This window comes from Phenylobacterium sp. T106 (assembly GCF_057219735.1).
Genome location: NZ_JBXVWA010000005.1, coordinates 221,456 through 329,170 on the forward strand (window position 1 = coordinate 221,456; position 107,715 = coordinate 329,170).

Here is a 107,715-nt window from a genome sequence, read left to right on the forward strand (position 1 = left end):
ACCAGGCCCCGCCGCTGGCGCCGAAGGACGGCTTCACCATGGACCGCGCGCTGGTCTATGCGATCGTGCGCCAGGAAAGCGCGTTCAACCCGGCGGCGCGCAGCCACGCCGGCGCGCTGGGCCTGATGCAGCTGCTGCCCGGCTCGGCCGCGCTCGCCACCGGCGACAAGACCTACCAGCGCAAGCCGCGCACCCTTCTCGATCCCGCCACCAACCTGCGGGTCGGCCAGGACTACCTCGCCTACCTGATGGACCGCGGCGTCGGGCCCGACCTGCTGAAGATGGTCGCCGCCTACAACGCCGGGCCGGGGGCCGTGCTGAAGACGGTCCAGAAGGTCGGCGACCAGGACCCGTTCCTGATGGTCGAGTGCCTGCCGGCGCTCGAGACGCGCAACTATGTCGAGAAGGTCGTCGCCGGCTACTGGACCTACAAGCGGATGTTCGGCGAGGAACCCAAGACCCTCGACGCCCTCGCCGGCGGCGCCCAGCGCATCGACGTGCGCATGGACCTAGCCTATCCGCCGCCCGCCCCTCAGCCGCAGCATGCGACGGACGTCCGCCAGGTCGACGCCATCAGCGAACTGCTGGAGAAGGCCTCGCTCGACTAGCAGCGCGGTCGGCGTGCGGCTCAGCAGGCCGCCGTCCTTCAGCCCCGCCACCACGGCGTCCGCGCCCCCGGCGGCGACATGCGCGTCCAGCGCTGCGATCCAGCCGTCCCGCAGGCGGAAGCCGGCCGGCAGCAGCAGCACCTGCGCCTGGCGCGCCGCCCGCGCCGCCGCCGCGATGCCGGGGTGAGCGTCTGCGCCCATGTCCTCGCAAAGGGCGTCGATGCCGGCCTGTCCCGGCGACGCCACGATCGCCACCTGGCGCACCAGCCCGTCCACCGCCCCGGCCGTCAGCTGGGTCAGCAGCGCCGGCAGGCGGTCGGCGTCGCGCCGCGCGTCGATGATCACGCTGAGCATGGCCGCTGCTTCGCCCGCCGACGCCGATCCCGCAAGCCGTCAGTCGTCGGCCAGCAAGGTGTCGAGGAAGGTCTGGCGCCGGTTCAGGAAGCTTCGTGTGACCTGGTAGCGGTCGGTGTCCTCGTACGCGATGCGCTCCAGGCCCCTTGGCGTGGTCTGGTAGATCCAGGCGTCGGGATAGCCGAGGATGATCGGCGAGTGCGTGGCGATGATGAACTGTGACCTCAGCCGGACCAGTTCGTGCAGCCGGACCAGGAAGCTCAGCTGCCGGTTGGGCGACAGCGCCGCCTCGGGCTCGTCCATAATGTAGAGGCCGCCGCCCTTCAGGCGGTTGTCGATCAGCGCGAAGAACGATTCACCGTGCGACTGCTCGTGCAGCGAGACGCCGCCATAGGACTGGACCACGCCCAGCTCGTCGATCTGGGTGCTGACGTTGAAGTGCGACTCGGCGCGCAGGAAATAGCCGTCCGTCGCCCGTCGCGCCGACCGGACGGGCCTGACGAAGCGGTGCAGCGGCGAGTGCGACGCGCGCGTATTGAAGTTGAAGTTCCGGGTCCCGCCCTCGGCGTTGAAGCCCCAGGCCACGGCGAGCGCCTCGATCAGCGTCGACTTGCCCGAACCGTTCTCGCCCACGAGGAAGGTGACCTTCGGATGGAACTCCAGTTCGTCGAGGTTGCGGACCACGGGAAGATTGAACGGATAGTCGCCGGCGTCCCAACCCTCGCGCCGCTCGAACCGGGCCGCGATCCAGTAGTGCTCCGCATCGACCGCTCGCATCGACAACCTCGGTCCAAGGCCGCCCCGTTCGGCCGGCCTCCTCATATGTTCTTGTTTTGTTCGAACCCTACCCTATGCTGGCGACATGTCCAGCGCGTTCGATCCACGACCTTCCGAGTTCGCCCGCGGGCGCGGCGCGCGGTCGAACGCCAGCGGCCGCTACGAGGCCCAGCAGCGCGAGGCGTTCGACGACGGCTGGACCCCGGACGACGCCGAGCCGGTCCGCCTGCAGACCACCGTCGCGCCCGAGAAGGCCAAGGTCATCATCTCGCGGAACGACAGCCCCGACGTCGGCTTCTCGGCCTCCATCAATCCCTATCGCGGCTGCGAGCACGGCTGCATCTACTGCTACGCCCGCCCGGCGCACGCCTACATGGGGCTCTCCCCGGGGCTCGATTTCGAGAGCCGCCTCTTCTTCAAGCCCGACGCGGCGCGCCTGCTCGAGAAGGAGCTGTCCCGTCCCGGCTACCAGCCCGAGACCATCCACATCGGCGGCAACACCGACCCCTACCAGCCCCAGGAACGGACGCTGCGCGTCACCCGCGGCGTCATCGAGGTGATGGTCCGCTTCCGGCATCCCTTCTCGGTGATCACCAAGTCCGCGCTGATCGTCCGCGACTTGGACCTGCTGGCCGAAGCCGCCGCCCTCGGCCTCGCGCGCGCGGCGATCTCGATCACCACCCTGGACCGCAGGCTGGCGCGCTCGATGGAGCCCCGCGCCGCCACGCCCGAGCGGCGGCTGGACGCCGTCCGGCGCCTGACCCGCGCCGGCGTGCCGGTGATGGTGATGTTCGCCCCCTGCATCCCGGGCCTCAACGACCACGAGATGGAGGCGGTGCTCGAGCGGGCGGCCGAGGCGGGCGCCACGGGCGCGGGCTACGTGGCCCTGCGCCTGCCGCGGGAGATCAAGGACCTCTTCCGCGAATGGCTCGAAACCGACCATCCCGACCGGGCCCGCCGCGTGATGTCGCTCGTGCGCCAGATGCGCGGCGGCAAGGACTACGACGCCCAGTGGGGCAGCCGGATGAAGGGCCAGGGCCCCGTCGCCGACCTCATGAGCGCCCGCTTCGCCGCCGCGAAGCGGCGCTATGGCCTCGACCAGGGCTGGACCGCCCTCCCCCGCGACCGCTTCCGCATCCCCCCGCAACCCGGCGGCCAGATCGACCTGTTCCGCGGGGAATAGGGCTCGCACTCGGTTCGTTGTCCGCGATTTCAACCACGAATGAACACGAAGAACACGAATAGGCCCCGGCCTCACGGCGCCCGGACACATTCGTGTCCTTCGTGTCCATTCGTGGTTCCCCCTCCACACCACCACCCCCACGGCTGTCATCCCGGTTTCGCGAAAGCGAAGACCGGGACCCATAGACTCCGCGTCGCAGGAGCCCCCGCGACGGCGCCGCCCAGCCGGTCTTTTCGGGCGCATGCGCGTATGGGTCCCGGTCTTCGCCTACGGCGAAACCGGGATGACAAAAGGAGGAGGACGGCGCCGATCGCCGCCTAATGGGCCCCGGACCTCATCGCCCCCCGGACACATTCGTGTGCTTCGTGTCCATTCGTGGTCCCCCCCCCACACCACCACCCCCACGGCTGTCATCCCGGTTTCGCGAAAGCGAAGACCGGGACCCATACGCGCCCGCGTTCGAGGTCCTGGCGCGGCGGCACGGCCCCGGGGTTTGCCTGAGCCGCGGAGTCTATGGGTCCCGGTCTTCGCCTGCGGCGAAACCGGGATGACAAAAGGGGGAGGTCCTTCCGCGTTCTTCCGTGGACAAACCCTCGCGGCCTCGCCGCCACCCCCAAACGCCGAAAAACTTGACTCCTCGCGCCATCCATGTTCCCGTTCTGTTCACATGCCGCCCGAGCTCGAAGACGCCGACCTCATGCTCGCCCGCGCCGCGAAGAACGCCTTCGCGCGCGCCGAGCACATGCAGGCCCTCTGCCTGGCGGCCGAGACCGTGGCCGAGGCCGCCGAGGCCTCGCGCGCCTGCGACCGCGCCGAGCGGTCCATGCGACAGCACCTGCTGATGCTCGAACGCCAGCAGCGCGCCCGCCGGGCCGAGGCCAGGGAGACCGAGGATGTCGCCCTGCGCCGGCGCGAACGGCGCGCGCATGCGCTGCGCGGGGCCATGCGCCGGGTGATCTGCGCCGAGCGCGCCGAGGCGGCCGACCGGCTGGAGCTTCTGGACGCCCTCGAAGACCTGATCGATCCCGAGACCGGGCCCCGCGACATGGCCGACCGGCCGTTCCAGGCCCAGCTGCTGGAGATCGCCGACACCCTGGGGCTCAGCCGCGAGACCACCGCCGGCTGGGTGGACCTGCCCTGCGCCGACGCCCCCTTCGAGGGCGAACTGGACGAGGAGTCCGGCGACATCTCCCACCTGCCCGAAGACGAGCGCCGCCGCATCCTCATGCGCCACGGCGTGGTCTTCAACAGCTCCTGACCCCCCGCCGGCGCCCCACGCCGCGCGCCGGACCCGGGCGATAAGCCCTTCCAGACCTCCCTGACGCCACGAGACGCGACGGACGGCCGGGATCGCCTCCCCGCCGCGCCGCCGCATGTCCGCCTGACCACCCTGAACCCCGGTCGTCCCGGCGAATGCCGGGACCCAGATGGAATTGCTCTGAAGCGCGTTCCAGAAGCTCGGAGTCCTTCCTGTCAGAACCTCGCGGCGTGGATCTGGATCCCGGCATTCGCCGGGACGATCGGAGGGTAAGGCCCGGCGCTGAGTTCCGTCCGGCGCGGGCCGGGTCTCCCGGCGGTCCAGCTGCACGTGGTGCGGATCGGGGAGCGGTGCTCCGCCGGGGGGGCCCACACACATCAGCGGCTGAACACGCCCACCAGCTCCACGTGCGGCGACCACAGGAACTGGTCCACGGGCAGCACCCGCTCGAGCCGGAAGCCGGCGTCGATCAGCGTGCGCGCGTCGCGGGCGAAGGTGGCCGGGTTGCAGGAGACCCCGATGACCCGAGACACGGCCGAGCGGGCCAGCTCCGCCGACTGCTCGGCGGCCCCCGCGCGCGGAGGATCGAAGACCACGACGTCCGTCTTCTTCAGCTCGTCGGCCAGCACCGGACGCCGCGCCAGGTCGCGGGCCTCGGCGGTGACCCCCTTCAGCCCCGGGGCGGTCGCGAGCCCCGCGATCAGGGCCGCCACCGCCTCGGCGCCGAAGTCCGCCGCATGCACCGGCGCGATCTCGGCCAGCCGGAAGGTGAAGGTGCCGACGCCGCAGTAGAGGTCCGCGATGCGGTGCGCGCCCGCCGCCGCGTCGGCCACGAAGCCGGCCATGGCGGCCTCGGCTCCCGGCACGGCCTGCAGAAAGGCGCCCGCCGGCAAGGCGACCCGCGCGGGTCCGAGCCGCACGGTGGGCTGGCGCGCCATGTACGCCATCTCGCCGGCCAGGGTGACCCGCGCCAGGTCGGCGGCCGCGGCGCGCTCGGCCAGCTGCATGCGGGCGTCCGCGGAGAGGCCGCCGCTCCTGGCCTCCACTCCGGTGATGTCGATGTCCAGGCCGGCGTCGGTCACGGTGACATGCAGCGTCGGCGCCGACTTCGGATGCTCGAACAGCGGCGCGGCCAGCGTCCGGAGCGCGGGGATGGCGGCCTCGATCGCCGGGTCCGCGATCGGGCAGACCCGGATGTCGACCAGGTCCCACGACCGGCGCGCCTTGTAGCCCAGCCGTGCGGCCTCGGCGGTTCCGCGGCGGGCGTGCAGGCCCACGCGGCGCCGCTCGCCCGGCCCCGCGGCGAAGGCGGGCAGGATCTCGGTCTCGATGTGCTGCCGCGCCAGGGTCCCCCGCAGGCGCTCGACCTTCCAGGCGAGGTAGGGCTCGCGCGCCCAGTGCTGGAGCGCGCAGCCGCCGCAGGCGAAGAAGTGGGGGCACGGGGGCTCGACGCGATCGGGGCTCGCCTCCAGCACCTGGACCAGCTCGCGCCGCTCGCCGGAGCCCTTCGCCAGCACGCCCTCGCCGGGCAGGCTGAAGGGCACGAAGACGGGGCCGTCGGCGACGCCATCGCCCTCGCCGCCCACCTGGACGATGCGCAATTCCTCGGGCGGGCCCGGCGGCGGTCGCGGGTCGGGACGGCCCTTGAAGCGGCGTTTCGGCGGTCTCATGGCGCCTCCGGAACGCGGCGTGCGGTTAACTCTGGATGAACGAACATGAACCACTTTCTTAGCGCCCGTTCAGGTTCGCCGGCGCATCTTCGCAACAAGCGCCGCCGTAAGGCGGGCACGAGCATCTGATCGAGGGATACCCAATGAAGACCCGCGTCGCCATCGCCAAGGCCGGAGCCTGCGCCATCGCCGGCGCGATCGCCCTCGCCTCGGGAGCCGCCCAGGCCCAGTCCTATCCCGCGGCCGGACCCGGCTCGCCGGGCTACAACTACGACCCCTGCCGCCGCGACGCCAACCAGCGCGGAACGGCCGGCGCCCTGATCGGCGGCGGCATGGGCGCGGTGATCGGCTCGAACGCCGCCGCGCGCAACGCGCGCACCGAGGGCGCCCTCCTGGGCGGCCTGCTGGGCGCGATCGCGGGCGGAGTCATCGGCAACAAGACTGCCGCCTGCACGTCCTCCACGCGCTACACCTCGACGGCGTCGGCGCCCCCGCCTCCGCCGCCGCCCGCGCCCGCCTACTACGAGCGCGACGCCTACGCAGACCGGGCCGACCGCGACGCCCGCGAGGACGCCTGGGTCGACGAGCGCCGCCCGCTGGCCAGTGACCGCGGGCCCGACGCCGAGAGCTGCACGCTCGCGGAAAGCCCCATCTACATGCCCGACGGCCGCACCCAGACCCGCTTCGTCCGCGTCTGCCGCGACGCGAGCGGCAAGTACGCCGTCGTCGACTGATCAGGTTCCAGGCCAGTAACCCTGGGGCCGCGCCTGCGTATCGGGCCGGCCCCGCTTCTTTCCAGGGTCACCGCCGCGCCCAGAGCAGGTGCTCCCGCGCGCCCTCCCCGCCCCCGATGGGACTGTCGGCCGTCGCCTGAACCGTCCAGTCCTCGCCGGCCAGGAACGCGGCGACGCCGGCCAGCGCCGCGGCATGGGCCTCCGGATCGGTGACCAGGCCGCCCTTCCCGACGCGACCGGGCCCCACTTCGAATTGCGGCTTCACGAGTGCGACGAGATCCGCGCCCGGCCCCGCCAGCGCCAGCGCGGCCGGCAGCGCCTTGGCCAGCGAGATGAAGCTGATGTCGGCGACGATCAGGCCCGGGGCCTGGTCGATCGTGTCGGGCGTCAGGCGCCGCGCGTCCGTGGCCTCCAGGTTCACGACGCGCGCGTCGGCGGCCACCCGCGGGTGCAGCTGACCCCGGCCGACGTCCACGGCGTAGACCCGCGCCGCGCCGCGGGCGAGGCAGACCTCGGTGAAGCCGCCGGTGGATGCGCCCACGTCCAGCACGACGCGGCCCTCCACGGCGATGGGCCAGGCATCAAGCGCATGCGCCAGCTTCAGCGCGCCGCGGCCGACCCAGGGATGGGCCGCCTTCGCCTCGACCACCGCATCGTCGGCGATCAGGTCCGAGGCCTTGGCGATCGCCCGGCCGTCGGCGGTGACCTGGCCGGCCTCGATCGCCGCGCGGGCCTTGGCGCGGCTCTCGAAGAGCCCCCGCGCGACCAGCAGGAGGTCGGCGCGGGTCTTCAGGCGCCGGTGTCCTGGAAGAGCTTCTTCAGCTCGCTCTTCAGGATCTTGCCGTTGGCGTTGCGCGGCAGGACCTCGTTCCAGAACCGCACCTCGACCGGCACCTTGAAGGCGGCCAGCCGGCCGGCCACGTGGGCGCGGAGTTCATCCTCGGTGGCGTGCGCACCCGGCTTCAGCGTGACCACCGCCGCGGGCTCCTCGCCGAGAGTCCGGTGCGGCCGCGCCACCACGGCGGCGTCCATGACCGCCGGATGGTCGTAGAGGACGTTCTCCACCTCGACGCAGTAGATGTTTTCGCCGCCCCGGATCAGCATGTCCTTGGCCCGGTCGATGATGAAGCAGAAGCCCTCCTCGTCGATCCGCGCCAGGTCGCCCGTCCGCACCCAACCGTCCACGAACGTCTGCGCCGTCGCCTCGGGTTTGTTCCAGTAGAGCCGGCAGTTCATCGGACCGAACGACCAGAGCTCGCCCACCTCGTTCGGGCCCAGCACCGTCCGGCCGTCCGCCGGATCGCGGATCTCGATCCTGGCCACCGCGGCGGCCGGGCCGCAGCTGTCGGGGCGGTGGAGATAGTCCTCGGCGCCGTTGGAGGTCACCGTCGCGCAGGTCTCGGTCATCCCCCAGCCCTGGCCCGGCTGGGACTTCGGGAACACCTCGGCGAGGCGCTTCACGAGCTCGGGCGCGGACGGGGCGCCGCCGTACGAGACGCTCTCCAGCGAGGAAAGGTCGTAGTTGGCCCGCGCAGGGTGCTCGATGAGCTGCCAGGCGATGGTCGGCACGCCGCCGGCCAGCATGATCCGCTCGCGCTCGATCAGCTCGAAGGCGCGGATGACGTCCCACTTGTGCATCATCACCAGCTTGCCGCCGGAGAAGAGCGTGGGGTTGAGCACCGCGAAGCAGCCGGTGACGTGGAAGAACGGCACGCTGAGCAGGGCCGAGCGCTGCGGCGCCGCGGGATCGGGCTGGGGCGGCGCTTCGCCCTTGCGCAGGAAGCTGCGGGCCGAGGCGGCGGCGGCCGTCAGGATGTTGCAGTTCACCGCCCGCTGCGTCGCGAGCGCGCCCTTCGGCTTCCCGGTCGTGCCCGACGTGTAGAAGATGGTGGCGTCGTCCTCCGGCCCCACCTCGGCGGGCGGAAGCGGCTGGTCAGGCAGGCTCCCCCACGCCTCGGCGCCGCCGAGGACCGCCTCGAGCTTGGTCACATAGGGGTGGGCCAGTTCCTCGTCCCGCGTGCGGCTGACGTAGACACGACGCAGATCGGGGCAGTTCGGCAGGTGCTCGACGAGGCGCTCGTAGCGCTCGTAGTCCATCACCGCGACCTTCGTGCCCGAGTCGGTCAGCCCGTACTCCAGCTCGGCCCCCGTCCACCATGCGTTCAGGGGCGTCACGATCGCGCCGAGGCTGGCGGCCGCATAGAAGGCCACCACCCACTCGGGCAGATTGCGCATGATGATGGCGACGCGGTCGCCCTTGGCCACGCCCTGCGCCTGCAGCTCGCGCGAGAAGGCCGAGACGGCGCGGTAGAACGCCTCGTACGAGACGCGCTCGTCCTCATAGACCAGGAAAACGCGCTCCCCGTGGGCGCGGCTGGCCTCGACGACGGCGCGCAGCGAGGGCGGCAGGTTCCTCCACACCTTGGTGCGCACGCCGCGGATCTCGACCTCGTCGATCTCCAGGGGAGAGCCCGGCGCGCCCAGCAAGGCGTGCGCCTGGGCGATCGACATGGCGGGCCAGGCGGCCGGCGACGGAGCCTCGGACATCTACGCATCTCCCTTGTGGCGCAAGGTAACGCCCGCGCCTGACGGCGGGTGATCAAGCACAACGTCACGGGCGAGGCAAACGGACCCGGCGGCCCCGACGCCGGCGGGCCGTGCCAAGGCGATCCGAGGCCGTTGACGGCGCCGGCGTCAGGCGATACTTGCGACTAATTCGCAATTTCACTCGAGACAGATCCCTTGACCGCGCCACGCCTCCTCCCCCTCGCCCTGGCCTTCGCGGGGGCCGCCGGCTACGCCCAGGCGGCCGAAGAGGCCGACTCCGGGCGCGTCCTGGAGGAGCTGGTGGTCACCGCCGACCGCGGCTTCGCGGCCCGGACCGTGCAGGTGGGCGCCTTCCGCAATGCGCGGGTGATCGACACGCCGCTGACGGTCAACGTGATCTCCCGCGACGTCCTGGACGCCCAGGGCGCGCTGACGCTGCACGACGCCCTGCGCAACACCGCCGGCGTCACCCGCTCGCAGCTCAACGGCGCGACCTACGACAACATCGCCATCCGCGGCATCCTCGTGGAGAACCGCGGCAACTACCGGCTCAACGGCGCCCTGCCGGTGATCAACCTCGTCGACCAGCCGCTCGAGGACAAGGAACGCGTCGAGGTGCTCAAGGGCGCGTCCGCCCTCTACTACGGCTTCGTGCCGCCGTCCGGCGTGATCAACATGACCACCAAGCGGGCGGGCGCCGAGCCGCACGCGGAGGTCACGTTGCGGGGCGACGACCACGGGACCTTCATCGTCTCGGCCGACCTGTCGCGGCGGTTCGCCGACGGCCGTATCGGCGTGCGGGCCAACCTCGCGCACGGCGAGGTCGAGACGGGCATCCGGCGGGTCCAGGGCGAGCGCGCGCTCGCGGCCCTGGCGGTGGACGTCGACGTCACCGACCGCCTCTCCGTGAAGTTCGACTACGAGTACATCGAGAAGGACATCTCGGAGCCGCCGGCCATCGCGCTGCTGCCGGCCGTGAGCGGCGTCATCACCCTGCCCGCGATCCCCGATCCCAAGCTGAACCTGGGCGACAAGTGGCAGCGCTACGACGCCTGGGCCCAGAACGTGCTGGTGCGGGCGGACTACCGGCTGTCCGACCGGTGGGCGCTCAAGGCCGAGGTCGGCGAGGCCATCACCGAGCGCGACCGGTTCTTCTCGCAGTTCCAGAACTACAACCTGGCGACCGGCGCCGGGACCCTGCAGATCGGCCTCACCCGCGACCAGCGGTTCACGAACCGCAACGGCCGCCTCGAACTGACCGGCCTCGTCCAGACCGGCCCCCTCGAGCACGAGCTCACCTTCGGCTGGACGGCCAACGAGCGCCGCTCGCGCGGCTTCAACGCCCCGAACCGGACCATCGCACAGAACCTCTACAGCCCCGTCCGCTTCGGCCCCGTGGCCTTCTCGCCGATCAACACGATCGCCCCGTCGAAGATCAAGGACCAGGGCTACTACGTCTTCGACCGCATGACCTGGGGACCGCTGCAGGTGCTCGCGGGCCTGCGCTGGTCGGACTACGAGAGCATCGCCGCGCGCACCTACAAGGCCGACGAGCTCAGCCCGGCGGTGGCCGCCGTCTACAAGCTGCGGCCCTGGCTCGCCTTCTACGCGACCTACCTCGAAGGCCTGGAAGAAGGCGGCATCGCGCCGGCCAACAACGTCAACGCCTTCGAGGTCCTGCCGCCGGCGAAGTCCAAGCAGTGGGAGGCCGGCGCCAAGGCCGAGTTCGGCGACGACGTGGTGGCCTCCGTCGCCTACTTCGAGATCACCCGTCCGTCCGCCTTCACCAACGCCCAGAACGTCTTCGGCCTCGACGGCGAGACCGAGTACCGCGGCGTCGAGTTCATGGCGGCGGGCGAACTCACCGACAGCCTGTCGCTGGTCGCCTCGGGCATCTGGCTGGATGCGAGCCTGGAGCGCGCCGCAAACCTCGCCCTCATCGGCAAGCGACCCGAGAACACGCCCAAGTGGACCGGCAGCCTCTTCGCCGACTATCGCATCGGCGCCGTCGAGGGTCTCTCCGTGAACGCCGGCCTGTTCTACGTGGGCAAGCGGGCGGTCAATCCGCTGAATCAGGCGTTCGTGGACGGCTACGTCACGGCCAGCGCAGGCCTGCGCATCCAGCGCGACATCGCCGGCCATTCCACGACCCTGCAGGTCAACGTCGAGAACCTGTTCGACAAGAGCTACTGGAACTCGGCCGGCAACAACCTGCTGGGCGTCGGCGCGCCGCGGACGGTGAAGTTCGCCGTCACCCGGGCGTTCTGATGCTGGGCGTCCTGCGCAAGGTCCACGCCTGGGCGGGGCTCGCGCTCTGCCTGCTGGTCCTTCCGCTGGCCGTCTCCGGCGTCCTGCTGGTCTTCAAGCCGCAGTGGATCCGCGCCACCGTCCCGGGCGCGGACGCCTCGCCGACCGTCACGGCGGACACCGCGGCCCAGGCCCTCGCCGCGGCCCAGGCCGCCTTCCCGGGCCTGCGTAGCGTGACCTTCGCTGGGCCCGAGGTCGGACTTCACCAAGCCTACGTCGCCGACGGCGGCGGCGGTTACCTCACCTCCGACGGCGAGGTCATCCAGGGATGGGACAGGAACGCCCGCGTCGTCGACTGGCTGTTCGACCTGCACCACCACCTGCTCTCGGGTGAGACCGGCGCCACGGTCGCCGGCGCCATCGGTCTGGCGACCGCGCTGATGGTCGTGACGGGACTGATCGTCTGGGCGCCCGCCTGGCGCAGCTTCAGGGGCCGGATCGCGCCGGGCGCGGGCCGCGCGGGCTGGCTCGCGGCGCACCGCGACCTGGGCCTCATGGCCGCCCCGGTCCTGGTCGTCATCACGCTGACGGGCGCGGCCCTGAACCTGGACGCGCTGGCCGCCCGCGTGATGGGCTTCCAGCCATCGCGGCCACCCGCGGTGGGTTCCGGCGATGTGGACTGGCTCGGGGCGCTTTCGGCCGCCCAGGCCCGCTTCCCCGACGCCCAGATCCGCATGGCCATCCTGCCCGCGGCGCCCGGAAAGCCCGCCTCGATCCGCCTGCGCCAACCCGCGGAGTGGCATGCCAATGGCCGCACCGTGGTCTGGATCGACCCGGCCACAAGCCGAATCGCGCGCGTCGACGATGCGCTCGCATATGCTCCCGCGCAGAGGGCCTACAACGCCTTCTGGCCCATCCACGCCTCCAAGGTCGGCGGCGTCGCGTGGAAGGCTGTCACCTTCGCCGCGGGTCTCGCGCTGATCGCGCTCAGCCTCTACGGCGCGGAATCCTACCGGCGGAAGCTGTTTCCCACGCGCCGCCGGGTTCGGCAGGCCGCGGCCAGGGCCGGCTAGCCCGGCGGCCTGTCCAGCAACCGACGGGCGTCCTCGATCGTGGCCGTGGTTTCCGCGGCCTTCGCCGCCGCGCCGCACACCGCCGCCAGCTCTCCAGCTTCACCCGGCGTCCACGGGTCGTCCTCGATCGTCATGGCCGGAGCATCCGGGTCGCCATCGATCATGACCGCCGCCATGGACAGCCGCCGCACGGTTCCGGCCGCGCAGTCCGCCTCATGCCGCTCAAGCAGGTGGCTCAGCCGCCCCTCGGCCAGCTCGGCCTTCGGGCGCACGATCATGATGTGGTCGTAGCTGACCCTGGCGCGCGAGCGGCTGAGCGTGCCCAGATCGACGAGCTGAACGGTCTCGGGGTTGCGGAACGTCACGGCGAAAGGCGCCGCAGCCGCCGGCGTCGCGAGCGCGAGGACGACGAGAAGCGTTGCGCCCCTCAAGCGCCCGCCGCGCCGCCCAGACGGGTGAGCGCCTCTTCCAGCTTGGCCTTGGCGGCCCCGGCCTCGGCCAGCCGTTCGCGGTTCTCCTCGACCACCTCTTCCGGCGCCCGGGCGACGAAGTCGGGGTTGGCGAGCTTCTTGGCGGTGCGGTCGATGTCGGCCGTCAGCGCGGCCACCTCCTTCGTCAGGCGCGTCCGCTCGGCGGCGATGTCGATGAAGTCGGCCACAGGCAATGCCAGCGTCGCGCCGGCCACGACGTAGGGGATCGACCCCGGCGGCGCGGCGTCCACGAAACGGACCTCGGCGACGCGCAGCAGGCGCTGCACCAGGGCGGCGCTGGCCTCCAGGACCCGCCGCTGCTCGGCCGAGGCTTCGACCACCAGCAGCGGCGGCTGAGCCGAGGGCGGCACGTTCAGGCCCTGGCGGACGGAGCGGCCTTCGGTGATCGTCTCGACGATCAGGGCGACCTCCGCGTCGGCCGCGGGATCGATCAGGGCGGCGGGCAGATCCGGCCACGCCGCCGTCATCAGGAAGCCGCCCTGCGGGCGCGGCGCGCCGAGGTCGGCGGTCTTCTCCCAGAGCTCCTCGGTGATGAAGGGCATCACCGGGTGCAGCAGCTTCAGGATGACATCCAGCACCCAGGCGGCCGTCGCCTGGGTCTCCGCCTTCGCGGCCGCATCGGCGCCGCTCAGCAGCGGCTTGGCCAGCTCGACGTACCAGTCGCAGAACTGGTTCCAGATGAAGCGGTAGAGCCCCTCGGCCGCATCGGCGAAGCCGCAGTCGGCCAACGCCTCGGTCACCGCGGCCGCGGTGCGCTGCGTCTCGCCCACGATCCAGCGGTTCAGCGGGGCCCTGACCGCGGCCGGGTCGAACCCTTCCGCGCGGGCGCAGCCGTTCATCTGGCAGAAGCGCGTGGCGTTCCACAGCTTGGTGCCGAAGTTGCGATAGCCCTCGATCCGCTGGCGCGAGAGCTTGATGTCGCGCGCCTGACCCGACATGGCCGTAAGCGTGAAGCGCAGGGCGTCGGCCCCGTACTCGTCCACCAGTTCTAGGGGGTCCATGACGTTGCCCTTGGACTTGGACATCTTCTTCCCCTCGGCGTCGCGCACGAGAGCGTTGATGAAGACCCGCTTGAACGGGACCTCGCCGGTGAAGTGGATGCCCTGCATCATCATCCGGGCGACCCAGAAGAAGATGATGTCGAAGCCGGTGATCAGGGTGTGCGTCGGGTAGAAGCGGCGCAGGTCCTCGGTCTGGTCCGGCCAGCCCAGCGTCGAGAAGGGCCACAGGCCCGACGAGAACCAGGTGTCGAGGACGTCCTCGTCCTGCTTGAGCTCGGTGGGTCGGCCGTAGTGCTCCTCGGCCTGCCGCCGGGCCTCGGCCTCGGTCTCCTCGACGAACGCCTTGCCGTCCGGGCCGTACCAGGCGGGGATGCGATGGCCCCACCACAGCTGGCGCGACACGCACCACGGCTGGATGTTCCGCATCCACTCGAAGTAGGTCTTCTCCCAGTGCCGGGGCACGAAGACGGTGTCGCCGTTCTCGACCGCCGCGATGGCGGGCTTCGCCAGGACGTCGGCGGCGACGTACCACTGGTCGGTCAGGTAGGGCTCGACGACGACGCCCGAGCGGTCGCCGTGCGGGACCGTATGCTTCGTCTTCTCGATCTCGCGCAGCAGGCCCAGCGCCTCGAACGCCTCGACCACCTTCTTGCGGGCGGCGAAGCGGTCCAGCCCCCGGTATTCGGGAGGAACGTTGTCGTTCAGCCGCGCGAAGTCGTCGAAGACGTTGATCATCGGCAGGCTGTGCCGCTTGCCGACGGCGAAGTCGTTGAAGTCGTGGGCCGGCGTGATCTTCACCGCGCCCGAGCCCTTCTCGGGGTCGGGATACTCGTCGGCGATGATCGGGATCGGCCGGTTGACGATGGGCAGGCGCACGGCCTTGCCGACCAGCGCCTTGTAGCGCTCGTCGCTGGGGTGGACCGCGACCGCCGTGTCGCCCAGCATCGTTTCCGGCCGCGTCGTGGCGACGACGATCTCGCCCGAGCCGTCCTCAAGCGGATAGGCGAAGTGCCAGTAGTGGCCGTCGACCTCGCGCTGCTCGACCTCGAGGTCCGAGATGGCCGTCTGGAAGTGCGGGTCCCAGTTCACCAGCCGCTTGTCGCGGTAGATGAGCTTCTGCTTGTAGAGCTGGACGAACACCCTGCGGACGGCGGCGGACAGGCCCTCGTCCAGGGTGAACCGCTCGCGGCTCCAGTCGCAGCTCGCGCCCAGCCGGCGCAGCTGGTTGACGATCGTGCCGCCCGACTTGGCCTTCCACTCCCAGACCTTGGCGACGAAGTCCTCGCGGCCCATGTCGCGCCGGCTCTGGTTGCCGCTTTCGGCCAGCTGGCGTTCGACCACCATCTGGGTGGCGATCCCGGCGTGGTCGGTGCCCGGCAGCCACAGCGCAGCCTTGCCCCGCATGCGCTCGAACCGGATCAGCACGTCCTGCAGGGTGTTGTTCAGCGCATGCCCGATGTGGAGCGAGCCGGTAACGTTCGGCGGCGGGATGACGATCGAGAACGGCTCGGCGGCGGGGTCGTCCACCGGGGCGAAGCGGCCGGATTGCTCCCAGGCCTGGTACAGGCGCGGTTCGGCGGTCTTGGGATCGAAGGTCTTGTCGAGCATCGTCTTGTTTCTGGCTGAGCCGGTGCGTTTAGCAGGTCCGTCCGGGTCGGGGCAGAGCTATCGGCGCCGCGCAGGGCTGTCACCTTTCGCCGCCTTCGCGGTCGGTGTCCGAACGCCCGGTCCACGGAGATATGCGGCGACGCACGGACGCGCGCGGGACCTGTCGTCCCCGGCCGTCATCCCCCGGCTTGTCCGGCCCCCCCCTGCCAAGGGCAGGCTGGGCGTCGAAGGATCCCTCCGGACGAACCGGGGGATAGCCGCGGCGGTCCGCTAGCGTACCCGGCTGCGGGCGATGCGCTCGACCTCGGCCTCGACCGCCTGTTGCACGATCGTAGGCAGGTTCTCGTCCAGCCACTGCTGGAGCATGGGCCGCAGCAGGTCGCGGACCACGTCTTCGAGCGTGCGGTCGGACTGAGGGACCAACAGGTTCGACGCGAGCTTGCTGAACGTGGCCGCCGCCGCCGCGGCGACGTGCTCGCTGACCAGCGTCGGCGCGGCCGGCTCGGGCTCGGGCGGCGCCTCGGCGACCGGCGGCGGGGGCGCGGGCTCGACCTCCACGAAGTCGAGGTCGCCGTGCGTCTCGACCTTCTGGGTGAGCTCGAGTTCTTCCTCTTCCTCGGTCGCCGCCTCGGGCTCGGGCGCGGCCGCGACAGGTTCCGGCTCGGGCTCCGGCTCAGGAATGGGCGCGGGTGATTCGGCGGCCTCGGCGACGGGCTCGGCGGCCGGCGCGGGCTCCGCGGCGCCCTCGCTCGGGGTCTCGTCCTCCGAGATGATGCGGCGGATGGAGGCGAGAATCTCCTCCATCGTCGGCTCTTGGGAACTCTGTTCGCTCATGACCCTGCCGCTGCGATTGAATCCAGGCGGCTAGACCCTAGGCCGCCCGCGGCGATCCTGCAATTTCCCCGATCACCGGGCGTCAAAGCGCCGCCCTTCGTTGCACTACCGCGAGGCAGGCGGAACCGCAGGCGGCGGCTGCAGGCCCGGCGGGATCGGCTTCTCCAGCGGCTTGTCCGCCGGCTTCGGCGCCGGATAGGGCGTCGCCAGCTGGTCGACCACGCCGACGGCCTCCTCCCAGGGCACCCAGCCCCAGGTGATCCGCAGCTTCCGGAAGTTCTTCGCCGAGTCATACTGCTGGATCGTCGGAACGAGGTTCTTGCCCTCCAGCCGGCCCATCGTCGCCAACACGTTGGCCGCGGCCACGTATTCGTCCCGGCGCGACGAGACCTGGTTCAGCTCGGCCTGGCGCAGCTCCTGCTCGGCGTTCAGCACGTCGATGGTGGTGCGCAGGCCCACCTTCTGCTCCTCGCGCGTGCCTTCGGCGGCGATGCGGGCGGCGCGCACCTGCTCCTCGCTGGACGCGATATTGGAGCGCGCGGCGATCAGCTGGCTCCAGAACTGGGTGACCCCCTGGAGCACGTTGCGCCGCACGCCCTCGATGGTGATGCGGTCGGCGTTGTTGCGCTCCACGGCCTGCCGGACGCGGGAGCTGGTCAGGCCGCCCGTGAAGAGCGGGACCGTCGCCGTGATCTGCGCCGCGACGCTGCGGCCGAAGTTGTCGCGCGGATCGTAGGGATCGATGAGGCCGCTGTGCTGGACCGACAGGGTGCCCGACACGGTGGGCATGCGTTCCGCCTTTGCGCCCGCAACCCGCGCGCGGCTCGCCTGCTCGGCGAAGCGCTGGGCCCGGAGCTGCGGATTGAACTGCTCGGCGACGCGGTAGGCTTCGTCCGGATCGTCGGGCAGCAAGTACGCGAGGGACGGCTCGGGTGCGAGCTCGCCGGGGTTCTGGCCGACCAGCGTTGCGTAGTTGGCGCGGGTGATCGCCAGCTGCGCCACGGCCTGCTGCAGCAGGGCCTGCGCCTGCGCAAGGCGGGCCTGCGACTGGGCCACGTCGGTCCGGGTCACCTCTCCGACGTCGAACCGGGCCTGGCTCTCCTGGAGCTGCCGGCTCAGGACCGCCACGTTCTCCTGCCGGATGCGCAGGGCCTCCTGGTCGCGGCGGGTGTCGGAATAGGCCTGGATCACCGAAACCAGGACCTGCGCCTCCACGCGCCGCAGGTTCTCCCGGCCGGCAAGCACGTCGGCGTTGGCCGCGTTCACGGACGCGGCCACGCGCCCGCCCGTCCAGATCGGCTGGGTGAACTGCAGGCCGCCCGTTCCGCGATTGCTTCGCCGGACGCCGCCGGCGCCGAAGCTGTCCGGCACGCCGTCGCCGGTGAGGTCCACGCCGCGGCCGGCGATCGGGGTCTGCGTCTCGGCCCACTGGGCCGTCACCTGGGCCCCCAGCGTCGGACGCCAGCCGCTGCGGGCCTGGACGTAGGTCTCGTCGAGCGCGCGCTGCTGTGCGCGCTGGGCCTGGAGCGTCGGGTTGTTCTGGTAGGCGAGCGCGACGGCGTCGGCGAGGGTCTCCGCGCCGGCCGGGGCGGCCACGGCGCAGAGGGCGCCGGAACACACGGTCGCGGCCAGCAGTCGGCCGCGGAGTTTCATCGACATTTTCTTATCCCCGATCTCGCGAGAGACGCCGGCTTGTATGACGACGTCTGCCGCGTGGGCCAAGCTGCGTCACCTTAAGCTTTTTTCACACCGCCGCGTTTCCACGCTGTTTCAGCGGCAACTAGAAGGCGAAACCGTGATTCGGCTCGAAGCCCGCCAGGACGGGCGCGAAACAGTCGAACAGATCGCGCCGCCCGACGGTCTCGGCGGACCGGACGTAAAGCAGCGCCTTGCCCACCGGACCATCCCGCTCGACCACGCCCAGCCTGCCGTTCGTCGCAAGCGCCGCGATCCAAGCGTCCGGCGCGCGCGAGACGGCGCCCTCGCAGACCACGATGTCGAACGTCCCGCCCGGAAGGGCGTCGCCCGCCTGCGCCTGGACGACCTCGACGCCGAGGTCCTCGATCACCGCCGCCGCGTAGGGGGCGCTGATCGCCAGGGCGCGCTCGCCCGGCATGGGGCGGAGGGCCTGCACCAGCTTGGCCACATCGCGGGGCTTCAGGAGCCAGCGCCCGGGCGCGTACTCGGCCTCGATGTCGGTATAGGCGAGGTGTTCCTGGTCGGCTGCCAGGAAGCGTTCGCGCGGGATCTTCCGCATGGCGTCGTGGATCCGGACGTCCGTGACGTCCTGCGTTCGCACCTGGCTCTCCACCATGTTGAGGCGGGCGGCGGCGAAGTCGGCCATCGGGAATCCTTGGGCGCGGGAGAAAGTCCGTGGCGGCGGTTATAGGCGCCCGCGGCGGGAAGGCAATTGCGGCGCAAGAGCCGTTCTGTTAGTCCCCGCCCCTCACCTTCGGCGGCCTGATGGCGGAGTGGTGACGCAGCGGACTGCAAATCCGTGCACCCGAGTTCGATTCTCGGTCAGGCCTCCAACCTACCCCCCCTGCCCCTTCCGGTCAGACGCCGGCCTCGTCGAGGCGCCGCGCCAGCTCGAGCTTCGAGTGCACGCCCAGCTTGGCGTAGACGGCCGCCAGCTGGTTTCGCGCGGTCGCTCGGCTGACGCGCAGGCTCGCCGCCGCCTCGGCCGCCGTGAGGCCGCGCGCGAAGGCCATCGCGACGCGCAGCTCTGCCGGGGAGAGCGGCAGGTCGGCGGCGCCGTCGGCGAACGTCAGGACGTGGCGGTCGTCGCCACGATGCAGCCGGAACCCCTGCCCGCGGACGTCGGTCCGGTCATCCGTTCCGGCCGCGAGCGCACGGAGGGGCGGCGGCAGCAGCGGGCCGACCCAGCCGGCGAAGACGACCTGCATCCGCAGGCCGAACGCCGCGTCCGAGGCATGGACCTGGCCCAGGCCGTCGACGACCGCGTGGCCGTCCGGGAGCGGCGGAGGGGCCCGGCCGCCCGCCTCGCCGCCCCGCGCGACATGCCACAGGAGACGGTGTCTCCAGGCCGCCGCCAGGTGCGGCATGAGGAGCTCCAGCGCATCGCGCTCGTCGTCGCGGAAGACCGCGCGGCGGTCCGCCCGGAAGAGGTAGACCAGCTCGCCGACCTGCGTCACCGGGTCGATCGCGGTGACGCCCAGCGCATGCTCCATGCCGCCGGGACCACAGAAGGCCTGGTAGATCTCGGACTCATAGTGGGCGTCGAGCGGCTGGATGTCCTCGTTGCGCAGAGCCTCTCCGGGGCGTCGGGCGACCGCGCTGCGCAGCAGGTCGTGGGCCTGCCAGCGTACGCCGTACTCCACGAGCCGTTCCGGCGAGAAATCCACCGCCGCGATCCCGAAGATCAGCATCGGCTCCTGGACCCCGGAGCCCCAGATGGCCGAGTCGAAGGGGATCAGCTCGCGAAGCCGCTGAAGGCAGCCCTCGCGGAAGGTGGCGAAGGGGCGGAGCGGCGCGGCGTCGTGAATGTCCAGTGCGGCGCTATTGATGCGTCGGGAAAAATCCACGCGACTGCGACCTCTCCCATCTCCAGGGCCGGCGTGCAGCATAGGCGGCCGTCGCGCCGCGCCCATAGAGCATATGCATCATTGTGAAGCTTCGGGGGCCGCCCCGCGCCCCGCCGCAGCCCGATTTGGGGTGCATCGGCGCCATGGAGCGGCAACCGCCGCGGACCTACCATCTGCCTGAAACAATTTGGCTTTTCGCCTGTCAGGGGAATTCTGGCGGGCGGGCCGGACAGCATCAGACAGGGGTCACACCATGAGCAGACTTGCAACCATCCTGGGCGCCGCCGCCCTGTTTGGCGCCGCGGCTTCGGGCGCCCATGCGGCGCTTCCCTTCGGCACGCTCTCGTTCGTCCAGCCGGACGGGACGGCGGGAGCCTCCGACGTCATCGACATCGTCGTGCGATTCACGCTAAGCTAAGACTCCGATCCCTTCGCCGTGGATGCGGACGGACTGGTCACGGCCGGCGGCCCGTCCGAACAGGAACTGCTCGACCGCGGGTTCGCTGTCGACACGCCCTACACCACAGCCATTTCCTACTCGGCCGGGTGCAGCGGCTCGTTCCTCGGTGGCAACTGCGGCGGCCCGTATGCCTTCAACTTCGGGTTCGGGTTCAGCAACATTTCCCTGCAACCGGGCGAAAGCGTGGACTTCCTGTTCGGCCGCCTCTCCCCGAACGGCGGGACGGCGGCCCCCGGGATCTACAACTTCTACAGCGCCCAGCTGCAGGTGGTGGCCTATCGGATTCCCGAGAACGGCCCGTACCAGGAGGCCCGCTTCACCCTTGCCGACACCTGCCCGAACGGCGACGACCTGAGCTGCGACTTCACGCGGACCGTCCGCGCCGGCGGCGGCGGAATCGTGCCGGAGCCTTCGACCTGGGCGCTGATGATCCTGGGCTTCGGCGCCGCCGGCTCGGCCCTCCGCGCGAACCGGCGGCGGGCCCTGCCCGCTCCGGCGCGCGGCTAGCCGGAGAGCTCGTCCGGGCGACGGACCGTACGGACGCTGACCTCGCCCGCGCGCCGGTCGCGGATGACCCGCAGGCGCAGCGTGTCGCCGGGCTTGGCGCCCGCGATGCGCCGTGTCAGCCCGCCCGCTCCGGTGACCGCCTCGCCGTTCACGGCCGTCACCACGTCGCCTGGGCGGAGCGCAGCCGCGGCCGGGCCGCCGTGCACGATGCCCGCGATCAGCGCCCCGCGCTGGCCGCCGATGCCCAGCTGAGCGGCGACCGCCGGCGTCAGGTCGGCGACGCTGACGCCCAGGTAGCCGCGCACTACGCGCCCCGACTGGATGAGCTGCCGGCTCACGTCCTCCGCCAGGTCGGCGGGGATGGCGAAGCCGATGCCGACCGAGCCGCCGGACGGCGAGAAGATGGCGGTGTTCACGCCGACCACCCGGCCCTGCAGGTCGAACGACGGGCCGCCCGAGTTCCCCGCGTTGATGGGGGCGTCGATCTGCAGGTAGCTGACGTAGGCCTCCCCGATCTCGCGGCCGTAGGCCGAGACGATGCCCGCCGTGGCCGTGCCGCCCAGGCCGAACGGATTGCCCACCGCCACCACCCAGTCGCCGACCTGCGGCGCGGCCTGGCGTCCGAAGCTCACATACGGCAGCCCCTGGGCGTCCACCTTGAGGACGGCGATGTCCGTCGGCGGGTCCCGGCCGATCAGGCGGGCCCGGAACTGCCGGCCGTCCGAGAGGCTGACCACCACCTCCTGCGCGCCCTCGACCACGTGGTTGTTGGTGACCACATAGCCGTCGGCGCTGATCAGGAAGCCCGAGCCCGCGCCGCGCCGGACCGGGCGAGGCCCGAAGCCGGGGACCACGCCCGGCGGCAGCATGCGGCCGTCATCGGTGAAGGCGCCGCCCACCGCCAGGGTGTCGATGGACACGACCGCCGGGGCGACCCGGCGGATGATCGGGGCGAAGGAGTCCGGGGCCTGCGCCGCGCCCGCGGGGATGGCGACCGGGGGCGAAGCGGCGGCGGCCTCGGGCGCCGGCGCGGCGGGCCGCTCGCAGGCCGCGACGATCAGGGCCGCCGCGGCGGCGAGGGTGATGGTCCTGGCGGACATGCCGGGCTCCCGGAAGTCGGTGGGCTGGTGCGATGCAGATGGTCGCGCGGGCGGTTCGGCGCCAGACGCTTGAACCCGCGGACCGCGCGCCCTACCCGGAGCCATGACACGCGAAACGCCCCACGTCCTGGTCACCGGCTCCACCCGCGGTATCGGCGCCGCCATCCTCGCATCGCTCGAAGGCCGGGCGCGCGTGGTCGGCCACGGCCGCGACGACGGCCCGCTGGCGATCGGCGCGGACCTGTCGGCCTCCGGCGCCGGCGACCGCCTCTGGGATGCGGCGCTGGCGCGCCTGGACGGCCGGATCGACGTGCTCATCAACAACGCCGGCGTGTTCGAGGCGGTCGGCGTCGACACCGCCGCGGCCGACTGGCAGGCGGCCTGGGCCCGCACCCTGCAGATCAATCTGCAAGCCTCGGCCGACCTCTGCCGCCGGGCCATCCTGCACTGGCGCGAGCGGGCCTCGGGGGGCCGGATCGTCAACGTCGCGAGCCGGGCGGCGTATCGCGGCGACAGCCCGGCGCACTGGCACTATGCCGCCTCCAAGGCCGGCATGGTGGGGATGACGAAGTCGATCGCCCGCGGCTATGCGGCCGAGGGCATCCTGGCCTTCGCCATCTGTCCCGGCTTCACCCTGACCGGCATGGCCGAGGACTACCTGGCCAGCCGCGGCGGCGAGAAGCTTCTGGCGGACATCCCCCTCGGACGCGTGGCCGACGCCGAAGAGGTCGCAAACGCCGCAGCCTACCTGGCCCTGGAGGCGCCGGCTTCGATGACCGGCGCCGTCCTCGACATCAACGGCGCCAGCTTCGTGCGTTAGGCGAGCCTGCGCGTCGTTCGATTTTCTGCGCCGCGTCGAACCCTCCGCGATCCTGCCCCGCGTATTCCCGACAGGACCACGATCGGAGTACGCCTGCGATGACGCGCCGCCGCCTTGGAGCCCTCGGGCTCGCCTGCCTCACCGCCGCCGCCCCGGCGTCCGTCCCGGCCCAGCCCTCCCGGTACGTGGAGCCGGGCGTCAGTCCCGACGCCTGCGCCCGCTTCGGCTACAACCCCACGCCGGAGCGCGAAGTCCGGCCGCCCCAGGCGAGATTTGGCGCGGGCGGCGCCTATCGGGCGCCGCCGCCGCCACCGCCGCCGCCCCCACCGCCTCCGGCCGGCCAGGTGAGCGCGCCTCCCAGCATACCGCCGCTCCCCGTTCCGCCCGTCGAGCGGCGCATCGGACAGCCCCGCATCCAGGCGCCCGCCGCAGCCCTCGAGGAGCTGGTCGTCACCGGCGGCCGCAGGATCGCGCCGGCGCCTTACCAGCGCTTCCCCTCGCAACCGCTGGACACCGAGCGCTATCCGGACGCCGGCCCCAATCCGATCCGGCAGACCGCGGCGGACCCCGTCTCGACCTTTTCTGTGGACGTGGACACCGCCGCCTACGCGAACGTGCGCCGGTTCCTGCGCGACGGAGCTCGGCCGCCCAGCGACGCGGTGCGGGTCGAGGAACTGGTGAACTACTTCGACTACGGCTACGCGCCGCCGCGCGACCGCGCGTCGCCGTTCAGCACGCATGTCTCGCTCGCCCCCTCGCCGTGGGCCGGCCAGCGGCAGATCCTGCACATCGGAATCCAGGGCTTCGACCTGCCCCGGACGGCGGCGCCGCCGCTCAACCTGGTGTTCCTCGTGGACACGTCGGGCTCCATGATGCCGCCCGACCGGCTGCCGCTGGCGCAGAAGTCCCTCAACCTGCTGGTCGACCAGCTACGCCCGGAGGACCGGGTCTCGATCGTCGCCTATGCGGGTTCGGCCGGCGCGGTGCTGGCCCCCACCGACGGGGCTCAGAAGCTCAGGATCCGCTGTGCGGTCGGCGCCCTGCAGTCGGGCGGGTCCACCGCCGGCGGCCAGGGCCTCGCCCTCGCCTACGCCTTCGCCCGCGAGCACTTCGACCCCAAGGCGGTGAACCGCGTGATCCTGCTGACCGACGGCGACTTCAACGTCGGCGTCGCCGATCCGGCGAAGCTGAAGGACTTCGTCGCCGAGAAGCGCAAGGACGGCGTCTACCTGTCGGTCTACGGCTTCGGCCGCGGCAACTACAACGACGTGATGATGCAGACGCTGGCGCAGAACGGGAACGGGACCGCGGCCTACATCGACAGCCTGCAGGAGGCGCGGAAGGTGTTCCGCACCGACTTCACGAAGTCGCTGTTCCCCATCGCCGACGACGTGAAGGTGCAGGTCGAGTTCAACCCCGCCCGCGTCAGCGAGTACCGGCTGATCGGCTACGAGACGCGCATGCTCGCGCGCGAGGACTTCAACAACGACCGCGTGGACGCCGGCGAGGTGGGCGCGGGCGCGTCGGTGACGGCGCTCTACGAGATCACGCCGGCGGGCGCGCCGGGATCGGCCGATCCTCTGCGCTATGGCCGGGCTGCGCCGGCGCCGGCCGCGGGCGGCGAGCTGGCCTACCTGAAGATCCGCTACAAGCTGCCCGGCGAGCGCAGGTCGCGCCTGATCGAGCGCCCGATCGGGGCCGACGACGCTGCGGCGACCCTCAACACCGCGCCGGAGGCCACCCGCTGGGCGGTGGCGGTGGCGGGCTTCGGGCAGAAGCTCAGGCGTGACCCCCGCGTCTCGGACGCGTTCGGCTGGGACGAGGTGGTGAGGCTCGCCCAGACCGCCCGCGGCGCCGATCCCTTCGGCGAGCGCGCGGAATTCGTGCAGCTGGCGCGCGCCGCCGCCGAGGCTCGGGGGGTGAACGAACAGACGCCGTGAGGAACGTCGCGGCCGGGCCGGTCACGCCGTGCGCAACCGCCCGACCGCCTCCAGCAGGATCGGGCGCTGGCCCTTGTGGATCTTCACGGCCGACGTCGCGGCGTCGAACCACGCCGCGCGATCGACCTCCGGGAAGGACGCGCGCCGCCCGGAGCGGGGCGGCCACTCCATCTCGAACCGGTTGCTCTCGATGCGGCTCACGTCGATGTCGGCCTCCACGAGCCACGCCTGGATGGTCTTGCCCGAGGCCGTGACCGGCGTCAGGGGCTGGGCGTCGCCGGCGATCTCGAGGCCCAGTTCCTCGCGGAACTCCCGCCGGGCGGCGGCCCAGTCCTCCTCGCCGGGCTCGACCAGCCCCTTGGGAATGGACCAGCCCGCCGCGTCCTTCTTCGCCCAGTACGGCCCGCCCGGGTGGACCAGCAGGAACTCGGGCCCCCCGGGGCGGCGTCGCCAGGCCAGCACGCCCGCGCTGACCACCCGCGGCGCCATCAATCCATCAGGCGCTGCATGAGATAGGTGTACTCCAGCGCCTGCCGCATCGCCCGCTCGTTGAGGTTGGCGGCGGCGGCGTGACCGCCGTCGATGTTCTCGTAGTAGAGGTAGTCGTAGCCGTACTCCTTGAGGCGCGCCGCAGCCTTGCGGGCGTGCGCCGGGTGCACCCGGTCGTCCTTGGTGGACGTCTCGATGAACACGCGCGGATAGGGCTTGCCCCTCGCGAGGTTCTGGTACGGCGAGTAGCTCATCAGCATCGCGCGCTCTTCCGGGACCTTGGGGTCGCCGTACTCGCCGATCCAGGAAGCACCCGCGCCGATGTGGTCGTATCCGATCATGTCGAACAGAGGGACCTGGATGACGATGGCGTTGTACAGCTCGGGCCGCTTGGTCAGCGCCACGCCCATCAAGAGGCCGCCGTTGGAGCCGCCCATGATGCCGAGCTTCTTGGGGTTGGTGATCTTGCGCGCGATGAGGTCCTCGCTGACGGCGAAGAAGTCGTCGTAGACCGCCATCCGCTTCAGCTTCAGGCCGGCGTTGTGCCAGCGCGGGCCGAACTCGCCGCCGCCGCGGATGTTGGCCACCACATAGACGCCGCCCTTCTCGAGCCAGAGCTTGCCGACGGTCGCGGCGTAGCTCGGCGTCTGGCTGACCAGGAAGCCGCCGTAGGCGTAGAGCAGCGTCGGATTCGAGCCATCCAGCTTCATGTCCTTCCGGTGGACGACGAAGTACGGGACCTTCGTGCCGTCCTTGGACGCGGCCCAGTACTGCTCCACCGCCATGTTCGAGGCGTCGAAGCGCGGCGGCAGCGTGCGGACCTGCTGCGCCTTGCCCGCCTCGGCGTCCGCCAGCCACTGGCTGGACGGCGTCAGATAGCCCGTCACGTTCAGGACCAGGCCGTCGCTGTGGTCGGCGGCCGAGCCAATGCTGATCGTCGAGTCCTTCGGCAGGTCGAGCCGGCTCGAGGTCCAGCCCTCGCCGCTGCGGCGGTAGGAGATGACCTGGCCCTTCACGTTGTCGAAGAGCGCGATCACCAGGCGGTTGCGGGTGGTGGTGACCTGCTCCACGGCCTGGGTCTCGGTGGGGCGAAGGATCAGCGCCGGGGTCATGTTCGAGGGATCGGCCTTGACGGCCGCGAGGTCGAAATCCACGAGGTCGCCCTCGCGGAAGCCCTTGCCCGTCCAGTTGTCCTCGAGGCTCACGACCAGGCGGCCGGCGAGGTAGCCCTGGACCGAGGACTTGGTCGGCAGGTCCAGCTTCCGCGGCCCGCCATCGGCGAGCAGGTAGTGCTCGGCGTTGAAGGTGTCGAGCGGACGCTGGATCAGGACCGCCTGCAGCCGGCCGTCGGGCTCGCGCAGCACGATGGGCGAGACGCCGTAGCCCCCGTCCTCCCTGCGCCCACGGAACACCTCCAGGGCCTCGGACATCTTCTGGCCGCGCTTCAGGATCTTGGCGATGAAGGGATACCCGGACGTCGTCACATCGCCCTTCTTCCACTCGGCGACCACGATCAGCGTGTCCTTGTCGAGCCAGTCGAGGCGGTGCTTGCCCTCCGGTAGGCGGAAGCCGCCCTCGACGAACCGGCCCGTCTGGGTGTCGAACTCGCGCACCTCGACCGCGTCCTTGCCGCCGTTCGACAGGCTGACCAGGCAGTAGCGGTCGTCCGGCGGCAGGCAGTCGGCGCCCTTCCAGACCCAGTTCGCCTTCTCGGCCTTCGAAAGCGCGTCGAGATCCAGGATCGCGCGCCACTCCGGGGCGCCGGCGCGGTAGCTCTCGACCGAGGTGGTCCGCCACACGCCGCGCACGTGTTCGGCATCCTGCCAATAGTCCCGCAGGGCGCCGTCGCCAGCGAAATAGATGCTGGGGATCCGGTCCTTGGCGGTCGCGATCTTCAGCGCGTCGGCGTAGAGCCCCGCATAGCGAGGGTCGTTCTTCAGCTGCGGGAGCGAGCGGGCGTTCTCGGCCTTCGCCCACTCCAGCGCCCGCGCGCCCTCGATCTCCTCCATCCAGGTGTACGGGTCGTGATCAGGCGCAGCGGCCCCCATGAGAAAGGCTCCGGCCAGGACGGTCGCGACGGCGCGCAACAGCATGATTGTTCCCCGAACTCGATACGCGGTGAATGCCGGCTCGATTTCTAGCCAACAGGCCCGGGAAATTCTCGCCTTTTCGGCAGGGTTCGCGCGTCGCGACCGGCGACGCGGTCAGGGCCCCACCATCAGGCCGACGTAGGCGACCGGCAGGACCCAGACCATCACGGCGGCGAGGCCCAGCATCAGCCGGCGGCGGCGGCGGCGCGGGCGCACCTGGGTCTCGAAGAAGGTCGCGTAATCGAGCGTGGTCATGGGTCGTCTCCGTTGCTGGACACGACCCTGAGGCCGACCTACGTCAATTCCGGACGTGTGTCCGCACGGCGGCCTCGAGTTCGCTGCGCATCATCGCCTGCAGCGCCGACGGCTCGACGATCTCCACCTTGTCGCCCCAGGTGAACAGGTGCCAGGCGAGCTCCCGCATCCCGCTGGCCCGGAACCGGACGATCGTCGACCCGTCGGCCTGCGGTTCCACCTTCTGACGGGCGTGGAAGCGCCAGCGCAGGGCGTCCTCGCGACCCTCGGGCGTGACGCGCAGGACCACGTCCTCGGTGTCGTCCTGGTAGATGCCGAAGCTCTCGTCCGCATAGGCCTGGAGGGAGAAGTCCTCGGGCCGGTCGGCCGCTCGTCCGGTCACCTCGGGCTCGAAGACCCGGTCCAGCCGCCAGTTGCGCGGACCCGTGCCCGCCCCGACCTCCTCGGCCACGAGGTAGTTCGAGCGACCGAAGAGGATGCCGTAGGGCGTCACCTCCCGGACACGGCCCGGCTGGGAGCCCCCCTCGTAGCGGAACCTCAGCGTCGAGAGCGCCTTCAGCGCCTCGCGGACGGCGGCGAGCACGGTCTCCTCCTCGAACGGCCGGGGACCGGCCTGCACGGCGATGGTCTCCGCCTGCAGGAGCGCCTCCAGGTCGGGGGCGAGCCGGCGGCGGGCCGAGGCGCGCATGGCCGACAGCACCTTCTGCTCCAGCGCACGGAGGGCCGCGGCGCGGGCGTGCGCCCCCTGCCGGTCCATCGCCTCGGCCGAGGCGGTCAGCGCGGCCAGCTCCTCGGCCGTCGGAGCCTGAAAGAGGCCGTCCAGACCCGACGGGATCCGGAACCGGCGCTCGCGCCCATCCTCGACCACCTCCATGGCGGGGAACACGGTCGCCACCGCATCGCGCATCCGCTCGACGGTCCGCCGCGCCACGCCCAGGCGCTCGGCCATCTCGTCGAGCGTGAGGCCCTCGGCCGTCCCGGCCAGCATCCGCGCGAGCTCCAGCAGTCGCGCGCCTTTTTCGTGCCTCATGGGAACGTGCGTCCGATTTTGTCGTAGCTGACAGACAAAACCAGAACCATCGACTTTCCGCAATGGAGAACGGACCGATGGCCTCCCGCTTCCAGCCCCGCCGCGCCACCTTCACCCAGGGCCGTCTGATCGGCGACCGTTTCGCGTCGTCACCGGGCCGCACGCATCCGCGGCCGGTCCAGGCGCCGCCGCCGGTTCGGCCGCCGCCTCCGGCCGCCCTGGTGGACGCGGTGCTGCGTTATCACGACGTGGAGCTCGACCAGGGCGGCGAGCGGACCCTGCTGCGCCTCTCGGAACGCCGCATGCGCGAGCCCGAGGTGGCCTCGGCCCTGGGCGCGGACGCATCCCGCGCCGCCCGCGTCGCGATCCTCTGGAACGAGCGCGAGAGCGAGATCATCCGGGTGCTCGAAGCCGCCTAGGGCTTCGGCTCACGCCGCGGGCGGCGGCGTGCCCTCGGGCCGATAGCTCGGCTGGTCGATGGCGATCTGGTCCCTGGCCATGGCCGCCAGCATCGGGAGCAGCCCGGGCGTTTCCACGCCCAGTTCGCCCGACCGGATTCGCTCGCAGAGCTCGGCGTTCAGCGCGGCGAAGTCGCCGTCGCTGCCCAGCACCTCCCGCATACCCTCCACGGCGCGGGCTTCGGCGGCCGGTCCCTGGGTCAGCTCGCGGTAGATCGTCGCCATGGCGTTGGCCGCGACGCGGGCCAGGAAGGCGTTGCGGGGATCCAGCGTCGGCCGGATCTCGTCGATCCACAGCCGGACCGACTCGGCGAGTTCCTCGGTGCGGGGATGGGTGATCAAAGGCCTTCCTCCAGCAGCACGACCAGGTCGGCTTCGGTCTCCGACACGCGGCGGCCGATCATCGGCCGCTCCACGGATTTGACCATGCCGTCGCGCCACGACAGGTACATGGTCAGGCACATCACGCCCCACCGCAGCGACCCCAACATCTGCCAGAAGCGCACGCGCGACAGCTCGATCGCCCGGCCGCCGGCCGCCCTGTAGCCCTCCAGCAGGTCGGCATAGTCGCCGAAGCCGCCGACGGGGCGGTCCGGACGCCCGAAGCGCCAGGAGTTGGTGCAGATCCACCCCATGTCCTCGGCCGGGTCGCCGACATGGGCCAGCTCCCAGTCCAGCACCGCGGCGACGCCCGCCTGCGGGTCGAACATGATGTTCCCGTTCCGGAAGTCGCCGTGCAGCAGGGTGGGCTCCACCGGAGCGGGCACATGCTTGCGGAGGTACTGGAAGGCCAGTTCCAGGATGGGCCGCTGGGCGCCGGTGGCGCGGTAGACCTCCTCGTAGCGGTCGAGCTCGATGGTCCCGTCGACCACCTTGAGGTTCATGTCGGCGGGCGGCGGCGTCTTGTGGATACCCCAGAGCGCTTCGCCGCACTGGCGCGCCAGCGCCGGCCGCACGGCGTCGAACCGCGGATCGGAGGTGATCTTGCGGCCCAGCGTCTCGCCGTCGACGCGGACCATGACGTAGGCCTCGCCGAGCCCGTCCTGCTCGTCGCAGATGTGCCGCACGGTCGGCACGCGCGCGCCGTTGGCGCCGGTAGCCTGGATGAGCCTCGCCTCGGTCTGGAGGCTGACCGAGCGGGCCGTTTCGGGATCGAAGGGCACGCTGCGGCGGCGCAGGATCAGGCGCTCGGCGCCGCCCGCGCCATCGAAGGCGAACGCCCACGTCTCCATGCTGGCGCCGCCCGAAAGGCGCTGGGCCTCGGTCAGCTTCGCCCCCTCCCCGCCCAGCCGCGCGGCGAGCGTCTCGAGGGCGGCACGAACATCAACGGTCATGACCCGGCGGAACCTTCCGGTTGGTCTAATCTGACCCCGATCTGGCGGGGTCGGGGGCGGCTTGTAAACGGTCCCCCGACGTCAAGCCCGCCCAAGGAAGCGTTGGGAGAACGGCCATGGACTTCAATATCCCCCAGGACATCCAGGACTACCTCGATGAGCTCGACCGCTTCATCGACGACGTCATCATGCCGCTCCAGCACGCGGACGATAACGACCGGTTCTTCGACCACCGCCGCGAGCACGCCCGCACCGACTGGGACAACAACGGCCTGCCCCGGCCGGAGTGGGAGCAGCTTCTCGCCAAGGCCCGCAAGCTGGCCGACGACGCGGGCCACCTGCGATATGCCTGGCCGGTCGAGATGGGCGGCAAGGGCGGCAGCCAGCTGGCCATGGCCATCATCCGCGAGCACCTGGCCGCCAAGGGCCTTGGCCTCTTCAACGACCTGCAGACCGAGCACTCGATCGTCGGCAACAACCCGTTCGTGCTGATGTTCAAGGAGTTCGCCACCAACGAGCAGTACGACCGCTACGCCGACGACCTGCTGAACGGCCGCATGCGCACCGGCTTCGGCCTGACCGAGCCCAACCACGGGTCCGACGCCACCTGGATGGAAACCCGCGCCGTCCGCCACGAGAAGGACGGCAAGCCGGGCTGGCTCATCAACGGCGAAAAAATGTGGACAACCGGAATGCACGTCGCGAACTACGTGATGTGCTTTGCGCGGACGTCCGGAAAGGACGGCGACGCCACCGGCATCACCTGCTTCATCGTCCCGGCGAACTCTCCCGGTCTCAAGATCGAGGAGTACCTGTGGACGTTCAACATGCCGACGGACCACCCGCGGATCAGCTTCACGGACGTCTGGATCCCGGAGGACAGCTACTGGGGGCAGATCGACCGGGGGCTGGGGATCGGGCAGTCGTTCGTGCACCAGAACCGGATCCGGCAGGCGGCGAGCTCGCTGGGCGCGGCGCAGTTCTGCATCAACGAGAGCGTGAAGTACGCCCGCACCCGCAAGCCGTTCGGCAAGGCGCTGGCCGAGAACCAGGCGATCCAGTGGCCGCTGATCGAGCTGCAGACCCAGTGCGAGATGCTGCGGCTGCTGATCCGCAAGACCGCCTGGCAGATGGACAACATGGAGCACAAGGAGATCGAGCGGACGATCTCGGACAAGGTGTCCATGTGCAACTACTGGGGCAACCGGCTCGTCTGCGAGGCGGCCGACCGGGCGATGCAGGTGCACGGCGGCATCGGCTATTCGCGCCACAAGCCCTTCGAGCACATCTTCCGCCACCACCGCCGCTACCGGATCACCGAGGGCTCGGAGGAGATCCAGATGCGCAAGGTGGGCGCCTATCTGTTCGGCTACCTGGGGCCGAAGCGGGCGGATCCGTTCTTCAAGGAACTGAACGACGCCGAGAAGGCCGCCCGGAGCGACTACGTCCAGCCGATCCCGGCGCACCACAACGCGTCGCGCTAGCGCATCGGGCCGCGGCCCTGGACCCTGGGTTCAGGCCGCGGCTTCCTGCGCGCCGTAGAGCCGGTCGAAGACCGGCGGCAGGCTGTCGGGCAGCCCCAGCAGCGGCCCCGACGACAGCAAGAGCACCACCTCGTCGCCCGACAGGCGGCTGAGCGCCTCGGTCGCCGCTTCGGCGCTCTCGACGCCCTCGACGGCGACGCCGGCGGCGGCCGCGCGGGCCAGGATCTCCGCGAAGCTCGACTGCAGGTGGGAGTCGGCGCCGTGCGTCGGCGGCGGGACCACCAGCACCCGGGCCGCACCCTCGAACACCGTGTCGTACCAGGGCAGCGCCTCGCGGTTGCGCCACGAGAAGGTGTGCGGCTCGAACACCACCGTCAGCGGCCGCGTGGGGTAGTGCAGCAGCATGGCCTCGATGGCCGAGCGGGCCTTCTCGTACGAGCTGCCGAAGCCTTCGACGACGGGCACGGCCGAGGTCCGGGTGAGGCGGTCGAGGCGCCGCCGGATGCCGGCGAAGCCCGCGACGGCGCGGACGAGGTCCGCCTCCGAGACCAGGCCGCGCTCGAGCAGATAGGCCGAGACGCCGACGATGTTCTCCACGTTGTGCTCGCCGAGGAGGCTGGTGGACATCGCCAGCCGCCGGCCCCCAGGCCCCACGAGCGTGAAGCGCGTGGTCTCGCCGAAGGCCACGTCCTCGCAGAACCACCCGTCACAGGGCGCCGTGTCGTACCAGACGATCCGCGCCGCGGACTCGCCGGCGATCGCCCGGATCGCCGGGTGCTCCCGGGCCACGAGCAGGCCCTCGGCCGGCGCCAGGCGCAGCAGCTCGCGGAACGGCGTCACATAGCTTTCGAGGGTCGGGAAGACGTTGACGTGGTCGTGGATCAGCGAGGTCAGGAGGATGTCGCGCGGGTGGTAGAGGACGAACTTCGAGCGCCGGTCGTTGGGCCCGACGATGTACTCGTCCCCCTCCAGGATCACCTCCGGGGCGTCGCCCCAGTGGCCGGTGTCGGGCAGGGACGGCGAGATCGCGCCGATCATCCAGCCGGCGTCGCTGCCGCTCTCGCGCAGGACGTGGGCCAGCAGCGCCGTGCAGGTGGACTTGCCGAAGGACCCCGCCACCACGGTGGTCTTCTTGAGGGCCGTGGCCTCGCCCACCAGCTCCGGGAAAGTCGTGACGCGGACGCCCCGCCGGCGGGCCTCCTGCACCTCGACGTTGCCTTCCCCGCCGAGCTTGGCGCTGGCCCCCAGGACCAGGATGTCGAGACCCGGCGGAAGATTCGCCGAATCGAATCGCCAGAAGACCGGGAAGCCCAGCCCCTCCACGTAGGTCGACATGGGCGGGAACGCCCCTTCGTCGGAACCCGTGATCTCGTGGCCGGCCTCGCGCATCATCAGCGCCGCCGCGGCCATGCCCGCGCCCGCGATGCCGGTGAAATGGATCCGCATCGGCCCTCTTTTCAAGCGACTAGCGTGCTGTGATCCCGCGATCCGCGGCCGGCGTCCAGTCCGGCGCGACAAGTCGCCGCCCGCGCGGGCCGGGCGTCGCCGGAAAGCGGTCCGTCGAGGCCTTTCCGCCGCGCGACGATCCTTAACCCAAGCTTAACCATGGACGCCGGACTCTCCTCGCGTCTTCCTTGAAGACACCCCACCATCACCAACTTTGTGTGGCCCGGCGTCCGCGCCGGGCCTCTTTTCGCGGGGACCTCGCGGGAGGCTTTCAGGCGTCTTGCGCAACCCCGCGGCCCGGCGTATACGCCCGCCCTCTCGATGAGATGATCCCCGATAGCTCAGCTGGTAGAGCAGTCGGCTGTTAACCGACTTGTCGCAGGTTCGAGTCCTGCTCGGGGAGCCATCGAGACCACGCTGCGGCGTTCAATCCCACCCCCTCTCCCAAGGCCGGCGGCCCTCTGAGCGGCTTCGCGCCCGTTCGGCGCCGTTGCAATGCGCCAGGCTTTGGAATTACCTCGGAGCACCGGGAAGAAGCGGTGTCCCGGTCAGGCTTCGGCCCAACCACCGCGCAGCCCGTCATGGGGACTTGCGCCATGGGTCGACCCCCCGAAACTTCATCAGCCCGCCGTCCCGCCGTGCCCATCGCAGAGGCGGCCAAGACCTGGGCCCGCATCGCCGCGCTCTCGTTCGGAGGCCCGGCCGGCCAGATCGCCGTGATGCACCGCATCCTCGTGGAGGAGAAGCGGTGGCTCGGCGAGCAGCGGTTCCTGCACGCCCTCAACTACTGCATGCTGCTCCCGGGACCCGAGGCGCAGCAGCTGGCCATCTACATCGGGTGGCTGATGAACCGGACGCTGGGCGGACTGATCGCCGGCATACTGTTCGTGCTTCCGGGCTTCGCGGCCATCATGGCGCTCAGCCTCCTCTATGCGCTCTACGGCGATGTCGGACCGGTCAAGGCGCTCTTCTTCGGGCTGAAGGCGGCGGTGCTGGTGGTCGTGGCGCAGGCCGTCGTCCGGGTGGGAGGCCGCGCCCTCAGGAACCGGGCGATGATCGCCATCGCCGCCCTCGCCTTCGTCGCCATCTACGCCTTCGACGCGCCCTTCCCCCTCATCATCCTGGCGGCGGCGGCCCTCGGCTACATCGGCGGGACCCTGCGCGCGGCGGCCTTCAGCGCCGGCGGCGGGCACGGGCCCAGGGCCGCCCACGAAGTGGCGGACGCCGACACCCTGCTTGGCGAAGAGACCCCCGACCACGCCCGGCCCGACCTCCGCTGGGCGCTGCGCATCGGCGCGGCGTTGGCGGCGCTCTGGCTCGCCCCCGTCCTCGCGCTCGGGTTCGGACTCGGCTGGAACCATGTCTTCACGGAAGTCGCCGTCTTCTTCTCCAAGATGGCGGTGGTCACGTTCGGCGGCGCCTACGCCGTCCTGGCCTACGTCGCCCAGGAGGCCGTGGCGACCTACGGCTGGTTGCGGCCGGGAGAGATGCTCGACGGTCTCGGCATGGCCGAGACGACCCCAGGCCCTCTGATCATCGTCACCCAGTTCGTGGGCTTCATGGCCGCCTTCAGGGGCGAAACGGGCCTGAGCCCGCTGGCGGCGGGCGTGCTGGGCGGCGTTCTCACGACCTGGGTGACCTTCACGCCCTGCTTTCTGTGGATCTTTCTCGGCGCGCCCTTCGTCGAGGCGCTGCGGGGCGCCCGGGCCCTGAACGCCGCGCTAGCCGCCATCACCGCCGCGGTGGTGGGCGTGATCCTGAACCTAGCGATCTGGTTCTCGCTGCACGTGCTCTTTCGCGACGTCCACGAGGTCACAGCCGGGCCTCTCGCTCTGGACCTGCCGAACCCCGCCTCGGTGGACCTCGCCAGCCTCGCGCTGACGCTGTTGGCGGCGGTCGCCGCCTTCCGCTTCAAGCTGGGCGTCATCCCGCTGCTTCTGGGCTGCGGACTGCTCGGCGTGCTGGCCTACGTAGCAGGGGTCGCACCCTGAGGCCGAGGGCCTTCGGGCGACAGGGCGTCAGCGCACCGTCGCCGCCATCGCCTCGTCCGCGAGACGCGCCGCGTCGATCATGCTGGGGGTCTCGCAGGCCGCCACGTACTCGCGGCGCAGACGGCGCACGAGCTCGGCGACGGTGGGGATGTCGTCGATGAGGTCGACGCCCTGCCCCGCGCTCCACAGGTTCTTCCAGGGGGCGACGCCGGGCGGAAGGTGATCGTGGCGCATGCCGCGGCCCAGGGGCTTGGGCAGGTTATCCGGATCGAGGCCGACCATGCGGATCGATTCGAGCATCCAGTTGGCGGGCACGCCCGCGATGTCGCCCGTGTAGATCAGGTCGGTGGAGGTCTGGCTCACCAGGAGCTGCTTGTACTCGGCCGGCGCATCGGCCTCCTGGGTGGCGATGAAGCGCGTGCCCAGGTAGGCGAGATCGGCGCCCAGGATCTCCCCGGCCCGGATCACGGCGCCGGTCGAGACGGCCCCGGCCAGCACCAGCGTCCCGTCGTAGATCGCCCGGATGCGGGGGATCAGCGCCAGGTGGGTGATCGTGCCCGAGTGCCCGCCCCCGCCGGCCCCGATGCAGTTGAGGCCGTCCGCGCCCGCGGCGATGGCCTTCTCGGCGAAGCGCAGGCTGGTGATGTCGTGGAACACCTTGCCGCCGAAGTCGTGGACCCGGGCGATCAGCTCGGTGGGATCCCCGCCGACGCTGATCACGATCTCGACGCCGTACTTCGCGCAGACGGCCATGTTGGCGGCGAGTTCGTCCGGGGGCATCCGCGTCGGATAGTTGACGGCGATGGGCGCCACGCGCGCGTCCCGGTGGGCGTCGCGATGGCGCTTCAGCGCATCGCTGATCTCGGCGAGCCAGGCCTCGAATTCCTCGAAGCTGCGGGCGTTCTGGCGCGGCAGCCCGCCGATGACGCCGGCCTTGCAGGCCTCGCGCACCAGGGCGGGCCCGGTCACCAAGAACATCGGCGCGCAGATCGCCGGGATCGTCAGGCCGGCGCGGATCTTCGGGTCGAGCGCCACCCTAGTACCCCGCCGTCCGGCCGGTGGGCGCGCCGTCCACGATCTGGTCGAGGTATTCCGACAGCCCGTAGCCCACCAGGTCGCCGCAGCGGTATTCGGTCATCCCCTCGGTGATGCGGGTGGTGAGTTCCCGGCCGTCCGGCGCGGTGCGGCGGTTCCGGAGCGGGATCAGCGACACGACCTTGCCGGTGACCTCGTAGCGGTCGCCCGCCTCCGTCTTCACCTTGGCCCGCAGCGCCGTCTGGTAGTCGTTCTCGTCCCAGTCGCTCTCCATCACGCACTCTTCGATGAGGTCGTAGCGGCCGTCCTTGAAGACCATGCCGCCCTGGCGCGCGCCGCCCTTCCCGTCGCCGATCACCGACAGCATCATCCCGAAGTCGCGGCCGAAGTTCATCGGGCACCAGCGGTACCAGTCGATCGCCTGCCAGTGCCGCGGTCCCCACGACTTGTCGCGCAGTCCGAAGCCCGAGAGCTCGAACCGCTCGTCGCCCACGGTGATCACGCCCGAGGCGGCGCAGTGCTGCTCGTAGTGCGCCTTGGCGAACGACTTCTCGGGGTCGATCTCGATCGGCGAGCCGTCGGCCTTGACGGTCTCGCCGCCGTACATGGGCGACACGCCCTCGTAGTCCAGTTCGACCGTGCAGGGGACGGACGGGTTCTCCCGGTACGCCTTCTTGGGGTCGGCCATCTCGTGCGGCCGCTCCAGCAGCAGGGCCTTGCCCGAGAAGCTGACCCGCAGGCGCTTGAAGGGCTCGACCACCTCGACCTTCAGCCCGCCGGCGGCCATCTCCCTGTTGCCCTCGATGGCGGGCCGCCCGAACGTGAAGGCGATGCGCCCGTCCGGCAGGTAGATGCAGACGCTGATCTCGGCGTAGTTCTCGTTCGGCCGGTTGCCGATGCGGAACCAGCCGCCTGTCTTCTTCCCGGGATCGAAGACGTTGAAGTACATGCTTTCGTTGTAGTTCTTCGCCTCGCCGGGATCGTGCGGGAACTCGTCCTGCGGTTCGAGGCGGGTCTTGAAGCCTGCGGGCGCCTTGGCCATCGGGTCCTCCCCTGGATGTCTGGGCCTCAGGCTAAGGCCCGTGACGCGGGGGAACGGCAAGCCTGTTGATCACTTCCGTGGATCGCCGCCCCGCGGCGCGTCCGCGGGACGACGCCGTTTTCAGCGGGTGTGGTCGAAGATGACGTGCTCGCGGCTCATGAAGAGGCGGGACCTGTCCATCTGCACGAAACGGCGCTCGTCCTCCACGAGGGCCATGGCCGCGTCCCGGGCCTCCTCGAGGGTCGCCGAGGGCTGGGCGTCGGGATCGACCCAGACCTCGGTGATGCCGTCGAGCGGCGGCTCGTAGTTGCGGCCGGCCTGCATGCCGGCGTTGACCTCGGGCGCGATGGCGTGGCTCTGCACGTACCTGGCCATCCTCAGCGGACCGGCGAAGCTCGCCACCAGCGGGCCGTGGTCGCGCAACCAGGTGTCGTGGCATTCCGCCTGGGTCAGGCCGTCGCGCCGCGTCAGCAGGTAGGTGGCCTTGGGCGCGCCCGGCGCCGGACCTCGGCCGCCGGTGTGGTCGAAGATCAGGTGCTCTTCGGTGAGGAACACGGCGGATTTCTCGAAGTCGATGAACTTCGCCTCGTCCTCGGCGAGGATCCGGCCGGCCGCCTGGCCCTCGGGCGTCGCATAGGCCGCCTGGAAATCCTCGAGCGAGTCCCACCACACCTCGGTGAGGCCGTCGGCGCGGGGCCGCATGCCGCGCACCGCGCGCATCCCTTCGCTGGCCTCCTCGTCGATCGGGTGGCTCTGGACGTACTTGCGCAGCCTCAGGGGCCCGGCTTGGGCCGCCACCAGCGGCCCGTGCTGCTCCAGCCAGTACTTGCGGAAGGCCTCCTCCGAGAGCTCCGCACGCCGGACAATGACGTAGACCAGCTTGATCATCGCGCGCCTCCAACCATGGCGCGAAGTGCGCGCGCCGGACGGGACGTCCGTCAAGAAAAACAGCGCCCTGCCTGACGCAGCGTCGCCCGGCGAATGGCGCATCATGGTCCGACGAGAACGCCACCCGGAGGAGGTCCGCCATGTCCCGCATGCCCCTGGTCGAGCCGGAAGCCCTGCCGCCCTACCTGAAGGCCATCCACGACGCGACGCCCGAGGAGAACTGGATCGGCCGCCATTTCGCCCGCGCCTTCGCTCCGAACGAGGCGCTGGTGCAGGCCTACCAGGCCTTCTACCACCCGTGGCACACCGGCGGCGCGGGCGTGCTGGAGCCGCGGCTGAAGGAGCTCGTGCGGCTGCGCATCGCCACGCTCAACGGCTGCGTCCTGTGCAAGACCGTGCGCATGGCGCCCGAGGTGGTGGCCGAGACCGAGGCGGCCTCCGGGGTCGACGACGCCGACAACGCCGGCTTCACGCCGCGCGAGCGCGCCGCGATCCACTTCGCCGAGAAGATGGCCCTGGACCACCACAACATCGGCGACGACGACGTGGCGTTCATGCGCCGGCACTTCAGCGACGCGGAGTTCCTGGAGCTGGCCATGATGACCGGCCAGTACATCGGCTTCGGCCGCGTGCTCGCGATGCTGCAGCTCGAGATCGCGAGCTGCCCGATCTGACGCCCGTCAGGCGGCGGTGTAGCCGCCGTCGACGACCAGTTCGGACCCGGTCATGAAGCTGGACTCGTCGGACGCCAGGAACACGATGGCGTCCGCGATCTCGCGCGGGACGCCCAGCCGGCCCATGGCGTGGCGCGAGATGATCATGTCGCGCATCTCGTTCTCGTTCTCGGACTCGCGCATCACGTTTATGACCATGGGCGTCTCGATGAAGCCCGGGTGCACCGAGTTCACCCGGACGCCGGCGGGCGCGAGTTCCAGCGCGACGGCCTTGGTCAGCAGCGCCACCCCGCCCTTAGAGGCGCAGTAGGCCGCTGCCCCCGGCAGTCCCACCTTCCCCAGGATCGAGGACAGGTTGATGATCGAGCCGCCGCCCTGCGCCGCCATCACGGGCGCGGCATAGCGGACGCCCAGGAAGGTGCCGTCGAGATTGATGCCGACGATGCGCCGCCAGCCTTCGAACGTGGCTTCGAGGATCGGCTGGCCGCCGCTGCCGACCCCGGCCGAGTTCACGAGCACGTCGAGGCGTCCGAACCGCGCCACGGTCTCGGCCACCACCTCGGCCCAGCGGGGCTCGTCGACCACGTCCTGGCTCAGGAACGCCGCGACGCCGCCCTCGGCCAGGATCTCGTCGGTCACGCCCTGCCCCGCCTCGGCGGCGAGGTCGGTGAGCATCACCTTGGCGCCCTCCCGCGCGAGCCGGCGCGCGCTCTCGGCCCCCAGCCCGGATGCGCTCCCGGTGACCAGCGCAACCTTTCCCTGAACCCTGCCGCCCATGCGTGACGCCTCCCCTTCAGCGCGCCCTCTGTAGACGGGCTAGCGGCTGTCGCTACGTCATCCGCGGCGCGACGACGCGCACGCTACCACACCCCCACGTTCGGCATGGAGGCCCACGGCTCGGCGGGCGGCAGCGCCGGTCCGGCCTGGAGCAGCTCGATGGAGATGTTGTCGGGCGAGCGGACGAAGGCCATGCGGCCGTCGCGCGGGGGCCGGTTGATCACCACGCCCGCGTCCTTCAGGCGCTGGCAGACGGCGTAGATGTCGTCGACCGCATAGGCGAGGTGCCCGAAGTTGCGCCCGCCCGTGTAGGCCTCCGGGTCCCAGTTGTAGGTCAGCTCGACCATCGGCGCCTTGCGCTCGCGGGCGAGATCCTCGTCGCCGGGCGCGCAGAGGAACACCAGCGTGAACCGCCCGCCCGGGTTCTCCGACCGCGAGACTTCCTTAAGTCCGAGCTTGTCACAGTAGAAGGCGAGCGAGGCGTCGAGGTCGGTCACGCGGACCATGGTGTGCAGGTACTTCACGAGCGGATCTTCCGTGGCTGGAGGTGGTTGCGACGTGACGTTCCGAAGGCCGCGTCGGTCAGGCGGCCGACGCGAAACGCCACAACGTTGCAATCGCCGAACATTCTCGCCAATTAGAGCGGGCGCGGTTCGTGACCGCAAATTCATTTGCGCTCGGATACCGCCGGCATCACAAGCACGGCAGGCCGCAACAAGTCGGCGACACGGGCGTGGCTGGGGCTGTACGCGTCCGCATCTGGATCCGGGGACCAACGCCTTATGCGCCTGAAGCCGCAGTACGTCTTTGTCATCGCCGTCGGCGTCGTGCTGGTCATCGCCTTCCTCGTCGGATCGCTCTTCGGCGGAGACAGCCGCAAGGCCGAGGCCAAGGCCCCAACGGCCGCGCAGGCCGGCCCGCCCAGCGTCCAGGTGGTCGTGACGCCCGAGCAGATCCGCGAGACCCAGGTCATCATCCGCGGTCGCACGGAAGCCGCGCGCACCGTGGTCGTGCGCTCCGAGACGGCGGGCGTGGTCTCGTCGACCCCCGCGGCGGAAGGCTCGTTCGTCCGCCGGGGCCAGGTGCTGTGCCGGCTCTCCGTCGACGCGCGGCAAGCCTCCCTGGACCAGGCCCGCGCGAACCTGCGGTCGCGCCAGCTTCAGCGCCAGGCGGCCCAGCAACTCGCCGAGAAGGGCTATCGGTCGCAGACGCAGGTGCTGGAAGCCCAGGCGAACCTCGACGCGGCGCAGGCGCAGGTCCGCGCCGCCGAGATCGCCCTGGCCCAGGTGAACATCACGGCGCCGTTCGCGGGCGTGTTCGATCGGCGCGACGCCGAGATCGGCACGTATCTGTCCCCGGGCCAGCCGTGCGGCACGATGATCGAGCTCGATCCCCTGGTCGTCGTCGCGGACGCGCCCGAGACCGAGGCCTCCCGTCTGCGGCTGGGCGCGCCGGCCACGGCGAAGCTGGTGAGCGGCCAGGTGCTGAACGGCCGCGTCCGCTACGTCGCCCGCGACTCCGATCCCCAGACGCGCACCTACCGCGTGGAGATCGCCGTCGCGAACCCGGGCAACAGCGTGCGCTCCGGCCTGTCGGCCGAGCTCCGGGTCGGCGCCGGCGCCGGCGCCGCGCATCTGGTGCCGGTGTCCGCCCTGGTGCTGGACGCCTCGGGCCGGCAAGGCGTCCGTCACGTGCTGCCGGACAACCGGGTGGCCTTCGCGCCGGTGACGGTGCTGGAGGAAACGCCCCAGGGCATGTGGATATCCGGGCTGTCGGGGCAGGCGCGTGTGATCACGGTCGGCCAGTCGTTCGTGGCCGACGGGCAGAAGGTTCGCGTCGCCCAGGCCCGCTAGGCCGGCGGCTTCGGCGTCCCGGTGGGCGCCGGCATGGCGTTTGAGATACTTTGGGGCGCGCGCCCGGCGCGCAGCTCCGGGAGAGCAAGATGATCGGTCCGCTCATCGACGGAGCCATCAAGCGGCGGAAGGTGGTCCTGGGGGTCACCCTCATCGCCGCGCTCTTCGGCCTGTTCGCCTACCTGAACATGCCGCGCGAGTCCGAGCCGGACATCGACCTGCCGTACATCTCCGTGATTGTGCCCTACCCCGGCGTCTCGCCGGAGGACTCCGAGCGCCTGCTGGTCAAGCCGCTGGAACTCGAACTGCAGACGATGGAGGGGATCGAGTCGATGAACGCGGTGGCCCGGCAGGGCGCGGCCGTGGTCACGCTCGAGTTCGAGGCCGACTTCGACAAGGACAAGGCGCTGGAGGACGTCCGCGCCAAGGTGGACCTGGCCCGCGGCAAGTTCCCGCCCGATGCGGAAGAGCCGATCATCGAGGAGAACAACTTCTCGGGCGAGCCGATCATCGGGATCGTGATCTCGGGCGCCGCGCCCGAGCGCGAGCTGCACCGCATCACCACGGCGCTGAAGGAACGCCTGGAAGGCACCGAGGGCGTGCTCGAGGTCTACATGGCCGGGGGCCGCGAGGAGGTGCTCGAAGTCACCATCGATCCCCTCCGGATGGAGGCCTACAACGTCACCACCGGCGAGGTGGCGCAGGTCATCGGGCGCAACAACCAGCTGGTGCCGGCGGGCAACCTGCGCTCGGGCGCCGGCCAGTTCGCCGTGAAGGTGCCGGGCGTCGTCGAGAAGCCAGCCGACATCCTGGCGCTGCCGATCAAGAAGGCCGGCGACCGCATCATCACCATGGGCGACATCGGCGACGTGCGCCGCACGTTCAAGGAAGCGAGCACGGTCAGCCGGTTCAACGGACAACCCGCCTTCATCCTCGAGGTCTCCAAGCGCGGCGGCGCCAACATCCTGGAGACCGTCGAGATCGTCCGCAAGGCGACCGAGGCCGAGGCCAAGAAGTGGCCGTCGACGGTGAAGCTCGACTACCTGTACGACGAGAGCGACTTCATCGGCCGCACCCTGGTGGTGCTGGAGTCCGGCCTGCTGATGGCCAGCCTGCTGGTGATGATGATCATCGTGGCCAGCCTGGGCATCCGCCAGGGCCTGATGGTGGGCGCCTCGATCCCGATCTGCTTCCTGCTGGCCTTCCTGATCATGACCGGCATGGGCGTCACGCTGAACATGATGGTGATGTTCGGCCTCGTGCTGGCGGTCGGCATCCTGGTCGACGGCGGCATCGTGGTGGTGGAGTATGCCGACCGGCGCATGGCCGAGGGCCTGCCCAAGACCGAGGCGTTCACCGCGGCGGGCAAGCGGATGTTCTGGCCGGTGGCGAACGGCACGCTCACCACCCTCTGCGCCTTCGTGCCCTTCATGTTCTGGAACTCGATCGCCGGGAAGTTCATGAGCTTCCTGCCGCTGACCCTGTTCTTCGTGCTGGGCGCCTCGATCTTCGTGGCCCTGATCTTCACCCCCGCGCTGGGCTCAATCTTCGCGCGCAAGGCGGCCGTGGACGAGAAGCACCTGGCCGAGATCGCCAAGTCCGAGCACGGCGACCCGCGCGAGATGAAGGGCTTCATGGGCTGGTACGCCCGCAGCCTGACGGCGATGACGCACCACCCCACCCGGACGTTCCTCGCGGGCTTCCTGATTGTGGCGGCGATCTTCGTCTGGTTCGGCAACACCAAGCACCGGACCGAGTTCTTCTTCTCCGACGAGCCCGAGTTCGTGCAGGTGTTCGTCAAGGCGCGCGGCAACCTCTCGCCCGAGGCGCAGGACGCCCTCACGCAGCAGGTCGAGCAGCGGCTGGCGGGCGTGAAAGGGGTCGAGTCCCTCTACGTCCGCTCCGGCGGGTTCTCGTCGAACGGCGGGCCCAACTCGGCGCCCAACGACACCGTCGGCCGCATCCGGGTCGACTTCGTGGACTACGAGGAACGGCTGGAACTCGGGCTCTCGGGCTACGACATCGAGAACGCCGTGAAGGCGCGGCTCGGCGAGGTCGCCGGGCTCCAGCTCGAGGTGCGCGGGCCGCAGAACGGGCCGCCGGTGGGCAAGGACATCCAGGTCCAGCTCTCCAGCCACGATCCGGCGCAGCTGAACGCGGCCGCCGACCTGGTGATGGCGCAGCTCACGGCGGACAACCAGCTCAAGGAGCTGGAGGACAACCGCACCTCGCCCGGCATCGAATGGAACCTGGCCGTGGACCGGCAGGCGGCCGGGCGCTACGGCGTCGACGTCCTGTCGGTGGGCCAGACCATCCAGTTCCTCACCGGCGGCGTGCTGATGGGCCGGTTCCGGCCGGACGACGCCGAGGACGAGCTGGACATCCGCGTCCGCTTCCCGCCCAGCGCCCGCAACGTCGCCGCGCTCGAGCAGCTGAAGATCACGACGCCCCAGGGACCGGTTCCCGCGAGCTACTTCATCAAGCGGGTCCCGGCGCAGCAGGTCACCCAGATCCAGCGGCGCGACGGCCAGCGGCTGGTGATCGTGCAGGCCAACACCATCGACAAGGACAAGGTCCCTCCGAACCTCAAGATCGACACCCTGCGCCCGGCGCTGGAGAAGGCCCTGGAGCCCTACAACGCGGTGACGTGGAAGTTCATCGGGGCGGACGAAGAGGGCCAGGAAGCCGTCGGCTTCTTCGCCGCGGCCATGGCCGCCAGCCTCTTCATGATGTTCGTGATCCTGCTCTGGCAGTTCAACAGCTTCTACGGCGTGGTCGTCACGCTCTCGGCGGTGATCCTCTCGACCGTGGGCGTCCTGCTCGGGGTGCAGGTCAACCTGGGCAACACCTTCCCGTACATATCGGTGATCATGCTGGGCACGGGGGTCGTGGCGCTGTTCGGGGTGGTCGTCGGCCACAACATCGTGCTGGTCGACACCTTCTATCACTTGAGACACGCCGGCTATCCGGCCGACGAGGCGGCGATCCGAGCGGCGGCGCAGCGGTTCCGGCCCGTGGTGCTGACCACCCTGGTGACCGTGGTCGGGCTGCTGCCGCTGATGTTCCAGATCCACCCGAACTTCCACACCCTGCACCTCGAGTACAAGGCGCCGGGGTCGACCTGGTGGGTGCAGCTGTCGGCGTCCGTGGTGTGGGGGCTGTCGTTCGCCACGCTGCTCACGCTGGTGCTCACGCCCGTGATGCTGGCGGCGCCCAAGGTCTATTCGCGGCGGTTCGGCTGGTTGCGGGACCGCGCCATCCGCCGGCCGGCGGCGGGTGGACGGAAGTCCGTGGCGGATGACGGCCGGGACAGCCTGCCCAAGGCGGCGGAGTAGGCCGGCGTTCGCCTCCGTAACACTCCCTAGGGGGGCGACCCGAATGGTGGAAGTCCGGGCGGAGGCGTAACTCCCTCCGTTGCCGGCGCGACCCTCCGCGGCGGCGCGTAACCGGAGTTCCCCGATGACCCCTCCCCTCATCGATCTTGCCGTCACCCATCGTCCCCGCGGGGCGTCGGACCGGATCGCCTTCGGCTTCGTGAAGGCGCTGCGGTTCTGCGCCGACACCTTCTTCGCCAGGCGCTACGGGCACCGCGCGGTGGTGCTGGAGACCGTGGCCGCCGTGCCCGGCATGGTCGGCGCCACGCTCAATCACCTGAAGTGCCTGCGCCGGATGTGCGACGACCGCGGCTGGATCAAGACGCTCATGGACGAGGCCGAGAACGAGCGCATGCACCTGATGACGTTCATCGAGGTGGCCAGGCCCACCGCGTTCGAGCGCTTCGTCGTCGTGGCCGCGCAGTGGGTGTTCTACCTGTTCTTCTTCGGCCTCTACCTCGTCAGCCCGAAGACCGCGCACCGTGTGGTCGGCTACTTCGAGGAGGAGGCGGTGATCAGCTACACCCACTACCTCGCCGAGATCGACGAAGGCCGCTCGCCGAACGTCCCCGCCCCGGCGATCGCGCGGCGCTACTGGAACCTGCCGGCCGACGCCACCCTGCGTGACGTGGTGCTGGTGGTCCGGGCTGACGAGGCGCACCACCGCGACGTGAACCACGGCTTCGCCGACGAACTGGCCGGCCTCGCCCCGCCCGTGAAGATCCCGGCCGCCTGGCCGCACGAACAGCTGGAGCCGCACTGGCGCGAGGCGGCCTGATGGACGCGCGACCCCGCGTCGGCCCTGGCCAGGAGGTCGGGGTCGACGAGGCGATGATCCGGCGCCAGGTGCACACGTTCTACGGACGGGTGCGCCTGGACCCCGTCCTGGGCCCGATCTTCAACGCCGCCGTCGACGACTGGGACGAGCACCTGGCCAAGCTCTGCGACTTCTGGTCCTCGGTGCTGCTGATGACCGGCCGCTTCAAGGGCTCGCCCATGGCGGCCCATTCCCGGCGCCCCGAGATCGCCCGCGAGCACTTCCCCCTGTGGCTGGATCTCTTCGAGCGAACCGCCCGCGAGACGTGCCCGCCGGCGGCCGCCGACCTCTTCATGGAGAAGGCCCGGATGATCGGCCGCAGCCTGTCGCTGGGTCTGGCGGTGAGCCGTGGCGAGATCCCGCCGCTCGACGCCTAGGCGGCCAAGGACCGGCGTCGCCGGAGCATCGTCCCGGCCAGTCCGAAGCCTGTGATCATGATCGCCCAGGCGCCCGGCTCCGGAACCCCGGCCGCGGGGTTGATCGCCTCGGGCGTGAGCACGCCATTTCAACAGCTTCCAACCTTCCCCGCGAATGCCGGGACCCAGATCCACGTGCGAGAACGTGATTGGAAGGGCTCCCAACCCACGGAACCCAAAGCCACTCCACCTGGATCCCGGCCTTCGCCGGGACGGCCGGGTACTCAGTACCTGGTCCCCGGCGACGTCAGGCGATCTTGGCTGCGATCTCGGCGGCGAGGGCCTTCAGCTCTTCCATGTCGGCCATGCCGCCTCCGGCGTGCCGGCCGAGGGGGACGCCGTCCCAGCGCGGGATGATGTGGAAGTGCAGGTGATACACCGTCTGGCCCGAGGCGGCGCCGTTGAACTGGCTGATCATCACGCCGTCGGGCCTGAGCGCGGCGCGCACGGCCTTGGCCACACGCTGGACGCCCAGCATCAGGGGGCCGACCATCTGCGGTTCCTCCTCCAGGAAGTTGCGCGCCGTCGAATGCTTGGGGATGACCAGCGTGTGCCCCTTCGCCTGCGGGAAGACGTCCATGAAGGCGAACACGTGATCGTCCTCGAAGACGCGCACGCAAGGCGCCTCGCCGCGCAGGATCTTGGCGAAGATGTTGGCTGGGTCGTAGGTCCCGTCCAGGCTCATGGCGCACCTCCGAGATGGCGCCGCCTCGGTAGCAATCGCCGCCGCCCGCGAAAAGAACCTAGCTCACGCCGACGGTGATCGTGATCTGCTCCTCGGGCGTGGGCGGGACCCCGTCCTTGCGGCGGTAGACGAAGGTGAGTTGCTGCGAGCCGGGCTGCGCGCCCACGAAGTCGAAGACATCCACCGCCATCGCGCCGCCCGGCGGCTGTTCGGTCTTGCGGCCGACGGTTTTCAGCGCCGTGTCGGCCGGCGGCGCCTGAAGCACCCAGGCTCCGTGCGCGGGGCTCTGGTTGGCCCAGCGGACCTGCATGGGCTGGTCCACCGATATCGCCACCGTGTCACCGTTCTTGGGCGTGTCGAGCACCGTCGGGATCGGGGCGCAGGCCGCGAGGCCCAGCATGATCGCGACCGATAGTCCCACAATCGTCGACTTCATTCGCCGTCTCCCCGAGCATCACTCGAGGCTGGCGCCTTTACGGCGCGGACGTCGTTGACTCCGATCAAGCTGGCGCAACGAGGCGGCCGCCGCGTCCCGCGCTCCGCTGCCCCTTCAGCATTCAACCTGCGGGGGAAGCTGCTTGCGGACTCGGCGCCCGCTCAACAGTTTCCGGCCGACACGGCTCCACGGCGGAGCCGCCTGGGGGAATATCGAAAATGCTTATGTCCAAGGCTCTCGCGGGCATCGCGCTCGGCCTGGCGCTGATCGGCGCCGGTTCGACGGCGGCGGCGCAGTCCTACTCGAACACGGCCAACGGCGGCTCCATCTCGCCGTTCGGGACGCCGAACACGAACACCTACGGCGAGGTCTTCACGGCCCACGTCACGGGCACTCTGGACAGCTTCAGCCTGTACCTGAACGGGCCTATCGGGGGCACGCTCTTCGGCGGCATCGGCGTGTGGAACGGCAACGGCATCTCGAGCGTGCTGTACCAGAGCACCGCCGTCGCCGCGGACCACGCCGGCGCCTACACGTTTGGGCCGAACCTCGACGTGACGTCGGGCCAACTGCTCATCGCCTATCTGACGACCTTCGGCGCCGACAACACGGGTCAGGGCACCACCACGATGCCGACGGCCACGAACGGGCCTGCCGGCTTCGAATACTTCGCCTTCAACAATGGCCCGGCAAACGCGTCGACCTGGGACAACTTTCTGGGGACGGGCTACGACGTTCGCCTGGACCTGACCTACGGCGCCTCAAGCGGCGCCATCCCGGAGCCGGGGACGTGGGCCTTGATGATCGCCGGTTTCGGCGGTGTCGGCGCCATGATGCGCCGGCGCCGGGCGGTCATCGCCTAGACCTTGCGCCATCGCAGGCGTTGACGGGAAGGCCGCCCCTCGGGCGGCCTTCTGCATGTCAGCTCCCCTCCTTGAAGGGCGAGAAGGCCTCTTCCAGCCACTCCATCTCCTGGTCCACCGCCGCGCGCTCCTGGGCCAGGAAACGCTCCACGGGGCCCCGAAGGGCCGGATCGGCGATCCAGTGGGCCGAGAACACCGGCTTCGGCAGGTACCCGCGGGCGATCTTGTGCTGGCCCTGCGCGCCGGCCTCGACCCGCGGCAGCCCGTGCGTGATCGCCCACTCGATGGCCTGGTAGTAGCAGAGCTCGAAGTGCAGGAACGGGATGTCCTCGACGCAGCCCCAGTGGCGCCCGTAGAGCCCGTCTTCGCCGATCAGGTTCAGCGCGCCCGCCACCCATCGGCCGCCGCGCCGGGCCATGACCAGCAGGACCCGGTCGGCCATCCGCTCGCCCAGCAGGGAGAAGAAGAGCCGCGTCAGATAGGGCCGCCCCCACTTGCGCGACCCGGTGTCCATGTAGAAGCGGAAGAACGCGTCCCAGTGCGCCTCGGTGAGATCCGACCCCGTCAGCCGGTGGATCTCGACCGCCGCCTGCGCCTCGCGCCGCTCCCGGCGGATCGTCTTGCGCCGGCCGGACGAGAGGGCCCCGAGGAAGTCCTCGAAGTCGCGATAGCCCGCGTTCTGCCAGTGGTACTGTTGCCCCTCGCGCCGACCCAGCCCCTTGGCGCCCAGCCAGGTCCACTCGGCCTCGGTCACGAAGTTGAGGTTGAGGCCGGAGGCGCCGTAGCGCTCGCAGAGCTGAAGCCCGCCTGCCAGGAGGATCTCGCGCGCCGCGTCGGCGTCGACGTCGGGACGGCAAAGCAGGCGAGCGCCGGTCGCCGGCGTGAAGGGCGCCGCGCAAAGCAGCTTGGGATAGTACCGGCCGCCCGCACGCTCGTAGGCGTCGGCCCAGGCGTGGTCGAAGATGTACTCCCCCTGGCTGTGGCTCTTGAGGTAGAGCGGCATGACCGCGGCCACCCTCCCCTGCTCGTCCTCGACCGACAGGTGCTGCGGCCCCCAGCCCGTCCGCTCAACCGCGCACTCCGCCTCCTCCAGGGCGTTGAGGAAGTCGAACCGGATGAAGGGATTGCCGGCGTAGGCCGGGTTGTCGGCGCAGGCGTCCCACCCCTCGCGGCCGATCTCGGCGATGCGGCGCGCCACGCTCACCGCCGGCCTCAATGTCACGCGGCGGCGTCCTGGGCCGGGTGGAAGCCCTCGAAGATCAGGTTGTCGCAGCTGTCCCTGACCGCGTCCCACTGCGCAGGCTCACGCACGGTCCAGGCCACCACGGGCATGCCCTGGGCCCTCAGCTGTGCGGCGCGGGGGTGCGGGAGGACGTCCAGCCCCAGCGCCAGGAAATGCGGCCGGGCCAGGTCCACCTGTTCGAGGTCGCGATACGCCCGGCGCTGGTCGGCGGCCATGTCGGCGGGACGATCCCACGACCAGCTGTCGAGGCCGCGCAGCACACCCGGATAGCGCTCGGCGAACCAGGCATGGCTGTAGGGGTTGAACCCGATGACGCAGAGCGGCCCGTTGTGGTCGCCGATCACCTCGTGCACCCGCTGTTCCAGGGGGCCCACTTCCCCGAACGGGGTCTTGAGTTCGACGTGGACCATCGCGCGGCGGCCGACGAGGGCCAGCGTCTCGAGCAGGGTCGGGATGCGCTCGTCCGTGCCGGCCAGCCGAATCTCGGCCAGGTCGGCGGCCGTGTAGTCGCGGATGCGGCCGTCGCGGCCGGTCATCCGCTTCAGGCGATCGTCGTGGAACACCACCGCTTCGCCGTCGGCCGAGAGCTGGACGTCCAGCTCGATGCCATAGCCGGCCGCGCAGGCGGCCTGGAACGCGCCGAGGGAGTTTTCGGGGGGACCGTCCGGGCTCCACAGGCCGCGATGTGCGATCGGCGGGTGAAACAGCAGCTCCCAGGCCTGGCCGAACCGAGCGTTCACCGCACCTGCACCACCGCATCGACCTCGACGGCGAAGTTGAGCGGGAGACGGTAGACGCCCACGGCCGACCGGGCGTGCCGGCCCGCATCGCCGAACGCGTCGACCATCACGTCCGAGCAGCCGTTCACGACCTTGGGAATGTCGAAGAAGCCCGGGCCCGCCTGCACGAAGCCGCCCAGCTTCACAACCTGCACCACGCGATCGAGGTCGCCGGCGCACGCGGCGTTCATCTGCGCCAGCAGGTTGATGCCGCAGATCCGGGCGGCCCGGATGGCGGTCTCGAGGTCGACGTCCTCGCCGACGACGCCCCGGACCCCGCCGCCGGCGTCGACCGACACCTGGCCCGAGATGTGGACCAGCTCGCCGATGCGCACGAACGGCACGTAGTTGGCGACCGGCGCGTTCGGGGTGGGCAGTTCGATGCCGGCCTGGGCCAGGCGTTCAGCGACCTTGGACATGGGGAGACGTCTAGCGCCGGCCCCCGGAAAGCAAAAGGCCTGAGCCCCGCAAATGACCCCGGCCAAGCAAAGGCCGGCCCCGAAGGACCGGCCCCAGCTTACGCGGTACTGAAGACGTCAGGCCTTAGCGGACGGCCTGGAACTTCTCGACGGTCGCGGTGACGCGCTCGTTGAGCGGCTTCATGGACTCCTTCACCGAGGCGGACACGGTGTCCGACATCTTGGCGAACTCGGCCATGTAGGTCTCGAGGGCGGTCTTGGCGAAGCTGGTCTGCAGCTCGACCACTTCCTGGACGCTCTTGGCGCCGGCGAGCGACTTGGCGGCCGACACCTGGGTGTCGAAGACGGCCTTCGAGAAGGCCATGGCCTGGGCGCCGAGCGCTTCCGCGCCACGCGCCGAGGCGGTGGCCGACGCGACGACGGCTTCGAGGTTCTTCTTGGAGTGGGCGTTCAGCTCGTTCAGCGCGGCGAGGCTCTTCTCGACGCCTTCCTTGAAGGCGACGTTGGTGGCGGCGGTGAACTGCTCGGCGGTGGTCTTGGCGGCTTCGGCGACGGCCATGGGAGGCTCCTGTGGGGTCGGGGGGCGGACGGTTCGGCGGGGCTGTTCACCCCGTATGACGATCCTGGTTATCTCATGCTGCACTGCACAAGTCAACGCATTATTGTGCACTGCAACATGACCCGCTCCGGCCGCACTGCGGCGTGCCTCGGCAGCGCCTATCGCGCCTCGACGGACGGGCTGCGGCAATTGCGCCCGTTCAATCCTTGTTTACTCTCATGAAAGGGTGAGGCGAGCATGCTACCGACTCTCCCGGGTGGCGTGTGGCCATCTCAACGCTTAACGACGGACGACGCATGATCCAGCACGCCCGCCGCCTGTTCCTCGCCATTGGCCTGGCCCTCGCCGCGTCCCTGGGCGGAGCGGCTCCAGCCGCCGTCGCGCAGGTCCCCTACCTGCAGCTCATCCCGCAGAACTCGTCGAAGTATGCGTCCATCGTGGTGGACGCGAAGACGGGAGAGGTCCTGTACGCCAAGCGCGCCGACGCCCCGCGCTATCCGGCGTCGATCACCAAGGTGATGACCCTCTACCTCACGTTCGAGGCGCTCTCGGCGGGCCGGATCAGCCTGGACGACCGGGTCGTGTTCTCGCCGCACGCCGCCGCGCAGTCGCCGACGAAGCTGGGCATCCGGGCCGGCGATTCGGTCTCGGTCCTCGAGGCGATCCAGGCGCTCTGCACCCTGTCGGCCAATGACGCCGCCACGGCGCTGGCCGAGAAGCTGGGCGGCACCGAAGCCCGCTTTGCCGCCTTGATGACCTTGCGCGCCCAGGAACTGGGCATGAGCAACACGAATTTCGCCAATGCGAACGGTCTGCCGAACACCCGCAACCTCTCGACGGCGCGCGACATCGCGATCCTGTCGCGGGCGGTGATGCGCGACTACCCGCAGTACTACCGCTTCTTCGGCCAGACGAATTTCAACTTCCGCGGCCGCAACATCCGCAACCACAATCACATGCTGGTGAACACGCCCGGCGTGGACGGCCTGAAGACCGGCTTCACCAATGCGTCGGGCTTCAACATCGCCATCTCGGGCGTGCAGGACGGCCGGCGCCTCATCGTGGTGGTCCTGGGCGGCCCGAACCGCATCACGCGCGACCGTGTGGCGGAAAGCCTGCTCGTGACGGGCTTCGACGTCATCCGCCGCCGGAACCTCGGCGAGGACATCCGGGTGGCGCAGAACTTCTTCGAGCCGCCGCAGATGGCGGCCGCGACCCAGCCCTCGATGCAGCAGGGCGACACTTCGGACACCCTGTCGATCCGCCTTGCGTCCTCGCCGCCGCCGGCGCGCGCGTCGTCGATCCAGATCGTCGAGCCCCGCTCGGTGCCGCAGCTGAGCGGCAAGGCGAAGGGCAAGGCTCAGGCGGGCGGCCAGTGGACCGTCCAGGTCGGCTCGTTCAACAGCCGCTCGGACGCCCGTGAGCAGCTCGTCCTGACGGAACGCCGCTTCGGCGCCCTGTTCGACGACGCCCGCGCCGTGGCCGAGAAGGACTCCGGCAAGTACCGCGCGCGCTTCTCGGGCCTGACCGAGCGGGAGGCCAAGGACGCCTGCCGCACCCTCAAGGCCAAGCGCCAGCCCTGCGCCGTGATCGCGCCCGGGCGGGGCTAGCCTTCGCTTCCCGCGCTGCGGGACGGTGAACCGCGCCCGGCCCGGCTGAACGCCGGGCGTCGAGCGGGTCGAAATCGATCTACCCGGGGCTTGCCCTTCCCACCGCTCGCTCTACGGCGAGCGGTCCCCCCCTCCCGTTGCACGGGAAGGGAAGGTCAGCGCTTCAGGAGGACGTCGCGCGCAGCGTTGAGCTGGGCCGCGAGGCCCTCGGTGCCCCCGGCGTCGGGATGCACCGCGCGGATCAGGCGTGCGTGAGCGGCGCGGATCTCCTCGGGCGTGGCGTCGGGCCCCACGCCCAGGATCCGGCGGGCCTCGGCGAGCGTCATGCCCCCCGCGGCCGGCGTCGCTGGCGCAGGCCGCCCGGGCGCCGTCCTGGCGGCGGCCGCCAGCCACAGCCCGACCACCAGCAGGACCACGGCGGTCCCCCACGCGCCCCGGATGCCGCTCCAGGCCGCCACCGTGAACGCCAGCAGCGCGCCGGCGGCCGACAGCAGCCGCCACTCGCGGCGTTTCAGAAGCGGAACCTTGCGGCGGGAGAGCCAGACGTAGCCGGCCAGCAGCAGGCCGCCGGCGATCAGATAGAGCATCGGCCTATTCGGCCGCGATCCGCTCGCTCTCGTCCAGCCCCTGGAAGCCCAGCGCGATCATGAGCGCGCGAAGCTCCTGCCGCGCCGCCACGTGCTGCAGGCTCATGGCGACCGGCCGGATCGCGGGCGACAGGTCGGCGACGGTGAGCCCGAAGGGGAAGAGCTCGCGGTAGATCACCCGGTCGCGCAGCCCCGGACCGACCCGGAAGCCCACCTTCTTCGAGAGCGCCTCGACCCGCTCGTCCAGCCGGCGGCGGTTGCGCGCCTCGGTGGGCGCGAGGCGGTTGCGCAGCACCACCCAGTCGATCTGCTTGCGCTCCACGGTCGCCCGCTGCTTGCGGCACGACCAGACGGTCTCGGCGTAGAGCGAGTGCCGCTTGAGGTCGAGGGTGACGGGGTCGACCACGCCCAGCATGTCGAAGTCGACGAAGCTGTCGTTCATGGGCGTGACGATGAGGTCGGCCCGGGCGTGGGCGGCGCGGCTGATCGCCGTGTCGCTGCCGGGCGTGTCGATGATCACGAAGTCGGCCGCGAAGGCGACCTCGGCGAAGGCGGCCTCGAAGCGGGCGAGCTGTTCGGCGTCGGGGGCCTTGGCGAGGGCGTCGCCCGCCGAGCTGATGGCGTGCTCGATCGGCATGGGCGCCTCGGCGCCGTTGGCCGCGAGCCAGGCCGCGCGGTTGGCGAAGAAGTGACCCATGGTCTGCTGGCGCAGATCGAGGTCCAGGACGGCGACCTTGGCCTTGCCGTGCAGGAGCGCGGTGGCGATGTGGATGGCGATGGTGGACTTGCCCGCCCCGCCCTTTTCGTTGCCGACCACGATGACGCTGGCCTGGCCCATGATCTCGGCTCCCCCGGCCCGTCGCGGACCGACTCAATCACCGTGTAGGTGACCGTGCCAAGGCCCTTCGCGTCAACGTGACCACTCAGCCCAGGCTGTGGATGGACTTGCCCCGCCCTGCTGGCCATAACCCCGCCGCCATGACACTGCCCACCGCCCGCACCGTCGCCGACCTCCGCGCCCGCGTGCGCGCCTGGCGTCGGGAGGGGCTGACGGTCGGATTCGTGCCCACCATGGGCGCGCTGCACGAGGGGCATCTGTCGCTGGTGCGCCTGGCGCGGACGCGCGCGGACAGGGTCGTCGCCAGCGTGTTCGTGAATCCGACCCAGTTCGGCCCCGGCGAGGACTTCGAGGCCTATCCGCGTGACGAGGGGCGCGACGCCGGGCTTCTCGCCGGCGCAGGCTGCGATGTGCTCTATGCGCCCTCGGTGGCCGAGATGTACCCGCCCGGCGCCGCCACGACGGTCACGGTCGCCGGCGTGACGGAGCCGTTGGAGGGCGCGGCGCGGCCGGGCCACTTCGCGGGGGTGGCGACCGTGGTCGCCAAGCTGCTGAACCAGTGCGGCCCGGACGTGGCGGTGTTCGGGGAGAAGGACTTCCAGCAGCTTGCGGTCATCCGCCGGATGGTCGCCGACCTGGACATCCCGGTCGAGATCGTGGGCGCGCCGACACAGCGGGCGGAGGACGGCCTCGCGCTCTCCTCGCGCAACGCCTACCTGAGCCCGGAGGAGCGACGGCAGGCGCCGGCGCTGCACAGGGTCCTGGAGGCCCTGCTCGCCAACCTGCGGCGAGGCGATTCCGTCGCGGCGGTGGAGAGCGTCGCCCTGGACGCCCTCGCCCGCGCCGGATTCCAGCAGATCGACTACGTCGAGGTCCGTGATCCGGCCACCCTGGAGCGCCTGGGCCCGGGTCCCGCGGAGGGCCCGGTGCGGGTGCTGGCGGCGGCGCGGCTGGGACGGACGCGCCTGATCGACAACGTCGGCGACTGACTACCAGGCTCCGACTTCGCGCAGCTGCGGGCCAGCTCGGGCGGAACCTCGCCGAACGCGGCCTCGTCGAGGTCGGCCGGCGCGTCCCTGGCCTCGAGGTAGCGCCAGCCCTGGAAGGCGCGGCGGGGCGTGGGAGCTACGCGGACGACGTTCTCGTCGAGGGTGACCTCGCAGCGGGCGGCGGCGCCCTCGCCCACCGTGTTCACGGCCAGGATCTTCTGGCGGCACAGGATCACGCCCCGGAAGACCCGGTAGACCGAGCCGCCGTCCACCATCTCGGCCCAGCGCTTGGGCGTCATCCGCGTGCGCAGGATCCAGGGATCGCCGGTGACGGCGTTGCGCGCGCGCCAGTCCAGCAGGTCCTCGATGGTGGAGGCGCCCACCACCAGCTTGATCATGTGCAGGGCCATGGACCCTGGTTAGGGCGGCCTCGGCGCGTTGGGAAGTGCGTCACTCGGCCCACGGCGGCCGCTGGCGGGCGAGGAAGGCGCGGACGCCGGCCTGCCCCTCCTCGCTGACGCGCGCCGCCGCGATGCGGTGAGCCGTGAGGGACATCAGGTCACGGTCGATCTCGCGGCCCGCCACCTCGTCGACCAGGCGCTTGGACGCCTCCACCGCGCCCGGCGCGCAGGCCCGCATCTCGTGCGCGATCCGGCTGGCGGCGGCGGCGAGGCCCGCGGCGTCCGGGACCACCTCGGTGATGAGCCCGATCTTCTCGGCGTAGGCGGCGTCGAACACGCGCGCCGTGGCGAAGAGGCCGCGCGCGGCGCGGGGCCCGATGGCCTGGATCACATAGGGGCTGATGGTGGCGGGGATCAGGCCCAGCTTCGTCTCCGAGAAGCTGAACGAGGCGTCCGCAACGGCCACGGCGAGGTCGCAGCAGGCGGCGAGGCCCGCGCCGCCGCCGTACGCGCCGCCCTCGATCAGCGCCACGGTCAGGCACGGCAGCTCGTGCAGCGCCTTGAACATCTTGGCGGCCCCCATCGCGTCGTCGCGGTTGTCGGACTCGGTGCGGTCGATGGCCCTGCGCATCCAGTCGAGGTCGGCGCCGGCCGAGAACGTCCCCCCGGCGCCCCGGATGAAGACAACCCGGACGCCCTCGGCGCCCTTGAGCGTGTCGAACGCCTCCTGCAGCGCCGAGATCAGGTCTTCGTCGAAGGCGTTCCGGCGCGCGGGACGGTTCATGGACACGGTCACGGCGCCCGAGAGCGTCGCGTGGATATGCACGAGCTCCGTGGTCGCCGACACGTCGGGGAATTCCACCAGCGGGTGGGCGATTTCGTTGGTCATGCGGCCTCCTCGGTTCGCGATGCGCAGGCATAGCTCTCGGCTTCCGGCGGCGCTACCTTCCGGTCCGTGGCGAGCCTGCCTGACATCGAGGCCGATTCGGCCCTGGCCCGGCTGTTCCGCCAGCCGCGGGCTCGCGCCGAGACCATCTGGTTCTCGTTGCCGGGCGGCTCGAAGCTGTTCGGCCAGGGCGACGCCTCGGACGTGCTCTACGTGGTGCGGACGGGACGGCTGGGCGCGTTCCGCCGCGACGAGGGCCAGACGTCGCACTTCCTGGGCGTGATCCGGCCCGGCGAGCCGGCGGGCGAGATGTCGCTGATCGCCGGCATTCCGCACTCGGCGGACGTCTACGCGCTGCGCGACTCCGAGATCTACGCCATGCCCAAGGAGATCTTCTTCGAGGCCTGCGACGCGGACTCGGCGGTCATGACCGAGCTCGCGCGCCTGATGATCCTGCGGAGCCGCCAGACCGCGCGGCGCGGCCCAGTGGGCGATCCGTCCGTCTTCGGCTTCATCCCCGTGGGACGGCCAGGGCTGATCCGGCCCATCGTCGAGCGCCTGGAGCGCGAGATCGCCGCGTTCGGCTACCAAGTGACCACGGTGGGCGCCGAGGCCGCGTCGGCGCCCACCGAATGGTTCTCCGAGGTCGAGCGCGTGCACGACTTCGTCCTCTACGTGGCCGAGCGTGACGACGGCGGCTGGCTGGGCTTCGTCCCCCGCCAGGTGGACCGGCTGTTCCGGGTCGGCCGGGGCGACCGGCCCGCCGAGGCGCAGGGCGCGCCGGCCAGCGCCGCGACGCTGCAGGACCAGGGGCTGGTCGACCTGCTCCTCGTGCAGCCCGCCGACGCCCAGCGACCGCAAGGGTCGGAGGCCTGGCTGGACGGCACCAGCGCGGCGCGCGTCTTCCACCTTCGTCGCGGGCGCGAGGGCGATTTCGACCGCCTGGCCCGGGTGATCACCGGCCAGTCGGTGGGCCTCGTGCTGTCGGGCGGCGGCGCCCGCGCCTATGCCCACGTGGGAGCCATCAAGGCGCTCCGGGAGCGCGGCGTGCCCATCGACTTCGTCGGCGGCTCGTCGATGGGCGCCATCGTCGGCGCGGGGCTCGCCATGGGCTGGGACGAGGCCGAGATGGACGAGCGCCTGAAGGAGGCCTTCGTCCGCTCCAGCCCCCTGGACGACATCGCCCTGCCCCTGCTGGCGATGACGCACGGCGTGAAGGTGTCCGAGCGCCTGCAGCAGCACTTCCTCGAGACGCAGATCGCCGACCTGTGGCTGCCCTTCTTCTGCCTCTCGTCCAACCTTACCACCGGGGCCTACCAGCTCCACCGCCGCGGCCTGCTGCGCCAGGCGCTGCGGGCGTCCATCGCCCTGCCCGGCGTCATGCCGCCCGCCACCGACGGGCAGAACGTGCTGGTGGACGGGGCGGTGATGAAGAACTTCCCCGCCGACATCATGCGCATGGCCCACGCCGGCCCCATCGTCGGGGTCGATGTGACCACGGCGCGCAGCATCACCGCCAAGGACGTGGCGCGGCCCTCGTCGGTCTGGCGGTGGATCCGTTCGGGGCAGTGGCGCCTGGGCCCGCCCATCGTCTCGCTGCTCATGCGCACGGCGACGGTGTCCACGGGGCGGGACCTGGCGGCGGCGCGGGAGGCCACCGACGTGCTGGTGCAGCCGGACGTCTCCGGCATCGAGATCCGCGACTGGGAGGCCTACGATCAGGCCGTCGAGGCCGGCTACCGCGCCACCCTGGCGGCCCTGGACAAGGTCACCCGTCCGATCCCTGAGCTGCGCCGCAGGCAGAGCCTGGCTGAAAAGGCGGCGGACGGCGCCGTCATGAGCCCGTTCATGGCCTCGGCCCACGCTGCGGCGGAATGAGCCTTTGCGCAGGGGCCCGACGCGCCCCATATTCGGAAGGTGTTCAACAACTGAAAGGAGGTGACCCAGTGTCTCATAGTGAAAGCCGCGCTGCGGTGACCGTGAGCTGGACCTCCGTGAACGGGGTCCGCGCCTAGCTTCGGCTAGCGGTCGCGAACCGCTGAGCGGTCCGACTATGGAAAGGCCGCCCCAGAAATGGGGCGGCCTTTCGCTATTTGGCGGGGGCGGCCGGCGGGGATCTCAGCCCTATGACGCTGGATCGGCGGTCTTTCCGGCGGGCTCGTAGCGGATAGGGATGTTCACGCGGCCACCGACCACAGGCAGCCCCTCTGCGGTCCATGTGGTCATCCGGAACATGGGAACGAGCTTGAGGGCCGCCGCGCCCACACCAGCGCCGGCCGGAGTTTCCTGGAGGACCCTGCAATCCGTTAGGACGCCGCCGCTCCCCACTGCGCAACTCAGCGTGGCGCGAGAAGAGCCGGTGGTCTCCACGTCCTTGAAGGCTTCCACCAGTTGATCGCCCTTGGGCAGGGCCGCCCAGCTCGGCTTCCCCACGACCCGCGTCGCCGGGTCGAGCATGCCCGGATCGAAGACGATCGGGACGTGGAACTCCAGGCCGCGCGCCGCCTTGCGGTCCGCGTCGCTACGCACCTCCATCATGAAGGACTTGGCCAAAGATTTCGCGGCGATGTCGAAACCGTAGCCCCTCGGCTCGGAGGTCAGCACGCTGCAACGCGCGAGGCGGCCTTCGTCGGTCATGTCGCACCCGACGGTCGCGCGACCGCCCTTCCGTTCCGCACGGGCCTTCGCCGGGTAGGCCGCCGCAACCTCTTCGTATGACGGAGCCTGAGTCCAAGCGATGGCGGCATCGATGACGCGCTTGGTCCCAAAGGTCTCGCCGGGGCCGCTTGTGATGAAGTTGATGGGTATATTGACGCTGGAGGGAACCGGCTTGCCGGCGCGCATCGCCGGACGCATGAGAAACTGCGGTGTGAGCGCGATGGCCGCTCCACCGAACCCCGCGCCAACAGGACTCTCCTCTACGGTCACGCAGTCCGTCAGGGTTCCCTGGACGGAGATCACGCAACTGATGGCGGCCTTGCCACTCTGCCCACGCCTGTAGGCCTCCGTCGGGAAGACGGCGAGCAGTTGGTCCGGCGTCGGCCGGCGGAGCCAGTCAGGCGCCTTGTCGACGTCGCTGGACCCCATGACCACACGAACCTCGCGCGCGCCCTTCGCACCGGGCGGAACGCGCCTGTACTTCGACGCGAGCGACAGCGCGGCGGCGCCGACGCCACTGTTGGCCGGCGTTTCGCGCTCGACCTTGCAGTCCAGAAGTGCGCCGTCGTCGGCTACCGCGCACTTGATGACCGCCCGCCGCAATCCATCGGTCGCAACCGTCTTGAAGGCGGCGTCCTCCTCGTCCTCCGATGGCCGCGAGACCCAATTGGCTTCTGACCAGGGCTTGCGGTCAGCAGCCAGGCTGTGGCCCGGTTGAACGAAGATCGCGACAAAAGCAGCAAGTCCGACCGCCATGCCGGCCGGGTGATGGCGTCGACGCCACGAGCCTCGAGTCATTGGCCACCCCTCTGCTCCAGCATGCCGCGCGTGCAGCTCACCGACAACCGCCGGTAATCAGGAGCGCGACCATTACCTCCGACGTCATGGACGCGCTTCCGTGGGTGGCTAAGCTCGGCCCATGATCACGCCCCACAAGCCCGTCGGCGACCATCTGCGCGAGTGGCGGATGCGTCGGCGGATGAGCCAGATGGACCTCGCGCTGGAAGCCGAAATCTCCACGCGCCACCTGTCGTTCCTGGAGACGGGGCGCGCCCAGCCCAGCCGCGAGATGGTCCTGCACCTGGCGGAACAGCTCGAGATCCCGCTTCGCGAGCGCAATGTGATCCTGGTGGCTGCGGGTTTCGCGCCGGTTTTCCCGGAGCGGGGCCTCGACGATCCCGACCTTGCGGCGGCCCGCCGCGCGGTCGACGTGATCCTGAAGGCGCACGAGCCCTACCCGGCCCTGGCGGTGGACCTGCGCTGGAACCTGGTGGCGGCCAACGCGGCTCTGTCGCTGCTGATGCAGGGGATCGACGCCGAGCTGCTGCAGCCGCCGATCAACGTGATCCGCCTTTCGCTGCACCCCAAGGGCCTCGCGCCGCGGATCGTCAACCTCGAGGAATGGCACACCCACATCCTCGAGCGCCTCGGCCGCCAGGTGGAGCTGACGGCGGATCCAGGGCTCATCGCCCTGGTGCAGGAACTTCGCAGCTACCCGACGCCGCCGGCCTCGGACCGCCGCCGCGAGGATTACGGCGACGTGGTGGTGCCGCTGCAGCTGATGGTCGGGGATCAGCTGCTCTCCCTCTTCGGCACGACGACGGTGTTCGGCACGCCGGTGGACATCACGCTGTCGGAGCTGACGCTGGAGACGTTCTTCCCCGCCGACGCCGCTTCCGCCGAGATCCTGCGTCAGGCGCAGGCCGCGACCGCCGCTACGGCGTGACGCAGGCGGGCGGAGCCAGCGCGACCACCGAGTCCTGCCGGAAGCGGGCGCGGTAGGCGCCCTGCACGGCCTGGATCTGGGCGGCTGCGTTGCCCTTGGCGGGCAGGACGATCAGGACCACCTTCGTGGCCTCCCGGATCAGGCGGTTCTCGTCGCCCTTCCACTGGCCGCCGCCGTCGACCACCGTGACGCCGTCCGGGAAACGGGGGGCGACCTCCTGCTCGATGAACCGGGTCAGCTCCGCCTCGTTCAGGCGCGCCGGCGGCGTGGCCGAGAGGAACAGCCGGGCGGTGCGCAGCTCGGCCTGGCCCGGCGGGCAGAGCGGCTTGGGCGCCGACTGACACCCGACGGCGACGAGCCCCGCGACGGCGGCGATGGCCCCCGCCCGCCTCATCCCCCGACCAGCTCCCGCCCGATCAGGAAGCGGCGGATCTCGTTGGTGCCCGCCCCGATGTCGTAGAGCTTGGCGTCGCGCAGCAGGCGTTCGACCGGGTACTCCCGCGTGTAGCCCGAGCCGCCCAGCGCCTGGATCGCCTCCAGCGCCACCTTCACGGCGTTCTCGCTGGCCATCAGGATCGCGCCCGCGGCGTCGAACCGGGTCGTCAGCCCGGCGTCGCACGCCCTGGCCACCGCGTAGACGTAGGCGCGCGACGAATTCAGAGCCACGTACATGTCGGCGATCTTGCCCTGCATGAGCTGGAAGCTGCCGATCGGCTTGCCGAACTGCTTGCGCTCGCGGACGTACGGAAGCACCACGTCGAGGCAGGCCTGCATGATCCCCAGCGGCCCGGCCGCAAGAACCGCACGCTCGTAGTCCAGGCCGCTCATCAGGACGCCGGCGCCACCGCCCACGGGGCCCATGACGTTCTCCTCGGGCACCTCGCAGTCCTCGAACACGAGCTCGGCGGTGTCCGACCCGCGCATGCCCATCTTGTCCAGCTTCTGGCTGACGCTGAAACCCTTGAAGCCCTTCTCGATTAGGAAGGCCGTGATGCCGCGCGAGGCGCCGTCGGGATCGGTCTTGGCGTAGACCACCAGGGTGTCGGCGTGCGGGGCGTTGGTGATCCAGAACTTCGTGCCGTTCAGGACATAGCGATCGCCCCGCCGGTCGGCGCGCAGCCGCATGGAGACCACGTCGGACCCGGACCCCGCCTCGCTCATGGCGAGCGATCCGACGTGCTCGCCGCTGATCAGCCTGGGCAGGTAGCGCCGCTTCTGCTCGGGCGTCCCCCAGCGGCGGATCTGGTTCACGCAGAGGTTCGAGTGGGCGCCGTAGCTGAGGCCCACCGAGGCGGACGCCCGCGAGACCTCCTCCATCGCCACGACGTGCTCGAGATAGCCGAGGCCGAGGCCGCCGTACTCCTCCTCGACGGTGACGCCGTGGAGCCCGAGCTCGCCCATCTGCGGCCAGAGCTGGCGCGGGAAGGCGTTGGTAGCGTCGATCTCGGCCGCCAGCGGGGCGATCCGGTCGGCGGCGAAGCGGGCGGTGGTGTCGCGGATCATGTCGGCGGATTCGCCGAGGCCGAATTCGAGCGCGGGTCCGTGGTTCGGGATCATGGGCGCGGGTTAGCACACGCCGCCGCCGCCGCGAACTCAGTCGCGCTCGGCCTCGCGCCCGAGCCGCGCCAGGAGCCGGTAGACGGCCACGGCGACGAAGCCGACGCCCGCCACGCCGGCGGCCCAGGCGACGGCCAGGGGCGTCATCATCACGCCGGCGGGCGCGGGCCGCGCGGTCAGCCCCCAGAACATCCCGAATCCGAAGAAGACCAGGCCCAGGAGGGACAGCACCAGGTCCCGGACGATGGACGGCTCCTTGCGTCGCGGCGCCGGGCGCGGACGCGCCGGGATGAACATCGACGGCTGGGCTTCGTCCGACTCCTCCGCGGCGGGCTCTTCGGCGGGCGCGGGGGCCCTGGGGATCTCGAGCTCGGCGTCCGCGACGGGCGCAGTCTCGGCGACTTCGTCCGCCGGCTCGGCAACGGCCGGAGGCATGTCGGCCTCCAGGGCGTCCGGCTCCGGCGGCGGCGCCTCGGTCGGCGGCGCCTCGGCCTCGGCGGCGGGCGCGGGCTCGACGTCCTCGAAGGCCGCCGGCTCCTCGCCCGGATCCGGGAAGATGGTCTCCAGGCGATGGGTCACCGCCTCGGCGGCGGCGGTCACGGCGGCGGCCGCGGGCGTCGGGACAGCCTCCGGCGGGGCGTCGTCGTCCGGCAGGTCGTCACGGCGGGCGGTCACGCGATCGCCGTGGAACGACGTCTCCACCGCCACGGGCCGCCGAAGCGGCACCAGGTCGAGGGCGTCCAAGTCGATCACCGGACGCAGCAGCGGCGACGGCGCCGGGGTCCAGGCGTCGCCCGGCGGGGTCAGGAACAGGGCCTTCTCCGCGGCCCGGCGACGGACCAGCGCGTCGATGACGATCCGCTCGCCCTCGAAATCGGCCTTGCGCCACAGCTCCATGGCGCAAGCGGCCTGCACGGCCGCGCCGGCGTTCAGGCGCTTGAGCACCTGGCTGCGGCGGAAGTTGTCGATCCCGATGTTGAACGTGAAGCTGCAGAGGGCGTCGAACTGGTTCTGGCTGACCGGCGCCAGCAGCCCCTCGTTCACCGCGTGCTGGACGGCGATCAGGTCGTAGACCAGCAGCGCCTCGGCGTCGGACTCGCAGACCTCGGCGCCTTCGCGGGCGGTCAGGGTGTGGCCATAGCCGATCGTCCAGCGGCCGTCAGGCAGCTGGGCGGCAGTCCGGCGGTAGCCCTCGAACCGCTTGATCAGTTCGATGGCCGCCCGGGAGACGCGGTGGCGCGAGAGCATGAACTGCTGTCGTCCCAAATCGGCACAGGCGGCAGGCGCCCGGGAAGCCCCGGGGCAAGCCTGACGCCACTTACAGCAGGATTAGCGCAGCGAGTCCCAGGAACGCGAAGAATCCCGTGAAGTCGGTGACGAAAGTCACGAAAATCGAGGAAGAAACAGCCGGATCGCGCCCGATCCGCTCCAGCACCAACGGCACCACCGCCCCCGCCAGGGCGGCGAACGTCACATTGATCACCATCGCCAGGCCGAAGACCGCCGAAAGCCGGACGTCCTGCTGCAGCGCGAAGAGGACGATCCCCGTGACCAGCGCCAGCGCCAGCCCGTTGATCAGGCCCACCACCAGCTCGCGGATCACCGTCCGGCGCGCGTTGAAGGTCGAGATCTCGCGGCTGGCCAGGGCGCGCACCGCGACGGCCAGGGTCTGGGTGCCGGCGTTGCCGCCCAGCGAGGCCACGATCGGATAGAGCACCGCGAGGATGACCAGCTTCTCGATCTCGGCCTGGAAGGCGCCGATCACGCTGGCCGCCAGCGCCGCCGTGACCGTGTTGATCATCAGCCAGGGAATGCGGGAGCGGACGATGCCCACCACGTCGGCGTCCCGGCCCGCGTCGCTCACGCCCGCCAGGGCCAGGATGTCCTCCTCGCCCTCCTCCTGGACGACGCTGACGATGTCGTCGACGGTGATCTGGCCCACCAGCCGGCCGGCCGCGTCCACGACGGGCGCCGAGATCAGGTGGTACTTGTCGAAGATGTAGGCGACCTCTTCCTGGTCCAGGTCGGCGGTGATCTCGTTCACCGGCTCCATGATCTGGGCGAGCGGCGTGGCCCTGGGCACGCGCAGGAGCTGGCTCACCGGAACCGCGCCCACCGGCTTGTAGGCGGGATCGACCACATAGACGTCGAAGAACAGCTCCGGCAGGTCCTCGGATTCCTTGCGGAAGTGGTCGATGGCCTGGCCCACCGTCCAGAACTGCGGCGCGGCCACCACCTCGCGCTGCATGAGGCGGCCGGCGGTCTCGTCCTCGTAGGCCAGGGTGGTCTCGATGGCCGCCCGTTCGACCTCGGGGATGGCGGCCATGACCTCGGCGCGCTTGTCCGCCTCCAGGTCGTCGACGACGTCGGCGGCGTCGTCGGACTCCATCTCGCCGATGGCCTTGGCGAGCGTCGCCGACGGGACGTGCTCCAGCACCTCCTCGCGGATCTCGGTGTCCAGCTCGGAGAGGATCTCGGCCAGCGTCTCGGGATCGAGGTGCGGGATCAGTTCCTCGCGATCGCCCGCCGAAAGGAAGCCCATGAGGTCGGCCACGTCGGCCGGATGCAGCGCCGCCAGCAGCTCGCGCAGCCGCTCGGCGTCGCCCCGCTCCAGGGCGTCGGCCACGTCCGAGACGAACTCGGGATTGAGCGCGTAGTCGTCCTCGAGCGCGAGGTCTTCGAGGTCCTCGTCCAGGTCCACGGCTTCAGCGAGGTCGTCCGTTTCGCGGCTCATGCGGACCTCCCTGACGCGATGTTGGACGGCTGTGCTCGTCTTTCGGTTAAGGCGCTGATTCACCGGCCCGGTCGAGGGGACCACGGGGGCCGGCGAGGTTCCTCATTGTGTCACATCCGCCGCCGCCGCCACGGACCAAAGGCGTTTGCGCGCGAATGCATGGCCGGAGCCTTGATTTCAGGTACGCCTCGAACGCGGCCGCCTGCGCCCGGTCCGAGAAGGCTATGTACGCTACCAGCCGCCACGGCCGATACTTCGCTGTGTGCGGCGACTTTCCGGCGTTGTGGTCGGCCAACCTCGTCCGCAGATCAGACGTGAGCCCGACGTAGCGCCGCTTCGGATCATGCACGCCTGCCAGGAGGCAGACGTCGTGCAGCTTGCCCCCCTAGGCGAACAGCCCTGCTACGCCAAGGCTTCGCAGGGCATCCTGCTTCGCCCCAGGAGCGGGGACTTGTCCTGCGAAGCCCGTCAGGGCGAAGCAGGATGGTGCGGTCGAGAAGACTCGAACTTCCACGGGTTGCCCCACAGCGACCTCAACGCTGCGCGTCTACCAATTCCGCCACGACCGCTCGTGGTGAGGCGCGGCAGGTAGCAAACCCCGCCCGCATACTCAAGGGGCTGAGGCGCCTAGCTGGCGCCGCCGGCCATGTAGTCGTAGACGTTGGCCTCCCGGGTCACCGAGATGGCGATGCGCTCGTCGTTGATCTGGATCTCGCCGCGGGCCACGGGATGGTTGTTGGCCAGGATCCAGACCTCGTCGTTGACGTTCGCGTCCAGCGGGATGACCGCGCCCCGGCCCATGCGCAGCAACTGGGCCATCGGCAGCGTGGCGCGCCCGAGCACGACCTGGATTTCGACGTTGACGGCCTTGACCTGACTCACGATGGGGACCCTGGCTGACACGCGGGCTTTGCGTCGAGCACGCCCGGAGACCACATTTGGGCCGACATGCTTGATCAGCCGTTAAGCCCCGCGCCCGAAAGCGGCCCAGCCGACCCTCCGGCGGGAGGCGCGCTGTTCGGCCGCACCGATGGCGCGGCCGCGGGCTGGGCGGTCTCGAAGGTCCCCGTGCCCTATCCGCAGGCCGTAGCGGCCATGGAGGCCCGGGCCGCCGCCATCGCCGAAGGACGCGCGGGCGAGCTCGTCTGGCTCCTCGAGCATCCTCCGCTGTACACGGCCGGCGTCTCGGCCAAGCCGGGCGACCTGCTCGAACCCGACCGCTTCCCGGTGTTCCAGAGCGGCCGCGGCGGTCAGTTCACCTACCACGGGCCCGGGCAGCGCGTGGCCTATGTGATGCTGGACCTGTCGCGCCGGCGCCGCGACGTGCGCGCGTTCGTGGCCGCCCTCGAGGCGTGGGTGATCCGCGCGCTCGAGACCTTCAACGTGGCGGGTGACGTGCGCGAGGGTCGGGTCGGGGTGTGGGTGGAGCGCCGGTCGCCGGGCATGCCGCTGCGGGAGGACAAGATCGCCGCCATCGGCGTGAAGCTGCGCCGCTGGGTGAGCTTCCACGGGATCTCGCTCAACGTGGAGCCCGACCTGACGCACTTCGGCGGCATCGTGCCCTGCGGCGTCACCGAGCACGGGGTCACCAGCCTGGTCGACCTGGGCCTGCCGGTGACGATGGACGAGGCCGACGCGGCCTTGCGGGCGAGCTTCACCCAGGTCTTCGGGCCGGTCGAGGACGCGCCGGCGCCGGCCTGACGCGCGGGTTCAGGCGAACTCGACCAGCACCTCGTCGGCCGCGACGCTGTCGCCGGCCTTCACGCTGACGGCCTTGACCACCCCGTCGCGCTCGGCCCGCAGGATATTCTGCATCTTCATGGCCTCGAGCACGGCCACGACCTCGCCGGTCTTGACCTCCTGGCCCTGGGCCACGTCGATCGAGACCACCAGGCCCGGCATCGGCGAAAGCACCATCTTGGACGTGTCCGCGGCCTTCTTCGGCGGCAGCTTCTCGTGGAGCTCGGCCGAGCGGGGCGACAGAACCAGCACGTGCAGGGTGGTCGCGCGATGGCGGATGACGAAGCCCTCGGCCGCCGGCTTCACGGTCACGGTGAAGTCAGAGCCGTTCAGGCTTCCGCGGAACTGGGCCTGACCGGGACGCCAGCCGACCCTTGAAAGCTTCAACTCCGGTCCGCCGTTGCGCACGACGAGCCCGTCAGGCGTCATCATGGCCGAAACCCGACGACGGTGCGCGCCTGCGACGACAACCCAATCTTCCCGGGGCTCGTCCCCGAACCGGGCGACGCGATGGGCCTGCAGCGTCTGCATGTAGATCGCCACGGCCTCGATCAGGTCGCGCTGCGCATCCGTGGGCGGCAGGCCCTGGAAGCCATCGGGGAACTCGTCCTTGATGTAGTTGGTCGAGAGCTTGCCCGACCGGAACCGGTCCTGGTCCATCACGGCGGCCAGGAACGGGATGTTCTGACCCAGGCCCTCGATGTGGAAGTCCTCCAGCGCCCGGCCCATGGCGTCGATCGCGGCGTCACGCGTGGGGCCCCAGGTCGAGAGCTTCGAGATCATCGGGTCGTAGAACATCGAGATCTCGTCGCCTTCGCGGACGCCGGCGTCGTTGCGGGTGATCGTGCCGCCCGGCATGTCGCCCTCGGGCGGCGGCGAGTAGCGCACCAGGCGGCCGATCGACGGGAGGAAGCCGCGGTAGGGATCCTCGGCGTAGATCCGGCTCTCCATGGCCCAGCCGTTGATCTTCAGGTCGCCCTGGGCGAACGGCAGCGCCTCGCCGGCCGCGACGCGGATCATCTGCTCCACGAGATCGACGCCGGTGATCAACTCGGTGACCGGGTGCTCCACCTGCAGACGGGTGTTCATCTCCAGGAAGAAGAAGCTGCGGTCCTGGCCGGCGACGAACTCCACGGTGCCCGCGCTGTCGTAGCCGACCGCCTTGGCCAGCGCGACGGCCTGGTCGCCCATGGCCCTGCGGGTCGCCTCGTCCAGCAGCGGGCTCGGCGCCTCCTCGACGACCTTCTGGTTGCGGCGCTGGATGGAGCATTCGCGCTCGAACAGGTGGACGACATTGCCGTGCTTGTCGCCCAGCACCTGGATCTCGACGTGGCGCGGGCTCTCGATGAACTTCTCGATGAAGATGCGGTCGTCGCCGAAGCTGGCCTTGGCCTCGGCGCGCACGGCCGGGAAGCCCTCTTCCACGTCCTTGCGGTTCCAGGCGACGCGGATCCCCTTCCCGCCCCCGCCGGCCGACGCCTTGATCATCACGGGATAGCCGATCTCCTCGGAGATCTTGATGGCGTGGGCCGTGTCGTCGATCTCGCCCACATGGCCGGGGACGGTCGAGACGCCCGCCCGAGCTGCGAACTTCTTGGACTCGATCTTGTCGCCCATGGCCTCGATGGCCTTGGGATTGGGCCCGATGAACACGATGCCCTCGGCGGCCAGGCGGCGCGCGAAGCCCGCGTTCTCGGACAGGAAGCCGAAGCCGGGATGCACGGCCTGCGCGCCGGTCTGGCGGACGGCGTCGACGATCTTGTCGGCCACGAGATAGCTCTCGGACGCCGGCGCGCCGCCGATGAACACGGCCTCGTCGGCCATCTCCACCGCCATCGAGTCGGCGTCGGCCTCGGAGTAGACCACCACCGTCTTGATGCCCATCCTGCGGGCCGTCTTGATGATCCGGACGGCGATTTCGCCCCGGTTCGCAATCAGGATCTTCGAAAACATTCCGTTCCTTAGCGCTCTGTTCTCTTACGCGCCCAGCTTCACGGCGGTGCCGGAAGCGGTGACCATCAGCATGCCGTTCTGAACGCCGAGATTCTCGTAGTCGAGGTCGACGCCCACGACGGCGTCGGCGCCCAGCGCGCGCGCCTCGAGCTCCATTTCCTGCAGGGCGATGTCGCGGGCCTCGCGCAACGCCTTCTCGTAGCCGCCCGCGCGGCCGCCGATGATGTTCGTCACGCCGGCGAAGAAGTCGCGGAAGATGTGCGCGCCGATGATGGCCTCGCCCGTCACGACGCCGAGGGTGCGCGTGACCTTGCCTTCAGGCACTTCGGGCGTGGTGGCGATGATCATTCGGTATCGTCTCCCGTCTTTCGCCTGGAAGGCCGCGACCCTAGATTGGCGGGCATGAGCACGCCAGCCATCTCCCCCTCGGGGTTTTCTCTCTCGCCGCCTGACCCTGAGGAACGCAAGCGCCTGGAGGGGTCGCTGACCCGCGAGGAGGCCGAGGTGCTGCTGCACCACGGGACCGAAGCGCCCTTCTGCGGCGGACTGCTCGACCAGAAGGACGACGGCGTCTACTGCTGCCGCCTCTGCGGGCTGCCTCTGTTCCGGCACAAGACCAAGTTCGAGAGCGGCACCGGCTGGCCCTCGTTCTGGGCGCCGATCGACGAGGCGCACGTGAAGGGCGTCCGCGACACCTCCTGGGGCATGGTCCGCATCGAGACCCGCTGCGCGCGCTGCGACTCGCACCAGGGGCACGTCTTCCCCGACGGCCCGCCGCCGACGCGCCTGCGCTACTGCATCAACTCGGTGAGCCTGGCCTTCGTCCCGAACGGCGCCCCCCTGCCCGACCCGCTCGGCCGCGGCGACAACGAGCACCTGCAGCCAGCCTAGGTCTTCGCGCCGCGCCGGCCGCGTCGCGCGATGGCGCCCTTCGGGAGGGGGTGCTCGTCGTCGTGCTGGAGGTGGCTGAGGACCTGGAACAGGAAGGCCGTCGACCAGCCGATCAGAAGCATGCCGTTGATGGCCTCGAGGACGCCGACGATCCGCCACGCCTTCGGCAGCATCGCGCCGGCCTCGCCGACGGTCGAATAGGCGCTGGTGGAATAGTAGAGCGCCGCCTCCAGGCTGGGCAGCAGGCCGACCGTCCAGTAGGCGAAGGCGTACAGCCAGATTTCGAGGCCGTGGAGCGTGAACAGGCCGATCACGATCCCCAGCGGAACCAGCAGCCGGTCGATCCCGTGCCAGGCGCTCATGAAGCGGCGCAGGTGCAGTCCGGTGAGCCGCATCAGGACATCCAGCCCGATCAGGTGGATCACCACCGTCGCCGAGACGAGGACCGTGGCCGTGGTCAGCTCATGAGCGAGGTTGCCGAGCACTGCGGCCTCCCGAGCGAGGCCGTCGCGCCCCAGGGCAGCCTGCGGGCCCCGCGGCCGGTCGGCATTGATCTTTGTCGAAGATCTGCAGCAGGGTCCCCGGATGGATGACGAACAGCGCCACGGCGTCTGGCGATCGGGGCTGTGGGCCGCCGCGGCCGCGGCCGCGATGCTGGGGTGGGTCGCCTGGGGCAACCTGAAGGAGGACGCGCAGGCAGGCCCCTTCTCATCCCTGCACGGCGCAAAGACCGACGCGGAACGCGAGATGGCGGGCCGCCTCCTGGCCGAAGGCTACCAGGTGCTCCGTTCGGACGCCTTCTCCGACGCGATGGCCGGCCTTTCGGAGCGCTATCCCGCCGTCTACGCGCGAGACTCGGCCCAGGCCGTGACCCCGCGCGCCATCGCCGACATCGTCGCGCTCAGGACGTCCGGCGCGCGCTACGCTCCGGCGCAGGCGGCGCTGGTGGACGGCGGCGGGCCGCATCTCGGCATGGCCGGGGAGGCGGGCTACACGTCCGGCCGCCACGCCGACGTGATCATCACGCGCGAGGTCCTCGCCCAGTTCGCCTCGCCCGATGTCGTGCGCCGTTCCTGCGCCGTCAACGTGGCCGCCCACGAGTACGCGCATACCATCTCATTGACGCCGGTCGGCCTGACGAACGCCTTCACCGACACGAACGAGCGGCAGCGGGTGATCCCGAACCGCCGTGATGGCGCAAGCCCGGTCGCCAGCTACCTGATCGGCTCCACCGCCCAGTGCGTGTGGCTGGTCGCGCAGGGCCGCATCGGCCGCGAGGCGATCCCGCGCTGCATCGAGGTCTTCGGGGTGCAGAGCTTCAACTGGAACCGCTGCGGCGCCTTCGCGGGCGGCGGGGAGGTGGCTGCCAGGCCAGGCCTCCCCCCGCCCGTACCGGGGCTCTGAGCCGGCGTCAGGTGCGCCGGGTCGTGGTCCGGGTCGCCGCGCTGTCGTCGCTGAAGCCGTTCCCGGCCGTCGAGCCGTCGTCGCGCCGCATGCGGTCTTCCTGCACGCTGTCGCCGAAGCCCCGTCCAGCGCTCGTGAAGTAGCCGCCCGTTTGGATGCGCAGGTTGTTCTGCACGTGGTTCACCCCGGACAGGTCCTCGACGACCCGCTCGGCGCGATGCTTGGCCTCCCGGCTGTCGACCGTGCCGGAAAGGGTCACCTCGCCGCCGGACACCGAGACGTTGATGTTCGAGGCGTCCAGCCAGCTGTCGTCGGTCAGCCGCTGATGGACCTCCTCGCTGATCCGCTCGTCCGAGCGCTTGTAGCCCTTCGGGCCGAGGCCCCGGGCGCCGCGGCTCGCGGCGAAGCGGCCGTCGTCGTCGTCCCGGCCCATGTCGCTGAACCAGGACTTCACCTTCTCGCCCGTGCGGCGAAGGAAGTCGCCGGCGTCGCGCGCGTGGTCCTCGAAGTCGCGGCCGCCCTCGCGCCCGCGGCCTGCGTCGCGGTCGTCGTACGCGCCCGACCCATAGCCGGACAGGTGACGCTCGCGCCCGCCGTCGCCGTAGCCGCGCTCGTAGTCGTAGCCCCCGGTCCCGCCGGAGAAGGTGCGGCGGCGGCGCTCGTCGATATCGCGGCGCATGGCGTCGTAGTCCTGGTCGTAGCGCCCGCGGGACGCCCCGCCGAAGCCCTCGTCGCGGCCGAACGCGCGCGTCCCGCGCGGCGCGGCGCGGTAGCCCGTATCGTACTCGCCGCGGCGCATGGCGGGCGAGACGCCGCCGTAGTCACGATCCTGCCAGTCGCTCCCGCGCTCGAGTTCGGCGCGGCTGTAGGTCCTCTCGCCGCGCGGGCGGTTGTAGCCGGCGCCGGTGTCGTCTTCGCCGAAGACCCGGTCCTCACGGCCCCACGAGCGGCCCTCGTCGCGCGACCCGTAGCGCTCGTCCTCGTCGCGATCGTCGCGTCCGCTGCGATAGCCCCGGTCCCGCCAATCTTCGCTCCAACGTCCGGGCATGCTCGTTCTCCTTGGGTTCCTGCAAGCGGCGGGGCTTGCGCCCGCCTCACTCGGCAGAACACGGTACGGAGAGCGGATGTTCCGGAAGCTAGAGCGGAATGTTGTCGTGCTTCTTCCAGGGATTCGAGAGCGTCTTGCCCTTGAGGTTCCGCAGCGCGTTGACGATCCTGCGCCGGGTCGAATGCGGCATGATCACGTCGTCGATGTAGCCGCGTGAGGCGGCGACGAAGGGGTTGGCGAAGCGGGCCTGATACTCGGCGGTCCGCGCGGCGATCGCGTCGGGGTCGCCGATCTCCTGGCGGAAGATGATCTCCACCGCGCCCTTGGCGCCCATCACCGCGATCTCGGCTGAAGGCCAGGCGTAGTTCACGTCCCCGCGGATGTGCTTGGAGCTCATGACGTCGTAGGCGCCGCCGTAGGCCTTGCGGGTGATGACCGTGATCTTCGGAACCGTGGCCTCGGCGAAGGCGAACAGCAGCTTGGCGCCGTGTCGGATCAGGCCGCCCTGCTCCTGCCGCGTGCCCGGCATGAAGCCCGGAACGTCGACGAACGTGATGATCGGGATCTCGAAGCAGTCGCAGAAGCGCACGAAGCGCGCGCCCTTGCGGCTCGAGTCGATGTCGAGCACGCCCGCCAGCGTCTGCGGCTGGTTGGCGACGATGCCCACGGGCTGACCGTCGATCCGCGCGAAGCCGACCACGATGTTCTTGGCGAAGTCCGGGCTGATCTCGAAGAAGTCGGCCTCGTCCACGACCTTCTGGATCAGCTCCTTCATGTCGTAAGGCTTGTTCGGATTGGCCGGAACGAGGGTGTCGAGGCTCATCTCGACCCGGTCGGGCGCGTCGTAGCTCTGACGCACCGGCGGCTTCTCGCGGTTGGAGAGCGGCAGGAAGTCGACCAGCCGGCGGACCTGGGTCAGCGCCTCGAGATCGTTCTCGAAGGCGCCGTCGGCGACGCCGGACTTCAGCGCGTGGACCCGGTAGCCGCCCAGTTCCTCGTGGCTGACCTCCTCGTGGGTGACCGTCTTCACCACGTCGGGGCCGGTCACGTACATGTAGGAGGTGTCCTTCACCATGAAGATGAAGTCGGTGATCGCCGGAGAGTAGACGTCGCCGCCGGCGCAGGGGCCCATGATGACGCTGATCTGCGGAATGACGCCCGAGGCCAAGGTGTTCTCGAGGAAGATGTCGGCATAGCCCGCGAGGCTGGCGACGCCCTCCTGGATGCGCGCTCCGCCGGCGTCGAACAGGCCGATGACCGGCGCGCCGACCTTCATCGCCTGGCGCTGGACCTTCAGGATCTTCTCGGCGTGAGCGCTCGAAAGAGAACCGCCGAAGACCGTGAAATCCTTGGAGAAGACGAACACGACGCGGCCGTTGATGCGGCCCCAGCCGGTGACGACGCCGTCGCCGGGGATCCGCTGCTTGTCCATGCCGAACTCGGACACGCGGTGCTCGACGAACATGTCGAACTCCTCGAACGACCCCTCGTCGAGCAGCAGGTCGATGCGCTCGCGGGCGGTCAGCTTGCCCTTGGCGTGCTGGTTGGCGATCCGCTTCTCGCCGCCGCCCATGCGGGCCTCGTCGCGACGCTTCTCAAGTTCCTCGAGGATGTGCTTCACGGGACCGTCTTCTCCTGCACCACGGCGCAGGCGTAGTCGCGCGTGCGAAGGCGCGCAAGTTCACCCCGCGGGAGCCTCGCGGAGACGGGAGGCGGACCACCGCCCTCGCCCAAGCTGCGTGATATCAGTCCACCGTCGCCAGCGCGCGGAACCAGCGCTCGAGCATGGCCGCCTCTCCGGTCAGGCGCGCGGTCCGCTCGGCCGCCTCGGCGTCGATCCCCCACTTCTCCTCCTGGAAGGACTCGTCGAGGCGTGAGAGCTCGAAGGCGGCCTCGCCGCTGGTCCAGCCGCGGAGCACGCCCACGGCGAGCACGGCCGACCCGAACAGGGCGGTTCCGAACGCCAGGCCCGCCAGCGCGAAGTCGTCGAGCTCCAGCGCGATCTCGCGCACGCGCGCCAGCGTCTCAGGCGGCTGCGGGCGGTGCTGGATGCCTTCGCAGCGCTCGAACACCAGCCCGGCCTCCGCGTCGGCGCGGGCCAGCAGCGGGCCCCAGGCGGTCTCCTGCCGACTGACCAGCTCGCGCGGAGACTCGGCGAAGTAGCAGAGGAGGTCCGAGCCCGCGTACTGGACGATCTGGTCCGCCACCGCCTCGCGCGTCGCCCCGACGGTCTCGATGGCGGTGTTCGCCAGTCGCGTGGCGTGCATGGCGGCCATCTCGATGACGTCGGTCTGGGCCGCCCACTCCTGGGCGATCTGCTCGGCGGCGGCCCGCGTGGGGAGCACCATCCGCACCGCCTTGGGCGTACGCAGGTTGCGGCCGTCGAGGAGCACGCCGAAGCCGCCCTCGGCCTCCGTGACCGCGACCGTCTTGTAGAACCGCCTGGGCTTCTCGGCGGGCTCGTGGAAGCCCTTGCGCAGATCCATCACACCTCTCCCGACGGAACACGCCGACGCGGGCGTGCAATTGGGCGCAAAATGCATCCGTCGCAAGGGAGGACGCGCTTGGCCGCGAACCCACGTGAACTGGACGCCGCCATCGCGGTCACGCGCTTCGGCCTGGGCGCACAGCCGGGCGAGATCGCGGCCGCGCGCCCGGATCCGCGCGGCTGGCTGAAGGCGCAGATCCGCCGGAGCGGCGCCGAGACGTTCGACACCGGCGGCGAGACGTCGGCCGTGCGCCTCGCCGAATTCCGCGCGTACCGCCGCGCGCGCGTCATGGCCGAGCCGGCGGACGGCGGCGGCGCCGACCCGGCCGAGGCTGTCCGCCGGTTCGTACGCGAGAACGCCGTCGGGGACGTCCAGAACCGGGTCCGGCTGGCGCTGCAGACCCCAGCCGGATTCCGCGAGCGCTGGGCGCTGTTCTGGGCGAACCACTTCACCGTTTCGGCCGTGCGGATCCAGGTCGCGACGCTTGTCGGACCCTACGAGAACGAGGCGATCCGGCCGCGCGTCTTCGGCCGCTTCGCCGACCTGCTCGCCGCCGCGGAAACCCATCCCGCGATGCTGCTCTACCTGGACCAGGCGCAGTCCATCGGCCCGAACAGCCGTGCCGCCCGGATGCGGAATCGCGGCGTCGCCGGGCGGCCGGCCGGCCTCAACGAGAACCTTGCGCGGGAGATCCTGGAGCTGCACACCGTCGGGATCGACGGCGGCTATACCCAGGCCGACGTGACCGAGTTCGCCCGCGCCCTGACCGGTCTCAGTCTCGCCCGGCCCGACGAGCCCGCCATGGCCGACCCGGTGGTGTTCCGTGCGCCGGCGCATGAGCCAGGCGGGCGCACGGTCATGGGCCGACACTATCCGGACAGCGGCGAGGCGCAGGCGACGGCGATCCTGGCCGATCTCGCGTCGCACCCGCAGACCGCCCGCTTCGTCTGCCGCAAGATCGCGCGCCACTTCGTCGCCGACGATCCGTCCCCCGCGCTCACGGCGCGCCTGGAGGCGGCCTGGCTTGCGTCGGGCGGCGACCTGGCCCGGGTGGCCGAGGCCCTCGTCGACGCGCCCGAGGCCTGGGACGCGCGGCCCTCCAAGTTCAAGACGCCGTACGAGTTCGTCGTCTCCAGCTATCGCGCCCTGGGCGGCGCGCCCCGTGGGCCCCAGGTGAGCCAGGCGCTGAACACCCTGGGCCAGCGCCCGTTCGGCGCGCCCTCGCCGAAGGGCTGGCCGGACGAGGCGGCGCCCTGGGCGGCTTCGGACGCCCTGGTGAAGCGCATGCAGGTCGCCCAGGCCCTGGGCGCCGCCGCAGGCCCGCGCGTGGCCGAGCCGGCGTCGCTGGCCGAAGCGGCGCTGGGCGCCCGGCTGACGCCGGCGAGCGCCGCCGCCATCCGGCGCGCGGAGAGCCGCGCCGAAGCCGTGGCCCTCCTCCTCATGACCCCGGAGTTCCAGCGCCGATGAGCCCGCTGCCGATCAGCCGCCGCGCCCTCGGCGCCGGCCTCGCCCTGCCCTTCCTGGGCCGCGCCGCGCACGCCGCCGTCCCCGCGCGACGCCGGTTCGTCGTGATCGTCTGCCGAGGCGGCATGGACGGCCTCTCGGTGGCCGCGCCCGTGGGAGATCCCGACTATCGGCCGCTGCGGGGCGCCCTCGCGCTGGGCGACGATGCGCTGCAGCTCGATTCCACCTTCGCGCTCCACCCGCAGCTCACCGCCATCCACGCGCTCGCCAAGGCGGGCCAGGCGCGGATCGCACCGGCCGCCGCCACGCCCGACCGCGCGCGCTCGCACTTCGAGGCGCAGGACGTGCTCGAGACCGGCGCCGGCGGGGTCTACGCCGCTCCGAGCGGCTGGCTGAACCGCGCGGTCGGCGCCCTGGCGCGCCAGGGCAAGGTCGAGGCCCTGTCCGTCGGGGCGACCGCGCCGCTCATCCTGCGCGGCCCCGCGCCGGCCGGCTCCTGGTCGCCCGGGCGCACCATCGACGCCGCCGCCCGCCTGCCGTCCCTGCTTCAGGAGCTGTACCGGGAGGATCCCCTGCTGGGACCGGCGCTCGCGCGCGGCCTGGCCACCGAGACGCTGGCGCGGGAGACGGGCGCCGGCGCGCGCGGCATGGCTGGACCGCGCGCCGGACCCGCCCAGGGGCGCGAGGTCGCGCGCGGCCTCGGCGAGGCGCTGGCGGGCTTCCTGACCGCCCCCGACGGGCCGCAGATCGCGGCGGTCTCGCTGGACGGCTTCGACACGCACGCGAACCAGGCCGCCGCGATAGCTCCCCGGCTCGCAGCGCTGGACGCCCTCGTCGACGGGCTGCAGGCCGGCCTCGGACCGGCGTGGGGCGACACGGTGGTCCTGGCCGTCACCGAGTTCGGGCGGACGGCGCGGGCGAACGGCACGGGCGGCACCGACCACGGCACGGCCTCGACGGCGCTCGTCCTCGGCGGCGCCCTCAAGCCGGGCGGCGTCATCGGCGACTGGCCCACCCTGCGCCGCCAGGCCCTGTTCGAGGATCGGGACGTCTATCCGGCGCTCGACCTGCGGAGCCTGGAGAAGGGCCTGCTGGCCGAGCACCTGGGACTGGACCGCCGCACGCTCGACACCCTGGTCTTCCCGGACAGCGCGCCGGTGAAGCCGCTGACCGGCCTCGTCTAGAGCGTTCTGCCGGTCGTCGGATCGGGATGCGCTGACCGCAAGCGCCTCGTCGAGCGGCCGACGTCGAGGCAGGCCCTGGCCTGGTCCAGGGGATCGCCGTTCAACGTCGCCTCTTGAAGGGTTCGGGATCGGCCTCGTGCTCGTCGAAGCCGAAGCGTTCGAAGCCGGCCGCCAGCTCGGGGCTGATCGGCGCCTCGAGCACCAGCGCGCCCCGCGACGGGTGCGGCAGGACCAGGCGGCGCGCGTGCAGCTGCAGCTTCAGACCGGCCGACAGCTCGCGGCTGGCTTCGGTGTTGTACTTGGGATCGCCCAGGATCGGGTGGCCCATCGCCAGCATGTGCGCGCGCAGCTGGTGCGTGCGCCCGGTATGCGGCCAGAGCGCCATCCAGGCCGCGCGCGGGCCGGCGCGCGCCACGGTCACGAACTCGGTCTCGGCGGTCTCGGCCCTGGGGTCCTTGGGGTCGGTCGGGACCATCATCTCGCGATCGCCGACACCCTGCTTGGCCAGGGGGAGTTCCAGGACCCCCTCGCCCGGCTTCGGGAAGCCCGCGACGATGGCCCAGTAGACCTTCTGCGCGCGGCGCTTGGCGAAGGCGCCCGCCAGCCGCGCCGCCGCCGCCGGCGTCTTGCCCAGCACCAGCACGCCCGACGTGTCGCGATCCAGCCGATGGACCAGCCGCGGCCGCTCCAGGCCCTCGCCCCAGGCCGACAGCAGGCGGTCGACGTGCTTGCTGGTCTTGGTGCCGCCCTGCACGGCGAGGCCCGAGGGCTTGTTCAGCGCCAGGACCTCCTCGTCCTCGTAGATCACCAGGCTCTTCGCGTAGGCCACGTCCCGGGGCGGAAGCTTGCCCTTCTCCTTGGGCCGGGGCGCGTCGGGCAGCGGCGGCACGCGCACCTGGCTTCCGGCCGAGAGGCGGGTGTCGGGCTTGGCGCGCGCGCCGTCGACGCGGATCTGGCCCGAGCGCGTCAGCTTCTGGATCTGGATGTGGTTGAGGTGCGGCCAGCGGCGCTTGAACCAGCGGTCCAGGCGCACGCCCTCCTCGCCCTTGTCGACATAGAGGGTTCGGACCTCCCTCATGCCAGCACGCGCCGCACGAGGAGGAGCCCTGCGAAGAGCGCTGCGACCGAGAGGACCACCGAGCCCAGGCTGTAGGCCAGCGCCGCGCCCCAGGCCCGCCGCTCGAGCATCAGCGCGACCTCCAGCGAATAGGCGGAAAAGGTCGTGAAGCCGCCCAGTACGCCCACCCCCAGAAGCAGCCGCCAGCGCTCCTGGTCGGCCCCGCCGCGCCAGGCGAGCCAGCCGGCGAGCGCGCCCATGAGGAATCCGCCGATCACGTTCGCGCCCAGCGTGCCCCAGGGCCATCCGCCGCCCAGGCTCCTGTGGGCCTGGACTCCCAGCAGGTAGCGAAGGCTCGCGCCCGCCGCGCCGCCGACCGCCACGAGGAGGAGATTCTGCATAGCGCGCTTATGCGACGGCGAGCGGTGCTTTGCCACTGCGCCGACGTCGCGCCGCCGCGATCAGGCGCGGGGCCCGATGTTCGCGCGCACGGCCCGCGCGTCGTAGACGTCCGCGCCGCGTGGCCGCTCGCCGCGGCCCATGACCACCTCGATGGTCGTCGCCACCGACGGACCGCCGCCCAGGCTGACGCCGTCGGTGCTCACGCCCACGCCGACGCCCGAGCGGCGGCCGAAGCTGGCCCCGCCCACGCCGAAGCTCACGCGCGGGCCCCTGTCGGGGCGGCCCTCCATGAAGCGGTCCGAAATGCGGAACCAGTCGTAGCCCTCCGCGAGCGCCAGGTCGGCGGCCCGCAGCAGCGCGTAGTCGGTGACCTGTGCGGGCGGCGCGCCGGCGCCCCCGTGGAAGGTGATGCGGTATCGCCCGGGCTCGATCCGGTACTCGGAGTAGCCCACGCCCTCTCGCCCCGATGCGGGCTGGTAGAGGGTGGGCGCCGTCGCGCAGGCGGCAAGGGCCGAGGCGGCGAGCGTGATCAGCAGCAGGCGCTTCATGGTTCAGGCGTCCGACGAAAATGCGCGTCCCTTCCGAGACTTATACGGCAGAACGAGCGGCTTGGCCGCCGCGTTCCTGCGGGGCCGCGTCAGGCGAGGTGAAGCTGGGTGAGCAGCCCCGCCATGTCCGGGGGCATGGGCGCCTCGATGCGCTTGCGGCCGCCGGCCGGGTGCGGGAACGTCAGCGCCGCGGCGTGCAGCATCAGGCGCGGGACCGGCTGTCCCCCCACCACCAGCGCGCCGCCGTACCGTGGGTCGCCGGCGATCGGCCGTCCGACGGCCGCAAGATGGACGCGCAGCTGGTGCATGCGGCCCGTCTCAGGTTCGAGCTCCAGCAGCGCCGCGCCCTCGGCCGCCTTCAGCGTGCGATAGCGGGACGCCGCAGCCTCGGCGTCCGGATGCTCGGGCGCGCAGACCCGCATGTAGGCCTCGCGGCCCTCCTCGACCCGGCGCAGCGGCAGGGTGATGCGCCCGCCGCGCGGCTCGGGCGGCCCGGGCGTGACCAGCGCGAGGTAGGTCTTGGAGAACGCCCGCGCCATCAGCGCCTTGCCGAGGAAGCCGGCCGCCGGCTTGGTCTTCGCCGTCAGGATGACCCCTGACGTGTCGCGGTCGAGCCTGTGGATCAGCCGCGGCCGCGCCTTGCCGGGCTTCGCGAAGGCCCAGAGGAGCTCGTCCAGCGTGTGGACCTGGCCGCGCCCGCCCTGGCTGGACAGCCCCGCGGGCTTGGCCAGCGCGAGGATCTCGGCGTCCTCGTAGAGAACGAGGCCGCGGACGAAGGCGGTCTCGTCGTCGGAAAGCTGGACGGGCTTCGGGGTCTTCACCCCCTCGGTCTAGCGGAGCACGCCCCGCTTCGTCATCGTCCACGCGTACCAGATGAAGAACGCGCAGATCACGATGATGACCATCGGCATGACGGCGTCCATCGGGCCGGGGTTGGCCAGGATGTAAGCGAAGTTGCCCAGCGCGCCGACGATCGAGGCCGCGAAGGCGTGGAACGCCCACCTCGACCGCAGCAGCAGAAGCACCGATCCGAGGAACGAGCCCCACACCCCGATCGCCCAGACCGCGTGCATCCATGTGGGGTACGAGGCCATGTGCGCGATCATCGCGTCGTCCATGCCCATGGCGCGGTACCAGGCCTCCCCCTGGACGTGGCTCATGGTGTAGTCCACCGCGCCGAAGCCGTTCCAGAACAGGCCCACGGCCACCACCAGCCAGAAGAGCCAGCCCGGCCTCGCGCCCGTCGTTTCAGCCGCTGTCGTCATCGCACCCTCCCCAGGGTCGTTATCGGATCAGCCTGAGCCCGCCGGCGAACATTGTCGCGCGAAAAAAAACTCATCCGCCCTTGGCCTGGCGCAGGGCGGCCCAGCGCTCAAGGCGCTCCTTGATCCGCGCCTCGTTCCCCTCGCCGCGCGGCTTGTAGAACACACGGCGCTCCATGCCGTCCGGGAAGTAGTTCTGGCCCGAGAAGCCGTCGGCGGTGTCGTGGTCGTAGGCGTAACCCTTGCCGTAGCCGAGGTCGCGCATCAGGCGCGTGGGCGCGTTGCGGATGTGCGCCGGCGGCATCAGCGAGCCGGTCTCGCGCGCGGCCTTCATGGCGGCGCTGTAGGCGGTGTAGACCGCGTTCGACTTCGGCGCGCAGGCCAGGTGCACCACCAGCTGGGCCAGCGCGATCTCGCCCTCGGGGCTGCCCAGGAAGTCGTAGGTGTCCTTGGCCGCGTTGGCGAGGACGAGGCTCATCGGATCGGCCTCGCCGATATCCTCGGCGGCTGCGCGGATCAGACGCCGCGCGAGGAAGAGCGGGTCCTCGCCCCCGGACAGCATGCGGGCGAGCCAGTACAGCGCCGCGTCGGGATCCGACCCGCGGATCGACTTATGGAGGGCGGAGATGAGGTTGTAGTGCTCCTCCCGATCCTTGTCGTACGCCGGACTGCGCTTCTGCAGCTGCTGTCCCAGCTCCGCGATCGTGAGGGGCTTGGCGGACGCGATGTTGAGCAGCGTCTCGGCCAGGGTGAGCAGGTAGCGACCATCGCCATCGGCCATGTTGATGAGCGCCTGCCGGGCGTCCGGCGCGAGCGGCAGGGCCCGGCCCTCGTGCTGCTCGGCCTTGGCCAGCAGACCGTCGAGGGCTGCGTCGTCCAGGCGCTTGAGCACGAACACCTGCGCCCGCGACAGCAGCGCCCCGTTCAGCTCGAACGACGGGTTCTCGGTCGTCGCGCCCACCAGCGTGACGACCCCCTCCTCCACGAACGGCAGGAAACCGTCCTGCTGGGCGCGGTTGAAGCGGTGGATCTCGTCGACGAACAGCAGCGTGGCCTGTCCCGCAAGCCGGCGCGTGCGCGCCTGTTCGAACGCCTTCTTGAGATCGGCGACGCCCGAGAACACCGCCGAGAGCTGCTGGAACTCGTAGCCCGCCGTCTTGGCCAGCAGGCGGGCGATCGTGGTCTTGCCCGTGCCCGGCGGGCCCCAGAGGATCATCGACGAAAGACGGCGCGCGGCCGCCATCCGGCCGATCGGTCCCTCAGGCCCCAGGAGGTGGTCCTGCCCGACCACCTCGTCCAGCGATTGTGGCCGCAGCCGGTCGGCCAGCGGCGTCGGCTGCGAGGGCGTCAGACCCGCGGCTTCGAAGAGGTCGGCCATCCGCAGGGTTTAGCATGGCGGACGCCCCTGCCCACCCGGCTGGTCGCCTCACGGGGCTCCCGGCAGGGCGTAGCGCACCCCCGCGCCGGGACCGAGGGGCAACTCCAGCGCCACCCAGACCACCGTCATGCCGATGCCGGCGACCATGAACCCCAGCGCATACGGCAGCATCAGCGACAGCAGGGTGCCCACGCCCACAGTCCCGTCCCAGCGCCGGCAGAACGCCAGCACGAGCGGGAAGTAGGACATCAGCGGCGTCATGATGTTGGTGTAGCTGTCGCCCATCCGATAGGCGGCCGTCGTCATCTCGGGCGAAATGCCGAGCAGCATGAACATCGGCACCACCACGGGGGCGAGCGCACTCCACTTGGCCGACGCCGAGCCGATGAACAGGTCGAGCACCGACGAGAACATCAGCACGCCCACCAGCAGGAACGGCGCAGGCAGGCTGAACGCCTGCAGCGCCTCGGCGCCCTGAATGGCCGCGATGGGGCCCAGGCGTGACCAGTTGAACATGGCCACGAAGTGGGCGGCGAAGAACACGAAGGTGACGTAGGGCGCCATCATCCGCACCCCGTCGATCATCTTCTCCAGGACGTCGGCGGCGCGGCGGATCCGGCCCGCGCCGATGCCGAAAGCGATGCCGCTCAACAGGAACAGCAGCATGAAGCCGGCGATCAGCGACGCATAGAAGGCCTGCAACCGCGACGGGCCATCGCGGCTCTCGTCGATCAGCGGGGTGTAGCCGGGCCAAAGGGCCAGCGCCGCGAAACCCGCGACCACCACAAGCGCCGCGCCCCCGGCGAACTTCAGCCCCCGCCATTCCTCCGCCGTCAAAGCGGACTTCGCCAGCTCCGCCTTCAGCTCATCATCGGGTTCGCCGCCCCATGGTCCCAGGCGAGGTTCGATGATCCGGTCCGTGACGAACCAGATGATCGGGGTGAACAGCAGCACGATCGCCAGGATGAACCACCAATTGCCCAGCGGATTCATGTTCCAGCTGGGGTCGATGATGCGGGCGGCTTCCTGGGTGAAGCCGAACAGCAGCACGTCGGTCTGGCCCGGCGTGATGTTGCCGGCGAAGCCGCCGGATACCGCGGCGAAGGCCGCCGCAAGCCCGGCCAGCGGATGACGGCCCACCGCCGCGTAGAGGAGCGCCGCCAGCGGAATGAAGACGACGTAGGCCGCATCCGAGGCGTGGTGCGAGACCATGCCGATGAGGGCCACCATCGGGGTCAGGATCACCTTCGGCGCGTCGCGCAGGCTGGCGCGGATCAAGGCGCTCAGCAGACCCACGCGCTCGGCCACGGCCGCGCCGAAGATGATCACCAGCACCTGCCCCAAGGGCGCGAAGCCGGTGAGCGTGCGGCCCATCTCGGTGAGCAACCGGGTGATGTTCTCTTCCGAAAAGAGGGATTCCGCCGTGAAGGTCAGGACGCCGTTCTCCAGCGTGCCGAACTGGGGCGCCTCCTTGCCGGCGTAGGTGAGCGAGGCCGACCAGCCCAAGCCGGCGCCGACGGCGGACAGCACCATCAGGCCCGCGATCAGCCAGACGAAGATCATGATGGGGTCGGGCAGCAGGTTGCCCAGCCGCTCCACGGCCGCCAGGAACCCGCGCGTCGTCTGCGGGCTCTCGCCCCTCGCCTTGTCAGACAAGCCGGAGCTCCCCCTGCCGCTTCCGCCCTATGTAGGGGGGCCGACGGCCATTGCTAAGCCTATCAGGCCGTGAAGGTCGCGGTCACCGTCTGGCCGTTCCGTTCGATGGTCACCCGCCAGACGCGCGTCGGCGTCGCGATCACCGCTGTGAGGTCGCGCACCTGCCCGATCCGCTGGCCGTTGACCTCGCGGACGATGTCGCCGGGGCGCAGGCCGGCGCCGCGCGCGAGGCCGCCGCCGATGGCGGTGACCAGCACGCCGGGCCCCGCGAACGGATCGATCCCCAGCTCGCTGGCGACGGCCGGGCTCAGGTTGACCACCGTGGCGCCGTCGAAGGGGTTGCGGCCGGCCAGCGTGCGTTCGTCGCGCGCGGGCGAAGCGGGCGGCGCCTCGGCGCGCAGCGTGAGGGTCTCGTCCCGGCCGTTCGCCCGGCGCACCTGAAGCGGGATCGTATCGCCCGGCCGGCGGGTGTTGATCAGGTAGTTGAGCGCCGGAGCGTCCACGACCCGCTGGCCGCCGGCCTGCAGCACCACGTCGCCCTGGCGCAGGCCGGCCTTTGCGGCGGCGCCGCCGGGCCAGATGTCGGCCACCAGCGCGCCCTGCGGGAGCTGCAGCCCCAGGCTGCGGGCCATCTCGGACGTCACGCTCTGCGTCCGCGCGCCCAGCCAGGGCCGGACGACGCGCTGGCCGCCGCCGACCGCGGTGTCCACCACGCGCCGCACCACCGGGGCCGGAATGGCGAAGCCGACCCCCGACGACGACCCGGATCGCGAGAGGATGAAGCTGTTCACCCCGATGAGCTCGCCGTCCATGTCGACCAGCGCGCCGCCGGAATTGCCCGGATTGATCGCCGCGTCCGTCTGGATGTAGGCCGAGCCGTCGTCGTTGGTGGTGCGGTTCAGCGCCGAGACGATGCCGTTGGTCACGGTCTGCCCGACGCCGAAGGGATCGCCGATGGCCAGCACCAGGTCGCCCACCTGCGTGTCGCCGCTCTCGTCCAGCGCGAGGACCGGCAGGCGCTCAGAGCCGACGTCGATCTTCAGCACCGCCAGGTCCGTGCGCGGGTCGGCGAGCAGGATGCGCGCGGGGAACTCGCGGCGGTCGTTCAGCGCCACCGTGATCTCCTGGCCGTTCTCGACCACGTGGTTGTTGGTGACGATGACGCCGTCGGCCCGCACGATCACGCCCGACCCCAGGGACGAGGCCAGCCGGCCGGGCGGGGCGCCCAGGCCGAACAGCTGCCAGAAGGGATCGGTCTGCGCCCGCACCAGGCGCTTGGCCGATATGTTGACCACCGCCGGCGCCGTGCGCTGCACGATCGGGGCGAACGAGGACTTCATCGCCACCGCGTTCTCGGGCGGGGCGCGGAGCGCGGGCTGGGCCATGGCGGCCGGCGCCGCGAGGGCGATGGCGAGCACGGGAACGAGAAGGCGGACGGTCATCCTGGACGCGGGCAATAGACTCTCCGAAACGGAAGGCGAAACGCTAGCGAGCTTTCCGGCGCAATCATGGCGAAGACGCACGGCTGCGTCAGGCGGCTTTCGGCGCGCGGCGGATGGTGAAGGATACGGCCGTGGCGAGCGCGAGGAGGCCCGCGCCCATCAATAGCGCACCGCCCGAGCCGCCCTTTCCGTCTGCGACGATGGTCAGGGCGAAGGCCTGGGTGAAGGCGATCGGCCCTGCCAGCGCAGCCAAGGCTTGGAGCCCGCCCAGCGCGCCCTGCAGGCGGCCATGCTCCGTCGGTTCGACAAGGTTCGTGTGGAGCGCGCGCAGCGGCGGCCCGCACATGTTGCCCAGGCAGGTGGGCACGCAGGCGAGGCAGAAGAGCAGCGGCGTGTGGGCCAGCGCCAGCGCCGCGAAGCCGATCGTCGACAACGCGAGCCCTGCGACGGTGACCGGCCACTCCCCCGTCCGCCGCACCAGCATCGGCGACAGCAGGCCCATGACCGCGATGTTCCCGGCGGCGAACACCGTCAGGAGCAGGCCGGCCTCGCGCACACCCCAGTCGAACCGGTAGTCCACGTAGATGACGAAGATCGTGTTCACGGACGTGCCCGCCAGCGCAAGCAGCCCGGTGATCACCGCCAGGGGCATCTGACCGGGCCGGCGCAGAATTCCGAACGGCGCGAACGGGTTGAAGGTCCGCACCTCCCCACGCCGTTCGGGCGGCAGCGACTCGGGCAGCAAGAGCGCGCCGTAGAGCGCCATGGCCCCCGCCAGGACGGCCGCGGCCCAGAAGGGGGCGCGCGGACCGATCTCGCCCAGGAGGCCGCCCGCCGCGGGGCCGACGATCATGCCCGATCCGTACACCGCCGCGACGATCCCAAAGCGGGCGGCCCGTCGATCCGGCTCGGTGATGTCCGCGACATAGGCTGAGGCGGCCGCGAAGTTGCCCGCCGTGATGCCCGAGATCACGCGGCCGAGGATCAGCCAGCCGATCGTCGGCGCGAGCGCCATCACGATCAGATCGAGCGCGAAGCCGACACCCGAGATCACGAGGACCGGCCGGCGGCCAAAGCGATCCGACAGCGCGCCCAGCACCGGCGCGGCGAAGAAGTTGGCCAGCGCCCAGGCGCCCGAGATAACCCCGAACCACCGCGCGGCGGCGGCGCTGTTGTCGCCCGTCACCTCCAGCACCAGCCGCGGCAGGACCGGGAAGATCAGGCCGAAGGACAGCGACTCCAGGAAGACCGTCGCCAGGATGAAGCCGAAGGCTGCACGCCGGGAGACCGCCACCGCCCTACTCGGCGGGCTGGGCGGCCCTCGCGGGAGCCCTGGCGGCGGCGAAGGCGAGGCCCAGCGCGGCGATCAGCATCGCGCCCGCCAGCCAGATGGCGAGGCCCTCCGGATGTCCGCCGCGCAGCGACCAGGCGTAGACGAAGCCGAACAGCGGCGGGCCCACGATCGAGCCGATGCCCGAGAGGCTCTGGTTGGCCCCCTGCAGCTGCCCCTGCTCGTGCGGCTCGACCTTGCGGGTCATCAGCCCCTGCAGGCCCGGCATGATGAAGCCCGAGAGGGCGAAGACCGGCGCGCCCAGGAGATAGAGCCACCCCGTGTCGGCCCAGCCGTACCAGGCGAACCCGGCGGCCCCCGCGGCGAGGCCGATCAGCAGGGTGTTGCGCTCGCCGATGCGGGCGACCGTCGGACCGACCAGGAAGATCTGGGTGATCACGCCCAGCACGCCGGTGAGCAGGAACGTGAGGCCCAGGATGCCGGGCGACCAGCCATAGCGGTGCGTGGTGTAGAGGACGAAGATCGTCGGCAGCACCACGTGGGAGATCTGGAACAGGAAGCCCACGAAGGCGAGCGGCAGCAGGCCGAGGCGCGAGCGCAGGAGGCGCAGCGCCCCGACAGGGTTCGCGCGCTTCCAGTCGTAGACGCGGGCCCGGCGCTCCGCGGGCAGGGATTCCGGCAGGACGAAGAAGCCGTAGAGCCAGTTGGCGAAGGTCAGCGCGGCCGCGGCCAGGAACGGCAGCCGCAGGTCATACTCGCCGAGGAAGCCGCCGATCGACGGCCCGATGATGAAGCCGAACGAGAAGGCCGAGCCCATCCAGCCGAACACCTTCGCGCGCTGGTCCGGCGGCGTGACGTCGGCGAGGTAGGCGTTGGCGGTCGAGAAGCTGGCGGCCGTGGCGCCGTTCAGCAGGCGGCCCACCAGGAGCCACCCCAGCGTGGGCGCGAACGCCATGAAGAGGAAATCGACGCCGAGCCCGAACAGCGACAGCAGCAGCACGGGGCGGCGGCCGAACCGGTCCGAGAACATGCCGAGGATCGGGCCGCAGACGAACTGCATCAGGCCCCAGCACGCCGCGAACACGGCGTTCCAGACCGAGGCCGACGCCGTATCGCCGCCGGCGAGCTCCTTCACGACCTGGGGCAGGATCGGGATCATGATGCCGAACGAGATCGAGTTCATCAGCGCGAGCGCGAAGATGAAGCCGAAGCTGGCGCGGCGGCCCCGGTCGGCGACGTCGGTCATGGGTTGGCCCTTGCAGGCATCGTCCCGGTCGCCGTCATGTTTCTCCCCCTGCTCCGAGCATGAAACCAACCCCAGACCGGCGCAACCGCGTCATGGCAGACGCGATCCCATCGCGCGGATCTGGGCCTGCCAGTACTCGCCCAGCCGTGCGAGCAGGACCTGGTCTGGGAAGGTGTGGCGCGCCACGTGGCCGGCCGGGATCCGGTCGAAGCCGCGGTGCTCGATGCTGACCCGCGTCTCGTCGCCGACCGCCTCGAACCGCACCTCGACCTCGGTCTGCAGGTCAGGCGGGAACGAGGCCTGGCGCCACGAGAAGACCAGGCGGTGCGGCGGCTCCCAGGCGCGGATGCGGCCGATCTCGAACACCTTGCCGCCGGCCCGGGTCTCGACCAGGCGGCCCTCCGGCCCCGTCTCGAAGGACAGGCGGCCCGGCCGGGGCGTCGTCTCGAACAGAGGGCTGGCCTGCCACCAGTCGCCGATCTCCTCGGTGAAGGCCGCGAAGGCCCGGGCGGGCGTCGCCCTGACCCGGAGCGCGACATAGACGCGGGACGTCATGCATCCTTCTCGATGTGGGCCTTGAAGGCCAGGAGCTGGGCGGACCAGAGCCGCTCGCTCTCCTCCAGCCAGCGCAGCAGGTGAACCATCGGTTCCGGCCTCAGGGCGTAGATCCGGACCCGCGCGTCGAAGTCCGGATGGGATTCCTCGACGAGGCCGCTCGCGCGCAGCGTCCTCAGGTGGCGGCTCATGGCGGGCGGAGACAGGCCTGTCTCGCGGGCCAGTTCCCCCGCGGGTCGCGGCCGCTCGGCCAGCAGGTCGACGACGCGGCGCCGATGGGGATCGGCCAGCGCCGCCAGCGTCCGGTCGAGACCGGCGGTCGCGGTCACATCCAGCCCGTGATCTTGAGCCCGGTGGCGTCCTCGGCCGCTTCGCGCGTGACCGCCTTCACCGTCTGGCCCACGGTCCAGATGTGGCCTTCGGGGTCGCGGCATCGGTACGTCCGGTCGCCGTAGAACTGGGTCTCGGGCTCCATCAGGATCTCGAAGCCGGCGGCGCGGGCTTTGGCGCAGTGGGCGTCGATGTCGGTCTCCACATGGATGTGCACGGTCTGGGTGTTCTTACCCCCGATGGACGCCGGGCTCTTGTGGTCGTCGCTCCACTCGTTGCCGACCATGACGACGCCATCGCCGTAGCGCATCTCGGAGTGGACGAGGTTCCCCTCCCCGTCCTCGATCAGCATGACGAGCTCGAAGTCGAAAGCCGCCTCGAGGAACTTCAGCGCCGCCTTCGGGTCGCGGTAGCAGATGGCGGAGGCCAACGGGGCGCGGGGGGTGGACACGAGCCTTCTCCTTCGCTTCTTGGACAACAATTAACGCAGAACACAACTATCTTGGCAAGCTCCGGAATGCCCGCGCTCACCGCGCGAACGCCTTTCAGCCCAGGGCTTCGATCACCAGGTGCGGATGCGTCATGGCCAGGAAGCGCCCACCGTCCCGGACGACGGAGAACTCGGCCCCCGGGAGCAGTTCGCGCCAGTAGGCCAGAACAACCTCCGGGTCGTAAAGGACATCCGTGGCGCCCAGGAGCACCTGCCAGCCGGCGGCATTCTCGAAGGGGTCCGGCTTGCCGCCGCGTGCGATCGCGGCCTGCTCGCGCAGGAAGCCTTCGTGGCGACCCGTGGTGAACATCTGCAGCGACCGGAAGAAGTCGACCATGAACTCCGAATCCTGAGCGGCCTTCTGGTCCGGCGGGCTGCCGCGGGTCCACTGCACGGCCATCCGCGAAAGCCGCCGGTACGTGAGCTGCCCGGCCAGGAAGGGCGCCAGGACCCGCACGGTGTCGGGGTTGCGGACGAAGGCGTCCTTGATGGCCCCGAGCGGGCCGATCGCACGGCCGCTGTAGCGGTAGGGCGGGCCGGGGTTGACCAGCACGACCTGGCCCAGCGCTTCGGGCATGCGGCCCGCCAGCGCCACAAGGAACTGGGCCGCGCCCCTCGAGACGACGTCGGCGCGGCGAACCTTCAGGTGCTCGAGGACCCAGCCCACATCGGCAGTCGCGGCCTCGAACGGATGCTGGGACGCCTCGGCGTCGTCCAGCGGATCGGTGAGGCCGAACCCCGGGCGGTCAATCGCGATCGGGCGGAACCCGGCGCGGTGCAGCGCCCGCAGCAGCTTTCGCGAGACGATCCGCGTGCTCATGCTCGAATGCAGGACCAGCACCGGCCGGCCCGAGGCGGGCCCATAGTCGCTGAACGCGATACGCCCGCCATCCGGGCGGAAGGCGAACCGCAGGGGCTCGGACAGGTCCTCGACGAAGCCCACGCCGCCGGCGGTCGCGGCTGTCAGCCAGCCCAGGGCCCTGGCCTCGACAAGCTTGCGCGCGAGCCCCGCGCCCGAACTGACCTGCAGGAGGGAATAGACGGCGTCGAGTTCCTTCTTCACCAGCGCGACGCTGATCCCGAGGAGCCGCGCCGTCTGCTCGCGCGAGGCCCCCTCCCCCAGCATCCCCGCCACGGCGATCTGCCGCTCGGTCAGGCCCCAGACATCGGCCAGCACGTCCGCCGAGCTCGCGCGGCCGGGAAACACGCCGAACGCCAGCGTGGTCAGGCGCGTCACCAGGGCCGGCAACCGCTGCACGCCCACGCGCTTCATGGCGGCCGCCAGCGCCTCGCGCGCCGTCTGGTAGGACACGTCCAGGTTTGCCGCCGCCGTCCGGATGGCCCCGGTGCGGATGCACTCCAGGGCGACCCGCGTCTGCAGGCCGGTGAGGCCGAAGGCGGCGCAGGCGTCCCGCAGCGGCGGCATGGTCTCGTCCAGGGCGGTGGTCAGGACGACGACGGACCCCGGCGCCGCCTCGACGGCCTGGTGGATCTCCCTGGGCAGCCGCCAGGTTCCGGTCCGCCGGCCGGCGGCATAGACCACCACGCTGGTCGCGGACGCCCCCCCGGCGCTGCGCTCGATGGTTCGCCATTCAGGCTCCGCGCCCCGGCCGACCGCGGTCAGCAACTCGGCGTCGACCAGCGCGTCCCCGCCGCCGTCGAGGAAGGCCTGGGTCGCAGCAAGCCGGCCTCCGCGCGGCTCGTAGACGCCGGCCGCGACGCTCCTGGCGTCGACGATCGGCAGCATCGGGGTCTCGAGTTGACCGAACACGGGGGCCACGGCTTCGCGGGCCCAGGCCTGCGGCGGCCCCTCCGCGTCGAGGATCTGCTCGAGCTCCTCGAACCAGTCGCCCAGCGCGCGGCCCAGCGCATGGGCTTCCTGTGGTACGCCTTCCCCCGACACGAACGCCACGCCACTCCACGCAACCGCCTCGCCGAGCTCCCCTGGGACGACAGCGGCGCGCGAGTTTATGAACACGTTCTACGTTCTGCCAAGCCCGCGCCGGGAGACCGGACGAGGCGCACAACGCCCAGATGCGAAGAAGCCCCGGAAGTGGGCTTCCGGGGCTTCTCGAAACTTTGCGGACGTAAGCCTAGTCTTCGCCGCCGAAGCCGATCTCTGCGGTCGGCCCCGAATCCTTGCCCTTCTCGGCCGGGTCGCGGTCGACGAACTCGATCACCGCCATCGCGGCGTTGTCGCCGTGGCGGAAGCCCGCCTTGAGCACGCGGATGTACCCGCCGTTGCGGTCCTTGTAGCGGGGACCCAGCACGCTGAAGAGCTTGCCGACCTGCTCGACGTCGCGGACCTGGCTGATCGCCTGGCGGCGGGCGTGCAGGTCGCCGCGCTTGGCCAGCGTCACCAGCTTCTCGACGAAGGGCCGCAGCTCCTTCGCCTTCGGCAGCGTCGTGACGATCTGCTCGTGCTTGATCAGGCTGGCCGACATGTTCGCGAACATGGCGGTGCGGTGGGCGGCCGTACGGCCCAGTTTGCGGTGCGCGATACCGTGACGCATTTTCGTTCTCCTGGGTCACCCGGACCCCACCGGACGCCCCCGATCTGCTGGGTCGACGTCCTGCCTGACCTATCCCAGCCTGCTTCCGCCTGGGTCACTGCGAAGCGCCGGGGCCCTCCACCGCTGTTGCGGCTTCGTCGGGCCCTGACCGCCGGAGCGGTCCGAAGCCGGCGCGCGATGGCTACATCTGGTCTTCGAACTTCTTGGCGAGCTCTTCGATGTTCTCCGGCGGCCAGTTCGGCACGTCCATGCCGAGGTGGAGGCCCATGCCGGCGAGCACTTCCTTGATCTCGTTCAGCGACTTGCGGCCGAAGTTCGGGGTGCGGAGCATCTCCGCCTCGGTCTTCTGGATCAGGTCGCCGATGTAGACGATGTTGTCGTTCTTCAGGCAGTTGGCCGAGCGGACCGACAGCTCCAGCTCGTCGACCTTCTTCAGCAGCGCCGGGTTGAACGGCAGCTCCGGCTTGGCCTCGCCCTCGACCTTCTTCTTCGGCTCTTCGAAGGTGATGAAGATCTGCAGCTGGTCCTGGAGGATGCGGGCGGCGTAGGCCACGGCGTCCACCGGGCTGACCGCGCCGTTGGTCTCAACTTCCATGACCAGCTTGTCGTAGTCGAGCGACTGGCCCTGGCGGGTCGGCTCGACGCGGTAGGCGACGCGCTTCACCGGCGAGTAGAGGGCGTCGACGGCGATCAGGCCGATCGGCGCGTCCTCGGGACGGTTCATCTCGGCCGGCACATAGCCCTTGCCGGTGTTGACCGTGAACTCCATGCGCACGCTCGCGCCGTCGTCCAGCGTGCAGAGCACGTGGTCGGGGTTCAGGATCTCGATGTCGGACGGGGCGTCGATCTGGCCGGCGGTCACCGCGCCGGGGCCGGTGGCGCGGAGCGTCATCCGCTTCGGCCCTTCGGCGTGCATCCGCAGCGCCAGCTGCTTGATGTTGAGCACGATGTCGACGACGTCCTCGCGCACGCCCTCCAGCGAGGAGAACTCGTGGACCACGCCGTCGATCTGCACCGCGGTCACCGCCGCGCCCTGCAGGGAGGAGAGAAGTACGCGGCGGAGGCTGTTGCCCAGCGTCACGCCGAACCCGCGCTCGAGCGGCTCGGCCACCAGACGCGCCTTGCGGGCGGCGTCCGCGCCGGTCTCGATTTGCGGCTTCTCGGGACGGATAAGCTCGTTCCAGTTTCTTTCGATCACGGGTGTCCCTCGAAAACGCAGGATCGCCGGCCGTATAGCCACGGCCGGCGTCGGAGGAATTCAGTTCGGTCGGCTAGACGCGCCGGCGCTTGGGCGGGCGGCAGCCGTTATGCGGAATAGGGGTCACGTCCCGAATGGTGGTGATCGTCATACCCACCGCCTGCAGAGCGCGCAGCGCCGACTCGCGGCCCGAACCGGGACCCGAGACGTTGACTTCGAGCGTGCGCACGCCGTGTTCGGCGGCCTTACGGCCGGCGTCTTCCGCCGCCATCTGCGCGGCGTAGGGCGTCGACTTACGCGAACCCTTGAAGCCCATCAGGCCGGCGCTCGACCAGGAGATCGTGTTCCCCTGCGCGTCGGTGATGGTCACCATGGTGTTGTTGAACGAGGCGTTCACGTGCGCCACGCCCGAGGTGATGTTCTTGCGCTCGCGACGTTTAACGCGCGCCGGTTCCTTGGCCATCGACTAGCTCTCTTACTTCTTCTTGCCGGCGATCGGCTTGGCCGGGCCCTTGCGGGTGCGGGCGTTGGTGTGCGTGCGCTGGCCGCGGACCGGCAGGCCCTTGCGGTGACGCAGGCCGCGGTAGCAGGCCAGGTCCATGAGGCGCTTGATGTTGACCGCGGTCTCGCGGCGCAGGTCGCCTTCGACCATGTAGTCGCGGTCGATGGTCTCGCGGATCTGCAGGACTTCCTGGTCGGTCAGCTGATTGACGCGGCGGGCGTCCTCGATGCCGACCTTGCTGACGATCTCCCGCGCCTTCGCCGGGCCGATGCCATGGATGTACTGCAGCGCGATCACGACGCGCTTGTTGGTGGGGATGTTGACGCCAGCGATACGGGCCACGTGAGGTAATCTCCTGATCACGCGAGAGAAGCGCAAACGGCGCCCCGGCCCATCTCTGCCATAGGCATAGGCCGGCGCGTCCTTCGCGCTCTTTCGCGGAAGCGCTTCGTTATATGGATCGCCGCGCCTCCGTCAATGGCGGAAACGCGGATTTGTGAACGAATTCCTTCGCGCGCGAGGCCCGGCCTCACCCGTGCGATCCGTCCGGCGCGCCGCCGACGCAGCGGGGCGACGCGGGAAGGAAAGCACGACGCGGGGAGAGGCGCAACGTGGCCAAGGTGCGACCCGCCCTCCCCGCGCCGCTCCGGCCGACCGCTGGCGTCACGGCCTGTGCGGCAGGCAATGGAAGCCCAGCACCGCGGCGTCGCTACGCAACGCGAACGCCAGCGCCTCGGCCCGCGCTTCGCGAAAGCCGCCCACGGTGGCGCTGTATTCCAGGATGTCGCCGTCCAGGCTGCGGGTCAGCGACAGCGGCCGCAGCCCCTGTTCCTCGAGCATCCGGCGATAGTCCTGCCCGGACACGGGCGCGTCGCGATGGAATCGGACCTTGATGTCGCCGTACTGATTCTGCGGCAGCAGGGTTTCCTTGATCGTCACCGCGGCCAGGACCAGCAGCGTGAACGCCGCCCCCATGATCGCCAGGGCGTAGAAGCCGACGCCGAACAGGGTGCCGAGGGCCGAGGCGGTCCAGAGCGAGGCCGCCGTGGTCAGGCCACGGACGTTGAAGCCTTCCCGGAAGATCACGCCGCCGCAAAGGAAGCCGATCCCGGTGAGCACCCCGTGCGCCATCCGGACCGGATCGATGCGGATGATCTCCTGCGGCGTCTCGCCGAGCCAGCGGATCTGGTGCACGGCCGCCAGCATCAGGAGGGTGGAGCTCAGGCAGACCAGGATGTGGGTGCGCAGTCCCGCCGGGCTGGCGCGGTACTCGCGTTCCAGCCCGATGATGCCGCCGGCCAGCACCGAGCCGACGATCGGCCAGAGGATATCGCCGTCGAGAAGGTCCATCGCAGCCTCCGCAATGGACGGCAAATGTCACAGAAGGCCGGGCGTTCCACGCCCCGCCTGCACCGGCGCCTCAGCGGCGGTCCAGCGCCGCGTCGATGGCGGCCGCGACCGTGTCGATGGCGCCCATGCCGTCGACTTCCACCAGCTTGCCCTGGCCCTGGTAGTACGGCAGCAGCGGCGCCGTCTGGGCGTTGTAGGCGTTCAGGCGAACGACGAAGCTCTCGGGATTGTCATCCGGACGGCCCGATTCCGCGAAGCGGCCGGCGATGCGCTGCTTCAGCGCCTCGTCGTCGACCTTCAGGCGCAGGACCAGGTCGATCTGGCTGCCCCGGCCCTTCAGCATCTTGTCGAGGGCCTCCGCCTGCGGGAGCGTACGGGGGAAGCCGTCGAAGATCGCGCCGCCCGCGGCTTCGGCCTCGGGGAGGCGGCTCTCGATGAGCTCGATCACGATCTCGTCCGAGACCAGATCGCCCCGCTGCATGATCCCCTCGACCCGCTTGCCGAGTTCGGAGCCGGACGCGATCGCCGCGCGCAGCATGTCGCCCGTGGAGAGCTGGACCATGTTGCGGCCGTCCACCAGCCGCTTGGCCTGCGTCCCCTTCCCCGCCGCCGGCGGACCGAACAGGATAAGGTTCATCTCGAGCTTTCCCCCACGACTCAACGGGCGCAGCGCTCTTGGTGGCGGCGTGCCCTTGCGGAAGCCAACCGGTCGCGCCTAGCCGCGGCCGCGGCCCCGCAGCTTCGACTTCTTGATGAGGCCTTCGTACTGGTGGGCCAGAAGGTGCGACTGGATCTGCGCCACGGTGTCCATGGTGACGCTGACGACGATCAGCAGCGACGTGCCGCCCAGGTAGAACTGCTGGGTGCCCAGGACGCCGATCAGCGCCTCCGGCAGGATGCAGACCAGGGTGATGTAGGCGGCGCCGATGACGGTCAGGCGGGTCAGGACATAGTCGAGGTACTCGGCCGTCCGCTTGCCGGGCCGGATGCCGGGCAGGAAGCCGCCATACTTGCGCAGGTTCTCCGCCGTGTCCTCAGGGTTGAACACGACCGAGGTGTAGAAGAAGCAGAAGAAGATGATCAGCAGGCCGTAGAGCAGGATGAAGAGCGGCTGGCCGTGCTGGAGCTGGCCCACGGCGAACGGCAGCCATTGCAGCCATTCGGGCAGGTCCGCGGAGACCGCGAAGCCCATCGCCGTGGCCGGCAGCAGCAGGAGCGACGAAGCGAAGATCGGCGGGATCACGCCCGAGGTGTTGATCTTCAGCGGCAGGAAGCTGGTGTCGCCGCCGAACATACGGTTGCCGACCTGGCGCTTCGGGTACTGCACGAGCAGGCGGCGCTGCGAGCGCTCCATGAACACGATCGCCATCGTGACGGTCACGGCCAGGATCGCGATCAGGATGAGCACGCCCACGGTCATGGCGCCCGTCCGCGTCAGCTCCAGGGCCTGGACGATCGAGCCCGGAAGCACGGCCACGATGCCGGCGAAGATGATCAGCGAAATGCCGTTGCCGACGCCGCGGCTGGTGATCTGCTCGCCCAGCCACATCAGGAACATGGTGCCGCCGGTCAGCGTCACGACCGTCGAGACGAGGAAGAACACGCCGGGGTTCTCGACCATCCCGGGGCTCTGCTGCAGGCCGACGGCGATGGAGAGGCTCTGGAACACCGCCAGCACGACGGTGAGGTAGCGGGTGTACTGGTTGAGGGTCTTGCGGCCCGCCTCCCCGCCTTCCTTCCGCAGCTTCTCCCACGGCGGATAGACGGTGCCGAGCAGCTGCACGATGATCGACGCCGAGATGTACGGCATCACGTTCAGGGCGAAGATGGCCATCCGCTCGACGGCGCCGCCCGAGAACATGTTGAACATGCCCAGGATGCCCTGGGCCTGGCCCTGGAACGCCTGCTGGAACGCGGCGGGGTCGATGCCGGGGATCGGGATGTAGGTTCCCAGGCGATAGATGACCATCGCCCAGAGCGTGAACCAGATCCGCTTGTGCAGCTCCGTGGCCTTGGAGAAGGCCTCGAAGTTCAGATTGGCGGCGAGCTGTTCAGCAGCCGAAGCCATACGGCAAATCCCCTGACTCGGTCGTCGTGCTCACATAGGACGCGCCGCCCCCATAAGCGAGGGCGGCTTTGTCACAGTGCGGCTCAGGCCTCGGCCGCGGCGGCTTCCGGCTTGGTGGTGGTCAGGGTCCCGCCGGCCTTCTCGACCGCGGCGCGGGCCGAGGCGGTGGCCGCGTAGACCGTCAGGGTGAGCTTGGACTTCAGCTCGCCCTCGCCCAGCAGCTTCACGCCGTCCTTGGCGCGGCGGATCACGCCCGCGGCCAGAAGGGCGTCGGCGTCGATGGCCTTGCCGGCGTCGAGCTTGCCGGCGGCGACCGCCTGCTCGATGCGCCACAGGTTCACCTCGGCGAACTCCTTGCGGTTGCGCGAGTTGAAGCCGCGCTTGGGCATGCGCATGTGCAGCGGCATCTGGCCGCCTTCGAACCCGGCGATCGAGACGCCCGTGCGCGCCTTCTGACCCTTGACGCCGCGGCCGGCGGTCTTGCCCTTGCCCGAGCCCGGGCCGCGGCCGACGCGCATGCGGCCCTTGGTGGAGCCCTCACGCGGGGCGAGTTCGTTGAGTTTGGTCATGCGCCTCTCCTTGGAGATCATTCGCCCGGCGAGCGCCGGACTCGGCTGATGTGCAATGCGGCGACGCCGCCGAAGGCGTTAGCCTTCGACGACCTCGACCAGATGGTGAACCTTGGCGATCATGCCGCGCACCGAGGGGGTGTCCTCGAGCGTGGCGACCCGGCCGACGCGGTTCAGGCCCAGGCCCACGAGCGTGGCGCGCTGGTCCTTGGTCCGGCGGATCGGGCTGCCGGTCTGGCGAACGGTGATCTTGGCCATCGGATTAAGCCTCCGCGTCCGCGGTGGCCGCCTCTTGCGAGGCCGGAGCCGCCGAGGCGCCGTCCGAGCGGCGGCCGATCACGTCCGAGACCTTCTTGCCGCGCTTCGCCGCCACCTGGCGGGGCGAGGACTGGGCCTTCAGCGCTTCGAACGTCGCGCGCACCATGTTGTAGGGGTTGGACGAGCCGACCGACTTGCCGACGACGTCCTGGACGCCCAGGGTCTCGAGCACCGCGCGCATCGGACCGCCGGCGATGACGCCGGTGCCGGGAGGCGCCGCACGGACCATCACCTTGCCAGCGCCCCAACGGCCCGCGCCGTCGTGGTGCAGGGTGCGGCTCTCGCGCAGCGGAACGCGGATCATCGACTTCTTGGCTTCCTCGGTCGCCTTGCGGATGGCTTCCGGCACTTCGCGCGCCTTGCCGTGACCGAAGCCCACGCGGCCCTTCTGGTCGCCCACCACCATCAGGGCGGCGAACGAGAACCGGCGGCCGCCCTTCACGGTGGCCGCGACGCGGTTGATGTGGACCAGCTTCTCGACGATCTCGCTGTCGCGTTCCTCTTCGGGATTGCGATTGCGACGATCGCCGCGCTGTTCGTCTCTGCGAGCCATGATCGTTCCTTAGAAATTCAGGCCGGCTTCACGAGCCGCGTCGGCCAGGGCCTTGACCCGGCCGTGGTACAGGTAGCCGCCACGGTCGAAGATGACGTCCTTGACGCCCTTCTCGATCGCACGCTGGGCCACGAGGGCGCCGACCTTGGCGGCGGCGTCCTTGTCCGAGCCCTTGCTCTTGCCCTTTTCGCCTTCCAGCGAGGACGCGGCGGCCAGGGTCACGCCGTTCTCATCGTCGATGACCTGGGCGTAGATGTTCTTGGACGAGCGGAAGACAGACAGGCGCGGGCGGCCATTCGCCACCGACCGAAGCCGGGTGCGGACGCGCTGGGCGCGGCGCTGCGTCGATTCACGGGGAGAAAGGGCCATGGCTTACTTCTTCTTGCCTTCCTTGCGCCGGACCGTCTCGCCCGCATAGCGCACGCCCTTGCCCTTGTAGGGTTCCGGCGGACGGATGCGGCGGATCCGGGCGGCGATTTCGCCGACCAGCTGCTTGTCGATGCCCGAGATCTTGATCTCGGTCTGCTTCGGCGTGGCGAACGCGATGCCCGCCGGCGGCGGGATGTCGACGTCGTGGCTGAACCCGAGCTGCATGGAGAGCGCCTGGCCCTTCATCGCGGCGCGGTAGCCGACGCCCACGAGCTCGAGCGTCTGCTCGTAGCCCTGGGTGACGCCCACGACCATGTTGTTCACCAGCGTGCGGGACAGGCCCCACATCGCCTGGGCGCGGGTGGTGTCCTGGCGCTTCGACAGGACGAGCTCGGAGCCCTCCTGCTTCACCTCGATCTCTTCGGCGACCGTCCAGGCGAGCTGGCCCTTGGGGCCCTTCACCGTGACCGTCTGGCCGTCGAGCGTCACCGTGACCCCTTGCGGGATGGCGACCGCCTTCTTTCCGATGCGCGACATCTTAGTAGACCCGGCAGAGCACTTCGCCGCCCACGTTGGCCTCGCGGGCCGCGGTGTCCGACATGACGCCCTTGGGCGTCGACAGGATCGAGATCCCGAGGCCGTTCTTCACGGGCTTCAGGTCCTTGATCGACGAATAGACACGACGGCCCGGCTTCGAAACGCGGGCGATCTCCACGATCACCGGAGCGCCGTCGAAGTACTTGAGCTCGATCTCGAACTCGGGGAACGCGCCGGGCTTCTCCACCAGGTGGTAGCCGCGGATGTAGCCCTCGTCGAGGAGCACGTCGAGGACGCGCGCGCGCATCTTCGACGCGGGCGTCGAGAGCTTCGTGCGGCCGCGCGAGGCGGCGTTCTTGATGCGGGCGATCAGATCGCCGATGGGGTCGTTGACCATCTTCAGACCCTCCTTACCAGCTCGACTTGACGAGGCCGGGGATCAACCCGTGCGAACCGAGGTCGCGCAGGGAGATCCGGCTCATCTTCAGCTTGCGGTAGTAGCCGCGCGGACGGCCCGTGACCTCGCACCGGTTGCGGATGCGGGTGGGCGACGAGTTCCGCGGCAGCTCGGCGAGCTTCAGCCGGGCTTCGAAACGTTCTTCGAGCGGCAGGGACTCGTCGTTCGCGACAGCCTTCAGCGCATCGCGCTTTGCGGCGTGTTGCTTGACGAGCTTCTTGACCCGTTCGTTGCGATTGACAGCGCTTTTCTTGGCCATGTGCCTGTTCCTTCCCGCCGCCTATTGCTGCACGAACGGGAACTGGAATTCCCGAAGAAGCTCACGGGCTTCCTCGTCGGTCTTCGCAGTCGTGGTGACGATGATGTCCATGCCCCAGATCTGGTCGATCTGGTCGTAGTTGATCTCCGGGAACACGATGTGCTCCTTGAGGCCCATGGCGTAGTTGCCGCGGCCGTCGAAGGACGTGGGCTTCAGGCCCCGGAAGTCCTTCACGCGCGGCAGCGCGATGGTGATCAGACGGTCGAGGAACTCGTACATCTGATCCTTGCGCAGCGTGACCTTGCAGCCGACCGTCATGCCCTCGCGCAGCTTGAAGCTGGCGATCGACAGACGCGCCTTGGTGGCCACCGGCTTCTGGCCGGCGATCTTCGCCAGGTCCGCCATCGCCGACTGGATCTTCTTGGAGTCCGCGACGGCCTCGCCGACCCCCATGTTGATCACGATCTTCTCGATCTTGGGGATCTGCATCTCGTTGGTGTAGCCGAACTTTTCCTTCAGCTTGCCACGGATGCGCTGGCGGTACTCGGTCTTGAGCCGCGGTTCGTAAGCCTGATCAGCCATTGATCACCTCGCCGGTCGTCTTGGCGATACGGACCTTCTTGTCGCCTTCGACCTTGAAGCCGACGCGGGTCGGCTTGCCGTTCGAATCGACGATGGCCACGTTCGACAGGTGGATCGACGCTTCCTTGTTCTTGATGCCGCCCTGCGGATCGAACTGCGTCGGGCGCGTATGGCGCTGAACCATGTTCAGGCCTTCCACGACGACGCGGTTGTCCTTGGGCAGGACCTTCAGGACGGCGCCCTGACGGCCCTTGTCCTTGCCGGTGAGGACCACGACGCGGTCCCCCTTCTTGATCTTCGCGGCCATCACAGCACCTCGGGCGCGAGCGAAATGATCTTCATGTGGTTCTTCGCGCGCAGTTCGCGGGGAACCGGGCCGAAGATCCGCGTGCCGATCGGCTCGGATTGCTTGTTCACGATCACCGCGGCGTTCTTGTCGAAGCGGATGACCGAACCGTCCTTGCGCTTGATGGCCTGGCTGGTGCGCACGACGATGGCCTGCAGCACATCGCCCTTCTTCACGCGGCCGCGCGGGATCGCCTCCTTCACGGAGACGACGATCTTGTCGCCGACGCTGGCGTAACGGCGCTTCGCGCCGCCCAGCACCTTGATGCACATGACCCGGCGGGCGCCGGAATTGTCGGCGACGTCCAGGTTAGTTTGCATCTGGATCATGACTGCAGATCCTTACGCTTGGGCCGCGCCGCCGGCAGGCAGCACTTCCCAGGTTTTCGTCTTGGAGCGAGGGGCGCATTCGATGATGCGCACCGTCTCACCGGCCTTGCAGGCGTTGGCTTCGTCATGGGCGTGGTACTTCTTCGACCGGCGGACGGTCTTCTTCAGCACCGGGTGCAGGAAGGTCCGCTCGACCTTCACCACCACCGTCTTGTCGCCCTTGTCGGAGACGACAACGCCTTCGAGAATTCGCTTCGGCATCTGTCTGTTCTCCTCAGGCCTGAGCCTGCTTCGTCCGCAGAACGGTCTTGATGCGCGCGATATCCTTGCGCACCTCGTTCACGCGGTGGGTCTTCTCGATCTGGCCCGTCGCCTTCTGGAAGCGCAGGTTGAACTGCTCCTTCTTGAGGGAGACGAGCTGCTCGTTCAGCTGATCGGGCGTCATGCCCCGGACTTCGTCGATCTTCATCACGCGTGCTCCACGGCGGCGTCGATGCGGGTCACGATCCGGGTCCGCACGGGAAGCTTGGCCGCGCCGAGGCGCAGGGCTTCGCGGGCCACGTCGTCCGGCACGCCGTCGATTTCGAACATGATCCGGCCGGGATGCACCCGGGCCGCCCAGTACTCGACCGAACCCTTGCCCGAGCCCATGCGGACTTCGGCGGGCTTGCCGGTCACCGGAACGTCCGGATAGACGCGGATCCACACCCGGCCCTGACGCTTCATCTGGCGGGTGATCGCGCGGCGGGCCGCCTCGATCTGCCGCGCCGTGATGCGCTCGGGCTCCATGGACTTCAGGCCGTACGAGCCGAAGTTCAGCGTGAAGCCGCCCTTGGCCGTCCCGTGGATGCGGCCCTTGAACTGCTTGCGGTACTTGGTGCGCTTAGGGGAAAGCATCTGTCAGTCCTCAGGCGTTCTGCGGCTCGCCGCGGCGCTCGCGGCGCGGGCCGCGGTCCGGACGGTCCCGATCGCGGCCGCCGCCTTCACCGGCGGGCCCGCTCTCGCCGGCCAGGCGCTTGTCGAGGGCCATCGGGTCGTGGTCGAGGACCTCGCCCTTGAAGACCCACACCTTCACGCCGATGATGCCGTAGGTGGTCCGGGCTTCGGTGAAGCCATAGTCCACGTCGGCCCGCAGGGTGTGCAGCGGCACGCGGCCTTCGCGGTACCACTCCATCCGCGCGATTTCGGCGCCGCCGAGGCGGCCCGACACGTTGATGCGGACGCCCTTGGCGCCGAGGCGCATGGCGGACTGCATCGAACGCTTCATGGCGCGGCGGAACGCGACCCGGCGCTCGAGCTGCTGGGCGATGTTCTCGGCGATCAGCTGCGCGTCGGTCTCCGGCTTGCGGATCTCGACGATGTTCAGGTGCACCTCGCCGTCCGTCATGGCGGCGATGTCCTTGCGCAGCTTCTCGATGTCCGCGCCCTTCTTGCCGATGATCACGCCGGGGCGCGCGGCATAGATGGTGATGCGGCACTTCTTGTGCGGACGCTCGATGATGATGCGCGACACGCCGGCCTGGTTCAGGCGCTTCTTCAGCGCGCGGCGGACCTTGATGTCCTCGTGCAGCAGCCGGCCGTACTCGGGGCCGTCGGCGAACCAGCGGCTGTCCCAGGTGCGGTTGATGCCGAGGCGAAGCCCGACCGGATTGATCTTCTGACCCATTAGGCGGCCTCACCCACTTCGCGGACCACGATCGTGATCTCGCTGAACGGCTTTTCGACGCGGCTCGCACGGCCGCGGGCGCGGGCGTGGAAGCGCTTCATGACCAGGTTCTTGCCCACGTAGGCCTCGGCGACGACCAGCGAGTCGATGTCGAGGTTGTGGTTGTTCTCGGCGTTCGAGATCGCCGAGTAGAGCGCCTTGCGGACGTCCTTGGCGATGCGCTTGGCACTGAACTCGAGCTCGTTGAGAGCGCGCTGAACCTTCAGGCCGCGGATCGACTGGGCCACGAGGTTGAGCTTGCGGGGGCTGATGCGGATGGTCCGCACCTTCGCCACCGCTTCGGCGTCCGAATAACGGCGAGCCTTGGCTTGCTTGCTCATTTACTTCCTCTTGGCCTTCTTGTCGGCCGCGTGACCGGGGAAGAAGCGGGTGGGCGCGAACTCGCCCAGCTTCATGCCGACCATGTCTTCCGAGATGAGCACGGGGACGTGCTTCTGGCCGTTGTGCACGCCGAAGGTCAGGCCCACGAACTGGGGCATGATCGTCGAGCGGCGCGACCAGGTCTTGATCACATCCTTGCGGCCCGAGCTCTGCAGAGCCTCGGCCTTCTTGAGCAGGTACCCGTCGACGAACGGGCCTTTCCAGACGGAACGGGTCATGGCTTAGCGAGCCTTCCGAGCGTGGCGCGAGCGGATGATGAACTTGTCCGTCGCCTTGTTCTTGCGGGTCTTGCGGCCCTTCGTGGGCTGGCCCCACGGCGTGACCGGGTGACGGCCGCCCGAGGTGCGGCCTTCGCCGCCGCCGTGCGGGTGGTCGATCGGGTTCATGGCGACGCCGCGGACGTGCGGACGGCGGCCCTTGTGGCGCGACCGGCCGGCCTTGCCCAGGCTCTCGTTCATGTGGTCCGGGTTCGACACCGCACCGACGGTGGCCATGCAGGTGTCCATCACCATGCGCAGCTCGCCCGAGTTCAGGCGGATCTGGGCGTAGCCGGCGTCGCGGCCGACCAGCTGGGCGTAGGAGCCAGCCGAGCGGGCGATCTGGCCGCCCTTCATCGGCTTCATCTCCACGTTGTGGATGATGGTGCCGATGGGCATGCCGCGCAGCGGCATCGCGTTGCCCGGCTTCACGTCGGCCTTCTCGGCCGCGAGGACCGTGTCGCCGGCCTTGAGGCGCTGCGGGGCCAGGATGTAGGCGAGCTCGCCGTCCGCGTATTTCACCAGGGCGATGAAGGCCGAGCGGTTCGGGTCGTACTCGAGACGCTCGACCGTCGCCGGAACGTCGAACTTGCGGCGCTTGAAGTCGATGATCCGGTAGAGGCGCTTGGCGCCGCCGCCGCGGAAGCGGACCGCGACGCGGCCGTTGCCGCCCCGGCCGCCCGACTTGGTCAGGCCTTCGACGAGCGACTTCTCGGGCCGGCCCTTGTGGAGCTCGGACTTGTCGACCAGGACCAGCTGACGGCGGCCCGGCGACGTGGGGTTGAACTGCTTCAGAGCCATCGGATCAGAGCCCCGTGGTGATGTCGATCGACTGGCCTTCGGCCAGCGTCACGATCGCTTTCTTGATGTCGGAGCGACGACCCTTGATGCCGCGGAAGCGCTTGGTCTTGCCCTTCACGTTGATCGTGTTGACCTTCGTGACGTTGACCTTGAACAGCGCCTCGACCGCAGCGGCGATCTCGTCCTTCGAGGCGTCGCCGGCCACGCGGAAGACCACCTTGTTCTGCTCGGAGAGCAGCGTGGCCTTCTCGGTGATCACCGGCGACAGGATGGTGTCGTAGTGACGGACGGTGGGCTCGACGGCCATTACGCAGCCTCCTCAGGCTGGAAGCGCGCCCGGATGCCGTCCACCGCGTCCTTGGTCAGGACCAGGGTCCGGCGACGGAGCACGTCATAGACGTTCAGGCCGGCGTTCGGCAGCACGTCCACGTTCGGGATGTTGCGGGCGGCCAGGCCGAAGTTCTTGTCGACCTCGGCGCCGGCGATGACCAGCGCGTTGGTGACGCCCAGCTTGCCCAGCTGCTCGCGCAGCGCGGCCGTCTTGGCTTCCTTCACCGCGACCGTGTCGACCACGATCAGCGAGCCGTCCTTGGCCTTCGAGGACAGCGCGTGCCGCAGGGCGAGCGCGCGGACCTTCTTGGGCAGGTCGAAGGCGTGGCTGCGGACGACGGGCCCGTGGGCCTTGGCGCCGCCGACGAACTGGGCCGCCCGGCGCGAGCCGTGACGGGCGCCGCCGGTGCCCTTCTGCTTGTACATCTTCTTGCCCGTACGAGAGACCTCGTTGCGGACCTGGATCTTGTGGGTGCCGGCGCGGCGCTTGGCGAGCTGCCAGGTCACCACACGCTGCAGGATGTCGGCGCGGATCTCTTCGATGCCGAAGATGTCGTCGGGGAGCTCGATCGAGCCGCCCTTCCCGCCGTCCAGCTTGATGACGTCGAGTTTCATTAGGCTTCGTCCCCTTCAGACTTCGGGGCCTCTTGTTCGGCCGCCGCGGTCACCGCGGGCTCTTCGGAGACCGGGGCCTCCTCGGCGGCGGGGGCCGCCGCAGCGCCGGCGCCGCGGAAGGCGCCCGGCTTCGGGGCTTCGGCCGGCAGGGCCGACTTCACCGCGTCGCGGACGCGCACGAACGTGCCTTCCGTGCCGGGCACGGCGCCCTTCACGAGGATCAGGCCGCGCTCGACGTCGACGCGCCAGACGGTGAGGTTGAGGGTGGTGACGGTTTCCTGGCCGAGGTGGCCGGCCATCTTCTTGCCCGGGAAGGTGCGGCCCGGATCCTGGCGGTTGCCGGTCGAACCGTGCGAGCGGTGCGAGACCGAGACGCCGTGGGTGGCCCGGAGGCCCCCGAAGTTCCAGCGCTTCATGGCGCCAGCGAAGCCCTTGCCGACGGTGACGCCGGTGATGTCGATCTTCTGGCCGGGGACGAAGTGGTCGGCGGTGATCTCCGCGCCCACGTCGATCAGGTTGTCCTCGGACACCCGGAACTCGGCCACCTTGGCCTTGGGCTCCACCTGCGACTTCGCGAAATGGCCGCGGAGCGCCTTGGTGGTGTTCTTGGGCTTCTTCCTGCCCGCGCCGAGCTGGAGGGCCACGTAGCCGTCCTTCTCCGCGGTGCGCTGGCCCACGACCTGACAGCCCTCGAGGCTGAGCACGGTGACGGGCACATGGGCGCCGGCTTCATCGAAGAAGCGGGCCATCCCGAGCTTTTTGGCGATCACGCCGGTTCGCATCGGACCGATCCCCTTAGAGCTTGATCTCGACGTCCACGCCGGCGGACAGGTCGAGCTTCATGAGCGCGTCCACGGTCTGCGGGGTGGGGTCGACGATGTCGAGCACGCGCTTGTGCGTGCGGATTTCGAACTGCTCGCGCGACTTCTTGTCGATGTGCGGCGAGCGGTTGACGGTGAATTTCTCGATGCGCGTCGGCAGCGGGATAGGCCCGCGCACGGTCGCGCCAGTCCGCTTGGCGGTGTTCACGATCTCGCGGGTGGAATGGTCCAGCACGCGGTGATCGAAGGCTTTGAGCCGAATGCGGATGTTCTGACGATCCATATCGCTCTTACGTTTCCCTACAGACGGCGGCCCGCCCGCGTGATCTCGACCATTTCAAAGACCAGCCCGAACGCCTTTCGACGTCCGTACGCGATAGTCCGCTCAAAACGACTTAGGGCCGCCGCGAAACCCGCGAGGGCCCTCCTACGAAACGCTAGCAAAAGCACTTCAACAGGTCGTTCCGCGGTCCGCGTCTGCGCCACGAATTGCTTCGCTGCGCACAGCCGGTCCAACAGGAGGCGCGTAGATACCTAGGCGACTCGCCCCCGTCAAGGGCCCCGACGCTGCGGCTGTCCGTCCCCGGCCGCTACATATAGGTCCGCTGCAGGGGTGCGGGCAGGCGCTCGCGCTCGACCTGCGTGAGCATCCAGGTCAGCACCCGATAGGCGGTGAGCTCGCCGGGCTTCCAGCTCGGGATGATGAGCAGGTCGCCGACGCGGATGAAGTCGTTGATGTAGGCGCCCCGCGCGCGGCCGTCGATCAGCACCTGCGAGCGGCCGTCGGGGGTGACGCGGAACAGGCGCCCGGGCCATTCCGACACGAAGTAGGCGTCGCCGTCGCCCTGGGTGACGCCGTCGGCCTCGCCCAGCCCCGTCGCCAGCACCGTCACGGCCTTCGTGGCGTAGTCCACGGCGAGGAGCTTGCCCTCCATCGTGGTGACGACGAGGCGCTGCGGCTCGGCGAGCAGCCCGTTGACGGACCGGAGCTCGGCGTGGTCGGCCCACACGAAGACCCGCCCGCCGCGCAGCGCGAAGATCCGCCCGGTCCTGGAGTCCGACACCAGGATCGTCCCGTCGGGCGCCGCAGCCACGTCGTTCAGGAACGTGGCGCCGGCTACCGCATAGCGCGCCACGATACGTCCCGCGGCAATGTCGATTTCCACCAGGCGGTCGATATCGGACACGTAGAGCCGACCGCCGACGACCAGGGCGCCCTTCGGCGCATCGAGGCCCGTGACCCACTGACGCTGCAGCATCCGTCCGCCGGTGGAGATGCGGCTGATGAAGCCGTTGCCGTCCTTCGCCTCGCCCTCCCCGCCGACGTTGGCGACGTAGAGGGTGCGGCCGTCGGGGCCCAGCGCCACGCTCTCGGGCTCGGCGAGACCCTGGACGCGCCAGACCGGCGACCGGTTGCCCTGCCCCGCATCCTTCGACGGCGCCCCGCAGCCGCAGGCCAGCAGCAGGAGCGCGAGGATCCCCGCGCGCGCCGCCATCAATCGCCGACGCGGACCGAGCCCGAGCCCATGATCATGCGCGAGACCTCGCCCTTGACCTCGCGGGCCCGCACGTCGCCGGACCCGGCGATCCGGACCCGAAGGCTGTCGGCGACGCCGCGGAAGTCCACGTCGCCCGAACCGGCCACCGACACCTTCATGGCCGCGGCCTGGCCGCCGGCGACCATCACGTCGCCCGAACCCGCGATCGACACCTCGAGCGGACCGGCCACCGAGCGGACCGCTGCCGAGCCGGAGCCGGCGATGTTGACGTCGAGGCCGCCCCTCACGTCGCCGGCGGCGACGTCGCCGGAGCCCGCGACGCTCA

At 70.4% G+C, this 107,715-nt stretch carries 117 protein-coding genes, 3 tRNA genes and 3 pseudogenes (2 of these 123 only partly in view); 30 read left to right on the plus strand and 93 right to left on the minus strand.

The genetic code is table 11. The features are described 5' to 3' along the window. Positions 1 to 608: the end of a lytic transglycosylase domain-containing protein gene (locus AC2D8W_RS13790; protein ID WP_293485125.1), read on the plus strand. 955 nt of this gene lie to the left of the window's left edge; the window shows 608 of its 1,563 coding nt (coding positions 956–1,563); its start codon lies beyond the left edge, outside the window; its stop codon occupies positions 606 to 608. On the opposite strand, the gene AC2D8W_RS13795 is transcribed toward AC2D8W_RS13790, so the two are convergent. Together AC2D8W_RS13795 and AC2D8W_RS13800 are read right to left on the minus strand one after the other, a co-directional pair. Beyond that, positions 510 to 962: a cell wall biosynthesis glycosyltransferase gene (locus tag AC2D8W_RS13795; protein ID WP_484672000.1), complete on the minus strand. Its 453-nt coding sequence runs from the start codon at positions 960 to 962 to the stop codon at positions 510 to 512. The genes AC2D8W_RS13790 and AC2D8W_RS13795 overlap by 99 nt on opposite strands. Positions 963 to 1,001: 39 nt before the next feature. Next, positions 1,002 to 1,739 carry an AAA family ATPase gene (locus AC2D8W_RS13800; protein WP_484672001.1) on the minus strand — a complete coding sequence of 246 codons (738 nt, stop codon included), beginning with the start codon at positions 1,737 to 1,739 and terminating at the stop codon, positions 1,002 to 1,004. 85 nt (positions 1,740 to 1,824) lie between these two features. On the opposite strand from AC2D8W_RS13800, the gene AC2D8W_RS13805 reads away from it, so the two are divergent. Together AC2D8W_RS13805 and AC2D8W_RS13810 are read left to right on the plus strand one after the other, a co-directional pair. Next, positions 1,825 to 2,922 carry a PA0069 family radical SAM protein gene (locus AC2D8W_RS13805; protein WP_484672002.1) on the plus strand — a complete coding sequence of 366 codons (1,098 nt, stop codon included), beginning with the start codon at positions 1,825 to 1,827 and terminating at the stop codon, positions 2,920 to 2,922. A gap of 667 nt (positions 2,923 to 3,589) precedes the next feature. Continuing rightward, positions 3,590 to 4,180: a hypothetical protein gene (locus AC2D8W_RS13810; protein ID WP_484672003.1), complete on the plus strand. Its 591-nt coding sequence runs from the start codon at positions 3,590 to 3,592 to the stop codon at positions 4,178 to 4,180. A 377-nt stretch (positions 4,181 to 4,557) separates the two neighbouring features. On the opposite strand, the gene AC2D8W_RS13815 is transcribed toward AC2D8W_RS13810, so the two are convergent. Next, positions 4,558 to 5,850: a class I SAM-dependent RNA methyltransferase gene (locus AC2D8W_RS13815; protein ID WP_484672004.1), complete on the minus strand. Its 1,293-nt coding sequence runs from the start codon at positions 5,848 to 5,850 to the stop codon at positions 4,558 to 4,560. 143 nt (positions 5,851 to 5,993) lie between these two features. Between AC2D8W_RS13815 and AC2D8W_RS13820 the strand changes: the two genes are divergently transcribed. Then, positions 5,994 to 6,584 (plus strand): glycine zipper 2TM domain-containing protein, encoded by a 591-nt coding sequence (locus AC2D8W_RS13820; protein WP_484672005.1) that lies wholly within the window; start codon positions 5,994 to 5,996, stop codon positions 6,582 to 6,584. 67 nt (positions 6,585 to 6,651) lie between these two features. Here the strand turns inward: AC2D8W_RS13820 and AC2D8W_RS13825 are convergent, their stop codons facing one another. Both AC2D8W_RS13825 and AC2D8W_RS13830 read right to left on the minus strand, forming a co-directional pair. Then, entirely contained in the window at positions 6,652 to 7,377 is a 726-nt protein-coding gene (locus AC2D8W_RS13825) for a TlyA family RNA methyltransferase (RefSeq protein ID WP_484672086.1), read from the minus strand. Further along, positions 7,374 to 9,131: a class I adenylate-forming enzyme family protein gene (locus tag AC2D8W_RS13830; protein ID WP_484672006.1), complete on the minus strand. Its 1,758-nt coding sequence runs from the start codon at positions 9,129 to 9,131 to the stop codon at positions 7,374 to 7,376. The genes AC2D8W_RS13825 and AC2D8W_RS13830 overlap by 4 nt, the downstream gene beginning before the upstream one ends. Before the next feature lie 195 nt (positions 9,132 to 9,326). Between AC2D8W_RS13830 and AC2D8W_RS13835 the strand changes: the two genes are divergently transcribed. Both AC2D8W_RS13835 and AC2D8W_RS13840 read left to right on the plus strand, forming a co-directional pair. After that, entirely contained in the window at positions 9,327 to 11,399 is a 2,073-nt protein-coding gene (locus tag AC2D8W_RS13835; RefSeq protein ID WP_484672007.1) for a TonB-dependent siderophore receptor, read from the plus strand. Beyond that, entirely contained in the window at positions 11,399 to 12,451 is a 1,053-nt protein-coding gene (locus AC2D8W_RS13840) for a PepSY-associated TM helix domain-containing protein (RefSeq protein ID WP_484672008.1), read from the plus strand. Before AC2D8W_RS13835 ends, AC2D8W_RS13840 begins: the two co-directional genes overlap by 1 nt. Here the strand turns inward: AC2D8W_RS13840 and AC2D8W_RS13845 are convergent. The 5 genes from AC2D8W_RS13845 to AC2D8W_RS13865 all read right to left on the minus strand — a co-directional run bounded on the left by AC2D8W_RS13845 (position 12,448) and on the right by AC2D8W_RS13865 (position 18,729). Further along, positions 12,448 to 12,882, minus strand: coding sequence for a hypothetical protein (locus tag AC2D8W_RS13845; protein ID WP_484672009.1), 435 nt, complete (start codon positions 12,880 to 12,882; stop codon positions 12,448 to 12,450). The two genes, AC2D8W_RS13840 and AC2D8W_RS13845, sit on opposite strands and share 4 nt — an antisense overlap. Then, positions 12,879 to 15,551: a valine--tRNA ligase gene (locus AC2D8W_RS13850; protein ID WP_484672010.1), complete on the minus strand. Its 2,673-nt coding sequence runs from the start codon at positions 15,549 to 15,551 to the stop codon at positions 12,879 to 12,881. The genes AC2D8W_RS13845 and AC2D8W_RS13850 overlap by 4 nt, the downstream gene beginning before the upstream one ends. A 270-nt stretch (positions 15,552 to 15,821) precedes the next feature. Further along, positions 15,822 to 16,355: a DUF2497 domain-containing protein gene (locus AC2D8W_RS13855; RefSeq protein WP_484672011.1), complete on the minus strand. Its 534-nt coding sequence runs from the start codon at positions 16,353 to 16,355 to the stop codon at positions 15,822 to 15,824. Between the two features lie 135 nt (positions 16,356 to 16,490). Further along, positions 16,491 to 18,044 (minus strand): TolC family outer membrane protein, encoded by a 1,554-nt coding sequence (locus AC2D8W_RS13860; protein ID WP_484672012.1) that lies wholly within the window; start codon positions 18,042 to 18,044, stop codon positions 16,491 to 16,493. Between the two features lie 121 nt (positions 18,045 to 18,165). Next, entirely contained in the window at positions 18,166 to 18,729 is a 564-nt protein-coding gene (locus AC2D8W_RS13865; protein ID WP_484672013.1) for a protein-L-isoaspartate O-methyltransferase family protein, read from the minus strand. Between the two features lie 113 nt (positions 18,730 to 18,842). Here AC2D8W_RS13865 and AC2D8W_RS13870 point away from each other — a divergent pair. Further along, positions 18,843 to 18,916, plus strand: a tRNA-Cys gene (locus tag AC2D8W_RS13870). Between the two features lie 24 nt (positions 18,917 to 18,940). Here the strand turns inward: AC2D8W_RS13870 and AC2D8W_RS13875 are convergent. Beyond that, positions 18,941 to 19,930 (minus strand): helix-turn-helix transcriptional regulator, encoded by a 990-nt coding sequence (locus AC2D8W_RS13875; protein WP_484672014.1) that lies wholly within the window; start codon positions 19,928 to 19,930, stop codon positions 18,941 to 18,943. A gap of 253 nt (positions 19,931 to 20,183) precedes the next feature. Here AC2D8W_RS13875 and AC2D8W_RS13880 point away from each other — a divergent pair, with 253 nt between their 5' ends. Both AC2D8W_RS13880 and AC2D8W_RS13885 read left to right on the plus strand, forming a co-directional pair. Beyond that, a complete protein-coding gene (locus AC2D8W_RS13880; protein WP_484672015.1) occupies positions 20,184 to 20,348 on the plus strand; it encodes a hypothetical protein in 165 nt (54 codons plus the stop codon). 441 nt (positions 20,349 to 20,789) lie between these two features. After that, a pseudogene (locus AC2D8W_RS13885) lies at positions 20,790 to 20,897 on the plus strand (PEPxxWA-CTERM sorting domain-containing protein); the annotation flags it as partial. On the opposite strand, the gene AC2D8W_RS13890 reads toward AC2D8W_RS13885, so the two are convergent. Further along, the gene (locus AC2D8W_RS13890; RefSeq protein ID WP_484672016.1) at positions 20,894 to 21,997 is read right to left on the minus strand and encodes a S1C family serine protease; all 1,104 of its coding nucleotides are present in this window, start codon (positions 21,995 to 21,997) and stop codon (positions 20,894 to 20,896) included. The pseudogene AC2D8W_RS13885 and the gene AC2D8W_RS13890 sit on opposite strands and share 4 nt — an antisense overlap. 103 nt (positions 21,998 to 22,100) lie before the next feature. On the opposite strand from AC2D8W_RS13890, the gene AC2D8W_RS13895 reads away from it, so the two are divergent. Together AC2D8W_RS13895 and AC2D8W_RS13900 are read left to right on the plus strand one after the other, a co-directional pair. Further along, positions 22,101 to 22,817, plus strand: coding sequence for an SDR family NAD(P)-dependent oxidoreductase (locus AC2D8W_RS13895; RefSeq protein WP_484672017.1), 717 nt, complete (start codon positions 22,101 to 22,103; stop codon positions 22,815 to 22,817). Between the two features lie 98 nt (positions 22,818 to 22,915). Further along, complete coding sequence (locus AC2D8W_RS13900) at positions 22,916 to 24,757, plus strand: vWA domain-containing protein (protein WP_484672018.1); 1,842 nt, start codon at positions 22,916 to 22,918, stop codon at positions 24,755 to 24,757. A 21-nt stretch (positions 24,758 to 24,778) separates the two neighbouring features. Here the strand turns inward: AC2D8W_RS13900 and AC2D8W_RS13905 are convergent, their stop codons facing one another. The 4 genes from AC2D8W_RS13905 to AC2D8W_RS13920 form a co-directional block, all read right to left on the minus strand. Then, positions 24,779 to 25,246 (minus strand): NUDIX hydrolase, encoded by a 468-nt coding sequence (locus AC2D8W_RS13905; protein WP_293483504.1) that lies wholly within the window; start codon positions 25,244 to 25,246, stop codon positions 24,779 to 24,781. Continuing rightward, a complete protein-coding gene (locus AC2D8W_RS13910) occupies positions 25,246 to 27,339 on the minus strand; it encodes a prolyl oligopeptidase family serine peptidase (RefSeq protein ID WP_484672019.1) in 2,094 nt (697 codons plus the stop codon). Before AC2D8W_RS13910 ends, AC2D8W_RS13905 begins: the two co-directional genes overlap by 1 nt. Positions 27,340 to 27,450: 111 nt before the next feature. Further along, complete coding sequence (locus AC2D8W_RS13915) at positions 27,451 to 27,591, minus strand: hypothetical protein (RefSeq protein ID WP_293483508.1); 141 nt, start codon at positions 27,589 to 27,591, stop codon at positions 27,451 to 27,453. A 43-nt stretch (positions 27,592 to 27,634) separates the two neighbouring features. Further along, entirely contained in the window at positions 27,635 to 28,621 is a 987-nt protein-coding gene (locus AC2D8W_RS13920) for a helix-turn-helix transcriptional regulator (protein ID WP_484672020.1), read from the minus strand. 77 nt (positions 28,622 to 28,698) lie between these two features. On the opposite strand from AC2D8W_RS13920, the gene AC2D8W_RS13925 reads away from it, so the two are divergent. After that, positions 28,699 to 29,040 (plus strand): hypothetical protein, encoded by a 342-nt coding sequence (locus AC2D8W_RS13925; RefSeq protein ID WP_293483512.1) that lies wholly within the window; start codon positions 28,699 to 28,701, stop codon positions 29,038 to 29,040. Between the two features lie 9 nt (positions 29,041 to 29,049). Here the strand turns inward: AC2D8W_RS13925 and AC2D8W_RS13930 are convergent, their stop codons facing one another. Both AC2D8W_RS13930 and AC2D8W_RS13935 read right to left on the minus strand, forming a co-directional pair. Then, positions 29,050 to 29,421: a DUF6285 domain-containing protein gene (locus AC2D8W_RS13930; RefSeq protein ID WP_293483514.1), complete on the minus strand. Its 372-nt coding sequence runs from the start codon at positions 29,419 to 29,421 to the stop codon at positions 29,050 to 29,052. Next, on the minus strand, positions 29,418 to 30,413 hold the full coding sequence (locus AC2D8W_RS13935) for a phosphotransferase family protein (RefSeq protein WP_484672021.1): 996 nt from the start codon (positions 30,411 to 30,413) through the stop codon (positions 29,418 to 29,420). The genes AC2D8W_RS13930 and AC2D8W_RS13935 overlap by 4 nt, the downstream gene beginning before the upstream one ends. A 116-nt stretch (positions 30,414 to 30,529) precedes the next feature. On the opposite strand from AC2D8W_RS13935, the gene AC2D8W_RS13940 reads away from it, so the two are divergent. Then, a complete protein-coding gene (locus tag AC2D8W_RS13940; RefSeq protein WP_484672022.1) occupies positions 30,530 to 31,897 on the plus strand; it encodes an acyl-CoA dehydrogenase family protein in 1,368 nt (455 codons plus the stop codon). Positions 31,898 to 31,927: 30 nt separating this feature from the next. Here the strand turns inward: AC2D8W_RS13940 and AC2D8W_RS13945 are convergent, their stop codons facing one another. After that, the gene (locus tag AC2D8W_RS13945) at positions 31,928 to 33,343 is read right to left on the minus strand and encodes a Mur ligase family protein (protein ID WP_484672023.1); all 1,416 of its coding nucleotides are present in this window, start codon (positions 33,341 to 33,343) and stop codon (positions 31,928 to 31,930) included. 330 nt (positions 33,344 to 33,673) lie between these two features. On the opposite strand from AC2D8W_RS13945, the gene AC2D8W_RS13950 reads away from it, so the two are divergent. After that, a tRNA-Asn gene (locus tag AC2D8W_RS13950) sits at positions 33,674 to 33,749 on the plus strand. A gap of 232 nt (positions 33,750 to 33,981) precedes the next feature. After that, complete coding sequence (gene chrA / locus AC2D8W_RS13955; RefSeq protein WP_484672024.1) at positions 33,982 to 35,334, plus strand: chromate efflux transporter; 1,353 nt, start codon at positions 33,982 to 33,984, stop codon at positions 35,332 to 35,334. 27 nt (positions 35,335 to 35,361) lie between these two features. On the opposite strand, the gene AC2D8W_RS13960 is transcribed toward chrA, so the two are convergent. From AC2D8W_RS13960 to AC2D8W_RS13970, 3 genes are all read right to left on the minus strand, one after another. Next, entirely contained in the window at positions 35,362 to 36,369 is a 1,008-nt protein-coding gene (locus tag AC2D8W_RS13960; RefSeq protein WP_484672025.1) for an NAD(P)H-dependent flavin oxidoreductase, read from the minus strand. Position 36,370: 1 nt separating this feature from the next. Continuing rightward, the gene (locus tag AC2D8W_RS13965; RefSeq protein ID WP_484672026.1) at positions 36,371 to 37,411 is read right to left on the minus strand and encodes a DUF7064 domain-containing protein; all 1,041 of its coding nucleotides are present in this window, start codon (positions 37,409 to 37,411) and stop codon (positions 36,371 to 36,373) included. A gap of 120 nt (positions 37,412 to 37,531) precedes the next feature. Beyond that, a complete protein-coding gene (locus AC2D8W_RS13970) occupies positions 37,532 to 38,299 on the minus strand; it encodes an EthD domain-containing protein (RefSeq protein WP_484672027.1) in 768 nt (255 codons plus the stop codon). A 140-nt stretch (positions 38,300 to 38,439) separates the two neighbouring features. On the opposite strand from AC2D8W_RS13970, the gene AC2D8W_RS13975 reads away from it, so the two are divergent. Continuing rightward, the gene (locus AC2D8W_RS13975; RefSeq protein WP_293483527.1) at positions 38,440 to 38,973 is read left to right on the plus strand and encodes a carboxymuconolactone decarboxylase family protein; all 534 of its coding nucleotides are present in this window, start codon (positions 38,440 to 38,442) and stop codon (positions 38,971 to 38,973) included. Between the two features lie 6 nt (positions 38,974 to 38,979). Here the strand turns inward: AC2D8W_RS13975 and AC2D8W_RS13980 are convergent, their stop codons facing one another. Continuing rightward, complete coding sequence (locus tag AC2D8W_RS13980) at positions 38,980 to 39,750, minus strand: SDR family NAD(P)-dependent oxidoreductase (RefSeq protein ID WP_484672028.1); 771 nt, start codon at positions 39,748 to 39,750, stop codon at positions 38,980 to 38,982. 83 nt (positions 39,751 to 39,833) lie between these two features. Then, positions 39,834 to 40,274, minus strand: a complete 441-nt coding sequence (locus AC2D8W_RS13985; protein WP_484672029.1) for a VOC family protein — start codon at positions 40,272 to 40,274, stop codon at positions 39,834 to 39,836. A gap of 258 nt (positions 40,275 to 40,532) precedes the next feature. Here AC2D8W_RS13985 and AC2D8W_RS13990 point away from each other — a divergent pair, with 258 nt between their 5' ends. From AC2D8W_RS13990 to AC2D8W_RS14005, 4 genes are all read left to right on the plus strand, one after another. Beyond that, positions 40,533 to 41,603 (plus strand): efflux RND transporter periplasmic adaptor subunit, encoded by a 1,071-nt coding sequence (locus tag AC2D8W_RS13990; RefSeq protein ID WP_484672030.1) that lies wholly within the window; start codon positions 40,533 to 40,535, stop codon positions 41,601 to 41,603. Positions 41,604 to 41,692: 89 nt separating this feature from the next. Then, entirely contained in the window at positions 41,693 to 44,938 is a 3,246-nt protein-coding gene (locus AC2D8W_RS13995) for an efflux RND transporter permease subunit (RefSeq protein ID WP_484672031.1), read from the plus strand. Positions 44,939 to 45,062: 124 nt separating this feature from the next. Further along, positions 45,063 to 45,755 carry an alternative oxidase gene (locus AC2D8W_RS14000; RefSeq protein WP_293483537.1) on the plus strand — a complete coding sequence of 231 codons (693 nt, stop codon included), beginning with the start codon at positions 45,063 to 45,065 and terminating at the stop codon, positions 45,753 to 45,755. Continuing rightward, positions 45,755 to 46,171: a group III truncated hemoglobin gene (locus tag AC2D8W_RS14005; RefSeq protein WP_484672032.1), complete on the plus strand. Its 417-nt coding sequence runs from the start codon at positions 45,755 to 45,757 to the stop codon at positions 46,169 to 46,171. Before AC2D8W_RS14000 ends, AC2D8W_RS14005 begins: the two co-directional genes overlap by 1 nt. On the opposite strand, the gene AC2D8W_RS14010 is transcribed toward AC2D8W_RS14005, so the two are convergent. From AC2D8W_RS14010 to AC2D8W_RS14020, 3 genes are all read right to left on the minus strand, one after another. Next, positions 46,168 to 46,293 carry a PEPxxWA-CTERM sorting domain-containing protein gene (locus tag AC2D8W_RS14010; protein WP_484672033.1) on the minus strand — a complete coding sequence of 42 codons (126 nt, stop codon included), beginning with the start codon at positions 46,291 to 46,293 and terminating at the stop codon, positions 46,168 to 46,170. The two genes, AC2D8W_RS14005 and AC2D8W_RS14010, sit on opposite strands and share 4 nt — an antisense overlap. A 164-nt stretch (positions 46,294 to 46,457) precedes the next feature. After that, positions 46,458 to 46,895 (minus strand): HIT family protein, encoded by a 438-nt coding sequence (locus tag AC2D8W_RS14015; RefSeq protein ID WP_484672034.1) that lies wholly within the window; start codon positions 46,893 to 46,895, stop codon positions 46,458 to 46,460. A 58-nt stretch (positions 46,896 to 46,953) separates the two neighbouring features. Further along, positions 46,954 to 47,331, minus strand: a complete 378-nt coding sequence (locus AC2D8W_RS14020) for a protease inhibitor I42 family protein (RefSeq protein WP_484672035.1) — start codon at positions 47,329 to 47,331, stop codon at positions 46,954 to 46,956. Positions 47,332 to 48,095: 764 nt separating this feature from the next. Between AC2D8W_RS14020 and AC2D8W_RS14025 the strand changes: the two are divergent. Then, positions 48,096 to 48,194: pseudogene (locus AC2D8W_RS14025) on the plus strand (PEPxxWA-CTERM sorting domain-containing protein); the annotation flags it as partial. A 58-nt stretch (positions 48,195 to 48,252) separates the two neighbouring features. On the opposite strand, the gene AC2D8W_RS14030 reads toward AC2D8W_RS14025, so the two are convergent. The 4 genes from AC2D8W_RS14030 to AC2D8W_RS14045 form a co-directional block, all read right to left on the minus strand. Next, a complete protein-coding gene (locus AC2D8W_RS14030; protein ID WP_484672036.1) occupies positions 48,253 to 49,416 on the minus strand; it encodes a GNAT family N-acetyltransferase in 1,164 nt (387 codons plus the stop codon). Then, positions 49,413 to 50,177: a glycerophosphodiester phosphodiesterase gene (locus AC2D8W_RS14035; RefSeq protein WP_293483547.1), complete on the minus strand. Its 765-nt coding sequence runs from the start codon at positions 50,175 to 50,177 to the stop codon at positions 49,413 to 49,415. The genes AC2D8W_RS14030 and AC2D8W_RS14035 overlap by 4 nt, the downstream gene beginning before the upstream one ends. After that, positions 50,174 to 50,635 (minus strand): RidA family protein, encoded by a 462-nt coding sequence (locus tag AC2D8W_RS14040; RefSeq protein ID WP_484672037.1) that lies wholly within the window; start codon positions 50,633 to 50,635, stop codon positions 50,174 to 50,176. Before AC2D8W_RS14040 ends, AC2D8W_RS14035 begins: the two co-directional genes overlap by 4 nt. Positions 50,636 to 50,759: 124 nt before the next feature. Beyond that, positions 50,760 to 51,194: a phasin family protein gene (locus AC2D8W_RS14045; protein WP_293483550.1), complete on the minus strand. Its 435-nt coding sequence runs from the start codon at positions 51,192 to 51,194 to the stop codon at positions 50,760 to 50,762. Between the two features lie 296 nt (positions 51,195 to 51,490). Here AC2D8W_RS14045 and AC2D8W_RS14050 point away from each other — a divergent pair, with 296 nt between their 5' ends. After that, positions 51,491 to 52,804 (plus strand): D-alanyl-D-alanine carboxypeptidase, encoded by a 1,314-nt coding sequence (locus AC2D8W_RS14050; protein ID WP_484672038.1) that lies wholly within the window; start codon positions 51,491 to 51,493, stop codon positions 52,802 to 52,804. Between the two features lie 155 nt (positions 52,805 to 52,959). Here the strand turns inward: AC2D8W_RS14050 and AC2D8W_RS14055 are convergent, their stop codons facing one another. Both AC2D8W_RS14055 and AC2D8W_RS14060 read right to left on the minus strand, forming a co-directional pair. Then, positions 52,960 to 53,391 (minus strand): J domain-containing protein, encoded by a 432-nt coding sequence (locus AC2D8W_RS14055; RefSeq protein ID WP_484672039.1) that lies wholly within the window; start codon positions 53,389 to 53,391, stop codon positions 52,960 to 52,962. A gap of 4 nt (positions 53,392 to 53,395) precedes the next feature. Then, positions 53,396 to 54,229 (minus strand): division plane positioning ATPase MipZ, encoded by an 834-nt coding sequence (locus AC2D8W_RS14060; RefSeq protein WP_484672040.1) that lies wholly within the window; start codon positions 54,227 to 54,229, stop codon positions 53,396 to 53,398. Between the two features lie 140 nt (positions 54,230 to 54,369). On the opposite strand from AC2D8W_RS14060, the gene panC reads away from it, so the two are divergent. Further along, entirely contained in the window at positions 54,370 to 55,218 is an 849-nt protein-coding gene (gene panC, locus AC2D8W_RS14065; protein WP_484672041.1) for a pantoate--beta-alanine ligase, read from the plus strand. An 80-nt stretch (positions 55,219 to 55,298) separates the two neighbouring features. Here panC and AC2D8W_RS14070 read toward each other — a convergent pair. Beyond that, positions 55,299 to 55,628, minus strand: a pseudogene (locus tag AC2D8W_RS14070) (DUF1489 family protein); the annotation flags it as partial. Between the two features lie 40 nt (positions 55,629 to 55,668). Continuing rightward, positions 55,669 to 56,508: an enoyl-CoA hydratase-related protein gene (locus tag AC2D8W_RS14075; RefSeq protein WP_484672042.1), complete on the minus strand. Its 840-nt coding sequence runs from the start codon at positions 56,506 to 56,508 to the stop codon at positions 55,669 to 55,671. 66 nt (positions 56,509 to 56,574) lie between these two features. On the opposite strand from AC2D8W_RS14075, the gene AC2D8W_RS14080 reads away from it, so the two are divergent. Next, positions 56,575 to 58,383, plus strand: coding sequence for a patatin-like phospholipase family protein (locus tag AC2D8W_RS14080; protein ID WP_484672043.1), 1,809 nt, complete (start codon positions 56,575 to 56,577; stop codon positions 58,381 to 58,383). Between the two features lie 246 nt (positions 58,384 to 58,629). Here the strand turns inward: AC2D8W_RS14080 and AC2D8W_RS14085 are convergent, their stop codons facing one another. Then, on the minus strand, positions 58,630 to 59,919 hold the full coding sequence (locus AC2D8W_RS14085; RefSeq protein ID WP_484672044.1) for a TonB family protein: 1,290 nt from the start codon (positions 59,917 to 59,919) through the stop codon (positions 58,630 to 58,632). 163 nt (positions 59,920 to 60,082) lie between these two features. Between AC2D8W_RS14085 and AC2D8W_RS14090 the strand changes: the two genes are divergently transcribed. Further along, positions 60,083 to 60,889 (plus strand): helix-turn-helix domain-containing protein, encoded by an 807-nt coding sequence (locus tag AC2D8W_RS14090; RefSeq protein WP_484672045.1) that lies wholly within the window; start codon positions 60,083 to 60,085, stop codon positions 60,887 to 60,889. Here the strand turns inward: AC2D8W_RS14090 and AC2D8W_RS14095 are convergent. The 7 genes from AC2D8W_RS14095 to AC2D8W_RS14125 form a co-directional block, all read right to left on the minus strand. Beyond that, a complete protein-coding gene (locus AC2D8W_RS14095) occupies positions 60,879 to 61,283 on the minus strand; it encodes a DUF3574 domain-containing protein (RefSeq protein WP_484672046.1) in 405 nt (134 codons plus the stop codon). The genes AC2D8W_RS14090 and AC2D8W_RS14095 overlap by 11 nt on opposite strands. Then, entirely contained in the window at positions 61,280 to 62,446 is a 1,167-nt protein-coding gene (locus AC2D8W_RS14100) for an isovaleryl-CoA dehydrogenase (protein ID WP_484672047.1), read from the minus strand. The genes AC2D8W_RS14095 and AC2D8W_RS14100 overlap by 4 nt, the downstream gene beginning before the upstream one ends. Positions 62,447 to 62,482: 36 nt before the next feature. Next, positions 62,483 to 63,694 carry a lysozyme gene (locus tag AC2D8W_RS14105; RefSeq protein WP_484672048.1) on the minus strand — a complete coding sequence of 404 codons (1,212 nt, stop codon included), beginning with the start codon at positions 63,692 to 63,694 and terminating at the stop codon, positions 62,483 to 62,485. 70 nt (positions 63,695 to 63,764) lie between these two features. Next, entirely contained in the window at positions 63,765 to 65,180 is a 1,416-nt protein-coding gene (gene mgtE, locus AC2D8W_RS14110) for a magnesium transporter (protein WP_293482354.1), read from the minus strand. Positions 65,181 to 65,226: 46 nt separating this feature from the next. Next, complete coding sequence (locus AC2D8W_RS14115) at positions 65,227 to 65,529, minus strand: GIY-YIG nuclease family protein (RefSeq protein WP_484672049.1); 303 nt, start codon at positions 65,527 to 65,529, stop codon at positions 65,227 to 65,229. A gap of 135 nt (positions 65,530 to 65,664) precedes the next feature. After that, positions 65,665 to 65,749 (minus strand) — tRNA-Leu (locus AC2D8W_RS14120). A 58-nt stretch (positions 65,750 to 65,807) separates the two neighbouring features. Continuing rightward, positions 65,808 to 66,116, minus strand: coding sequence for a FliM/FliN family flagellar motor switch protein (locus AC2D8W_RS14125; RefSeq protein ID WP_484672050.1), 309 nt, complete (start codon positions 66,114 to 66,116; stop codon positions 65,808 to 65,810). A gap of 12 nt (positions 66,117 to 66,128) precedes the next feature. Here AC2D8W_RS14125 and lipB point away from each other — a divergent pair, with 12 nt between their 5' ends. Continuing rightward, entirely contained in the window at positions 66,129 to 66,881 is a 753-nt protein-coding gene (lipB, locus tag AC2D8W_RS14130; protein WP_484672051.1) for a lipoyl(octanoyl) transferase LipB, read from the plus strand. A 9-nt stretch (positions 66,882 to 66,890) separates the two neighbouring features. Here lipB and AC2D8W_RS14135 read toward each other — a convergent pair whose 3' ends face one another. Then, entirely contained in the window at positions 66,891 to 68,873 is a 1,983-nt protein-coding gene (locus tag AC2D8W_RS14135) for an acetyl-CoA carboxylase biotin carboxylase subunit (protein WP_484672052.1), read from the minus strand. 24 nt (positions 68,874 to 68,897) lie between these two features. Further along, positions 68,898 to 69,221 (minus strand): heavy metal-binding domain-containing protein, encoded by a 324-nt coding sequence (locus tag AC2D8W_RS14140; RefSeq protein ID WP_293482358.1) that lies wholly within the window; start codon positions 69,219 to 69,221, stop codon positions 68,898 to 68,900. 54 nt (positions 69,222 to 69,275) lie between these two features. On the opposite strand from AC2D8W_RS14140, the gene msrB reads away from it, so the two are divergent. Beyond that, positions 69,276 to 69,764: a peptide-methionine (R)-S-oxide reductase MsrB gene (gene msrB, locus AC2D8W_RS14145; RefSeq protein ID WP_484672053.1), complete on the plus strand. Its 489-nt coding sequence runs from the start codon at positions 69,276 to 69,278 to the stop codon at positions 69,762 to 69,764. Here the strand turns inward: msrB and AC2D8W_RS14150 are convergent. Further along, positions 69,761 to 70,249: a two pore domain potassium channel family protein gene (locus tag AC2D8W_RS14150; protein WP_484672054.1), complete on the minus strand. Its 489-nt coding sequence runs from the start codon at positions 70,247 to 70,249 to the stop codon at positions 69,761 to 69,763. The two genes, msrB and AC2D8W_RS14150, sit on opposite strands and share 4 nt — an antisense overlap. 100 nt (positions 70,250 to 70,349) lie before the next feature. Between AC2D8W_RS14150 and AC2D8W_RS14155 the strand changes: the two genes are divergently transcribed. Beyond that, positions 70,350 to 71,168, plus strand: a complete 819-nt coding sequence (locus AC2D8W_RS14155) for a hypothetical protein (RefSeq protein WP_484672055.1) — start codon at positions 70,350 to 70,352, stop codon at positions 71,166 to 71,168. Positions 71,169 to 71,175: 7 nt separating this feature from the next. On the opposite strand, the gene AC2D8W_RS14160 is transcribed toward AC2D8W_RS14155, so the two are convergent. The 3 genes from AC2D8W_RS14160 to AC2D8W_RS14170 all read right to left on the minus strand — a co-directional run bounded on the left by AC2D8W_RS14160 (position 71,176) and on the right by AC2D8W_RS14170 (position 74,702). Further along, the gene (locus AC2D8W_RS14160; RefSeq protein WP_484672056.1) at positions 71,176 to 72,216 is read right to left on the minus strand and encodes a BON domain-containing protein; all 1,041 of its coding nucleotides are present in this window, start codon (positions 72,214 to 72,216) and stop codon (positions 71,176 to 71,178) included. An 88-nt stretch (positions 72,217 to 72,304) separates the two neighbouring features. Further along, on the minus strand, positions 72,305 to 73,837 hold the full coding sequence (locus AC2D8W_RS14165; protein WP_484672057.1) for an acyl-CoA carboxylase subunit beta: 1,533 nt from the start codon (positions 73,835 to 73,837) through the stop codon (positions 72,305 to 72,307). Between the two features lie 124 nt (positions 73,838 to 73,961). Further along, on the minus strand, positions 73,962 to 74,702 hold the full coding sequence (locus AC2D8W_RS14170; protein ID WP_484672058.1) for an ATP12 family chaperone protein: 741 nt from the start codon (positions 74,700 to 74,702) through the stop codon (positions 73,962 to 73,964). Positions 74,703 to 74,780: 78 nt separating this feature from the next. Here AC2D8W_RS14170 and AC2D8W_RS14175 point away from each other — a divergent pair, with 78 nt between their 5' ends. Next, positions 74,781 to 76,172: a DUF1800 domain-containing protein gene (locus AC2D8W_RS14175; RefSeq protein WP_484672059.1), complete on the plus strand. Its 1,392-nt coding sequence runs from the start codon at positions 74,781 to 74,783 to the stop codon at positions 76,170 to 76,172. Beyond that, complete coding sequence (locus tag AC2D8W_RS14180) at positions 76,169 to 77,353, plus strand: DUF1501 domain-containing protein (RefSeq protein WP_484672060.1); 1,185 nt, start codon at positions 76,169 to 76,171, stop codon at positions 77,351 to 77,353. Before AC2D8W_RS14175 ends, AC2D8W_RS14180 begins: the two co-directional genes overlap by 4 nt. Before the next feature lie 100 nt (positions 77,354 to 77,453). On the opposite strand, the gene AC2D8W_RS14185 is transcribed toward AC2D8W_RS14180, so the two are convergent. From AC2D8W_RS14185 to AC2D8W_RS14400, 44 genes are all read right to left on the minus strand, one after another. Then, positions 77,454 to 78,431, minus strand: coding sequence for an RluA family pseudouridine synthase (locus tag AC2D8W_RS14185; protein WP_484672061.1), 978 nt, complete (start codon positions 78,429 to 78,431; stop codon positions 77,454 to 77,456). Continuing rightward, the gene (crcB, locus tag AC2D8W_RS14190) at positions 78,428 to 78,811 is read right to left on the minus strand and encodes a fluoride efflux transporter CrcB (protein WP_484672062.1); all 384 of its coding nucleotides are present in this window, start codon (positions 78,809 to 78,811) and stop codon (positions 78,428 to 78,430) included. Before crcB ends, AC2D8W_RS14185 begins: the two co-directional genes overlap by 4 nt. A gap of 60 nt (positions 78,812 to 78,871) precedes the next feature. Beyond that, positions 78,872 to 79,360: a CC0125/CC1285 family lipoprotein gene (locus AC2D8W_RS14195; RefSeq protein ID WP_484672063.1), complete on the minus strand. Its 489-nt coding sequence runs from the start codon at positions 79,358 to 79,360 to the stop codon at positions 78,872 to 78,874. 89 nt (positions 79,361 to 79,449) lie between these two features. After that, positions 79,450 to 80,181 (minus strand): RluA family pseudouridine synthase, encoded by a 732-nt coding sequence (locus tag AC2D8W_RS14200; RefSeq protein ID WP_484672064.1) that lies wholly within the window; start codon positions 80,179 to 80,181, stop codon positions 79,450 to 79,452. A gap of 9 nt (positions 80,182 to 80,190) precedes the next feature. Beyond that, the gene (locus tag AC2D8W_RS14205; RefSeq protein ID WP_484672065.1) at positions 80,191 to 80,625 is read right to left on the minus strand and encodes a hypothetical protein; all 435 of its coding nucleotides are present in this window, start codon (positions 80,623 to 80,625) and stop codon (positions 80,191 to 80,193) included. Between the two features lie 70 nt (positions 80,626 to 80,695). Continuing rightward, positions 80,696 to 82,000 (minus strand): replication-associated recombination protein A, encoded by a 1,305-nt coding sequence (locus AC2D8W_RS14210; protein ID WP_484672066.1) that lies wholly within the window; start codon positions 81,998 to 82,000, stop codon positions 80,696 to 80,698. Between the two features lie 48 nt (positions 82,001 to 82,048). Then, positions 82,049 to 83,656 carry an AbgT family transporter gene (locus AC2D8W_RS14215; protein WP_484672067.1) on the minus strand — a complete coding sequence of 536 codons (1,608 nt, stop codon included), beginning with the start codon at positions 83,654 to 83,656 and terminating at the stop codon, positions 82,049 to 82,051. Between the two features lie 62 nt (positions 83,657 to 83,718). Further along, positions 83,719 to 85,098 (minus strand): Do family serine endopeptidase, encoded by a 1,380-nt coding sequence (locus AC2D8W_RS14220; RefSeq protein ID WP_484672068.1) that lies wholly within the window; start codon positions 85,096 to 85,098, stop codon positions 83,719 to 83,721. 88 nt (positions 85,099 to 85,186) lie between these two features. Then, on the minus strand, positions 85,187 to 86,392 hold the full coding sequence (locus AC2D8W_RS14225; protein WP_484672069.1) for an MFS transporter: 1,206 nt from the start codon (positions 86,390 to 86,392) through the stop codon (positions 85,187 to 85,189). 4 nt (positions 86,393 to 86,396) lie between these two features. Further along, positions 86,397 to 87,635, minus strand: coding sequence for a TCR/Tet family MFS transporter (locus AC2D8W_RS14230; RefSeq protein ID WP_484672070.1), 1,239 nt, complete (start codon positions 87,633 to 87,635; stop codon positions 86,397 to 86,399). A gap of 90 nt (positions 87,636 to 87,725) precedes the next feature. Next, a complete protein-coding gene (locus AC2D8W_RS14235) occupies positions 87,726 to 88,190 on the minus strand; it encodes an SRPBCC domain-containing protein (protein WP_484672071.1) in 465 nt (154 codons plus the stop codon). After that, entirely contained in the window at positions 88,187 to 88,519 is a 333-nt protein-coding gene (locus tag AC2D8W_RS14240; protein WP_484672072.1) for an ArsR/SmtB family transcription factor, read from the minus strand. The genes AC2D8W_RS14235 and AC2D8W_RS14240 overlap by 4 nt, the downstream gene beginning before the upstream one ends. Next, the gene (locus AC2D8W_RS14245; RefSeq protein ID WP_484672073.1) at positions 88,516 to 88,971 is read right to left on the minus strand and encodes a VOC family protein; all 456 of its coding nucleotides are present in this window, start codon (positions 88,969 to 88,971) and stop codon (positions 88,516 to 88,518) included. The genes AC2D8W_RS14240 and AC2D8W_RS14245 overlap by 4 nt, the downstream gene beginning before the upstream one ends. Positions 88,972 to 89,065: 94 nt before the next feature. Next, on the minus strand, positions 89,066 to 90,922 hold the full coding sequence (locus AC2D8W_RS14250; RefSeq protein ID WP_484672074.1) for an alpha/beta fold hydrolase: 1,857 nt from the start codon (positions 90,920 to 90,922) through the stop codon (positions 89,066 to 89,068). A 181-nt stretch (positions 90,923 to 91,103) separates the two neighbouring features. Then, entirely contained in the window at positions 91,104 to 91,523 is a 420-nt protein-coding gene (gene rplQ, locus AC2D8W_RS14255; protein ID WP_293483168.1) for a 50S ribosomal protein L17, read from the minus strand. Between the two features lie 181 nt (positions 91,524 to 91,704). After that, positions 91,705 to 92,721, minus strand: a complete 1,017-nt coding sequence (locus AC2D8W_RS14260) for a DNA-directed RNA polymerase subunit alpha (protein ID WP_484672075.1) — start codon at positions 92,719 to 92,721, stop codon at positions 91,705 to 91,707. 73 nt (positions 92,722 to 92,794) lie between these two features. Further along, positions 92,795 to 93,184 (minus strand): 30S ribosomal protein S11, encoded by a 390-nt coding sequence (rpsK, locus tag AC2D8W_RS14265; RefSeq protein WP_012521811.1) that lies wholly within the window; start codon positions 93,182 to 93,184, stop codon positions 92,795 to 92,797. A 12-nt stretch (positions 93,185 to 93,196) separates the two neighbouring features. Continuing rightward, entirely contained in the window at positions 93,197 to 93,565 is a 369-nt protein-coding gene (rpsM, locus tag AC2D8W_RS14270; RefSeq protein ID WP_293483171.1) for a 30S ribosomal protein S13, read from the minus strand. A gap of 321 nt (positions 93,566 to 93,886) precedes the next feature. Next, entirely contained in the window at positions 93,887 to 94,573 is a 687-nt protein-coding gene (locus AC2D8W_RS14275) for an MgtC/SapB family protein (protein WP_484672076.1), read from the minus strand. A gap of 70 nt (positions 94,574 to 94,643) precedes the next feature. After that, on the minus strand, positions 94,644 to 95,210 hold the full coding sequence (locus AC2D8W_RS14280; RefSeq protein WP_484672077.1) for an adenylate kinase: 567 nt from the start codon (positions 95,208 to 95,210) through the stop codon (positions 94,644 to 94,646). A gap of 78 nt (positions 95,211 to 95,288) precedes the next feature. Beyond that, on the minus strand, positions 95,289 to 96,641 hold the full coding sequence (gene secY, locus AC2D8W_RS14285; protein ID WP_293483174.1) for a preprotein translocase subunit SecY: 1,353 nt from the start codon (positions 96,639 to 96,641) through the stop codon (positions 95,289 to 95,291). 83 nt (positions 96,642 to 96,724) lie between these two features. Further along, entirely contained in the window at positions 96,725 to 97,210 is a 486-nt protein-coding gene (gene rplO / locus AC2D8W_RS14290; RefSeq protein WP_293483175.1) for a 50S ribosomal protein L15, read from the minus strand. Between the two features lie 78 nt (positions 97,211 to 97,288). After that, complete coding sequence (rpmD, locus tag AC2D8W_RS14295) at positions 97,289 to 97,468, minus strand: 50S ribosomal protein L30 (protein ID WP_293483176.1); 180 nt, start codon at positions 97,466 to 97,468, stop codon at positions 97,289 to 97,291. A 4-nt stretch (positions 97,469 to 97,472) separates the two neighbouring features. Next, entirely contained in the window at positions 97,473 to 98,081 is a 609-nt protein-coding gene (gene rpsE / locus AC2D8W_RS14300) for a 30S ribosomal protein S5 (RefSeq protein ID WP_293483177.1), read from the minus strand. A 9-nt stretch (positions 98,082 to 98,090) separates the two neighbouring features. Beyond that, positions 98,091 to 98,450 carry a 50S ribosomal protein L18 gene (gene rplR / locus AC2D8W_RS14305; RefSeq protein ID WP_293483179.1) on the minus strand — a complete coding sequence of 120 codons (360 nt, stop codon included), beginning with the start codon at positions 98,448 to 98,450 and terminating at the stop codon, positions 98,091 to 98,093. Between the two features lie 3 nt (positions 98,451 to 98,453). Then, entirely contained in the window at positions 98,454 to 98,987 is a 534-nt protein-coding gene (gene rplF / locus AC2D8W_RS14310) for a 50S ribosomal protein L6 (protein ID WP_293483181.1), read from the minus strand. Between the two features lies 1 nt (position 98,988). Then, positions 98,989 to 99,384, minus strand: a complete 396-nt coding sequence (rpsH, locus tag AC2D8W_RS14315) for a 30S ribosomal protein S8 (RefSeq protein WP_293483183.1) — start codon at positions 99,382 to 99,384, stop codon at positions 98,989 to 98,991. Between the two features lie 13 nt (positions 99,385 to 99,397). Beyond that, positions 99,398 to 99,703, minus strand: coding sequence for a 30S ribosomal protein S14 (gene rpsN, locus AC2D8W_RS14320; protein ID WP_293483185.1), 306 nt, complete (start codon positions 99,701 to 99,703; stop codon positions 99,398 to 99,400). Between the two features lie 21 nt (positions 99,704 to 99,724). Then, entirely contained in the window at positions 99,725 to 100,285 is a 561-nt protein-coding gene (rplE, locus tag AC2D8W_RS14325) for a 50S ribosomal protein L5 (RefSeq protein WP_293483187.1), read from the minus strand. After that, complete coding sequence (gene rplX, locus AC2D8W_RS14330) at positions 100,278 to 100,592, minus strand: 50S ribosomal protein L24 (protein ID WP_293483189.1); 315 nt, start codon at positions 100,590 to 100,592, stop codon at positions 100,278 to 100,280. Before rplX ends, rplE begins: the two co-directional genes overlap by 8 nt. Further along, positions 100,592 to 100,960: a 50S ribosomal protein L14 gene (gene rplN, locus AC2D8W_RS14335; protein WP_111516382.1), complete on the minus strand. Its 369-nt coding sequence runs from the start codon at positions 100,958 to 100,960 to the stop codon at positions 100,592 to 100,594. The genes rplX and rplN overlap by 1 nt, the downstream gene beginning before the upstream one ends. A 12-nt stretch (positions 100,961 to 100,972) precedes the next feature. After that, entirely contained in the window at positions 100,973 to 101,221 is a 249-nt protein-coding gene (gene rpsQ, locus AC2D8W_RS14340) for a 30S ribosomal protein S17 (RefSeq protein WP_293480158.1), read from the minus strand. A 13-nt stretch (positions 101,222 to 101,234) separates the two neighbouring features. Beyond that, complete coding sequence (rpmC, locus tag AC2D8W_RS14345; protein ID WP_293480160.1) at positions 101,235 to 101,429, minus strand: 50S ribosomal protein L29; 195 nt, start codon at positions 101,427 to 101,429, stop codon at positions 101,235 to 101,237. Continuing rightward, the gene (gene rplP / locus AC2D8W_RS14350; RefSeq protein ID WP_293480162.1) at positions 101,429 to 101,857 is read right to left on the minus strand and encodes a 50S ribosomal protein L16; all 429 of its coding nucleotides are present in this window, start codon (positions 101,855 to 101,857) and stop codon (positions 101,429 to 101,431) included. Before rplP ends, rpmC begins: the two co-directional genes overlap by 1 nt. 10 nt (positions 101,858 to 101,867) lie before the next feature. Next, positions 101,868 to 102,626: a 30S ribosomal protein S3 gene (gene rpsC, locus AC2D8W_RS14355; protein WP_293480164.1), complete on the minus strand. Its 759-nt coding sequence runs from the start codon at positions 102,624 to 102,626 to the stop codon at positions 101,868 to 101,870. Then, positions 102,626 to 103,006: a 50S ribosomal protein L22 gene (rplV, locus tag AC2D8W_RS14360; RefSeq protein ID WP_293480165.1), complete on the minus strand. Its 381-nt coding sequence runs from the start codon at positions 103,004 to 103,006 to the stop codon at positions 102,626 to 102,628. Before rplV ends, rpsC begins: the two co-directional genes overlap by 1 nt. Next, positions 103,007 to 103,285: a 30S ribosomal protein S19 gene (gene rpsS, locus AC2D8W_RS14365; RefSeq protein WP_293480167.1), complete on the minus strand. Its 279-nt coding sequence runs from the start codon at positions 103,283 to 103,285 to the stop codon at positions 103,007 to 103,009. It abuts the gene before it with no gap. A gap of 3 nt (positions 103,286 to 103,288) precedes the next feature. Next, a complete protein-coding gene (gene rplB, locus AC2D8W_RS14370) occupies positions 103,289 to 104,125 on the minus strand; it encodes a 50S ribosomal protein L2 (protein ID WP_484672078.1) in 837 nt (278 codons plus the stop codon). A 4-nt stretch (positions 104,126 to 104,129) separates the two neighbouring features. After that, entirely contained in the window at positions 104,130 to 104,432 is a 303-nt protein-coding gene (locus AC2D8W_RS14375) for a 50S ribosomal protein L23 (RefSeq protein WP_293484616.1), read from the minus strand. After that, entirely contained in the window at positions 104,432 to 105,070 is a 639-nt protein-coding gene (gene rplD, locus AC2D8W_RS14380) for a 50S ribosomal protein L4 (protein ID WP_293484615.1), read from the minus strand. The genes AC2D8W_RS14375 and rplD overlap by 1 nt, the downstream gene beginning before the upstream one ends. Then, entirely contained in the window at positions 105,070 to 105,852 is a 783-nt protein-coding gene (gene rplC, locus AC2D8W_RS14385) for a 50S ribosomal protein L3 (protein WP_484672079.1), read from the minus strand. The genes rplD and rplC overlap by 1 nt, the downstream gene beginning before the upstream one ends. Before the next feature lie 13 nt (positions 105,853 to 105,865). Further along, complete coding sequence (gene rpsJ / locus AC2D8W_RS14390) at positions 105,866 to 106,174, minus strand: 30S ribosomal protein S10 (RefSeq protein ID WP_012521787.1); 309 nt, start codon at positions 106,172 to 106,174, stop codon at positions 105,866 to 105,868. A gap of 307 nt (positions 106,175 to 106,481) precedes the next feature. After that, a complete protein-coding gene (locus AC2D8W_RS14395) occupies positions 106,482 to 107,387 on the minus strand; it encodes a hypothetical protein (RefSeq protein WP_484672080.1) in 906 nt (301 codons plus the stop codon). Continuing rightward, positions 107,387 to 107,715 carry the 3' portion of a GIN domain-containing protein gene (locus tag AC2D8W_RS14400; protein WP_484672081.1) on the minus strand. The gene runs 508 nt beyond the window's last position, so only the last 329 of its 837 coding nucleotides appear in the window; its start codon lies off the right edge, out of view; the stop codon is at positions 107,387 to 107,389. The genes AC2D8W_RS14395 and AC2D8W_RS14400 overlap by 1 nt, the downstream gene beginning before the upstream one ends.

Excerpts from the sequence above, each read along its gene's own strand:
- AC2D8W_RS14230 (WP_484672070.1), bottom strand. The coding sequence starts at position 87,635 with ATGACCGACGTCGCCGACCGGGGCCGCCGCGCCAGCTTCGGCTTCATC.
- AC2D8W_RS13895 (WP_484672017.1), top strand. The coding sequence starts at position 22,101 with ATGACACGCGAAACGCCCCACGTCCTGGTCACCGGCTCCACCCGCGGT.
- rplV (WP_293480165.1), bottom strand. The coding sequence starts at position 103,006 with ATGAGCAAGCAAGCCAAGGCTCGCCGTTATTCGGACGCCGAAGCGGTG.
- AC2D8W_RS13965 (WP_484672026.1), bottom strand. The coding sequence starts at position 37,411 with ATGGCCAAGGCGCCCGCAGGCTTCAAGACCCGCCTCGAACCGCAGGAC.
- rplE (WP_293483187.1), bottom strand. The coding sequence starts at position 100,285 with ATGGCTGATCAGGCTTACGAACCGCGGCTCAAGACCGAGTACCGCCAG.
- AC2D8W_RS14205 (WP_484672065.1), bottom strand. The coding sequence starts at position 80,625 with ATGACGACAGCGGCTGAAACGACGGGCGCGAGGCCGGGCTGGCTCTTC.
- AC2D8W_RS13860 (WP_484672012.1), bottom strand. The coding sequence starts at position 18,044 with ATGTCGATGAAACTCCGCGGCCGACTGCTGGCCGCGACCGTGTGTTCC.
- rplQ (WP_293483168.1), bottom strand. The coding sequence starts at position 91,523 with ATGCGTCACGGTATCGCGCACCGCAAACTGGGCCGTACGGCCGCCCAC.
- AC2D8W_RS14170 (WP_484672058.1), bottom strand. The coding sequence starts at position 74,702 with ATGGATCTGCGCAAGGGCTTCCACGAGCCCGCCGAGAAGCCCAGGCGG.
- AC2D8W_RS14015 (WP_484672034.1), bottom strand. The coding sequence starts at position 46,895 with ATGAGCCTGGACGGGACCTACGACCCAGCCAACATCTTCGCCAAGATC.
- AC2D8W_RS14050 (WP_484672038.1), top strand. The coding sequence starts at position 51,491 with ATGATCCAGCACGCCCGCCGCCTGTTCCTCGCCATTGGCCTGGCCCTC.
- AC2D8W_RS14095 (WP_484672046.1), bottom strand. The coding sequence starts at position 61,283 with ATGAGGCGGGCGGGGGCCATCGCCGCCGTCGCGGGGCTCGTCGCCGTC.
- AC2D8W_RS13815 (WP_484672004.1), bottom strand. The coding sequence starts at position 5,850 with ATGAGACCGCCGAAACGCCGCTTCAAGGGCCGTCCCGACCCGCGACCG.
- AC2D8W_RS13940 (WP_484672022.1), top strand. The coding sequence starts at position 30,530 with ATGGACTTCAATATCCCCCAGGACATCCAGGACTACCTCGATGAGCTC.
- AC2D8W_RS13805 (WP_484672002.1), top strand. The coding sequence starts at position 1,825 with ATGTCCAGCGCGTTCGATCCACGACCTTCCGAGTTCGCCCGCGGGCGC.
- AC2D8W_RS14180 (WP_484672060.1), top strand. The coding sequence starts at position 76,169 with ATGAGCCCGCTGCCGATCAGCCGCCGCGCCCTCGGCGCCGGCCTCGCC.
- rpsH (WP_293483183.1), bottom strand. The coding sequence starts at position 99,384 with ATGGTCAACGACCCCATCGGCGATCTGATCGCCCGCATCAAGAACGCC.
- rplP (WP_293480162.1), bottom strand. The coding sequence starts at position 101,857 with ATGCTTTCCCCTAAGCGCACCAAGTACCGCAAGCAGTTCAAGGGCCGC.
- AC2D8W_RS13975 (WP_293483527.1), top strand. The coding sequence starts at position 38,440 with ATGTCCCGCATGCCCCTGGTCGAGCCGGAAGCCCTGCCGCCCTACCTG.
- AC2D8W_RS14085 (WP_484672044.1), bottom strand. The coding sequence starts at position 59,919 with ATGGCGGTCGGACTTGCTGCTTTTGTCGCGATCTTCGTTCAACCGGGC.
- AC2D8W_RS14105 (WP_484672048.1), bottom strand. The coding sequence starts at position 63,694 with ATGCTCTCGCGCCACCGCGTCTCCCGGGCGGCCATCGAACTGATCAAG.
- AC2D8W_RS14020 (WP_484672035.1), bottom strand. The coding sequence starts at position 47,331 with ATGAAGTCGACGATTGTGGGACTATCGGTCGCGATCATGCTGGGCCTC.
- AC2D8W_RS14155 (WP_484672055.1), top strand. The coding sequence starts at position 70,350 with ATGGATGACGAACAGCGCCACGGCGTCTGGCGATCGGGGCTGTGGGCC.
- rpsC (WP_293480164.1), bottom strand. The coding sequence starts at position 102,626 with ATGGGTCAGAAGATCAATCCGGTCGGGCTTCGCCTCGGCATCAACCGC.
- AC2D8W_RS13865 (WP_484672013.1), bottom strand. The coding sequence starts at position 18,729 with ATGGCCGACTTCGCCGCCGCCCGCCTCAACATGGTGGAGAGCCAGGTG.
- rpsQ (WP_293480158.1), bottom strand. The coding sequence starts at position 101,221 with ATGCCGAAGCGAATTCTCGAAGGCGTTGTCGTCTCCGACAAGGGCGAC.
- AC2D8W_RS14375 (WP_293484616.1), bottom strand. The coding sequence starts at position 104,432 with ATGGCCGTCGAGCCCACCGTCCGTCACTACGACACCATCCTGTCGCCG.
- AC2D8W_RS14280 (WP_484672077.1), bottom strand. The coding sequence starts at position 95,210 with ATGAACCTTATCCTGTTCGGTCCGCCGGCGGCGGGGAAGGGGACGCAG.
- mgtE (WP_293482354.1), bottom strand. The coding sequence starts at position 65,180 with ATGAGCCGCGAAACGGACGACCTCGCTGAAGCCGTGGACCTGGACGAG.
- rpmC (WP_293480160.1), bottom strand. The coding sequence starts at position 101,429 with ATGAAGATCGACGAAGTCCGGGGCATGACGCCCGATCAGCTGAACGAG.
- AC2D8W_RS14100 (WP_484672047.1), bottom strand. The coding sequence starts at position 62,446 with ATGATCCCGAACCACGGACCCGCGCTCGAATTCGGCCTCGGCGAATCC.
- AC2D8W_RS14185 (WP_484672061.1), bottom strand. The coding sequence starts at position 78,431 with ATGAGGGAGGTCCGAACCCTCTATGTCGACAAGGGCGAGGAGGGCGTG.
- AC2D8W_RS14160 (WP_484672056.1), bottom strand. The coding sequence starts at position 72,216 with ATGCCCGGACGTTGGAGCGAAGATTGGCGGGACCGGGGCTATCGCAGC.
- AC2D8W_RS14090 (WP_484672045.1), top strand. The coding sequence starts at position 60,083 with ATGATCACGCCCCACAAGCCCGTCGGCGACCATCTGCGCGAGTGGCGG.
- AC2D8W_RS13925 (WP_293483512.1), top strand. The coding sequence starts at position 28,699 with ATGGCCTCCCGCTTCCAGCCCCGCCGCGCCACCTTCACCCAGGGCCGT.
- AC2D8W_RS14075 (WP_484672042.1), bottom strand. The coding sequence starts at position 56,508 with ATGACCAACGAAATCGCCCACCCGCTGGTGGAATTCCCCGACGTGTCG.
- AC2D8W_RS13920 (WP_484672020.1), bottom strand. The coding sequence starts at position 28,621 with ATGAGGCACGAAAAAGGCGCGCGACTGCTGGAGCTCGCGCGGATGCTG.
- AC2D8W_RS13800 (WP_484672001.1), bottom strand. The coding sequence starts at position 1,739 with ATGCGAGCGGTCGATGCGGAGCACTACTGGATCGCGGCCCGGTTCGAG.
- AC2D8W_RS13995 (WP_484672031.1), top strand. The coding sequence starts at position 41,693 with ATGATCGGTCCGCTCATCGACGGAGCCATCAAGCGGCGGAAGGTGGTC.
- AC2D8W_RS13830 (WP_484672006.1), bottom strand. The coding sequence starts at position 9,131 with ATGTCCGAGGCTCCGTCGCCGGCCGCCTGGCCCGCCATGTCGATCGCC.
- AC2D8W_RS14135 (WP_484672052.1), bottom strand. The coding sequence starts at position 68,873 with ATGTTTTCGAAGATCCTGATTGCGAACCGGGGCGAAATCGCCGTCCGG.
- AC2D8W_RS14000 (WP_293483537.1), top strand. The coding sequence starts at position 45,063 with ATGACCCCTCCCCTCATCGATCTTGCCGTCACCCATCGTCCCCGCGGG.
- AC2D8W_RS14040 (WP_484672037.1), bottom strand. The coding sequence starts at position 50,635 with ATGTCCAAGGTCGCTGAACGCCTGGCCCAGGCCGGCATCGAACTGCCC.
- AC2D8W_RS13935 (WP_484672021.1), bottom strand. The coding sequence starts at position 30,413 with ATGACCGTTGATGTTCGTGCCGCCCTCGAGACGCTCGCCGCGCGGCTG.
- rplO (WP_293483175.1), bottom strand. The coding sequence starts at position 97,210 with ATGACCAAACTCAACGAACTCGCCCCGCGTGAGGGCTCCACCAAGGGC.
- AC2D8W_RS13855 (WP_484672011.1), bottom strand. The coding sequence starts at position 16,355 with ATGGAGGAGATTCTCGCCTCCATCCGCCGCATCATCTCGGAGGACGAG.
- AC2D8W_RS14235 (WP_484672071.1), bottom strand. The coding sequence starts at position 88,190 with ATGACGTCCCGCGTCTATGTCGCGCTCCGGGTCAGGGCGACGCCCGCC.
- msrB (WP_484672053.1), top strand. The coding sequence starts at position 69,276 with ATGAGCACGCCAGCCATCTCCCCCTCGGGGTTTTCTCTCTCGCCGCCT.
- AC2D8W_RS14395 (WP_484672080.1), bottom strand. The coding sequence starts at position 107,387 with ATGGCGGCGCGCGCGGGGATCCTCGCGCTCCTGCTGCTGGCCTGCGGC.
- AC2D8W_RS13900 (WP_484672018.1), top strand. The coding sequence starts at position 22,916 with ATGACGCGCCGCCGCCTTGGAGCCCTCGGGCTCGCCTGCCTCACCGCC.
- rplC (WP_484672079.1), bottom strand. The coding sequence starts at position 105,852 with ATGCGAACCGGCGTGATCGCCAAAAAGCTCGGGATGGCCCGCTTCTTC.
- lipB (WP_484672051.1), top strand. The coding sequence starts at position 66,129 with ATGCTTGATCAGCCGTTAAGCCCCGCGCCCGAAAGCGGCCCAGCCGAC.
- secY (WP_293483174.1), bottom strand. The coding sequence starts at position 96,641 with ATGGCTTCGGCTGCTGAACAGCTCGCCGCCAATCTGAACTTCGAGGCC.
- rplD (WP_293484615.1), bottom strand. The coding sequence starts at position 105,070 with ATGAAACTCGACGTCATCAAGCTGGACGGCGGGAAGGGCGGCTCGATC.
- AC2D8W_RS14140 (WP_293482358.1), bottom strand. The coding sequence starts at position 69,221 with ATGATCATCGCCACCACGCCCGAAGTGCCTGAAGGCAAGGTCACGCGC.
- rplF (WP_293483181.1), bottom strand. The coding sequence starts at position 98,987 with ATGTCGCGCATCGGAAAGAAGGCGGTCGCCATCCCGCAAGGGGTCACG.
- AC2D8W_RS13910 (WP_484672019.1), bottom strand. The coding sequence starts at position 27,339 with ATGCTGTTGCGCGCCGTCGCGACCGTCCTGGCCGGAGCCTTTCTCATG.
- rpsK (WP_012521811.1), bottom strand. The coding sequence starts at position 93,184 with ATGGCCAAGGAACCGGCGCGCGTTAAACGTCGCGAGCGCAAGAACATC.
- AC2D8W_RS13890 (WP_484672016.1), bottom strand. The coding sequence starts at position 21,997 with ATGTCCGCCAGGACCATCACCCTCGCCGCCGCGGCGGCCCTGATCGTC.
- AC2D8W_RS14195 (WP_484672063.1), bottom strand. The coding sequence starts at position 79,360 with ATGAAGCGCCTGCTGCTGATCACGCTCGCCGCCTCGGCCCTTGCCGCC.
- AC2D8W_RS13810 (WP_484672003.1), top strand. The coding sequence starts at position 3,590 with ATGCCGCCCGAGCTCGAAGACGCCGACCTCATGCTCGCCCGCGCCGCG.
- AC2D8W_RS14045 (WP_293483550.1), bottom strand. The coding sequence starts at position 51,194 with ATGGCCGTCGCCGAAGCCGCCAAGACCACCGCCGAGCAGTTCACCGCC.
- AC2D8W_RS13970 (WP_484672027.1), bottom strand. The coding sequence starts at position 38,299 with ATGATCAAGCTGGTCTACGTCATTGTCCGGCGTGCGGAGCTCTCGGAG.
- panC (WP_484672041.1), top strand. The coding sequence starts at position 54,370 with ATGACACTGCCCACCGCCCGCACCGTCGCCGACCTCCGCGCCCGCGTG.
- AC2D8W_RS13795 (WP_484672000.1), bottom strand. The coding sequence starts at position 962 with ATGCTCAGCGTGATCATCGACGCGCGGCGCGACGCCGACCGCCTGCCG.
- rplX (WP_293483189.1), bottom strand. The coding sequence starts at position 100,592 with ATGGCCGCGAAGATCAAGAAGGGGGACCGCGTCGTGGTCCTCACCGGC.
- AC2D8W_RS13990 (WP_484672030.1), top strand. The coding sequence starts at position 40,533 with ATGCGCCTGAAGCCGCAGTACGTCTTTGTCATCGCCGTCGGCGTCGTG.
- AC2D8W_RS13915 (WP_293483508.1), bottom strand. The coding sequence starts at position 27,591 with ATGACCACGCTCGATTACGCGACCTTCTTCGAGACCCAGGTGCGCCCG.
- rplN (WP_111516382.1), bottom strand. The coding sequence starts at position 100,960 with ATGATCCAGATGCAAACTAACCTGGACGTCGCCGACAATTCCGGCGCC.
- AC2D8W_RS13905 (WP_293483504.1), bottom strand. The coding sequence starts at position 25,246 with ATGGCGCCGCGGGTGGTCAGCGCGGGCGTGCTGGCCTGGCGACGCCGC.
- AC2D8W_RS14005 (WP_484672032.1), top strand. The coding sequence starts at position 45,755 with ATGGACGCGCGACCCCGCGTCGGCCCTGGCCAGGAGGTCGGGGTCGAC.
- rpmD (WP_293483176.1), bottom strand. The coding sequence starts at position 97,468 with ATGGCCAAGATCACCGTTCGCCAGACCGGCAGCCCGATCCGCCGGACC.
- rpsJ (WP_012521787.1), bottom strand. The coding sequence starts at position 106,174 with ATGGATCGTCAGAACATCCGCATTCGGCTCAAAGCCTTCGATCACCGC.
- crcB (WP_484672062.1), bottom strand. The coding sequence starts at position 78,811 with ATGCAGAATCTCCTCCTCGTGGCGGTCGGCGGCGCGGCGGGCGCGAGC.
- AC2D8W_RS13880 (WP_484672015.1), top strand. The coding sequence starts at position 20,184 with ATGAGCAGACTTGCAACCATCCTGGGCGCCGCCGCCCTGTTTGGCGCC.
- rplR (WP_293483179.1), bottom strand. The coding sequence starts at position 98,450 with ATGGCCCTTTCTCCCCGTGAATCGACGCAGCGCCGCGCCCAGCGCGTC.
- AC2D8W_RS13980 (WP_484672028.1), bottom strand. The coding sequence starts at position 39,750 with ATGGGCGGCAGGGTTCAGGGAAAGGTTGCGCTGGTCACCGGGAGCGCA.
- rplB (WP_484672078.1), bottom strand. The coding sequence starts at position 104,125 with ATGGCTCTGAAGCAGTTCAACCCCACGTCGCCGGGCCGCCGTCAGCTG.
- rpsN (WP_293483185.1), bottom strand. The coding sequence starts at position 99,703 with ATGGCCAAGAAAAGCGCTGTCAATCGCAACGAACGGGTCAAGAAGCTC.
- AC2D8W_RS14210 (WP_484672066.1), bottom strand. The coding sequence starts at position 82,000 with ATGGCCGACCTCTTCGAAGCCGCGGGTCTGACGCCCTCGCAGCCGACG.
- AC2D8W_RS13820 (WP_484672005.1), top strand. The coding sequence starts at position 5,994 with ATGAAGACCCGCGTCGCCATCGCCAAGGCCGGAGCCTGCGCCATCGCC.
- AC2D8W_RS13850 (WP_484672010.1), bottom strand. The coding sequence starts at position 15,551 with ATGCTCGACAAGACCTTCGATCCCAAGACCGCCGAACCGCGCCTGTAC.
- AC2D8W_RS13840 (WP_484672008.1), top strand. The coding sequence starts at position 11,399 with ATGCTGGGCGTCCTGCGCAAGGTCCACGCCTGGGCGGGGCTCGCGCTC.
- AC2D8W_RS14275 (WP_484672076.1), bottom strand. The coding sequence starts at position 94,573 with ATGGACCTTCTCGACGGCGATATCCTCTGGCCGATCGTCGGCTCGGTG.
- rpsE (WP_293483177.1), bottom strand. The coding sequence starts at position 98,081 with ATGGCTCGCAGAGACGAACAGCGCGGCGATCGTCGCAATCGCAATCCC.
- rpsS (WP_293480167.1), bottom strand. The coding sequence starts at position 103,285 with ATGACCCGTTCCGTCTGGAAAGGCCCGTTCGTCGACGGGTACCTGCTC.
- AC2D8W_RS13945 (WP_484672023.1), bottom strand. The coding sequence starts at position 33,343 with ATGCGGATCCATTTCACCGGCATCGCGGGCGCGGGCATGGCCGCGGCG.
- AC2D8W_RS14055 (WP_484672039.1), bottom strand. The coding sequence starts at position 53,391 with ATGCTCTATCTGATCGCCGGCGGCCTGCTGCTGGCCGGCTACGTCTGG.
- AC2D8W_RS14220 (WP_484672068.1), bottom strand. The coding sequence starts at position 85,098 with ATGACCGTCCGCCTTCTCGTTCCCGTGCTCGCCATCGCCCTCGCGGCG.
- AC2D8W_RS14060 (WP_484672040.1), bottom strand. The coding sequence starts at position 54,229 with ATGGGCCAGGCCAGCGTCATCGTGGTCGGCAACGAAAAGGGCGGGGCG.